The organism is Streptomyces sp. IBSNAI002 (genome assembly GCF_052244475.1).
GTDB lineage: Bacteria > Actinomycetota > Actinomycetes > Streptomycetales > Streptomycetaceae > Streptomyces.
Map to the genome: position 1 here is coordinate 54,160 of NZ_JBQPXG010000006.1, position 112,655 is coordinate 166,814.

General features: G+C 73.2%; 97 protein-coding genes and 3 pseudogenes (2 of these 100 only partly in view). 50 read left to right on the forward strand and 50 right to left on the reverse strand.

What is annotated here, in order from left to right; all coding sequences use genetic code 11:
* The 8 genes in view from ACTVZO_RS43505 to ACTVZO_RS43540 are tightly spaced (at most 21 nt apart) and all read left to right on the forward strand, a layout consistent with a single transcriptional unit that may run on beyond the window.
* On the forward strand, window positions 1-168 hold the 3' portion of the coding sequence (locus tag ACTVZO_RS43505) for an AMP-binding protein (protein ID WP_443304117.1). It extends 954 nt beyond the left edge of the window; 168 of the gene's 1,122 nt are visible here — the last part of the coding sequence; the start codon falls outside the window, past its left edge; the stop codon is at window positions 166-168.
* Window positions 165-425: an acyl carrier protein gene (locus ACTVZO_RS43510; protein WP_384225430.1), complete on the forward strand. Its 261-nt coding sequence runs from the start codon at window positions 165-167 to the stop codon at window positions 423-425. Before ACTVZO_RS43505 ends, ACTVZO_RS43510 begins: the two co-directional genes overlap by 4 nt.
* Before the next feature lie 3 nt (window positions 426-428).
* Entirely contained in the window at window positions 429-1,487 is a 1,059-nt protein-coding gene (locus ACTVZO_RS43515; RefSeq protein WP_443304118.1) for a hypothetical protein, read from the forward strand.
* Window positions 1,480-2,316 (forward strand): tryptophan synthase subunit alpha, encoded by an 837-nt coding sequence (gene trpA / locus ACTVZO_RS43520; protein ID WP_443304119.1) that lies wholly within the window; start codon window positions 1,480-1,482, stop codon window positions 2,314-2,316. The genes ACTVZO_RS43515 and trpA overlap by 8 nt, the downstream gene beginning before the upstream one ends.
* Before the next feature lie 13 nt (window positions 2,317-2,329).
* Window positions 2,330-2,704 (forward strand): ectoine synthase, encoded by a 375-nt coding sequence (locus tag ACTVZO_RS43525; RefSeq protein WP_443304120.1) that lies wholly within the window; start codon window positions 2,330-2,332, stop codon window positions 2,702-2,704.
* Window positions 2,705-2,725: 21 nt separating this feature from the next.
* Window positions 2,726-3,862 (forward strand): acyl-CoA dehydrogenase family protein, encoded by a 1,137-nt coding sequence (locus tag ACTVZO_RS43530; RefSeq protein ID WP_443304121.1) that lies wholly within the window; start codon window positions 2,726-2,728, stop codon window positions 3,860-3,862.
* Entirely contained in the window at window positions 3,859-4,569 is a 711-nt protein-coding gene (locus tag ACTVZO_RS43535) for an N-(5'-phosphoribosyl)anthranilate isomerase (RefSeq protein WP_443304122.1), read from the forward strand. The genes ACTVZO_RS43530 and ACTVZO_RS43535 overlap by 4 nt, the downstream gene beginning before the upstream one ends.
* Window positions 4,569-5,285, forward strand: coding sequence for an indole-3-glycerol-phosphate synthase (locus tag ACTVZO_RS43540; RefSeq protein ID WP_443304123.1), 717 nt, complete (start codon window positions 4,569-4,571; stop codon window positions 5,283-5,285). Before ACTVZO_RS43535 ends, ACTVZO_RS43540 begins: the two co-directional genes overlap by 1 nt.
* 3,091 nt (window positions 5,286-8,376) lie before the next feature.
* On the opposite strand, the gene ACTVZO_RS43545 is transcribed toward ACTVZO_RS43540, so the two are convergent.
* Window positions 8,377-10,368, reverse strand: a complete 1,992-nt coding sequence (locus tag ACTVZO_RS43545) for an AAA family ATPase (protein ID WP_443304124.1) — start codon at window positions 10,366-10,368, stop codon at window positions 8,377-8,379.
* A 299-nt stretch (window positions 10,369-10,667) separates the two neighbouring features.
* Between ACTVZO_RS43545 and ACTVZO_RS43550 the strand changes: the two genes are divergently transcribed.
* Genes ACTVZO_RS43550 through ACTVZO_RS43565 form a run of 4 tightly spaced genes read left to right on the forward strand, consistent with a single transcriptional unit; the run spans window position 10,668 to window position 14,076 of the window.
* Window positions 10,668-10,943 carry a phosphopantetheine-binding protein gene (locus tag ACTVZO_RS43550; protein WP_443304125.1) on the forward strand — a complete coding sequence of 92 codons (276 nt, stop codon included), beginning with the start codon at window positions 10,668-10,670 and terminating at the stop codon, window positions 10,941-10,943.
* The gene (locus ACTVZO_RS43555) at window positions 10,940-11,959 is read left to right on the forward strand and encodes a 3-oxoacyl-ACP synthase III family protein (protein ID WP_443304126.1); all 1,020 of its coding nucleotides are present in this window, start codon (window positions 10,940-10,942) and stop codon (window positions 11,957-11,959) included. Before ACTVZO_RS43550 ends, ACTVZO_RS43555 begins: the two co-directional genes overlap by 4 nt.
* Window positions 11,956-12,726 (forward strand): 3-oxoacyl-ACP reductase family protein, encoded by a 771-nt coding sequence (locus tag ACTVZO_RS43560; RefSeq protein ID WP_443304127.1) that lies wholly within the window; start codon window positions 11,956-11,958, stop codon window positions 12,724-12,726. The genes ACTVZO_RS43555 and ACTVZO_RS43560 overlap by 4 nt, the downstream gene beginning before the upstream one ends.
* 33 nt (window positions 12,727-12,759) lie before the next feature.
* Window positions 12,760-14,076: an acyltransferase domain-containing protein gene (locus tag ACTVZO_RS43565; protein WP_443304128.1), complete on the forward strand. Its 1,317-nt coding sequence runs from the start codon at window positions 12,760-12,762 to the stop codon at window positions 14,074-14,076.
* Window positions 14,077-14,204: 128 nt separating this feature from the next.
* On the opposite strand, the pseudogene ACTVZO_RS43570 reads toward ACTVZO_RS43565, so the two are convergent.
* A pseudogene (locus ACTVZO_RS43570) lies at window positions 14,205-14,384 on the reverse strand (DUF721 domain-containing protein); the annotation flags it as partial.
* Between the two features lie 22 nt (window positions 14,385-14,406).
* Here ACTVZO_RS43570 and ACTVZO_RS43575 point away from each other — a divergent pair.
* The gene (locus ACTVZO_RS43575; RefSeq protein WP_443304129.1) at window positions 14,407-14,661 is read left to right on the forward strand and encodes a hypothetical protein; all 255 of its coding nucleotides are present in this window, start codon (window positions 14,407-14,409) and stop codon (window positions 14,659-14,661) included.
* Here ACTVZO_RS43575 and ACTVZO_RS43580 read toward each other — a convergent pair.
* The 4 genes from ACTVZO_RS43580 to ACTVZO_RS43595 all read right to left on the reverse strand — a co-directional run bounded on the left by ACTVZO_RS43580 (window position 14,658) and on the right by ACTVZO_RS43595 (window position 17,771).
* A complete protein-coding gene (locus ACTVZO_RS43580) occupies window positions 14,658-15,995 on the reverse strand; it encodes a transcriptional regulator (protein ID WP_443304130.1) in 1,338 nt (445 codons plus the stop codon). The two genes, ACTVZO_RS43575 and ACTVZO_RS43580, sit on opposite strands and share 4 nt — an antisense overlap.
* A 505-nt stretch (window positions 15,996-16,500) precedes the next feature.
* Entirely contained in the window at window positions 16,501-16,833 is a 333-nt protein-coding gene (locus ACTVZO_RS43585; protein ID WP_443304131.1) for a helix-turn-helix domain-containing protein, read from the reverse strand.
* 112 nt (window positions 16,834-16,945) lie between these two features.
* The gene (locus ACTVZO_RS43590) at window positions 16,946-17,212 is read right to left on the reverse strand and encodes a hypothetical protein (protein WP_443304132.1); all 267 of its coding nucleotides are present in this window, start codon (window positions 17,210-17,212) and stop codon (window positions 16,946-16,948) included.
* 124 nt (window positions 17,213-17,336) lie between these two features.
* Window positions 17,337-17,771 carry a hypothetical protein gene (locus ACTVZO_RS43595; RefSeq protein WP_443304133.1) on the reverse strand — a complete coding sequence of 145 codons (435 nt, stop codon included), beginning with the start codon at window positions 17,769-17,771 and terminating at the stop codon, window positions 17,337-17,339.
* Window positions 17,772-17,931: 160 nt separating this feature from the next.
* Between ACTVZO_RS43595 and ACTVZO_RS43600 the strand changes: the two genes are divergently transcribed.
* A complete protein-coding gene (locus tag ACTVZO_RS43600; protein ID WP_443304134.1) occupies window positions 17,932-18,480 on the forward strand; it encodes a hypothetical protein in 549 nt (182 codons plus the stop codon).
* 49 nt (window positions 18,481-18,529) lie between these two features.
* Here the strand turns inward: ACTVZO_RS43600 and ACTVZO_RS43605 are convergent, their stop codons facing one another.
* Window positions 18,530-19,360, reverse strand: a complete 831-nt coding sequence (locus ACTVZO_RS43605) for a helix-turn-helix transcriptional regulator (protein ID WP_443304135.1) — start codon at window positions 19,358-19,360, stop codon at window positions 18,530-18,532.
* 169 nt (window positions 19,361-19,529) lie between these two features.
* Between ACTVZO_RS43605 and ACTVZO_RS43610 the strand changes: the two genes are divergently transcribed.
* The 3 genes from ACTVZO_RS43610 to ACTVZO_RS43620 all read left to right on the forward strand — a co-directional run bounded on the left by ACTVZO_RS43610 (window position 19,530) and on the right by ACTVZO_RS43620 (window position 22,630).
* Window positions 19,530-20,303, forward strand: coding sequence for an SDR family oxidoreductase (locus ACTVZO_RS43610; RefSeq protein ID WP_443304136.1), 774 nt, complete (start codon window positions 19,530-19,532; stop codon window positions 20,301-20,303).
* A 32-nt stretch (window positions 20,304-20,335) separates the two neighbouring features.
* Complete coding sequence (locus ACTVZO_RS43615) at window positions 20,336-20,830, forward strand: nuclear transport factor 2 family protein (protein WP_443304137.1); 495 nt, start codon at window positions 20,336-20,338, stop codon at window positions 20,828-20,830.
* A 135-nt stretch (window positions 20,831-20,965) separates the two neighbouring features.
* Window positions 20,966-22,630, forward strand: coding sequence for an alpha/beta fold hydrolase (locus ACTVZO_RS43620; RefSeq protein ID WP_443304138.1), 1,665 nt, complete (start codon window positions 20,966-20,968; stop codon window positions 22,628-22,630).
* A gap of 22 nt (window positions 22,631-22,652) precedes the next feature.
* Here the strand turns inward: ACTVZO_RS43620 and ACTVZO_RS43625 are convergent, their stop codons facing one another.
* The 7 genes from ACTVZO_RS43625 to ACTVZO_RS43655 all read right to left on the reverse strand — a co-directional run bounded on the left by ACTVZO_RS43625 (window position 22,653) and on the right by ACTVZO_RS43655 (window position 28,001).
* Window positions 22,653-22,934 (reverse strand): hypothetical protein, encoded by a 282-nt coding sequence (locus tag ACTVZO_RS43625; protein WP_443304139.1) that lies wholly within the window; start codon window positions 22,932-22,934, stop codon window positions 22,653-22,655.
* The gene (locus ACTVZO_RS43630) at window positions 22,931-23,302 is read right to left on the reverse strand and encodes a hypothetical protein (RefSeq protein ID WP_443304141.1); all 372 of its coding nucleotides are present in this window, start codon (window positions 23,300-23,302) and stop codon (window positions 22,931-22,933) included. The genes ACTVZO_RS43625 and ACTVZO_RS43630 overlap by 4 nt, the downstream gene beginning before the upstream one ends.
* Window positions 23,299-23,571 carry a hypothetical protein gene (locus ACTVZO_RS43635; protein WP_443304142.1) on the reverse strand — a complete coding sequence of 91 codons (273 nt, stop codon included), beginning with the start codon at window positions 23,569-23,571 and terminating at the stop codon, window positions 23,299-23,301. The genes ACTVZO_RS43630 and ACTVZO_RS43635 overlap by 4 nt, the downstream gene beginning before the upstream one ends.
* 137 nt (window positions 23,572-23,708) lie before the next feature.
* A complete protein-coding gene (locus ACTVZO_RS43640) occupies window positions 23,709-24,341 on the reverse strand; it encodes an ABC transporter permease (RefSeq protein ID WP_443304143.1) in 633 nt (210 codons plus the stop codon).
* A gap of 133 nt (window positions 24,342-24,474) precedes the next feature.
* The gene (locus tag ACTVZO_RS43645; RefSeq protein WP_443304144.1) at window positions 24,475-25,839 is read right to left on the reverse strand and encodes a carotenoid oxygenase family protein; all 1,365 of its coding nucleotides are present in this window, start codon (window positions 25,837-25,839) and stop codon (window positions 24,475-24,477) included.
* A 68-nt stretch (window positions 25,840-25,907) separates the two neighbouring features.
* Window positions 25,908-26,348, reverse strand: coding sequence for an SRPBCC family protein (locus tag ACTVZO_RS43650; protein WP_443304145.1), 441 nt, complete (start codon window positions 26,346-26,348; stop codon window positions 25,908-25,910).
* A gap of 96 nt (window positions 26,349-26,444) precedes the next feature.
* Window positions 26,445-28,001 (reverse strand): MFS transporter, encoded by a 1,557-nt coding sequence (locus tag ACTVZO_RS43655; RefSeq protein WP_443304146.1) that lies wholly within the window; start codon window positions 27,999-28,001, stop codon window positions 26,445-26,447.
* 283 nt (window positions 28,002-28,284) lie between these two features.
* Here ACTVZO_RS43655 and ACTVZO_RS43660 point away from each other — a divergent pair, with 283 nt between their 5' ends.
* Window positions 28,285-29,727, forward strand: coding sequence for a chitinase (locus ACTVZO_RS43660; RefSeq protein WP_443304147.1), 1,443 nt, complete (start codon window positions 28,285-28,287; stop codon window positions 29,725-29,727).
* Between the two features lie 334 nt (window positions 29,728-30,061).
* Window positions 30,062-31,669 carry a stealth family protein gene (locus ACTVZO_RS43665; protein ID WP_443304148.1) on the forward strand — a complete coding sequence of 536 codons (1,608 nt, stop codon included), beginning with the start codon at window positions 30,062-30,064 and terminating at the stop codon, window positions 31,667-31,669.
* 2 nt (window positions 31,670-31,671) lie between these two features.
* Here ACTVZO_RS43665 and ACTVZO_RS43670 read toward each other — a convergent pair whose 3' ends face one another.
* Window positions 31,672-32,148 carry a hypothetical protein gene (locus tag ACTVZO_RS43670; protein WP_443304149.1) on the reverse strand — a complete coding sequence of 159 codons (477 nt, stop codon included), beginning with the start codon at window positions 32,146-32,148 and terminating at the stop codon, window positions 31,672-31,674.
* A 491-nt stretch (window positions 32,149-32,639) separates the two neighbouring features.
* Here ACTVZO_RS43670 and ACTVZO_RS43675 point away from each other — a divergent pair, with 491 nt between their 5' ends.
* The 3 genes and pseudogenes from ACTVZO_RS43675 to wecB (ACTVZO_RS43685) all read left to right on the forward strand — a co-directional run bounded on the left by ACTVZO_RS43675 (window position 32,640) and on the right by wecB (ACTVZO_RS43685) (window position 36,290).
* Window positions 32,640-33,482: an SGNH hydrolase domain-containing protein gene (locus tag ACTVZO_RS43675; protein WP_443304150.1), complete on the forward strand. Its 843-nt coding sequence runs from the start codon at window positions 32,640-32,642 to the stop codon at window positions 33,480-33,482.
* A gap of 285 nt (window positions 33,483-33,767) precedes the next feature.
* The gene (locus tag ACTVZO_RS43680) at window positions 33,768-34,928 is read left to right on the forward strand and encodes a hypothetical protein (RefSeq protein ID WP_443304151.1); all 1,161 of its coding nucleotides are present in this window, start codon (window positions 33,768-33,770) and stop codon (window positions 34,926-34,928) included.
* A 121-nt stretch (window positions 34,929-35,049) separates the two neighbouring features.
* Window positions 35,050-36,290: pseudogene (wecB, locus tag ACTVZO_RS43685) on the forward strand (non-hydrolyzing UDP-N-acetylglucosamine 2-epimerase).
* Between the two features lie 69 nt (window positions 36,291-36,359).
* On the opposite strand, the gene ACTVZO_RS43690 reads toward wecB (ACTVZO_RS43685), so the two are convergent.
* The 5 genes from ACTVZO_RS43690 to ACTVZO_RS43710 all read right to left on the reverse strand — a co-directional run bounded on the left by ACTVZO_RS43690 (window position 36,360) and on the right by ACTVZO_RS43710 (window position 41,715).
* A complete protein-coding gene (locus tag ACTVZO_RS43690) occupies window positions 36,360-37,757 on the reverse strand; it encodes a lanthionine synthetase C family protein (protein WP_443304152.1) in 1,398 nt (465 codons plus the stop codon).
* Entirely contained in the window at window positions 37,714-38,724 is a 1,011-nt protein-coding gene (locus tag ACTVZO_RS43695) for a T3SS effector HopA1 family protein (RefSeq protein WP_443304153.1), read from the reverse strand. Before ACTVZO_RS43695 ends, ACTVZO_RS43690 begins: the two co-directional genes overlap by 44 nt.
* The gene (locus ACTVZO_RS43700) at window positions 38,721-39,821 is read right to left on the reverse strand and encodes a phosphotransferase (RefSeq protein ID WP_443304154.1); all 1,101 of its coding nucleotides are present in this window, start codon (window positions 39,819-39,821) and stop codon (window positions 38,721-38,723) included. The genes ACTVZO_RS43695 and ACTVZO_RS43700 overlap by 4 nt, the downstream gene beginning before the upstream one ends.
* A 21-nt stretch (window positions 39,822-39,842) precedes the next feature.
* The gene (locus ACTVZO_RS43705) at window positions 39,843-39,971 is read right to left on the reverse strand and encodes a hypothetical protein (protein WP_443304155.1); all 129 of its coding nucleotides are present in this window, start codon (window positions 39,969-39,971) and stop codon (window positions 39,843-39,845) included.
* 157 nt (window positions 39,972-40,128) lie between these two features.
* Window positions 40,129-41,715, reverse strand: coding sequence for a glycosyltransferase family 39 protein (locus tag ACTVZO_RS43710; RefSeq protein ID WP_443304156.1), 1,587 nt, complete (start codon window positions 41,713-41,715; stop codon window positions 40,129-40,131).
* Between the two features lie 433 nt (window positions 41,716-42,148).
* Between ACTVZO_RS43710 and ACTVZO_RS43715 the strand changes: the two genes are divergently transcribed.
* Together ACTVZO_RS43715 and ACTVZO_RS43720 are read left to right on the forward strand one after the other, a co-directional pair.
* Window positions 42,149-42,691 (forward strand): hypothetical protein, encoded by a 543-nt coding sequence (locus ACTVZO_RS43715; protein ID WP_443304157.1) that lies wholly within the window; start codon window positions 42,149-42,151, stop codon window positions 42,689-42,691.
* A 230-nt stretch (window positions 42,692-42,921) separates the two neighbouring features.
* Window positions 42,922-44,529, forward strand: coding sequence for a phospholipase D-like domain-containing protein (locus tag ACTVZO_RS43720; protein WP_443304158.1), 1,608 nt, complete (start codon window positions 42,922-42,924; stop codon window positions 44,527-44,529).
* On the opposite strand, the gene ACTVZO_RS43725 is transcribed toward ACTVZO_RS43720, so the two are convergent.
* Window positions 44,502-45,806, reverse strand: a complete 1,305-nt coding sequence (locus ACTVZO_RS43725) for an ATP-binding protein (protein WP_443304159.1) — start codon at window positions 45,804-45,806, stop codon at window positions 44,502-44,504. The two genes, ACTVZO_RS43720 and ACTVZO_RS43725, sit on opposite strands and share 28 nt — an antisense overlap.
* Window positions 45,799-46,461 carry a response regulator transcription factor gene (locus ACTVZO_RS43730; protein WP_443304438.1) on the reverse strand — a complete coding sequence of 221 codons (663 nt, stop codon included), beginning with the start codon at window positions 46,459-46,461 and terminating at the stop codon, window positions 45,799-45,801. The genes ACTVZO_RS43725 and ACTVZO_RS43730 overlap by 8 nt, the downstream gene beginning before the upstream one ends.
* Before the next feature lie 199 nt (window positions 46,462-46,660).
* Between ACTVZO_RS43730 and ACTVZO_RS43735 the strand changes: the two genes are divergently transcribed.
* The 6 genes and pseudogenes from ACTVZO_RS43735 to ACTVZO_RS43760 all read left to right on the forward strand — a co-directional run.
* On the forward strand, window positions 46,661-47,176 hold the full coding sequence (locus tag ACTVZO_RS43735) for a hypothetical protein (protein ID WP_443304160.1): 516 nt from the start codon (window positions 46,661-46,663) through the stop codon (window positions 47,174-47,176).
* Window positions 47,177-47,181: 5 nt separating this feature from the next.
* Window positions 47,182-48,399: a peptidoglycan-binding protein gene (locus ACTVZO_RS43740; RefSeq protein ID WP_443304161.1), complete on the forward strand. Its 1,218-nt coding sequence runs from the start codon at window positions 47,182-47,184 to the stop codon at window positions 48,397-48,399.
* Entirely contained in the window at window positions 48,396-49,169 is a 774-nt protein-coding gene (locus ACTVZO_RS43745; protein ID WP_443304162.1) for an ABC transporter ATP-binding protein, read from the forward strand. Before ACTVZO_RS43740 ends, ACTVZO_RS43745 begins: the two co-directional genes overlap by 4 nt.
* Entirely contained in the window at window positions 49,166-50,359 is a 1,194-nt protein-coding gene (locus tag ACTVZO_RS43750; RefSeq protein WP_443304163.1) for an ABC transporter permease, read from the forward strand. Before ACTVZO_RS43745 ends, ACTVZO_RS43750 begins: the two co-directional genes overlap by 4 nt.
* Window positions 50,360-50,411: 52 nt before the next feature.
* On the forward strand, window positions 50,412-51,290 hold the full coding sequence (locus ACTVZO_RS43755) for a hypothetical protein (protein WP_443304164.1): 879 nt from the start codon (window positions 50,412-50,414) through the stop codon (window positions 51,288-51,290).
* A gap of 136 nt (window positions 51,291-51,426) precedes the next feature.
* A pseudogene (locus tag ACTVZO_RS43760) lies at window positions 51,427-52,296 on the forward strand (MalY/PatB family protein); the annotation flags it as partial.
* Window positions 52,297-52,369: 73 nt separating this feature from the next.
* Here ACTVZO_RS43760 and ACTVZO_RS43765 read toward each other — a convergent pair.
* The 6 genes from ACTVZO_RS43765 to ACTVZO_RS43790 are packed head-to-tail and all read right to left on the reverse strand — an operon-like array spanning window position 52,370 to window position 62,058.
* On the reverse strand, window positions 52,370-55,411 hold the full coding sequence (locus ACTVZO_RS43765) for an alpha-mannosidase (RefSeq protein ID WP_443304165.1): 3,042 nt from the start codon (window positions 55,409-55,411) through the stop codon (window positions 52,370-52,372).
* Window positions 55,412-55,453: 42 nt separating this feature from the next.
* Window positions 55,454-57,499, reverse strand: a complete 2,046-nt coding sequence (locus ACTVZO_RS43770) for an endo-beta-N-acetylglucosaminidase (protein WP_443304439.1) — start codon at window positions 57,497-57,499, stop codon at window positions 55,454-55,456.
* Between the two features lie 13 nt (window positions 57,500-57,512).
* Complete coding sequence (locus ACTVZO_RS43775; RefSeq protein ID WP_443304166.1) at window positions 57,513-58,772, reverse strand: glycoside hydrolase 5 family protein; 1,260 nt, start codon at window positions 58,770-58,772, stop codon at window positions 57,513-57,515.
* A 60-nt stretch (window positions 58,773-58,832) separates the two neighbouring features.
* Window positions 58,833-59,741 (reverse strand): carbohydrate ABC transporter permease, encoded by a 909-nt coding sequence (locus tag ACTVZO_RS43780; RefSeq protein ID WP_443304167.1) that lies wholly within the window; start codon window positions 59,739-59,741, stop codon window positions 58,833-58,835.
* Complete coding sequence (locus ACTVZO_RS43785; protein ID WP_443304168.1) at window positions 59,738-60,742, reverse strand: carbohydrate ABC transporter permease; 1,005 nt, start codon at window positions 60,740-60,742, stop codon at window positions 59,738-59,740. Before ACTVZO_RS43785 ends, ACTVZO_RS43780 begins: the two co-directional genes overlap by 4 nt.
* Window positions 60,743-60,768: 26 nt before the next feature.
* Entirely contained in the window at window positions 60,769-62,058 is a 1,290-nt protein-coding gene (locus ACTVZO_RS43790) for an ABC transporter substrate-binding protein (protein ID WP_443304169.1), read from the reverse strand.
* Window positions 62,059-62,477: 419 nt separating this feature from the next.
* Between ACTVZO_RS43790 and ACTVZO_RS43795 the strand changes: the two genes are divergently transcribed.
* The 3 genes from ACTVZO_RS43795 to ACTVZO_RS43805 all read left to right on the forward strand — a co-directional run bounded on the left by ACTVZO_RS43795 (window position 62,478) and on the right by ACTVZO_RS43805 (window position 69,445).
* Entirely contained in the window at window positions 62,478-66,926 is a 4,449-nt protein-coding gene (locus ACTVZO_RS43795; RefSeq protein WP_443304170.1) for a glycoside hydrolase family 38 N-terminal domain-containing protein, read from the forward strand.
* A 158-nt stretch (window positions 66,927-67,084) separates the two neighbouring features.
* On the forward strand, window positions 67,085-67,978 hold the full coding sequence (locus tag ACTVZO_RS43800) for an ROK family protein (protein ID WP_443304440.1): 894 nt from the start codon (window positions 67,085-67,087) through the stop codon (window positions 67,976-67,978).
* A 558-nt stretch (window positions 67,979-68,536) separates the two neighbouring features.
* Window positions 68,537-69,445, forward strand: coding sequence for a DUF6923 family protein (locus ACTVZO_RS43805; RefSeq protein WP_443304171.1), 909 nt, complete (start codon window positions 68,537-68,539; stop codon window positions 69,443-69,445).
* On the opposite strand, the gene ACTVZO_RS43810 is transcribed toward ACTVZO_RS43805, so the two are convergent.
* Window positions 69,409-70,332, reverse strand: a complete 924-nt coding sequence (locus ACTVZO_RS43810; protein WP_443304172.1) for a hypothetical protein — start codon at window positions 70,330-70,332, stop codon at window positions 69,409-69,411. The genes ACTVZO_RS43805 and ACTVZO_RS43810 overlap by 37 nt on opposite strands.
* Window positions 70,333-70,334: 2 nt before the next feature.
* Window positions 70,335-70,862 (reverse strand): papain-like cysteine protease family protein, encoded by a 528-nt coding sequence (locus ACTVZO_RS43815; RefSeq protein ID WP_443304441.1) that lies wholly within the window; start codon window positions 70,860-70,862, stop codon window positions 70,335-70,337.
* A gap of 531 nt (window positions 70,863-71,393) precedes the next feature.
* On the opposite strand from ACTVZO_RS43815, the gene ACTVZO_RS43820 reads away from it, so the two are divergent.
* The gene (locus tag ACTVZO_RS43820) at window positions 71,394-72,353 is read left to right on the forward strand and encodes a hypothetical protein (protein ID WP_443304173.1); all 960 of its coding nucleotides are present in this window, start codon (window positions 71,394-71,396) and stop codon (window positions 72,351-72,353) included.
* Window positions 72,354-72,392: 39 nt separating this feature from the next.
* Here the strand turns inward: ACTVZO_RS43820 and ACTVZO_RS43825 are convergent, their stop codons facing one another.
* The 4 genes from ACTVZO_RS43825 to ACTVZO_RS43840 all read right to left on the reverse strand — a co-directional run bounded on the left by ACTVZO_RS43825 (window position 72,393) and on the right by ACTVZO_RS43840 (window position 76,723).
* Window positions 72,393-73,814, reverse strand: a complete 1,422-nt coding sequence (locus ACTVZO_RS43825) for a SulP family inorganic anion transporter (RefSeq protein ID WP_443304442.1) — start codon at window positions 73,812-73,814, stop codon at window positions 72,393-72,395.
* A 113-nt stretch (window positions 73,815-73,927) separates the two neighbouring features.
* A complete protein-coding gene (locus tag ACTVZO_RS43830) occupies window positions 73,928-74,542 on the reverse strand; it encodes a carbonic anhydrase (RefSeq protein ID WP_443304174.1) in 615 nt (204 codons plus the stop codon).
* A 100-nt stretch (window positions 74,543-74,642) separates the two neighbouring features.
* Window positions 74,643-75,041: a restriction endonuclease gene (locus tag ACTVZO_RS43835; protein ID WP_443304175.1), complete on the reverse strand. Its 399-nt coding sequence runs from the start codon at window positions 75,039-75,041 to the stop codon at window positions 74,643-74,645.
* 383 nt (window positions 75,042-75,424) lie between these two features.
* Window positions 75,425-76,723, reverse strand: coding sequence for a GNAT family N-acetyltransferase (locus tag ACTVZO_RS43840; RefSeq protein ID WP_443304176.1), 1,299 nt, complete (start codon window positions 76,721-76,723; stop codon window positions 75,425-75,427).
* Between ACTVZO_RS43840 and ACTVZO_RS43845 the strand changes: the two genes are divergently transcribed.
* The gene (locus ACTVZO_RS43845; protein WP_443304177.1) at window positions 76,713-76,928 is read left to right on the forward strand and encodes a hypothetical protein; all 216 of its coding nucleotides are present in this window, start codon (window positions 76,713-76,715) and stop codon (window positions 76,926-76,928) included. The two genes, ACTVZO_RS43840 and ACTVZO_RS43845, sit on opposite strands and share 11 nt — an antisense overlap.
* 14 nt (window positions 76,929-76,942) lie before the next feature.
* Here ACTVZO_RS43845 and ACTVZO_RS43850 read toward each other — a convergent pair whose 3' ends face one another.
* From ACTVZO_RS43850 to ACTVZO_RS43865, 4 genes are all read right to left on the reverse strand, one after another.
* Window positions 76,943-79,255 carry an FdhF/YdeP family oxidoreductase gene (locus tag ACTVZO_RS43850; protein ID WP_443304178.1) on the reverse strand — a complete coding sequence of 771 codons (2,313 nt, stop codon included), beginning with the start codon at window positions 79,253-79,255 and terminating at the stop codon, window positions 76,943-76,945.
* Between the two features lie 177 nt (window positions 79,256-79,432).
* Complete coding sequence (locus ACTVZO_RS43855) at window positions 79,433-80,020, reverse strand: GerMN domain-containing protein (RefSeq protein WP_443304179.1); 588 nt, start codon at window positions 80,018-80,020, stop codon at window positions 79,433-79,435.
* Window positions 80,017-81,546 carry an ATP-binding protein gene (locus ACTVZO_RS43860; protein WP_443304180.1) on the reverse strand — a complete coding sequence of 510 codons (1,530 nt, stop codon included), beginning with the start codon at window positions 81,544-81,546 and terminating at the stop codon, window positions 80,017-80,019. Before ACTVZO_RS43860 ends, ACTVZO_RS43855 begins: the two co-directional genes overlap by 4 nt.
* Window positions 81,543-82,268 (reverse strand): response regulator, encoded by a 726-nt coding sequence (locus tag ACTVZO_RS43865; protein WP_443304181.1) that lies wholly within the window; start codon window positions 82,266-82,268, stop codon window positions 81,543-81,545. Before ACTVZO_RS43865 ends, ACTVZO_RS43860 begins: the two co-directional genes overlap by 4 nt.
* A gap of 174 nt (window positions 82,269-82,442) precedes the next feature.
* On the opposite strand from ACTVZO_RS43865, the gene ACTVZO_RS43870 reads away from it, so the two are divergent.
* From ACTVZO_RS43870 to ACTVZO_RS43930, 13 genes are all read left to right on the forward strand, one after another.
* Window positions 82,443-83,297 (forward strand): SGNH/GDSL hydrolase family protein, encoded by an 855-nt coding sequence (locus tag ACTVZO_RS43870; protein ID WP_443304182.1) that lies wholly within the window; start codon window positions 82,443-82,445, stop codon window positions 83,295-83,297.
* Between the two features lies 1 nt (window position 83,298).
* Window positions 83,299-84,600: an acyltransferase family protein gene (locus ACTVZO_RS43875; protein ID WP_443304183.1), complete on the forward strand. Its 1,302-nt coding sequence runs from the start codon at window positions 83,299-83,301 to the stop codon at window positions 84,598-84,600.
* An 88-nt stretch (window positions 84,601-84,688) separates the two neighbouring features.
* A complete protein-coding gene (locus tag ACTVZO_RS43880) occupies window positions 84,689-85,537 on the forward strand; it encodes an ABC transporter ATP-binding protein (protein WP_443304184.1) in 849 nt (282 codons plus the stop codon).
* Window positions 85,534-86,466 (forward strand): ABC transporter permease, encoded by a 933-nt coding sequence (locus ACTVZO_RS43885; RefSeq protein WP_443304186.1) that lies wholly within the window; start codon window positions 85,534-85,536, stop codon window positions 86,464-86,466. The genes ACTVZO_RS43880 and ACTVZO_RS43885 overlap by 4 nt, the downstream gene beginning before the upstream one ends.
* 93 nt (window positions 86,467-86,559) lie before the next feature.
* On the forward strand, window positions 86,560-87,579 hold the full coding sequence (locus ACTVZO_RS43890) for an ABC transporter substrate-binding protein (RefSeq protein WP_443304187.1): 1,020 nt from the start codon (window positions 86,560-86,562) through the stop codon (window positions 87,577-87,579).
* A gap of 164 nt (window positions 87,580-87,743) precedes the next feature.
* Entirely contained in the window at window positions 87,744-88,715 is a 972-nt protein-coding gene (locus ACTVZO_RS43895; RefSeq protein ID WP_443304188.1) for an esterase/lipase family protein, read from the forward strand.
* A gap of 201 nt (window positions 88,716-88,916) precedes the next feature.
* A complete protein-coding gene (locus ACTVZO_RS43900) occupies window positions 88,917-89,870 on the forward strand; it encodes a peptidoglycan-binding domain-containing protein (RefSeq protein ID WP_443304190.1) in 954 nt (317 codons plus the stop codon).
* A 24-nt stretch (window positions 89,871-89,894) separates the two neighbouring features.
* Entirely contained in the window at window positions 89,895-91,031 is a 1,137-nt protein-coding gene (locus tag ACTVZO_RS43905; protein ID WP_443304191.1) for an esterase/lipase family protein, read from the forward strand.
* 130 nt (window positions 91,032-91,161) lie between these two features.
* Window positions 91,162-92,064, forward strand: coding sequence for a hypothetical protein (locus ACTVZO_RS43910; RefSeq protein WP_443304192.1), 903 nt, complete (start codon window positions 91,162-91,164; stop codon window positions 92,062-92,064).
* 109 nt (window positions 92,065-92,173) lie between these two features.
* Entirely contained in the window at window positions 92,174-93,091 is a 918-nt protein-coding gene (locus ACTVZO_RS43915; RefSeq protein ID WP_443304193.1) for an FKBP-type peptidyl-prolyl cis-trans isomerase, read from the forward strand.
* Window positions 93,092-93,114: 23 nt separating this feature from the next.
* Window positions 93,115-94,413 (forward strand): ferredoxin reductase family protein, encoded by a 1,299-nt coding sequence (locus ACTVZO_RS43920; protein ID WP_443304194.1) that lies wholly within the window; start codon window positions 93,115-93,117, stop codon window positions 94,411-94,413.
* 16 nt (window positions 94,414-94,429) lie between these two features.
* Window positions 94,430-94,612 carry a hypothetical protein gene (locus ACTVZO_RS43925; protein WP_443304195.1) on the forward strand — a complete coding sequence of 61 codons (183 nt, stop codon included), beginning with the start codon at window positions 94,430-94,432 and terminating at the stop codon, window positions 94,610-94,612.
* A 13-nt stretch (window positions 94,613-94,625) separates the two neighbouring features.
* Window positions 94,626-95,261 carry an RNA polymerase sigma factor gene (locus ACTVZO_RS43930; protein WP_443304196.1) on the forward strand — a complete coding sequence of 212 codons (636 nt, stop codon included), beginning with the start codon at window positions 94,626-94,628 and terminating at the stop codon, window positions 95,259-95,261.
* Window positions 95,262-95,313: 52 nt separating this feature from the next.
* Here the strand turns inward: ACTVZO_RS43930 and ACTVZO_RS43935 are convergent, their stop codons facing one another.
* The 11 genes from ACTVZO_RS43935 to ACTVZO_RS43985 all read right to left on the reverse strand — a co-directional run bounded on the left by ACTVZO_RS43935 (window position 95,314) and on the right by ACTVZO_RS43985 (window position 109,219).
* Window positions 95,314-95,748, reverse strand: coding sequence for a roadblock/LC7 domain-containing protein (locus tag ACTVZO_RS43935; RefSeq protein ID WP_443304197.1), 435 nt, complete (start codon window positions 95,746-95,748; stop codon window positions 95,314-95,316).
* The gene (locus ACTVZO_RS43940; RefSeq protein ID WP_443304198.1) at window positions 95,745-98,804 is read right to left on the reverse strand and encodes a nitrate- and nitrite sensing domain-containing protein; all 3,060 of its coding nucleotides are present in this window, start codon (window positions 98,802-98,804) and stop codon (window positions 95,745-95,747) included. The genes ACTVZO_RS43935 and ACTVZO_RS43940 overlap by 4 nt, the downstream gene beginning before the upstream one ends.
* Before the next feature lie 196 nt (window positions 98,805-99,000).
* Complete coding sequence (locus tag ACTVZO_RS43945; protein WP_443304199.1) at window positions 99,001-100,839, reverse strand: ATP-binding cassette domain-containing protein; 1,839 nt, start codon at window positions 100,837-100,839, stop codon at window positions 99,001-99,003.
* 140 nt (window positions 100,840-100,979) lie between these two features.
* Window positions 100,980-102,104, reverse strand: coding sequence for a hypothetical protein (locus tag ACTVZO_RS43950; RefSeq protein WP_443304200.1), 1,125 nt, complete (start codon window positions 102,102-102,104; stop codon window positions 100,980-100,982).
* Between the two features lie 167 nt (window positions 102,105-102,271).
* Window positions 102,272-104,299, reverse strand: a complete 2,028-nt coding sequence (locus ACTVZO_RS43955) for a glycosyltransferase (protein ID WP_443304201.1) — start codon at window positions 104,297-104,299, stop codon at window positions 102,272-102,274.
* Window positions 104,296-105,078, reverse strand: a complete 783-nt coding sequence (locus tag ACTVZO_RS43960) for an HAD family hydrolase (RefSeq protein WP_443304202.1) — start codon at window positions 105,076-105,078, stop codon at window positions 104,296-104,298. Before ACTVZO_RS43960 ends, ACTVZO_RS43955 begins: the two co-directional genes overlap by 4 nt.
* On the reverse strand, window positions 105,075-107,228 hold the full coding sequence (wecB, locus tag ACTVZO_RS43965; RefSeq protein WP_443304204.1) for a non-hydrolyzing UDP-N-acetylglucosamine 2-epimerase: 2,154 nt from the start codon (window positions 107,226-107,228) through the stop codon (window positions 105,075-105,077). The genes ACTVZO_RS43960 and wecB (ACTVZO_RS43965) overlap by 4 nt, the downstream gene beginning before the upstream one ends.
* Window positions 107,225-107,971: a PIG-L deacetylase family protein gene (locus ACTVZO_RS43970; RefSeq protein WP_443304206.1), complete on the reverse strand. Its 747-nt coding sequence runs from the start codon at window positions 107,969-107,971 to the stop codon at window positions 107,225-107,227. The genes wecB (ACTVZO_RS43965) and ACTVZO_RS43970 overlap by 4 nt, the downstream gene beginning before the upstream one ends.
* 332 nt (window positions 107,972-108,303) lie before the next feature.
* On the reverse strand, window positions 108,304-108,564 hold the full coding sequence (locus ACTVZO_RS43975; protein ID WP_443304207.1) for a lasso peptide biosynthesis PqqD family chaperone: 261 nt from the start codon (window positions 108,562-108,564) through the stop codon (window positions 108,304-108,306).
* 52 nt (window positions 108,565-108,616) lie between these two features.
* Entirely contained in the window at window positions 108,617-109,039 is a 423-nt protein-coding gene (locus tag ACTVZO_RS43980; RefSeq protein WP_443304208.1) for an asparagine synthase-related protein, read from the reverse strand.
* 39 nt (window positions 109,040-109,078) lie between these two features.
* The gene (locus ACTVZO_RS43985) at window positions 109,079-109,219 is read right to left on the reverse strand and encodes a hypothetical protein (RefSeq protein WP_443304210.1); all 141 of its coding nucleotides are present in this window, start codon (window positions 109,217-109,219) and stop codon (window positions 109,079-109,081) included.
* A 326-nt stretch (window positions 109,220-109,545) separates the two neighbouring features.
* On the opposite strand from ACTVZO_RS43985, the gene ACTVZO_RS43990 reads away from it, so the two are divergent.
* The gene (locus tag ACTVZO_RS43990; RefSeq protein ID WP_443304211.1) at window positions 109,546-110,097 is read left to right on the forward strand and encodes an ATP-binding protein; all 552 of its coding nucleotides are present in this window, start codon (window positions 109,546-109,548) and stop codon (window positions 110,095-110,097) included.
* On the opposite strand, the gene ACTVZO_RS43995 is transcribed toward ACTVZO_RS43990, so the two are convergent.
* On the reverse strand, window positions 110,084-111,166 hold the full coding sequence (locus tag ACTVZO_RS43995; protein ID WP_443304212.1) for a hypothetical protein: 1,083 nt from the start codon (window positions 111,164-111,166) through the stop codon (window positions 110,084-110,086). The genes ACTVZO_RS43990 and ACTVZO_RS43995 overlap by 14 nt on opposite strands.
* Window positions 111,167-111,384: 218 nt before the next feature.
* Between ACTVZO_RS43995 and ACTVZO_RS44000 the strand changes: the two genes are divergently transcribed.
* A protein-coding gene (locus tag ACTVZO_RS44000; RefSeq protein ID WP_443304213.1) for a D-alanyl-D-alanine carboxypeptidase family protein crosses the window boundary here: on the forward strand, window positions 111,385-112,655 show its 5' portion. Its footprint extends 34 nt past the window's final position; only the first 1,271 of its 1,305 coding nucleotides appear in the window; it begins with the start codon at window positions 111,385-111,387; its stop codon lies off the right edge, out of view.

The following is a 112,655-nucleotide window of genomic DNA, read 5'->3' on the forward strand; positions in this document are numbered from 1 at the left end:
CACTGCGCCCGGCACCTGCCCACCGCGGCCATCCCCTCGACCCTGCGCCTGTCCGAGGTCACCTTGCCGCGCACGTCCACCGGCAAGGTCGACCGCCAGGCCCTCGACCGGATTCTCAGGTCGCCTCGCCCCGAGGCGACCGCCGTCAGAAAGGAACCCGCACGATGAAGAACGAGGCCCCGATCAAGAGCTTCCTGATCCAGGAGTTCATCCCCGACGTCCAGGCGTCGGAGCTCGCCACCGACTACGACCTGCTCGCCAACGGGGTCGTCGACAGCCTCGGGCTGCTCAAGCTCATCGCCTGGGTCGAGACCGAGTTCGACGTCGTCGTCGACGACGCGGCCCTCGACCCGGACAACTTCCGTTCCATCGACGCCATCGACGCCTTCGTGGCGCGGGCTTCGGTGCCGGCCGAGGCGAGCTGACCCGTGCACGACGCATTCGCCGCCCTGCGGGCCGGCCGCCCGGTCGACACCGCGACGTGGTCGTCGTTCTGGGACGAGCTGAGCGCCGGCACGCTGGACGCGGGCGAGCCGGCGGCGCTCATGGCGGCGCTCGACCTCGACGCGGTCGCCCCCCAGACGTTCACCAGCCTGGTGCGGTCGCTGCGCGCGCGCCGCACCGGGCCGGTGCGCCCCTTCCCGGGGGCGGTCAACGTGGTCGGCACGGGCGGCGGCGCACCGACGTTCAACGTCTCCACCGCCGCCGCCTTCGTCGCCGCCGCGCTCGGGGCGCGCATCGTGAAGACCGGGTCGCGGGCCCACGCCAGCAAGTACGGCTCCGTCGACCTGCTGGAGCGGCTCGGCGTCCCGCTCACGAAGTCGTACGAGGACACGGCCGCCGCGCTGGACCGCCACGGCATCGCCTTCGCCGGCTACTTCGTGTACCCGGTGGAACTGACCGTGCTGGCCCGGCGCGTCATGCCGGTGCCGATGCGGACCTACGGGCGGGTGCTGAACGTGCTGGGCCCGTTCCTGCCGGCGCTGCCGGGCACCCGCCAGCTCACGGGGCTGTCGAGCCCCGCGCTGCTGCCGCTGGCCCGCTCCCTGGCGGAGGCGGTCGACGACCGCGAGGTCTGGCTGTGCACCAACGACATCGGCGCCGACGAGCTGGTCGGCTTCGCCGACAACCTCGTCCACCGGGGTGCGGGCGGGCCCGTCCGGCTGAACCCGGACAGCCTGGGCACCGCCGACGGCACCCTGGCGGACCTGGCACCGGTGTCCGAACCCGAGCGGGTCGTCGAGCACTTCCTGGACGTCGTGTCCGGGCGGGCGGGCGAGGTGGCGACCCAGACCGTCGCCCTCAACGCCGCCGCCCTGACGATCGCGGCCGAACGCGAGACGCGGTGGCGTCCCGCCATGGCCTCGGCGATGGCGGCGATGCGGGACGGCGCGGTGCGCGACCTGGTCGACGCCGTACGGGCCGGTGCGCAGGCGCCGGAGCAGGCGCCGGCGGTGCTGGTGGGCGAGGGGGTGTCCGGTGACTGACCTGTTCCCGCGCCCGCCGGGCCTGGCCGTGTTCCTCAATGCCGGTGACCCGCCGTTCGACGTGCTCGACGACATCGCCGACATGCTGGACGAGCACGAGGTCGACGTCCTGGAGCTGGGCGTTCCGTTCCCCGACTCGATCAGCGACGGGCCGGTGATCCGGCGGTCCGCCGACCGGGCGCTCGCGGCCGGGACGGGCCTGGAGGACGCGCTCGCGTTCGTCGAGCGCTCCCGCGCCCGCCACCGCCACCTGCGGGTGGTGGTCCTCGCCGACTGGGCGCACACGGTACGCCCCCGTTCGATGGCGGAGGTCGTCACGGCCATCGCCGGTTCCGGGGCGGCCGGGGCGCTCCTGCACGGTGCGCCGCCCCGGGTCCGCCCGGACTTCTACGAGCGGGCCGCGGCGGCCGGGCTGCCGGTCGTCACCACGTGCTACGCGTCCTCGCCCCCGGCGGTCGTGGCGGAGGCCGCGGCGCACGCCTCGGCGTACGTGTACCTGGTGACGCACTACGGTCCCAGCGGCGCGGGCCCAGCTCCCGACGCGGGAGCCCTCCGCGTCCCGGTCGACGCGCTGCGGGCGCTGACCGACGCGCCGATCGCCGCCGGTTTCGGGGTGCGCACGGCGGCCGACGTCGCGCGGGTGCACGCGGCGGGCGCCGACGCGGCCGTCGTCGGCAGCACCGTCGTCGCCCGCGCCGAGTCCTCGCTCGCCGGGGGCGGCGACGTCGTCGCCGACCTCGCCGGCCTCGTCACCGGCCTGCGTCCCCACCACCTTTCCCACCGCCTTTCCCACCGCCTTTCCGACCCCTTGAGTTTCCCCACCCCTTGAGAGGAGCGATCCGATGATCGTGCGCAACCTGGAGAACGTCACCACCGTCGACTGGGGCAACGGCCTGAGCCGCCGCTTCCTGCTGGCGTCCGACGGGCTCGGCTACTCCGTCACCGACACCACGGTGCGTGCCGGTACGAAGTCCCTCCTGGAGTACCGCCGCCACCTGGAGGCCTGCTACTGCATCGACGGCTCCGGCGAGGTCATAGCCCCCGACGGCACCTCGTACCGCATCACGCCGGGCACGCTCTACGCGCTCGACCAGCACGAGGCCCACCACCTCATCGCCGACCCGGACACCGACCTGCGCCTGGTGTGCGTGTTCTCGCCGGCCCTGCGGGGCGACGAGCAGCACAGCCTCGACGCCTCCAGCGCCTCCGCCTACTAAGGGACAAGGGACACGGTCGACATGCGTACCTGGGACGAAGATCAGCTCGCACTGCGCGAGGGCATGGAGCGGTGGTGCCGCGACCTTGCCGACGACCAGCACGACAGCGCCGAGACCGGGTTCCCGTGGGACGCATGGAAGCTCCTCCGTTCCTCGGGAGTGCTCGGCCTGCCGTTCGACCCCGACCGGGGCGGGGCCGGCGTCGACCTGCTCACGACCATGTTGGTGCTGGAGGCCCTGGGCAAGGGGTGCCGTGACGGGGGCCTGAGCTTCTCCGCCGCCACCACCATGTGCAGTACGGGGGTCGCGCTCCAGCACTTCGGGACCGACGAGCAGAAGGACCGGTACCTGCCCCGGGTGTGCTCGGGTGACCTGATCGGCGCCCACGCCATCAGCGAGCCCGACACGGGGTCGGACGCCCTGAGCATGCGGACGAGCGCCGTCCGCGACGGGGACCATTTCGTGCTGAACGGCAGCAAGAGCTTCGTGACCAACGGGCCGATCGCCGACGTGGTCGTCGTCTACGCCCGCACCCGGCCCGAGGGCGGGCCGCTCGGCATCACCGCCTTCCTGGTCGACACGGACACCCCCGGCTTCTCCGCCGGCCGGCCGCTCAAGAAGATGGGACTCACGTCCTCGCCGATGAGCGAGCTGTACTTCGACGACTGCCGGGTGCCGGCCGACCGGGCCATCGGCGGCATCGGGCGGGGATACCTGCTGCTCGAGCACGTCATGAAGTGGGAGATCCTCTGCTCCTTCATCATCAACGTCGGGGAGATGCAGCACCGTTACGAGCGCTGCCTCGAATACGCCCGCACGCGCACCCAGTTCGGCAAGACGATCGGCTCGTACCAGGCGATCTCCCACAAGCTGGTCGACATGCGCATCCGCGTCGAGACGGCGCGCCGGTGGCTGTACGACACCGCCGAGCGGCTCGTCGCCGGGGAGAACGTCACGATGGACGTGGCGATCGGCAAGCTGCTGACCAGTGAGGCCAACGTGGCCTCGGGGCTGGCGGCCATCCAGGTCTTCGGCGGCAACGGCTACATGTCGGAGTACGGCCTCGACCGCGAGCTGGCCAACGCGGTGGGCAGCACCATCTACTCGGGCACGACGGAGATCCAGTACAACCGGATCTCCTCGCTGCTGGGGCTGTGACCGTGCTGCTCAAGGTGTGCGGCGCGACCAGCCGCGAGGACGTCGCCCTGCTCGGGGCCGCGGGCGCGGACCTGATCGGTCTGTGGCACGGGGTCCCGGGCGGTCCCGCCGACCTGCCGGCCGGCCGCTTCGCCGGCCTGGCGGAGGCCTGCCGGACCCTGGAGGTGACCGCGGCGCGGCCGGCGCCGGAGCCGATGATGGTCACGTTCCTGCGGGACCCGGCCGCGATCCTGGACGCCGCCCGCGCGGCCGGGGTGCGCTGGCTCCAGCTGCACGGCTACCAGCCGCCGGCCGTGGTGGCGGCGCTCAAGCGGGGCCGGCCCGAGGTCACCGTGGTCAAGGTCCTCCACGTGACCGGCGACGCCTGCGTCGAGCGACCGCTGCTGGCCTCGTACGAGCGGGCGGGGACGGACGTGTTCCTGTTCGACGCCACGACCGCCGAGGGGCGGGTCGGGAGCACCGGTCTGTCGCTCGAACCCGACGTGGTGATCGACCTGGCCGAGGCGACCACGCGCCCGTTCCTGCTCGCCGGGGGCATCTCGGCCGGCAACCGGCTGCGCTACGAGAAGGTGTCCGCCCACCCGCAGTTCGCCGGAGTCGACGTGGACACGGCGGCGCGGGACGCGACGGGCGCGTTCTGCGCCGACAGCGTCGCGGACATCCGGCGGCAGTGGAGTGCCGTCCCCGACGTGGAGGAGGTCGTCTGATGGCGCCGTCGTTCATCGACGCCCTGCTGGGCGCCGACCGTCCGGTGGTCATGGAGCTGAAGCCGCGCTCGGCCGACGGCGAGGACCTGTTCCGCGACCGGTCGCCCGCCGAGATCGTGGCCCGCTACGAGGCCGCCGGGGCGCCCTGCCTGTCGGTGGTCACCGGCCGCTGGTTCGGCGGTGACGCCGGGCTGCTGGCCGAGGTGACCGGGCTGACCGAACTGCCCGTCCTGCAGAAGGACTTCATCACCAACCCCGGCCAGCTGCGGGCGGCCGTCGAGCTCGGCGCCTCCGCGGTGCTGCTCACGGCGGCGCTGCTGCCGAAGGCGGCGCTGGCCCGGCTCGCGGAGGGGGCGCTGGCGCTGGGCCTCACCCCGTTCATCGAGGTGGCGAGCCCGGCCGAGGTCGAGGCGCTGCCGCCGTGCGAGGGGTGCGTGGTGGCCGTCAACAACAAGGACATCCGGGTCCGCGAGCGCGGGGACGCGGACATCGACCGCAGCCGCCGGCTGCTGCCGGCCGTCCGGCGGACGGGGTCGGCGTGCCCGGTCAGTGCCAGCGGCATCGACGATCCGCAGGTGGCCGCCGGGCTGCTCACCGCCGGTTACGCCGGACTGCTGGTCGGGACCCATCTGCTGCGGGCCAACCGTCTCGAGTCATGGTGCGAGGAGCTGGACGGCCTGCGTCGTACGTCGTCCGCGCCCCGTCGAGCGGGCTGAGCGAGAGCTCCTCCCACTCGACGGCGAAGGGCACGCCCAGCTCGTTGGCGGCGGCGATCACCCGGGCGGCGAGGTCGTTGGCCTCCAGGTACCGTCTTCGTACGACCAGGGCGCGGGCCACCCGCAAGGGCCGCTCCTGGTCGTACGGGTCGAGCTCCATGGCCGACTCGACGCGTTCCATCGCCTCTTCCATGTCGCCCTCCTCCAGGGCGGCCGTCAGCACGACGTCGATCAGGCCGAGCACCCGCTGGCGGACGACCTCGCGGCGCTGGGCGATGCGGTCGTCGTAGAGGTCGTCGGGCAGTAACGGCCCGGCGAAGGCGGCGACGGCGACGCGGGCGCGGGAGATGCGCTCGGCGTCCTGGGTGGCGGCGACGGCCCGGGCCAGGTCCTCGAAGGTGTGCAGGTCGACCTTGCAGGAGGACAGGCACAGCAGCTGGCCCCGGCGGTTGACGAGCGAGCCGTAGGTGGCCCGGGCCCGGGTCACGACGTTCTTCAGGCGGCGCTGGCCGACTCCCGGCATCTCCCCCGGCCACAGCATCTCGACCATGGTCTCGACGCGGACGGAGCCGCCGGCGAGCACGAGGTGCTTCACCAGCTGGCTGGCCCGGCCGGAGCCGTGCAGCACGGCGTGGCCCTGACGGACCTCGAACCCGCCCAGCACCCGCACCTCGTAGCCGACGCCGCTGGTCAGGGCGCCGGTCACGACCGCGGGGGGCAGCCGGATCGCCGACCGCAGGACGCCGACCACGCGGCTTTCGCGGCGGTCGAGCAGGTCGGGGTGGCCGAGGCTCGCGGCCCGGTCGAGGGCGATCAGCAGGCGCTGGTCGGCGGCGTCGATGTGGCCGGCGGCGTGGCGGGCGTAGCCGGTCAGCAGTTCGGCCTTCCAGCGCAGGCAGGGCGCGATCTCGCCGTCCTCGAGCATCCGTTGCAGGACCACGGCCGCCTCGGGCTCGCCGCGGCGGGCGCCGATGAACGCCTCGGTCAGCGCCAGGGTCACCGGGTCCTCGACGCGGTGCTCGCGGGCTGCGGCGAGCAGCCGGGCCGAAGCCGCGTCGGCGCCCACCACGGCGCAGGCGTCGGCGGCCTCGCACAGGAACCGCAGGCCGCCGCTGTCGCGGATCATCATCTGGCCGAGGTGGGCCTCGGCCCTGGCCAGTTGTTCGAGCACCCCGGACATGTCCTGGTCGTTGGCCGCGACGATGAGGCGGGTCCAGGCGGCGTGGCCGGCCACCCAGTCGATGCGCAGCAGCTCGGCGAGGCGCATGGCGTCGTCGAGGATGGCGAGCGGCCGCTCGGCCTCGCCGCCGAGGGCCAGCAGCCGGGCTTCCATGACCAGGCACAGCATGCGGTCGAACTGGGTGCCGCTGGTGGCGCCGAGTCTGCGCAGCAGTACGGCGCCCTCGCCGGTCTTGCCGAGGGCGGCCAGGACCTGGGTGGCCAGGCCCCGCTGGACCGCGGCGACGCGGGCGGGCTCGCCCAGTTCGCCCCAGGTGATGGCGGCCTGGCGCATGGCGTTCTCGGCCCGGTGCAGGCTCGGCCCGTCGGGACGGTCGGACAGGGCCACGCCCAGCGCCTCCAGGAGGCTGGCCTGGGCGCGGGTGCCCTCGGCGGTCCCTTCGAGGAGCCGCTCGACCTGGGCGAGCACGCCGGTGTCGCGCAGCAGTGCCCGCTGGACCAGCCATTCGCTCTCGACCTCGGCGGCGAGGTCGTCGTCGTTGTTCTGCTCGCGTACGACGCGCAGGGCCCGGCCGATGACCTCGCGTTCCTCGGCGAGCTGGCCGACGTTGCGGTGGGTGCGGGCCAGGTGCAGCAGCACCTGGGGCGCGGCTTCGGCCGCGGGCCCGAGGCGGGCCATCAGGTGGATGAACTCGACCGGGTCGAGCTGGTTGATGCGCGAGGTGGGCAGTTTGGCGATGAGCGTGGCCGCCTGCTCGGGGTCTCCGCTGTCGGCGAGCAGGCTGGCCGCGGCCAGTTCGGCGCCCTGGGACGTCAGGAGCGGGGCGGCCCGCTGGGCGATGGCCGGGTCGAGCGGTGCGAGTGCGGCCAGCGTCTCCTTCGACTCGCTGCACAGCCGTGACCAGCCGTCGGCGCCGACGGCGAAGGGGATGCCCGCCCGGATGAGGCGCCGCAGCAGCCCGGGCTGGCCGAGCCCCTCGACGAGGCTGTCGTTGACCATCGGGAAGGCGGCCACCTGGGTCAGCAGGTAGCGGTCGGCGGGGTCGAGGTCGGCGGCGTAGTGGTCCATCAGCTGGCGGATCAGGCCGGGGTGGCGGAGCAGTACCGTGGCGGCGGCCATGCGGTCGGAGGACCGGGCGAGCCGGCGCAGCATCACGAGCAGCAGCGCCACCCAGCCGCCCGACAGGTCGTGCAGGGTGGCGGCGAGCCGCTCGGCGTCCTCGTCGCCGAGCTCGATGCGGGCGAGGGCGGTGGCCTCCTCCTGGGTGAGGCGCAGGTCCTGGGTGTTGAAGCGTTCGGCGGTGCCCCAGAACTCCATGGCGGCGAGGGGCGCCGGCAGCAGACGGCTGCTGACGATGACGCGCAGGGGCGGCAGGCCGTCCTTGGCCAGGTCGGCCAGCCAGGCCGCGGCGTCGTCGGTGAGCGCTTCGGCGTTGTCGACGACCAGGAGGCCCGGACCCGCCGACGCGGCCAGCAGTTCGGCGACCCGCCCGGCGGCCGCTGTGCGCGGCCGGCCGGCGGGCTCTCCGGCGGGCTCGCCGGCCGCGTCGAGGATCGCGGACGTCAGTTCGTCGACGGTGACCGGGTGGTCGCGCGGCAGGCGCACCTCGACGCCACCGCCGGCGCGGGCCCGGACCTGCCCGATCAGGGCGCTCTTGCCGAATCCGCCCCCCGCCTCGACGAGGACCGAGTGCCTCGCGTTGAGCATCTCTTCCACCAACCGCTGACGCGGGACGAAAGGCACGCGAGCCATCCGAGGCTGTCCCCATTCTCATGCCAGCTGAACCGGCGACCCCGGGACCCCCACCGTCATGCCCGTTTGGTCGGGTTGTAGGTTAACACGAACTCTTGGATGACGAACCGTCACCCTGAGTGAATATGCGGGGCGTTGCACGAGGCCCCGGGACGGCTGTCACGGCTGCTCGCCCCCGGTGTGCGAGAGCCGGTGGGCGGTGGGCTTGCGGGGGCCCGGTACCTGCCGCTGCCGGGAGGTGATGTGGCGGCGGCGGGCGTCACTCACCTGTTCGTCGACCACCTGGCGGACGACGTCGTGGCGGAACTCGTAGACGGCCGGCCGGTCGGGGTGCTGTGAGCCCTCGGCGAGGATCCCCACCTGCAGCAGCGTCTCGAGCGCGTCCAGGGCGGCCAGCACGTCCAGGCCGGCCGCCCCCGCCACCGCGTCGAAGGCCACGGACGGGCCGGTGACGGCCGCGACCTGGAGCAGCCGGGTGGCGTCGTGGCCGATGGCCGCCTGCTTGGCGGCCACCAGCCGGGCGACGGCCGGGGGTGCCGCGTACAGGCCGGCCGGGTGCCGGAGCATCTCCAGGAGCATGAACGGGTTTCCGCCGCTGCGGGTGTAGGCCCGGCGGACCAGGCGGGCGGCGGTGTCTGCGCCGGTGCCGGTGCCCGTGCCGGTGCCGGTGCGCGTGACCAGCTCGTGGATGAGCGTCCCGGTGGCCGCGAGGTCGAGGCCGCCGAGGACCACCTCCGCCCCGTCGCCGGCGTGCTCGAACCGGAGCATCGCCTCGTCCAGGCCGGTCCGCAGGCGGCGCTGGGCGGACGTCGGCAGGTCGTTCCTGGCGGCGACGACGATGCACAGCCGGGCGCCGGCGGTCGTGCGCAGCAGGTGCCGGACCAGCTCCACGGTCTGCGGGTCGGCCCAGTGGGCGTCGTCGACCAGGACGGCGCAGGGCCGTTCGGACGCCGCGGCCAGCAGCAGCTGGGTCAGCGCCGCGAACAGGACCGGCTGTTCGGGCAGTTCGCCGGGCGCGCACGGACCCCCGAGCGAGGGGAGCAGCAGGCGCAGCGGGCTCCGGGCGGAGGGGCAGACGGCGTCGAGCGGGTCGTCGGGCGAGGAGGCGACGTAGCTGTCGAGGGCCTCCACGAGGGGCTGGTACGGGATCATCGCGTTCTCGTCGCAGCGGCCGACGAGCAGCAGCCCGCCCTCGGCGGCCATCGCCGCGCCCGCCTCGCGCAGCAGCCGCGTCTTGCCGATGCCCGACTCGCCCGTGACCAGCACGAACTGCCGGCGGCCGCGCGCGGCCCGGGCCCAGGCTCCGGCCAGCGTCGCCATCTCCTGCCGGCGCCCGATGAAGGGGACCGGGCGGTGTCCGGCGGCGGGTCCGGCACCGGGCGCGCCCGACGGGGCGGGGGACGACGGGCCGAGCAGTGCCAGGTAGGCGGCCTCGGTCTCGGGCGACGGGTCGACGCCGAGCTCTTCGGCGAGGTACCGGCGCAGCCGCTGGTACGCCCGCAGGGCCTCGCCGCGGTTGCCCATGGCCTCGCGCACCGCCATGAGGCAGCGGTGGGCGCTTTCGCGTTCGGGTGCCCGGGCCGTCGCCTCCTCGGCGAGGAGTGCGGCCCGCGCGTGGTCCCCCGAGCCCAGCGCGGCCCGGCTGGCGATCTCCAGGGCCGTGACCAGGCATTCGGTGAGGCGCTCGCGCCATCCGGCGATCCAGTCGCCCTCGTGCTCGGACAGGAACGGCAGGCGCAGCCGGTCCGCGGCCCGGGTGGCCAGCCGGGCGGCCGTGGTCACGTCGCCGGTGTTGAACGCCTCCTGGGCCGCGGTGACCGACCGGGTCGCGTCCTCCACGTCGACCAGTACGTCCTCGCGCAGCGCGAGGACGTAGCGCCCGCCCAGTTTGGCCAGCGGGTTCGTCGACTCGGCCGGCAGCGGCGCCATGAACGTGCGCAGCCGGCTGACGAGCGTGCGCAGGGCCGACGCCCAGGTGGGCGGGAGCTCTCCGGGCCAGATGACGTCGGCCAGTTCGTCCCGCGTGACGCCCTCGGGGCCGGCGAGCACGAGGCGGGCGAACGCCACCCGGGCCTGTGCGCTCTGGAGGTGGTGCACGGTGCCGGCGCAGCGCACGGCCATCGGCCCCAGTATTTCGATCTCGGTGTCCATGAAACTTGTCCCCCTGCAAGTGCTGTGTGGGGGACAGAGTCCGGCCAGGTGGTACCAGCCGGGTGCCGTGGCCGGGTCCCCGCGCGTGGGACCGCGGTGGTATCGCCCGCCCGTACGCTTGCGCGCCCGTTGCGCTCCTACGGCGACGATCCTGGCGTCGACCAGCGAGAACGCGTCCACAACGGCCGGCCACCCGCTCGAGCCGGACTCGCGTTCCCATGCAGTCGGGCTTGCGAAACGCTTGCGCCGGTACTCGTACGGTGCGGCCCGCAGGCCGATCACAACTACCAGGAGTCGCCATGCTGCTTCCCTCGCTCGAAGTGTCCGTCGAACGGCTGATGGCCGTGAGCCGGGTCGAGGGGTTCGACCCCGACAGCCCTCTGACCACGTCCGGTGTCGACTCGCTCGACCTCATGGAGTGGGTCTACGACATGCAGGAGCGCTACCCGGACCTGGGTGTGGACGAGTCGATCGTCGAGAGCATCAACGACACCGTCACCTTCCGGGGCATCCACCAGCAGTTGGTGGCCGCCCACGACGTCGCCCCGGTCGCGTCCGCGACCGGCGGCGAGTGACCGCGGAGCCGCGGGTGTCGGGCATCGGCATCATCGGGTGGGGGAAGTACCTGCCCGAGGGAAGGCTCACCAACGCGGACCTCTCCGCACGGCTGGGCGTGGACGACGAATGGATCGTGCGGCGTACGGGCATCCGCGAGCGGCGGATCGTCGGGCCGGGCGAGACCACCGCCTCGCTGGCGGTCGAGGCCGGCCGGCGGGCGCTGGAGCACGCCGGGCTGCGCCCCGACCAGATCTCGCACCTGATCCTCGCCTCGGGCACGCCCGAGCAGCTGTCGCCGGCCACGTCCGCGTTCGTACAGCGCGAACTGGGCACGGCGGGCGGCGCCCACGACGTGAACGCCGAATGCGCCAGCTTCGCCTACGGATTCGTGGTCGCCGCCGGGCTGATGGCGATCGACCCCCGTCCGATCCTCCTGATCGGGACCGACACGCACTCCCTCGTCGTCGACCCCGAGGACCGGGACCTGGGCGTGCTGATCGGCGACGGGGCCGGGGCGGTCGTCCTGGCGCCCCACGACCGCAGCTGGCTGCAGGCGTGGGACATGGGCTGCGACGGCACCAAGGTCGACAGCCTCAAGATCCCGGCCGGCGGCAGCCGGCTGCCGGCCAGTGAGGCGACGCTCCGCGACAAGCAGCACTACGCGCAGATCAAGGGCAACGAGATCTACCTGAACGCCGTGCGTTTCACGGTGGGTTCGGTGAAGCGGACGCTCGAGTCGGCGAACCTCAAAGCCGAGGACATCGACCACCTGCTGCCGCACCAGGCCAACATGCGCATCATCGACTCGATCCTCGAGCGCAGCAACGTGCCCCGGGAGCGGTTGATCACCAACATCGAGTACTACGGCAACACGGGTGCGGCCTCGATGCCCATCGCCCTCGCCGAGGCGCTCGATGCCGGGCGCATCAAGCGGGGCGACCGCGTGATGTTCGCGGCGTTCGGTGCCGGCATGGTGTGGCTCACCGCGCTGATCGAGTGGGGTGCGGGCGAGCCGACGGAGTGGGCGTCATGACCGGGACCGCAGCGGAAGTCCGCCCCCTCTCGGCGCAGCGCCCGGAGAAGCCGGTCGCCCTGGTGACCGGCGCGTCCGGGGGCTTCGGCGCCGCCGTGGCCGTCGAGCTCGACCGGCTCGGGTGCCGCGTCGCCCTCCACTACAACCGCGCCGAGGACGGCGCCCGCGAGGTCAGCGAGCGCCTGACGAACGACCCGATCGTCGTCCAGGCGGACGTGGGTGACTGGGAGTCGGTCAGCGCCCTCCACCGCCGGGTCGTCGAGGAGCTGGGCGAGGTCGACATCCTCGTCAGCAACGCGGCCGTCCGCAAGGACGCGCTGCTGATGAGCCAGTCGCCGGAGGCGTGGGGCGAGGTCGTCCAGACGAACCTGGTCGGCACCTTCCACGTGTGCCGCGCCGTGCTGCCGTCGATGTTCAAAAGGCGGTGGGGGCGGATCATCAACGTGGTCTCGCCGTCGGCCCTGGTCGCCACGTCCGGCCAGACCGCGTACGCCGCCTCCAAGTCCGGGGTGATCGCGCTCACGCGCACCCTGGCCACCGAGTGCGGGCGGCGCGGGGTGACGGTGAACGCCGTCTCGCCCGGGTTCATGGAGACGCGGATGACGGCGAACGCCACGGAGAAGTTCCGCCAGAGCCTCGCCGCCAACCTGCCGGTGCCCCGGCTGACCACGCCCGAGGAGGTCGCGCCCGCCATCGGCGTCTTCCTGGACAACGGCTACATCACCGGGCAGGTGCTCAGCGTCGACGGCGGGATCTCCCTCACCTGAGGGGCGTACCCGTCCGCACGGGAGGAGAGCGAAATGGCGGTCACCGGCATCGCGCCCGGTACGGCCCTGCTGCTGCGCTGGGCGGGAGCGGACCCGGCGGGTGAACGCGCCGCCCGTGCCCGGGTCGCCGACGCGCTGCGCTCCGCGGTTCCGGTTCCGGTTCCGGTTCCAGTTCCGGGGGCGCCTCCGGTTACGGGGCCGGGGCCGGTGCGCGGTGCGGTGGTCACCACGGCGGCCCGCGCCCTGGACGACCTCGCGGCCGCCCCGGTGCGGCAGGTCCCGGCGGGCGGGCCCCGGCCCGTCGTCCTGCTGCTGCCCGGGCAGGGGTCCCAGCACCACGGGATGGCGACCGGGCTGTACCGCGAGGAACCCGTGTTCCGGGCGGCCGTCGACGAGGTCCTGGGCGCGTGGGGGGCCGAGGGCGAGGCGATCCGCGCCGACTGGCTCGGCTCCGCCGCCCGTCCGGGCATCCCGATCGACGACGGGCGCCGTGCCCAGCCGCTGCTGTTCGCCGTCGACCACGGGCTGGGCCGGCTGCTTCTGAGCTGGGGCGTCACCCCGGCCGAGGCGCTCGGGCACAGCGCGGGCGAGGTCGTGGCGGCGACCCTGGCCGGGGTGTTCACCGTCGCCGAGGCCGTCGCCCTGGTGCGCGGCCGGGTGCGTGCCGCCGCGCGGATCCCGCCCGGCGGGATGCTCGCCGTGGCGGCGTCCGCCGACGAGCTCGGCCCGTACCTGTCCGGGCAGGTCGCGGTGGCGGCCGTGAACGCCGTACGCCGGACGATGCTGGCCGGGCCGCGCGCCGAACTGGCCGTGGTGGCGGCCCGCCTCGCCTCCGACGGGGTGACGCTCCGGCCGGTGCCGGCCACCACCCCGTTCCACAGCCCGGCGATGGAACCGGCCGTCGCGGCGGCCGAGCTGGCGTTCGACGCACGGCCCCGGCCGCCCCGGTTCCCCGTACGGTCCGGCTACACCGGGCGGTTGCTTACGGCCGAGGAGGCGGGCTCGGCGCGGTTCTGGGCCCGGCAGATGGCCGACCCCGTCCGCTTCGGGCCCGCCCTGACCGCCCTGCTCGGCGCAGGGGACCGGCTGCTCGTCGAGTGCGGGCCGGGCCGCGTCCTGTCCTCCCTGGCCGTGCGGCAGCGCGCGGTGCGCGGCGGGGGGAGCGCGGTGCTGTCGATGCTGCCCGGCGACCGGGCGGAACGGTCCGGCCGGGCCGGGCACGGCGACCGGTCCGCCGTTCTCGAGACGGCCGCGGCCCTGTGGTGCGAAGGGCACGACCTCGTGCTCGACGGCCACCGGCCCGGCGCGGGTCTCCCCCGCGGACACCGCAGCCCGTCGCCCTCGTCCTGACCGGCCCTCGGCCGCCGCCGTCGCAGCAGCACCCGGACCGGGAGCGGCGGCGGCATGTCGGGGTTGAGGACGACGATGCTGCGTACGGCCCGTGTCCCGGTGACGTCCCGGGCCGCGGTGAGGATGCGGTCGGTGGCGAGGCGGAGCTGGGTGCGGTACGCCCCGGAGTCGGGCCACAGGGTCAGCACCCTGGTGCGCGGGTTGTAGGCGGTGACCGTGACGTGCTCGGCGAGGGTGGGGGCGACGGCGGCCGCGATGGCGGGCCACTGACCGAGCACGCTCGCGCCCACGGCGGCCAGCTCCCACACGCGGTCGGCGAATAACTGCTCGGTGACGGCACCCAGCGCGGCCGGCTCCCGGCCGTCGCGGAGGCCGGGCCGGGCGCCGGTACGGGCGCCGGGCCGGGCAGCCGTACGGCCGCGGGACGTACGGGATTCGGCGGCGCGGTCCCCGCGCTTGCGGGCGGCCGCGCGGGCCGCCTGGAAGGCCATCCGGGCCATGTCCGTCCCGAAGACGGCCGGGCGGGACGAAGTACCGGAAACGGCCGGGGTGTTGGGGCTGGTGGTCATGGTGGGCGCCTCCTAGTGCTGTGGCCGGGAAGGTTGGCCGAGGGTGGTCCGGGGGCTGTGGGCGAGCCTCGTCAGCTGCTCGGCCCGGTGAACCAGGTCCGCGCCGTAGAGCCGCTCGGCCATGGGGCGTCCCACGAGATGGACCGCGTTGACGACCGTGGACGGATCGCCCGCCAGCAACTGCCGCTCCACGAGCGCGCGGCCCTCGGCGAGCTCCACCGGGTCCAGGTCCTCCCACCGGATCGACGTGGACTGCGGCTCCGGAACGCGGTCGTCGTCGGGCGCGGTGTCCCCGGCGGGCCGGAAGGCGGTCGCGTAGGCCTCGATGACGTGCTGTCGCACCTCGGGGTCGGTCGGGGCCTGCCAGTCGCCGTCGAAGGCTTCGCGCTGGTGGCGGACGTGCCCGATGCGATGGCGGCGCATCCCCTCCTGCGACCTGCGCCAGTCCTCGACCGCCGATGTCCGCTTCTCGGGGGTGGAGAGCACCGCCTCCGCGCCGGCCAGCAGCGTGGCGAGCAGCCCGGAGGCCCGGTGGACATGACCGACCGCCGTACCGCCGCGGAAGTACAGCCAGGCCAGGACGTCGACGACCGACCAGCCGGCATCGGCGACGTGGCGGGCCACCCACGCGATGCGTCGGACCGAGCAGCCGCGCAGCCAGGTCACGTGCGCGATCAGCTGCACCGCCAGCCGCAGACGGGTGCCGAAGCGGTTCAGCCTCCGGCGGCCTCCGGTCCTCCGCTCGGACTTCTTCGGGGCGGGGCTCTTCTCAGGGGGAGAGGAGGTCATTCCCGCAGGAGAAGAGTGCGGGTGGCGCCCAAGAGAATGGGGCTCACGGCCCGAACGGCCGCGGGCGCCGGCAGCCCGGTTCCCCTTCGGCTTCCGCTTGGTCTCGGCCCTCGCACGGGCGGCGACCACCGCCTGCTCGCGGCCGGCCTCGGTCAGCCCGCACACGCGGGCGTGGTATCCGCTCCCGGCCAGCCGGTGCCCCATGGCCTCGTCGTAGACCGGGGGAACGGCCGCGCCGTAGATCGTGGCCGTCGCCGTGTACGCGCGCCCCGGCAGGCGGAGGTTTCGTTTCGAGCCGTGCCGCACCCACACCAGGGCGCCCAGCTCGCGCAGGTACCGCACGTGGCGCTTGACCGTCGCGCGCGACAGGCCGGTTCGCGTCGCCGTGCCGTCCAGGTCGTACAGGACCAGGCTCAGCGAGAAGTCCATCCGGGACGCCAGGTCCTCGGCCACCCTCACCGTCGAGGGGCCCGCCTGCGGGTGCGGACCCGCGCCCACCAGCCACACCACCGACCGCAGCCACGCCCGCGGTTCGGCACGGCGCGAGCCGGTGCGCTCCACGGACTGCGCTTCTCCCCGTACGGGCGTGAACACCGGTGCCGCGGAGGCGCCCACGGGAGGTAAGACGTCCCATAGAAAGGTAAAGGAGTTCCGCTTTTCGGGTAGGGATCCCGCCATGCGGGACGCTCGATCGGCTCGAACGGGAGCGAAACGGACAGCGACCGGGTTTTCAGAGGACACAACATCGGGCACTATGACGAGTACCGACCTTCCGGATGGATCAGCAAAGACGGACCCCTTGGCCGGGGCCCTGAACTCGTTGGTTCGCGCAGGGGGACGGCAGCACTGCGCGAGCCCCTTGGCCGGGGCTGACGCGGTGTCAGCAGTGAAATGGCCCTGATGAGGGGCCGGATCGATGAGAGCGGCTTGATGAGCCGCAGCTCGGAACCGGTTGCAGCCGATGTCCGAGCGGACCGCCCTGGTGATGCACCGGGCGGTATACGGGCCGCGCGAGTCCAGAGGATGGCGAATCCTCACCGGAGCGCGCGGCTGATGGCCGGCTAGGTCATCCCGACCCCCTTGAACCCGAAGGCGGCGTCGGCATGCCCGGAGACGATCCGCGCACCGCACTGCGATCAGTGATCTGCGCGGCTTCGGGGTGTTTCTCGGCGAGCCGCTGGAGAAGGCGGGCGTACGCGTCACGCCACGGGCGCCGCGGCTCGGTCTGGCCGCCTTCCCAGCGCAGGATCGTCAGCGGCTTCACGTGCAGGGCGTCGGCGAGCTGGCGCTGCGTCAGATCGTCGGCGAGGCGCAGCTGCCGCCGTACGGCGGGAAGGGGAAGATCCGGTTCACGATCGACCAGAGCGTCAACTGACGCGTTCAGATCCAAATCTGACACGGAGAAACCTCCCCCTCCAGCGATGATGCTCCGAAAGATACCTCACCTCGTGATCTCCGACACCACTGCAACCGGGTGTTCACGATCAGGGCCGGGCGGCCCCGCGCGTGGGTCAGCTGTCATAGGTGTCGAACGAGGCGACCCAGAGCGCCGACAGCAGCCACAGGTCGGCCAGCAGCGCCGTCACGGCGAGCGCCTTGTCGAAGCGGAGGTACGCGGGGGGCGGGAGCAGCAGCCGGACGAACGGGTGCCCGTGCTCCCGTACCCACCGCTGCCGCCGGCTCTGCCACAGCACGGAGGAGGCGTACCCGAGCCCGGCGAGAGCGGCGGCCCAGCCGCCCAGGAAGACCAGCGCGAAGAGCAAGATCACGAAACCCATGCCCCACGAGATGCCCCCACCCACCGGAGCGGTTCCTTCCGCTCGCGGCGCGGGCCGCGGGCCGCAGGGTGCCTCCGGCCCCCTTCCCTGCTGGCCCGGTGTCGCGACACGGAGTTCGGCGGGTTCAGTTTCCGGCGGGTGGGAGGGCGCCCTTTTTGCGGGCCTCGGCGATCCAGCGGCCTGCCGTCGCCTCCGAACGGGCCCATCGGCTGGCGATGGCGCGGCGGGGTGGGATGTTGCGTTCGGTTGCCCACCGGTAGACCTCGGCGACCTTCGCGACGTGGTCGTCGCCCCCGCCGTAGGGGCGGCCCTCGGTCGCGGGCGCCGGTGACACCTGGCCGGCGATGTCCGCCGCCCGCGCCTCGGCCGCCACGCGCAGGAGGCGGTCCAGGGGCAGGCGGCGCAGCCAGGTCGCGCTCACCGGCTGGTCGTCCGGGGCCTTGACGTAGAAGCCGTTCGGTTTCGTGCCGCCGGCGGGGAATCCGATGATGAAGCTGTGGCCCTCGTAGCCGGGGAAGTCCTCCACGGTGACCCCGCTCCCGCCGTTCCTGACCTTCATGTCCAGACCTTCATGCGCTGCCCTCGCTCGGCTTCTGATCGCACGCTTGTGAGACGCGCGCGCAAGTTGATCGCGCCTATGCCATCATGACGCGGCCCCTGCCCGCATCGCCGCATCGCTGTGGCCCGGGGACCCCATCGTTCCTAAGGATCGCCCAGTCATGTCCGGATACCCGCAGCAGCCCCAGCCGCAGTACCCCGCCCAAAAGCCGGGGATGAGCACCGGCAAGAAGGTCGCGCTGGGCTGCGGCATCCCCGCCGTCCTCGGGCTGCTCCTGCTCGGCGGCTGCACCCTCCTCGTCGGCGAGGCCGCCGAGGAGGTCGGCAAGGAGCTCGACAAGTCGTACGACAGCGCGCAGGTCGACCCTTCGGCCGGCAGCGACGCGAAGAAGGGCGAGCCGGACATCACCAAGGACGCGAAGGTGACGTCCTGCGCGGTGAAGACCGGCGACTACGACCTGAAGGAACTCGACGTGAAGGTCGAGTACACCAACAGCGGAGACCGCCGCTACAGCTACCTCGTCGAGGGAGAGGTGCTGGTCAACGGCGAGAAGAAGGAAGACCTCCTGTCGACCGCCCAGAACCTGGCCCCCGGCCAGAAGTACACGGACGACAACGCCGGCGCCCTCGCGTTCAACACCGCGAAGGCGGCCAAGGCCTCCGACAAGATCGAGTGCAAGATCCTCAAGGTGTCGCGCAACGCCCTCTGACCGGCGCAAGAGCGCCGACGGGCCTCCCCCGTCGGCGCTCCCTGCCGTTTCAGGACCAGCGCGCCGTGGCGTGGAGGGCTCCGAGGAGGGTGAGGGCCTGGGCGCTCGGGGATCCGGGGGCCGCCTGGTAGACGATGAGCTGCTGGCCGGGTGCCTCGCGCACGTCGAAGGACAGGTACGCGAGGGTCAGGGGGCCGACGTCCGGGTGGAGGCAGTGCTTGGCGTCCGAGGTCTTGCCCCGTACGGCGTGGGCGTTCCACAGCCGGGTGAAGTCCGCGCTGTGGGCGGTGAGTCCGGCGACGAGGCTGCGTAGGCGCGGGCTGTCCGGGTCGAGGCCGGACGCCTGGCGCAAGTGGGCCACGACGGCCTGCGCCGTATCGGTCCAGCGGGTGTGGAACCGGCGCCCCGCCGGGTCGAGGAAGGCCATGCGGGCGAGGTTGTCCGCGGCCTCGAAGGGCGAGTACAGGGCTTCGGCGAGGGCGTTCGCCGCGAGGACGTCCAGGGCCCGGTTGACGACGAACGCCGGGGCTCCCGGGCAGGCGTCGAGCAGTTGGCGCAGCGCGGGCGTGATCCCGTCCGGGACGGGGGGCGCGAGCGGGACGGGCGGGGCCGTCCCGGCCAGTCGGTACAGGTGCGCGCAGGCGTCGGGGTCCAGGCGCAGGGCGCGGCCGAGGGCGTCGAGCACCTGGGCCGAGGGGTGGCGTTCGCGGCCCTGCTCCAGGCGCGTGTAGTAGTCCGCGTTCATGTCGGCCAGGACCGCGACCTCTTCGCGGCGCAGCCCGGGGACCCTGCGCACGCCGTGTCCGGGCATGCCGACGTCTTGGGGGCGCAGGCCGGCTCGGCGGGCGCGCAGGAACTCTCCCAGCTGGTTCTCGGACATGCCGGTCAGGCTAGGCGACCGCTGCGGGCGGTGCCTGGGTGTGGCGCACCCAGGCAGCGGCCGTCCTGGCCGGTGCGTCGCGGCCTGCCCAGACTCGGTGCTGCGAGCGGGGCGCACTCAAACCAACTCACCTTGTCCCGCCGCCTTTTGACCGAGAGGAACAGCAGGGATGACAGACGCCTACGCATACGCGGACGCGGACGCAGGCGCGGACGCGGCCAAGGTCGTGGTGGTCACCGGGGCGAGCAGCGGCATCGGGGAGGCGACCGCCCGCCGGCTCGCCGCCGACGGGCACCGGGTGTTCCTCGGTGCGCGCCGCACCGACCGTCTCGACGCGCTGGCCCGCGAGATCACCGAGCGCGGAGGCAGCGCGGCGTACCAGAGGCTGGACGTCACGGACGCCGCCGACGTGAAAGCCTTCGTGGCCGCCGCCCGCGAGCGCTACGGGCGGGTGGACGTGATGGTCAACAACGCGGGCGTGATGCCGCTCTCGCCGCTGGACGCGCTGCGGGTCGAGGAGTGGGACCGGACGATCGACGTGAACGTCCGGGGTGTCCTGTACGGGATCGCCGCCGCCCTGCCCGTGATGCGGGCCCAGGGCGCCGGGCACTTCGTGAACATCGCCTCCGTCGGTGCGTACGAGGTCTCGCCGACGGCGGCCGTGTACTGCGCGAGCAAGTTCGCCGTGCGGGCGATCTCGGAGGGGCTGCGGCAGGAGTCCCCGGACGGCGGCGTCCGCGTCACGCTCGTCTCCCCCGGCGTGACCGAGTCCGAACTCGCCGACGGCATCGCGGACCCGGCCGCGAGGGAGGCCATGCGGGCCTACCGGGCGGTGGCGCTGCCCGCCTCCGCCGTCGCGGCGGCCATCGCGTACGCCGTTTCCCAGCCGGCGGAGGTCGACGTCAACGAGATCGTGGTCCGGCCCGCCGGGAGCGCGCAGTGAACGGCGGCCTCCCCGCTGCGGAAGGCGGTGACGTGACCCGTACGGCCCAAGCCCCGGGCGCCGACGACTTCGCCGGTCTGGTCCGCAGGGTGCGGGCCTTGGAGGACAAGGAGGCCCTGCGTGCGCTGATGATGCGCGGGTGGCGGGCGCTGGACCTGAAGGACTGGCGGGGCTGGGCCGGCTGCTGGGCCGAGGACGGGGTGCTGGAGTTCGGGCCGTGGGGGACGATCCGCGGCCGGGAGGCGATCCGGGCCAGGGTGGAGGAGGCGGAAGCCGCGTACCCGGCCATGCAGCACCACATCCTCAACACGCACTTCGAGGTGGCGGGCGACCGGGCCACCGGGATCGGCTACATGTGGTTCGTGACCGATCCCGCGCCCGGGACGGCCGCCTCCCCGTACGCCATGGGCGGGCCCTACGACTGGGAGTTCCGGCGGGAGGCGGGGGGCTGGGTGCTGGTCCGGCAGACGCTGGGCGTCTGGTGGACCGGGGGCGAGGACCCCCTCGCCCCCGGCGTCCGGACATGAGCCGGGTCGTACGCCCCCGGTTGTAGCCGGGTACTTCCCCTGGGGGTACGGGGAATCAACTCCTGGTGGGCCGACTCGGGCGGTGGGCGGCGGTTACGTTGGCGCCCGCCCCGCAACCAACGGAGGATCGCCGTTATGCAGACCCGTTCAGCTGATGACGTGCGCAGGCGAGTGGTGCGGGGGACATCCAGGTCGGGGATATCCCGGCTGTCCCGGGTATCCCGGCTGTCCCGGATATCCGTCGCCCTGATCGCGGCGACCGCGCTCCTCGGGGCCGCGCCCCGGGAGGCGGCGGCCGCGGGGCCGGGGGCGGCGGCTCCGGCCGTTCCCGTTCTGTCCTGGGGGCCGTGTGACGGTGCGGCGGACGGGTTCGAGTGCGCGACCGCCCGGGTGCCGCTGGACTACCGCGAGCCCGCCGGGCGGACGGTCCCGATCGCGGTCACCCGGCGGCTCGCGGCCGACCGCGCGCAGCGCACCGGTGTACTGCTGCTGCACCCCGGCGGACCGGGGAACTCCGGGGTGGACTTCGCCCGGGACAGCTACGAGGCGCTGCCCGCCTCCCTGCGCGACGCCTTCGACGTCGTCGGGTACGACATGCGCGGGGTGAAGCGCAGCGGGCAGGTGGAGTGCTGGAACGACCGGGAGTACACCGCCGCCGTCGACTCCGCGCGCGGTGTTCCCGGGCCGGGCGCGCTGCGGGACGCCGTCCGGCAGGGGCTGGAGTTCGCGACCGCCTGCCGGGAGCGGGCCGGTGACCTGGTGCCGTTCATCGGCACCGGCTCGAACGCGAAGGACATCGACCTGCTGCGGCAGGCCCTGGGCGAGGAGACGCTGTCCTTCTACGGGCGTTCCTTCGGGAGCTACGTCGGCACCGTCTACGCCGCGCAGTTCCCGCGGCGCGTGCGGGCCATGGTCCTGGACGGGGGCTACGATCCGCGGCGCTACGCCGACGTGCCGTACGCGTACGACGGGCCGCAGTTCGTGGCCCTGGACGCGGCGGTCGGGCGGTTCCTGGACTGGTGTGCGCGGGAGGCCGCCGCATGCGGGTTCGGGGAGGGCCGGCCGCGGCAGGCGTTCGAGCAGCTCAAGCGGGCGCTGGACGCCGATCCCGTGATCACCGCGAGCGGGCGTCCGGCGACCGGGTACACGCTCGCCTACCGCCTGATGTTCAACATCAACGCGGGCAAGGTGATCTGGCCCGAACTGGGGCAGGCGCTGCGGGCGGCGCAGGCTCGGCAGGGGACGTTCCTGCTGTCTCCGCCCTCGCCGGGTTCGTTCGACTTCCTCAACGTCAATCTGGCCGTCGAGTGCGCCGACCGGGCGTATCCGGCCGGCCGTGTGCTGCTGGGCGGGCTGGTCAGCGCCCATGTCGCCGCCGCTCCGCTGCTGGGCGCGCCCATCGGCTTCGGTCCGCCGACGTACGACCACAACCACGCCCCGGCCTGCGCGCAGTGGCAGGCGGAGCGCCCGAGCCGGTACGAGGGCTCGTACCGGGCGGCCGGCTCGGCCCCGATCCTGGTGCTCGGTACGACGGGAGACCCGGACACCCCGTACCGGGACTCGGTGGCGCTGGCCGGGACGCTGGAGAACGGGCGACTGCTGACCTTCGCCGCCGAGGGCCACACCGCGTACAACCGGAGCGCGTGCGTCAGCGCCTTGGTCACGGACTACCTGGCCGGCCTGGCCCTGCCCCCGCGGGGCACCGTCTGCACGGACGAGGACCCGCCGGGCCCCATCGGCCTGCGCACGCCGGACCTCCCGGTCGACGAAACCCGCGACGTGATCCCGACTCTGCGCTGAGCGGCGCGAGCGCCGTGCGCGGTCAGAGGTCGGCGCAGGGCGGGATCACGCGGACGATCGCGATGAGGTGGAGGCGGGGCAGGGGGAGCGCGTAGAACCAGCCGTCGGCCAGGAGCGGGATGCGGCGCAGCCCGCCGGGAGTGCCTTTGCGCGGCCCCTCGCCGATGTCGGTGACATCGACGCCGACATCGGCGAGCGCCACGAGTTCATCGGCGAGGCGCTCGACCTCCTCGGTGACATGGGCGGGCAGCCCCTTGATGACTTCGTCCGCGTTCGGGTCGTACTCCCACCGCCACAAGGTCACCGGGCCCCGCCGTGGGGGATGCCAGCCTCGGCGGCGGCCTTGTCGAGGATGTGGCCGATCTCGGCGGTGATGGCCCGCGCCTCGGCAGGGTCGGTGACACGCGCCGCGCGGGCCTCCAGGCTGCGGAGGAGCGCGGCGAGGTCGGGGTGCCGTTCGATGGCCACGTACAGGGCCCACTGCCGCAGGAAACGGCGCATCGGCGCGGCGCTGAACTGATCTCGGGCGCGGGCGACAGCGGTGGCCCGTTCGGCGTCGAAGGTCGGCACGGCATCCGGGGCGATCCGGGACAGGGCCGCACGCAGATCTTCCGCGGTCGCGGCCGGTTGGGGGACGCCGGCGCCGGGGGAAGGTTCAGGAGCAGTACTCACGCCGCCTCCACTTCGTCGGCTTCCGCGGCGCGCCGGTGACCTGCCGCCAGGGTCGAGACGTGCTGGCGGGACCAGCCGACGCGGGCCGCGACCGCGGCCGGTCCCCCGCGGTCGTAACGCGAGGCGATCCGCCCCGCCGCCTCCCCCAGCACGGCGCGTGCGTGGTCCAGAGCCTGGGCGGCCTCTTCGACCGCGCGGGCCAGAGCGTCCAACTCGTCCGCCTCGCCGGGGTCCAGCGCCACACGCGTCGCGCGGGGGGTGTCGGTCATGCGCCCAGCCTGCCCCACGCTCCACCGCAAGCGCAACCGCACTTGACAACCGGACCTGCCGCTTCGCCTTCAGCCTGCGGCCTCTGCCGGGGCTGGTGTCCGAGCCCCGGCAGAGGCCGCAGGCTCGGGCGTCCGTTCTAGTGCCGGCCTGCCAGGGAGCGCAGGCGGCGGTGTTCGAGGGCGGTGGCGAGGGCGTAGGCGCCGCCGCCTGCGAGGGCGAGGGTCCAGAAGAAGGCGGGGGCGTCGAGCCAGAGGGCCGCGGTGGAGGTCAGGGCGAGCCAGACGCCGAGGCCGTAGTGCAGCACGTTGCGGCGTACGGCTCCCTCGGCGATGTAGAGCAGGCCGACGATGAGGCCGGATCCGGCGGGCCACAGGACCGACTGGAGTTCCGGTGCGTCGAGTACGGAGGTCAGGCCGGTGATCGCGAGGAACAGGGCGGTGAAGCCGGCGATCCAGGCGGCGCCGAGCAGCCGGGCGGAGAGGACCTCCGGGGTGGTGGCCCCGTGCTGGGCGCGCAGGGCGGCCATGGTGGCCAGGACGGTGCCGGCGGCCAGTCCGGTCCCGAGGAGGGTCATGGGGAGCCAGCCGGGGAGACCGAGCACGGGGGTGTCGCCCTGGGAGACGGCGGCGGCGCCGTGGCCCAGCAGGTAGGCGAGTCCGAAGCCGGCGTAGGCCGCGCGGTTGTCGACCTCGATCGGGCGGCGGGTCGGGGGGTGGGCGATGGTGTCGACCGGGGGTGGGGCGGTGGCGGTGGTCATGGTCGTGGTCATGGGGGATCTCCTGGGGTGAGGGGGGTGTGCGTGCGGGGGTGGGGTGGGGTGGCTCCCGGCCTCGTGGTCTCGGGGGCTTCCGGCCTCGTGGCAGACGCCTCGGGCCGGGAGCCACCCCACCGTGGAGCGTGGGTCAGTGCTTGCCGGGGTCGAGGGCGGTGTCGGGGATCCAGGAGCCGTGGATTCCGGCGGTCACGCGGCGGGGCAGGTGGACGGTGGCGATCCGGTCGAGGCCGGCGGCGTCCAGGACCAGGAGTTGCGAGGAGTCCTGTTTGAGGTCGGAGACCACGGTGAGGAGGTAGCCGTCGTCCTCGCTGGTGGCGGACTCGGCGGGGACGAAGACCGCCTCGCTGGGCAGCCGGGCGTCACCGACCTCGTGGATGCGGCGGGCGCCGGTGGTGCGGTCGTACTTGACGACGCCGTAGCCGCCCATGCCGTGGTGGTCGGGGAAGGAGACGGCGTACTGGTAGCGGTTCTCGGCACCCAGGTAGTCCTCGTTGAGGGTCGGGAACTCCACGGCCAGGTCGTCGGTGATCCGCTCGTCGACCGTTCCGGCCGTCAGGTCGATGGTCCAGCGGCGGGTACAGGAACGGGTGTTGGGCTCCGTACCGCGGCCGGGTGCGCCGGTCCACCAGTTCCAGGAGAGCCGGAAGCCCTCACGGTCGACGGTGGGCCCTTCCAGGACGATGCGGCCCCGGCCGTCCTCGTAGGCGTTGCCGACGTGCAGCATGCTGCCCGGTTCGATCGGGAACCAGCGCACGTGCCGGGCGCCCTCGGGGCCGCGGGGCATCACACCGATACGGGCGGGCTGGGCATCACTCCAGGAGTACGGGATGCCGGAGTGCTCGGCCGGGTCGAAGGTGACGTTGCCCTCGATGAAGACCACGTGGTGGCGGGTGAGCGCGAAGTCGTGCTTGAGCGCGGCGGTGGCTCCCGGGATCTCGGCACTGTGGACGATCGCGCCCTTGGCGTCGGCGACGTGGTGGGTGAGGAAGGGAGGGAAGGGTGAGGAGCCGAAGAAGTGCAGCTCGCCGGTGACCGGGTCGGTCTTGGGGTGGGCGGTCATGGCGGTGCGGAGCTTGCCGTCGAAGTCGTGCGCGCCGACGGTCTCCAGATCGGGGGTGAGTTCGAAGGGGAGGTTCGCCTCGCAGAGGGCCAGCAGACGGCCCGCGTGCTCGATGACGTGCGTGCCGGCGGTGCTGGCGGTCAGGTCGGGGCCGCGGTCGGTCATGTACGGGGCGCCGTCCAGGGCGGGGGTGTGGACCCAGCGGTTGCGGTACCACTCGGCACGGCCCTCCCGCAGCCGGATCCCGTGCACCATCCCACTGCCCTTGAACCAGTGGGTCGGCGTGACGCCCGGCTTGGGATTGTGACTGTTACGGATCAGACGGCCGGTCAGCTCCGGGGGCAGGGAACCCTCCACGGTCAGGCCGGTGGCCGTGATCTCGTCGGGGACGGGGGTGTAGTGGCCGGTCAGGTAGGGCGGGGGCGTGGTCATTTCGCTCCTCGGGTCGCTTCGGTCGTTGTCGCTGCGTCGTGCGGGGTGCGGAGGGCGCGGAGGGCGCTTCAGGCGGGCTGCTCGGCGCGGGCCTTGAGGCAGCCGAGCCAGCTCTCCAGGGAGGAGCGCAGGGCGGTGGTGAGTTCGTCGACGGCGGCGTCGACGGGGTCTCCGCTCCAGGACTCCTCGGTGTGGACGGTGACCTGGTCGCCGTTCTGTTCGAAGGTCCACACGTGGATGCCGGTGATTCCGCCGGCCGGTCCGCCCCAGACGATGCGCCGTCCGGGGACGAGCTCGCGGATGGTGGAGGTGATGGTCATCCCGTGGGTGAGCCAGTTGAAGTGGGCGCCGACCGCCGCCGGGCCGCTGAGGCGGGCCTCGTCGATGTCGGTGTTCCAGGACGGCCAGTTGTCGACGTCGGTGTGCAGGGCCCAGACGGTGGCGAGGGGGGCGTTGATCTGGGTGGTGAGGCGGACGACGACGGGGGCGGTGGTGTCGATGGTGTGCATGAGGTGTCCTTGTCGGTCGGTCGGTCGGTCGGTCGGTTCGGTCGGTTCTGGGTACGGGTCGGGGTGTCCCCCCGTAACCGGGGGTCGGGTTGCGGGTCAGGAGGCCCGTGCGTGGTCGGGTGCCGGGCTGTGGTGGGGTGCCGGGCTCTCGTCGGGTGCCGGGCTCTGGTGGGGTGGTTGTGCGGCCGGCGGTGTGGCGGTCCGGAGGGGACCGCGGGTGCGCCGGGCCGGACGGGTGAGGGGTACGGCGAGGAGCGCTGAGGCGGCCAGGATCGCGGCGGAGACCGCGAACGCCGCCCGGTAGCCGGCCGTGAGGGCCTCCAGATGGGGCTGGTGGGCGGAGGCACGGGCCGATACGGAGCCGGCCACGGTGGCGAGGGCGGCGAGGCCGATCGCGCCGCCGATCTGGCGGGTGGTGTTGACCAGTCCGCCGGCCAGGCCGGCGTCCCGCTTCGGGACGCTGTCCACGGCGAGCGCCGTGAGCTGCACGAAGGCGGTGCTCAGGCCGAGGCCGACCAGGACGCTCGCTCCGAGGACGTCGGCGGGGTAGCTGCCGTCGGCGCTGATCCGCGACAGCCACAGCAGCCCGGCGGCTTCGACGACCAGGGCCGCGGTCACCGTCGCGGTCGGGCCGATGCGCCGGGAGATGCGGGGCGCCGCGACGGCGCCGATCATGTTGGCCACGGCGAGGGGGAGCTGGCCGGCGCCGGTGGCCAGCGGGCTCATGCCGAGGACCTGTTGCTGGTAGAGCGGCAGGAAGAAGAAGAGCGCGATCCACACCGAGCCGAGGAGCGCCATCAGCAGGTTGCCCGCGGCGACGCGACCGGTGGCGAACAGCCTGGGCGGTATCAGGGCGTCCGGCCGGCGGCGTTCGATGACGGCGAAGGCGGCGAACAGTACGGCGGCGGCGAGGAGGGCGCCCAGTACGCCGGGGTCCGTCCAGCCGGCGGCGCGTGCGCTGGTCAGTGCCCAGACCAGGCAGGTGAGGGCGAGGGTGACGGTCGCGGTGCCGAGCAGGTCGAAGCGGCCGGTCTCACGGCCGGCGGCCCGGGGTACGAGCGCCAGGACGGCGGTGAGGACGAGCACCGCCCCGAGGGCGGTGACGTGGAAGACCCAGGGCCAGCCCCAGGCCTGCGTGAGGATCCCGCCCAGCAGGACGCCGGCCGCGCCGCCCGCGCCGGAGACCGCGCCCCACACCCCCAACGCCCTGCCGCGGGAGGGTCCGGGCGGGAACAGGTCCATGGTCAGGGCGAGCGCGGCCGGGGCGATGGCGGCGGCTCCCAGGCCCTGCGCTGCGCGGGCGGCGATCAGTACGCCCGGGGAGGGGGCCAGGCCCGCCGCCAGTGAGGCCGCCGCGAACACGATGAGACCGGCGAGCAGCAGCCGTCGGCGGCCGAGGAGGTCGGCCGCGCGGCCTCCGGCCAGCAGCAGCGCCCCGAACGCCAGGCCGTAGGCGTTGACCACCCACGTGGTGCCGCCGTCCGACAGGCCCACCCCGGCACGGATCTGCGGCAGCGCCACGTTCACGATCGAGGTGGCCAGCATGACGGTGAACTGCGCCGCGGCGAGGGCCGCGAGCGCGGCACCCGGGCGGGGTGGGGAGGCCGGGCGGGACGAGGCCGCCGGCCTGCCCTTCGTACGTCCAAGGTTCATGGCGCACAGACTCGTGTCGGGCGGTGCCCACATTCCATGGCCGGTGGAGGCGAGAACTGTCCACTCCTGTCCGCGCCTGTCCACTGCGCCCACACGGGCATGCGCTGTGACCTGCCTCACCCATTTAAGGACCCTTTAAGTGCCTTCTAAGGGCGCTGGGATAGTTCGTGCCGTTTTCCCGATTTCTAGCTATTTGCTGACGTGAAGATCCACTCGGATACTCGGCTCGTCGACCCGTTCCCAACAGGGCGGCGGTCACCACCTACCGAGAGAGCAGACTTGTATGGGTAAGCGCAGCCTCGTCGCACTGGCAACCGGAATCGCCGCATGCGGCCTCATGGTCCCGGTCGCCGTGTTCGCCGGGGAGAACGTCAACTCCAGCGCGCTCGAAGTAGAAGCGGCCGCCCGCGCCACGTGGAAGCTCGAGGGCCACTGGCTGACGGGAACCATCTCGATGCCGTCGGCCGGCCCCGGGTGGAAGCTGGAGTTCGAGGTCCCCTCCGGGGTGATGCCCGATGTCCACTGGGGGGCGATGACCACCTCGGGGACGAGGATGACCGTGCGGGGTGCCGCGGAGCAGCCCAACTCGTTCAGCTTCGGCGTTCCCGTACCTCCGACCGACGTCTACGAGCTGCGCGACTTCACGCTGAACGGCAAGCCGATCGCGGTCGAGGACGCCTCCTGGCGGAGGGACGGGGCGACCACTCCCCCGGTCGAGCCGCAGCCGCCCACCACACCCCCGGCGACGACTCCGCCCACCGCGCCGCCCACCACTCCGCCCACGGTCCCGCCGACCTCGCCCCCCACCGCTCCGCCCGCCGGATCGAAGCGCTGGCTGACGGGCTACTGGCAGAACTTCAACAACGAGGCCACCGTTCAGAAGCTGACCGACGTTCCCTCGCAGTACAACATCGTCGTCGTCTCCTTCGCCGAGGCCGTGGAGAGCGAGGAGGGCGCGATCACCTTCTCCCTCGACCATCAGGGCACCGGCTACGGCAGCGTTCAGGAGTTCAAGGCGGACATAGCCAAGCTGCGCGCCGCCGGCCGCAAGGTGATCGTGTCCATCGGCGGCGAGCGGGGCCACGTCAAGGTTGCCGACGCCGCCTCGGCCACGCGGCTCGCCGACTCCACGTACGAGCTGATGAAGGAATACGGCTTCGACGGAATCGACATCGACATCGAGCACGCGGGCCTCAACGCCACCCACATGGCGGACGCGATGCGCAAGCTGCGCGCCAAGGCGGGCAGCGACCTCGTCATCACGGCGGCGCCCGAGACCGCGTACATGCTGCCGAGCGACAAGGAGCTGGAGACCAGCTACCTCAAGTTCGCGCTGGCCATCGAGGACATCCTGACGATCGTCAACACCCAGTACTACAACTCGGGCACCATGAAGGGCTGCGACGGCCAGATCTACGCGCAGGGCACCGTCGAGTTCATCGCCTCCCAGGTCTGCTCGGTGATCGGGGCGGGCCTGGACCCGGCCAAGGTCGGGATCGGCGTGCCGGCCACCAGGGGAGCCGCGGGCGGCGGCTACCTGGAGGCGTCCAAGGTCAACGACGCTCTGACCTGCCTGGCCGAGGGGAAGGCCTGCGGAACCTTCAAGAGCACGGAGAAGTGGCCCTCGATCGGCGGCGCTATGACCTGGTCGACCAACTGGGACGCGAAGAACGGGAACGAGTTCGCGCGCGTGGTCGGCGGCCACCTGGGCACCGCCAAGCGCTGACCGGCCGCCCGGAGCCGCCGGACCAGGCCATCGGACCAGGCCATCGAATGTCGACGCCGGCCCGCACCCATCTGACGGGGGTGCGGGCCGGCGTCATTCTTTTCCTTATTTATGCCTATCGGAGTTTGTGTGCAGGGCAGGCGGCAGGGAAAAGTGAGGTGCACCTCCCCCACCCCATGAATTGATCTTTCCAATGGCCCGTCTTTTCTGCGCCATGGTTCCGAGCCCACTGCGCCGGCTCGCCCGTTCCATGGTCAAACAACGCCCGAAATCTCCCGAAAAGCCGGATTCCCGGGGCGAACCGCCTCGGACGGAAGCCGCGCGCTCGCCGGATGTGGTCCGGCACCGCGGACGTCTCACCAGGATCCGCGACGACCTGCTGCCGCAAGCCGCCCGGGACGCCAACCTGCGGGCCGTGGCCGAGGCACTGGAGGCCCACGGCATCGGATACGGGCTGCTCCCGGACGGTGGTCCGGCCCACCGGGTGGCCATCGCGCCGGGCAGGCGCGGAGAGGTCCTCGCCGCTTGCGCCGCCGCCTTTGCGGGCCGCCCCGTGTACGCCCGCCTGCTGGGCGAGGACTGCGACGGGCACGTGCTCGCCGAGACGCTGCCGGATGCGGTCGCGGGCCGGGAGGCCGCTCCCGGGGGTAGGGTCAAGGGGATCCGCCTGTACCAGCCGGTCGTCACCTCGGGGGGTACCGTGCGCTACGGCTCCGACCTCGGCTGCGACGTGGAGTTCTGGGACCCCGCCCCGCTGGGGGCCGTCGCGTCGCTGCGCGAGACTCCGCACGGATGGTGGCTCCACTCGCTCGAGTCGACGGCCTCCCTGCACATCGGCGGTCGCGGCTATCCCGTCGTGGACGCCGTCAAGGGCCGCTTCCCCCAGGACATCGACTTCCCCATCGACGCCGTGATCACCTGGGTCGACTGCGCGGACCCCGCCTGGCGCCGCCGAAGGGACCTGGCGGCGGGCCAGGACCCGGATGCGGAGGCGGATGCGGATGCGGAGGCGGATGCGGAGGCGGATGCGGACACCACGTCACCGGGACCGGCCGTGGACGGCGCCGAGCACCGGTACCGCGACCGCGGTGAACTGCGCTACTGCCTCCGCTCGATCGCCGCCCACGCCCCCTGGATCCGCCACGTGTTCCTCGTGACCGACCGGCAGACGCCGGACTGGCTGGTCACCGACCACCCCGGGATCAGCGTGGTGGACCACCGGGCCTTCTTCTCCGACCCCGACGCCCTGCCGGTGTTCAACTCACATGCCATCGAGAGCCAGCTCCACCGCATACCCGGCCTCGCCGAACACTTCCTCTACTTCAACGACGACATCTTCCTCGGCCGTGCGCAGCGCCCGCAGGACTACTTCCTCCCCTCCGGCCTGCCCAAGGTGATCCACGACGAGCGGGCGATACCGACGAGCCTGGCGGACTCGGACGCCGACGTGTACACGGCTTCGCAGCGGGCCACCCTGGAAGCCGTCGAGAACGCCACCGGCCGGACGTACCCGTACACCTTGGCGCACACCCCCTACGCCCTGCGGCGCTCCCTCTACGACCGCGTCGAGGCGCACCTGCCCGGGCGGCTCGACGCGATCGCCCGTTCTCCCTTCCGCAGTGCCGCGGACCTCGCGCCCGTCACCCTGGCCACGCACCTGGCGCTCGCCGAAGGCCGAGCCGTCGAAGGGGACCTCACCCACGTGTACGTCAGCACCGGCCGGAGCGAGGAGATCGAGCGGCTGCCGGACCTGGTCCGCGACCGCCGGGCCGACGCCGTCTGCCTCGCGGACGCCGCGGACGCCCTCCTCTCCCCGGACGAACAGCGCCGCGCCATCACGGAGTTCCTCGACGCGTACCTCCCTGTGCCCTCACCCTTCGAACACGTCCCGGACGCGGAAGCCGGCGTGCCGGCTCAGGCCTCGCACCGCACCGCGGCCTGAGCTCAGGCCGCGGGGAGCGGCGGTACGGCCTGGCTGAACGCGTCCTTCCAGAGGGTTTCCCGAACCGGCTTCGCGGCCTCCAGCACCGTGATGGCACCCGCACCGACCGCCGCACTGATCTGGATCTCCGCCACCTGACCGGAGCCACCGCCGCGGGTGACCGGCCAGTACTGGTCACGCCCGGCCGGGTTGGCGTTGTCCCAGCCCTTCCTTGATGACCGACCAGATGAGGGAGACGAGCACGAGCCCCACCGCGATGAAGGGTCGCCGGTCAGGGCCGCGAGGTACATCGCGTACGCGGGTGCGGCGAGCCGGCCGGACAGCTTCATCGCCGCGAGCTGCGTCGCCACGGCGATCCGGTCCGCGGCGACGGCGCCGTGCGTGAGGTCGCAGGTCCAGCTGATGGCGTCGCCGAGGTTGGCGGGCGGTGTGAGGATCCCGCCCAGGCCCCGGTCGAGCTGCTCGGCGGTCTCTGGCATCGCGACGTGGACGCGGTGGTGCTCTCCCCCGCGTCCTTGACCGCCACGCCCAGGTGGGCGATGACCTTCTGCTTGAAACCGGGGTCAGGCCGAAGGCCGCCGGCACCGGACAGGACGCTGAATTCTACGAGTCTTCAAGGGAATACTCTCCATGGCGGTAGGGAGTTTCAGCCGGAGTCTCGGATAACAAGAATCTTCCGTCTTGTGATAGCCCATCAGGCGTCATCCGAGCCGGGAAGAATAACCGCGTCCGGACGGTACCGACCGAATCGAAAGAGAATGTGACGTCCTCCGTGGCGGACAACCTAGGTCCACACCTGAGTGACCAACGGCGACCACCGTAAGCCGCTTGACGTAAGCGGCCCTGAATGCGAAGCCCCGAAGAGTTTCCATACGGCGCCGCTTGTCCCCTTCCTTCGGAATTCCGGAGGAAAGGGAAACCGTAGGGTACGGCTCACCCCTCGAAGGTTTCCGCAGAAAGAGTCCCCGCCATGTCCAAGAAGTCGTCGCGCACGACGCTCGCGGTCGTCACGGCCACTGCGGCCATGGCCCTCGCGGGCTGTGCCGGAATGTACCCGGCCGCCCGCGCGAAGGCGCCCGCACCGACCGCGCCAACCTCGCCGGCCTCCCCGAGCCCTGCGGCGTCGGCCGACGGGGCTCCGGAGTTCGGCGCGGCCGACCTGGACCCCGCGGTGAAGGGAAAGACCGTTCTGGTGCTGGGCGACTCGTGGGCCAACAGCCTGGCTCAGGGCATGACCTCGGCCGCATCCAAGGGCAATCGGATCGTCAACGGCTCGATCGGCGGCTGCGGGATCATGAGCCCGCGCACCGTCGCCGGCCAGAAGCCCGAGGACGCCTGCGCGACGTGGGCCGACGACTGGCCCGCCTTCATGAGCCGGTACGAGCCGGATGCGGTGCTGCTGCGCACGGCCACCTGGGACCAGGTACCGCAGTCGTTCGGCGAACGCCCGGACGAGCGGGACATCACCCACCCGGAGTTCCGCAAGCGGTTCGACGAGCAGATGGACCGTGCCATCGGCATCCTCACCGCGAACAAGACCCCGGTGTACCTGACCGACGGCAAGGATTCCACGGGTGAACTGGGCGACCGCGTGCGCGCGATGGACGTGGCGCTTCGGGACCTCGTCAAACGTCACGCGGACAAGGGCGTCCGGTTGCTGAGTCTGAAGAAGCAGCTGTGCGACGACTCGGGCTGTCCCAGGACGGTCGACGGCCAGGCCGTGTACGACGAGAGCGGCCATCCCTCCGAGTGGGCGCGCAAGAGGCTCGCCACCTGGGCCCTCAACAGCATGTTCGCGAGTTCTGAGCGATAAGCAGGCTTTCCCCTCCTGGTTTCCGACCTGGCAGTCGCGGGCGGTCCGAGCCCCCGAGGTCTTGCTGCCGCTACGGCGGCTCGCCTTCAAAGCCATAGGGGGAATGGCTGCCTTCCTTCTCTGACAGTCCAGGCGCGGAAAAACGCTGTCCCACCTGCCGGCGGATGTATCCCTTTGCGGGAAAGGCCCCCTAGGGAACGGCCCCTACTTTCATTGCTGACGGATGAGGATCGGCTCCCGGCTCGGGCCGCCGGATTCCCCTCATGTGCATGCGAAAGGCAATCGATGGACACGAACAGGCGTGCGCGCCGCGGACTCCTCGCCGGCGCCGCCGTGGTGGCGCTGGCCGCCACCTCGGGTGTCGCCCACGCGGCGAGCCCGAAGGCCGCCTCCCCCGATCTCACGGTGAACAAGATCACCACGCTCGGCTTCAACACCAAGGTGCCCGGCATCGGCCTTTACGACAGCGAGTTCCGCTACGACGGCTACCTCGTGGTCGACAAGGACGTGAAGATCACCAACGTCACGTACTCGGCCCCCGACTCGGGCCTGAGGACCGCGGTCCCGGCTCCGCGGGGCAAGCTCGGCACCGGCGAGGCTTACTCGATCGTCGATACCAAGACGGTCGGCGACAAGGACATCATCACCTTCTCGCTGACCGGTGACACCGACGCGGACGAGGCGAATGACTGCCCCAATCGCGACAGGGTGTTCCCCTTCAAGCTTTCCGTGAAGCTCAGCAACAACGCCACGGCCACCCCCCACGAGGACATCAACGTCACCCGGGTCGACGGCACGCGCTGCTCGGGAACCGACACTCCGACGGACGACACCATGCGTCCCGGAATCCGCATCCCGTTCGACAAGAACTGGGGCGGCTCCGACCCGAACTGGAGCCAGGCCGGTTTCAGTTACATCGCGGACGACGGCATGGTCAAGGGAGGCGACTTCCCGATCAATCTGTACAACCCGCGCCAGACCGAGAAGGACGCGGCCGAACTGCCCGGCAGCGTCTCGGACCACGTTCTCTACCAGGTCGTCCGTTCCGACGGCACTCCTGCGAACGACACCCTCGATCCGCAGGTCCTGAAGCTTCCCTCGCTGTGGACCCTGGATCCGACAGCGGCCAAGAACGCCAGCCGCTACATCAAGGACCTGGACCTGAGCGACGACCCCGCCGGCTACTACAAGGTCCTCGTCTGGCCGCAGGCCCAGAACCAGGACGGGACGCCCAACGCCAAGATCAGCTGGGACCCGGGCAAGCAGTCCGAGGCCTGGCAGATCGGCAGCATCTACAACCAGTACAAGGGCCCCGACACCGACCCGGAGACTCCGGGCGTCCCGCTCGTCAACCCGGGTATCGCGGCGGGCGTCGCGGCCGTCGGTGCGCTGGGCGCCGCCGGCGTCTACCTCAGCCGCCGACGCCGGGGCAACCAGACGGCCTGAGCCCCTGGAGCAGTGGTGAACCCGTCCGGTCCGTCCGCCCGCGGCGCCTCCGCGGGCGGGCGGACCGGCCTGACCCGCCTTGTACGAGCAGTAGTTGAGCGACTGACAAGTGGAGAGCACGATGACACGCACCGCCGATGCCGGGAGCAGCACGGACCGGTCGGCCTCGGCCGCGACCACGATCACGACCGTCACGGAAGCCGGGGCGGCACGGCGGCGCGTCGCCGTGTTCATCGGAACACGGCCCGAGGCCATCAAGCTCGCGCCGATCGCCAGGGCCCTGCACGCCAGCGACTGGGCGGTGCCGGTGGTGGTGACCACCGGGCAGCACGGCGAGGCGGTCGACGAGGTGCTGCGGCTGTTCGAGGTCGACGTGGACCTCGCGCTGTCCCCCCGGTCCACCACGGGCATCGGCGGCGCGAGCGTGGAGATCCAGCGGGTGCTGTCCGGGGCCATGGACACCATCCGGCCCGACCTCGCAGTGGTGCAGGGGGACACCCTGACGGCGTACACGGCGGCCTTCTGCTCCTTCCTGCGCCGCATACCGGTGGTGCACGTGGAGGCGGGGCTGCGCAGCGGAGATCTGGCGAACCCCTTCCCCGAGGAGGGCAACCGGGTGCTGATCGCCCGGATCGCCGCACTGCACCTGGCGCCCACCCGGGCCGCCGAGGACAACCTGCTGCGCGAGGGGGTTCTGCCCCGGGACATCCACGTCACCGGGAACACCGTGGTCGACGCGCTGCGCCACCTCAGGGACCGGGGGTGGCACGCGTCGGCGCCTGCCGCCGCCGGGACGACGGACCCGCTGGAGGGCCTGCACCGCTCCGAGCGTCCGCTGGTGATGGTGACCGCGCACCGCAGGGAGTCCTGGGGGCGCCGATCCGCCGGATCGGCGCGGCCGTCACCCGGCTCGCGGCGGCGCATCCGGGGGTGGACTTCCTGGTGGTCACCCACATGAACACGGCGGTCCGCAGGGAGTTCACCGGGGCCCTGGCGTACGACGGGGACAACCTGCGGATCAGCGGCGCCCTGCCCTACCTCTCCTTCGTCCGGCTGCTCGCGCGCAGCGCCCTGGCGATCACCGACTCGGGCGGCCTCCAGGAGGAGTGCGCGGCCCTGGGCATCCCGGTGGTGATCACCCGTGAGACCACCGAACGCGTCGAGGTGCTGGAATCGGGGCTGGGCGAACTCGTCGGTACCGACACCGACCTGATCGTGAAGACCGCCGACCGCTTCCTCGGCCCGGCCGGTGCTCCGCCCGCCGTCGCGGCCGATCTGTACGGCGACGGCCGGGCGGCCGAGCGCAGCGTCGAGCACATGGCGCGCATGGTGCGCGTGGCGTGCGGGCGTCCGGCGTCGTAGGCCGAACTGCGGGGGCCCCGCGGCCCCGGCGCCGGGGCCGCGGAGGAGGCGGGCGGAGGCGTACCGGCGTCAGCGGGGTCCGGGGCGGTAGGGGCCGCGCTGGTGGGCGTCGACGGGGCTGCCGAGGAAGAGCGGACCGGTCCACGGCAGCAGTGACGGCCTTTCGGGCCGGGCGTACGCGAGCAGGGACAGTGCCACTCCGGCCGCGCCCATCAGGAAGCCCGGGTCGTCGTGCGGTTCGGCCCCGGCTTGGGGAACGGCCCGGAAGCCGAACGGCGACGCCGGGTCGAACTGCCCCATGGTGCGCGCCGCCAGCTCGTCGGCGAGCGCCGCCCGGCGCGGGTCGTGCGGGTACTCCCGGGCCGTCTGACTGGCCATGAGGAGCAGGCCGGCCCAGCCGTGGCAGATGCCCGCGTCCACGGCGGGCGTCTCCAGCAGCGCATGCCGCAGGTCCTCTTGCAGCGCGCCGTCACCCACCCGTACCCAGGCCCACTCCCCCAGTGCCGTGCCCGCGAGGCGCAGTGCGTTCGCCACCCCGAGCGTGCCGTGGCACCACGCGGGGGACGTCTGCGGGCGGGGCGCGCCCCGCCCGGCGGGGGGCAGGGAGCGCGGCCAGCTCGACGCCGATGTCTCGTGGGAGACCTTTCGCGCGCGCAGCAGGAACTTGGCCAGCCTGCGGACGGCGTCGCGCTGCCCGGGCCGTTCCGGGAAGGTGAGCAGGGCGCAGGAGAGGAAGGCGAGCGGGCCGGCGATTCCGTGGGCCATGCCGAGGATGCCCGTCTGGGTGCCGGTGGCGCTGTCGGGCAGTCCGCTCAGGCGCCATGCGGGGATCTCCTCTCCCTCGTACATGCGTGGCGTGTCCAGGCAGGACAGGGCGTCGACGCACGCGGCGACGGTCTCGGCCGCGTGCCGGCGGGGCAGGGTCAGGAAATGGGCTCCGACTCCGGTGAGCCCGGTGAGCAGGTCGTACGCTGCCACGGCCGGGACGTGAGCGGGTCCGCGCAGTCCGTCCCGCACCATCTTGCAGCGATCGAGCGTGGCGCGGACCAGGGACTGCGACAGGGCCGTGGGGACCTCGGGCTCGGCCGGCTCGCGGACCGCTCGGGCGGCGAAGGCCAGGCCGGTCAGTCCGTTGAACAGGCCGATCGGCTGGGGGCGGCTGCGTCGCAGGCCCGCCTCGGCCGTCAGGTGGCGGTCCGCGCTGTCCGCCCATACGTCGTCGGTGACGGCGAGCCGGCCCATGAGCAGGGCGATGCCGGCGTGTCCGTTCACCAGCAGCGGGCCGCCCAGGCCGGGGGCGGGGGTCGCCAGGCGCCGGACGTGGCGGGGGTCGGCCAGTCGTGTCGCGACCTGCTCGGCGATGTCGATCGCACGGGCGCCGGCTTCCGGTGGTGTCGCCCCGCGCCGTGGGCGGCCGCGGCCCTCAGCGGCGGGGCCGGAGGCAGGTGAAGGTGATCGGGACGTCATGGGGGTCTCGTTCCTGGTGTTCTGGCATGTTCCATGCGGGGTGCGCGGGGTCGACGCGCGCGCGGCGAAGGGCCCGTGCGAGTGCGGGCGGTCCGTGGGAGGCGAGGGCGAGGAGGCCGTCGGCCGTCGCCCGCGCCCGGTGTTCGCCGAAGCTGAGGGCGCGCATCCCGGATCGGGGGTCGGAGGGCTCGCAGGCGAGGGCCACGCCCGGGGCGAGGCGTCTGGTGAACGGTGACACCTCGTCACCCAGTCCGGGGCAGCGGCGCATCTGCGCGAGGATCCGCGGCAGGACGGGCCCGGCGGCGTGTCCCGTGTAGACGACCAGGGCGTCGCGCCGGGGGTACTGGTCGGGCGAGGAGGCCGCTTTCGCCCGGTAGCGGATGCCGGTGTCCTCCAGGCAGCGCAGGATGCGGCCCCATGCCTCGGGCGCCGCGTCAGCGCGGCTCAGATGGACGTAGAGGCGCAGGTACGGGCCGTGGTGCGGGCGGCCCCGGGACGCGTCCGCCAGGAGGAAGCCGGGCGACAGACGGGGACGCACCGCTCGCAGTTCCACTTCACCCGGGTGCGCCGCCCGGTCCGTACCGGCGCGGGGCCGTACGCGGACCCCTTCGACGGTGGCGGTGAGCGAACCGTCCTCGCCCTGCACCGGGTCGGCCGCCCGGACCCTGGTGGCCGTGTGCGGCACCGCGTCGATCAGCCGCTGCCGCAGGTCCGGTCCGTGCGCGGGCTCGGCCGAAGGGAATTCCTCGGAAGGGGGCCGCGGCGTGCGGCGGGGCAGGCCGGTGTGCAGGTCCCGGTAGATCTCGGCGGCCAGGCGGGAGTGCGGGTCGCCGGCCGGAAGGGGCGTGTCCGAGGGCCGTTCCCCGGTGGACCAGACGCGGGCGAACTCCGGGTGCTCGTCCTGGAATCGGTGCAGGGCACGGGTCAGGGCCGGCGCGACACCCGGGTAGTGCTGCGGCCCGGTCACGGGGCCAGGCCCAGGGCGGGGGCGTAGTCGCCCGGGAAGCGGTAGAGGGCGCGGCCGATGCCCACCGCGGCGCGCTGGGTCGCCGAGAGCCTGGCTTCGTTCCTGGCCACGGCGAGCACCCGGTTGAGCAGGTGCCCGCCCGCCGCCGCGCTGGTGCGCCGTGCGAGGCCGGCGTCCGCGCCGGGGCGTTCCTCCAGGTAGCCCCGCCACGCGGCGGCCATCACCGGTTTCACGTGTTCCAGGGCGCTCGCTCCGGCGTCCGTCACGTCGCAGCCGGATGCCGCCGTCCGGTTGCCGCGGGCCCGTCGGGACATGTCCAGGACCGCAGCCCAGAGGATGTCTCCGACCAGGGTGCCGACATCGGCGGCGGCGTCGCCGGAGCCGTACTCCTCCCAGTCGGTGACGTGGACCGATTCGCCGCTCCACAGGACCTGGGCGAGGCGGAGGTCCCCGTGGACCGCGACGAGGGGGGCGGCCTGCTCGGCTGCCGTCGCGTTCCGTACGGCGTCGCAGAGTTCGGGGTCGTTCTGGAGCAGCCGCCACACGGAGAGCTCGGCGTGGGAGGCGTCCAGGAAGGTGGACTCGGGCAGGGCCTCGAGCGCCGCCTCGGACGGGAAGACGCGGCTTCGCCGCGGATCCCCCGCGGGGCGAAACCTCCGGTGCAGTTCGCCCAGTGCTCTGCCCAGCCTGTGTGCCGCCGCGGCGCCGAGGTCGTGCTCGTCCAGGACGGCGGGGCCGGGCCTCCCGTCGATGAACTCGAAGACCTGCACGCCGCGTTGTTCGCACTGGGCGAGGATGCGGGGGTACGACAGGTGGTGGACGGGGGCGGCGTGCGCGGCGTCGCGTTCGAAGGCCAGGGCGTTGGCCAGGCGGCGTCCGGCCGCGGGGCCGGTCACGTGTTTGACGAAGAGGGGTGTTCCGCACTCCTGGGTCACCGCCCACGAGGCGTTGCGGCCGCCGCTGACGCAGACCGCTCCGGGACGGAGCCTGCCCAGTCCCCCCGCGGCCAGGATTCCTGCCAGTCCGGTCGGCGGCCGTAAGGGAAGTGCGGGACGGTCGTGTGGCTCCGGAGTCCCGGAGCGGTCTGCTGTTCGCATCAGCTGTCGGCGCGTTCCGCCTTAGCAGCCGTACGTCGGGCAGTGGAAGGTCGGCTGCACCGCCTGCTCGGTGGCGTAGTCGTCGACGAGGAGTTCCTCGGCGTCGACCATGAAGGTGTAGTTGGACATCAGGTCCTCGGGGGCGTTCATGAACTGCTCCTTCTGCTCGGGTTCGTGACCTAAGAAGATGATCACGGGACACGGGCGGAGAGACAGGGACGTTCGTCCCGAGGATTGCGACCTTGGCCCAATGGCGCCTGCCCGGCGTGCGGGGCAAGGGGAGGCGGGCGAAGAAGGCCGGGGAGGGTCAGCCGGTGCGTTCGACCAGGGTGACCTGGAGCTCGCCGGCCTTGGTGGTGGCGACCGGCCTGAAGTGGCCGCGGAGCGCCTCCTCCTGGTCCGGCGGGAAGTTGTTGTAGGGGTTCGGGGTCCCGCTCCGGGCGACCACCCAGATCCTGCGGGTGGCGTCGTCGAGGCACGCGGCGGGACGGGCGCACTCGGCCGGGAAGAGGTCGTGGCGGGCCACGGCCGAGCGCTCGGCGAAGACGTCCTTCGGGTTCACGTCGCCGGGCAGGTAGTACTCGACCAAGGGACCGAACATGTACAGCCGTTCGCCGCCGCCGGCCGGGGCGAAGCCGTCGCCGGGCTCATAGCCCGCGGCGATGACGGCGGCGGCCCGCCTGCCGTCCGCGGCGTTCTTGGCGTGCTCGGTCCGCAGCAGCCGCTGGTCGTTGGCGCCCGCGGCCACCAGGAGCACCAGGCCGGCCACGCCGGCCGCCCGCGGGCGGAGCGCACCGAGCCCGGCGGCGGCCAGCACCACCCAGGCCGGGAGCGTGAAGAGGAGGTAGCGGTCGAGGAAGTAGGAGGTCCCGGTCTGGGAGATGACCCAGACCGCGGGGATCGGCAGTGCGGCCACCAGGGCGAGTTCCGCGGCGGGCCGGCGGCCACGGGGCCAGGCGAGCGGCAGCACGGCGGCCGCGAGCAGGGCGAAGGAGACGAGCGGGGAGCAGGACAGGCTGCTCCACAGGCCTGCGAGGGCGCCGAAGTCCGGGGCGTGGAGCCAGTTGATCTGCCGGCCGACCTGGCGTCGGCCGACCAGGATCAGCGGGACCAGCGGCAGCAGCGCGGCGAGGACGGCCAGTGCGTAGCCGGCCGGCAGGCGCCAGGAGGGCGGGCGGGAGTCCTGCCGGCGTCCGAGCACGATCAGGGTGTGCGGCAGCAGGACGAGCAGCGAGACGATGTGGAAGAGCCCGGTGCAGGTCACGGCGACGGCGTACGGCAGCCACCGCGCGGCGGTCGGCCTCCGCAGCGCCCGCATCAGCAGCCAGGTGGCGGCGGCCGCGGCCAGCATCACGAAGGCGTAGGCGCGGGCCTCCTGGCCGAATCTGGTGACGGCGGGGATCGCGGCGAAGAGCACGCCCGCGAAGAGCGCGGTCCTGCGGTCGAAGAGGTCGCGGGCGGTCAGCACCACGAACGCGGCCGTGCCGGCCATGGCCAGCGCGGAGGGCATCCGCAGCACGGCCGGTGAGTCGCCGAAGAGGGAGATCCAGCCGTGCAGGACGAGGTAGTAGGCGCCGGAGACGGCGTCGACGTTGCCGAGCAGTGCGAGGAGTTCGCCGGGGCCGCGCCGGGCGGCGCTCCAGCTGGCGAGTTCGTCCCGCCAGAGCTGTACGCCGCCGCTGCCCGTACGGGCGACCGCGAGCGTCAGCAGGGCCGCCCAGAGCGGATCGAACCGGGCCGCGCCCAGGGCCCGCGCGGCGGTGCCCAAGGCCGCTGCGGCGGCGCCCTGCCCGCGGCCGGTGCCCGGAGCGGGGCGCCCGGCAACGGTGTCCGGCGGGCCTCCCCCGTGCCGGTGTTCCTCCGCGGCGTCCCCGGGCAGCAGCGAGGGCTTCACCGGCGCACACCGTCCGGGCCGCGTCGCGCCGGAGTGTCTGTCAGCGCCGCTCCATCGCCCCCGGGACGCGGGCGCCCGGCGGACCGTCGGAGCCTGCGCGGCATGACGGGCGACTCGGCCATGGCCGTGACATCGCCCGCCTCGTCGTACGCGGGCATGACCGCGGTATCCGGGGCGCCGCTCACACCGCGGCAGTCGGGCTCGGCCATCGCTGAAATACACCTCGAGAAAGTCGTCAGGGGTTGGCGTAGAAGCTAGCAACCGGCCGCGCGCACCCGCATCGGCTGAAAGTCGACAGCCGAAAACGTGCCCCTGCCCGTGAGAGGGCCCTAGGACCCGGAAGGAGGGCCCTAGGACTCTGATCACGCCAAACCCGGGCGTGATGCCATCGGGATGCGAAACACAAATGACGACAATTGATAGGCGTGAGGAAATGCTCTCTCCCAACCAGCAGTTAGCCATGGCCGCAGTGGGTGCCTTCTCGGCGCTCTTCACCTTCTCCGCGCCGCAGACCGCCACAGAGGTGGACAGGTACAAGACGGCGGTGCACGAGAACGTCTCCGGGCGCGCCAAGGTGAACACGAGCGTCACGATCCGGCTGTCCCGGGCCGACACGTCATCGCCGTGGCGTCTGTCGAGTTTCGTCTCCGTCGAGGCGTACAACAAAGTTGCCGGATTCTGGACGTCATCGAACTTCGGGTACGCCCTGAACTGCAGCGTGTACCGGGTTTCCAACGGAATGGAGACGTCTCTCAGAAATGACCCGGTGGAGGAGATATCCAACGCCGCAGGCGCCGCCACCGCATGCAATTGGTCCGGGGCGAACGGAACCGCTCTGCCCGACGCGAACGGCCGCTACAAGATCAAGATAAGCGGGCGTTTCGACGTCAAGGACGCACCGTCTTCGGACCGTGTCGTCACCCTGCCGTTGCGCACGCAGGAATTCACGATCAGCAACGGGGCGGTGGTCGGATAGCCCCCGTGGCGCCGGTGCGCCAGCGCCCGGCCGGTGCGTCCCGGCCGGGCCCGCGCAGGGCGGACCGGGGTCGGCCGCACCGGGGAAGCGGCCCCGGAGCCGTGTGGCCAGAACCCGCTCTCAGCGGGTGAACAGGCGGCTACCAGTTGGTAACTTGCGCGGGTCGATCAAGGCCGGAGGCGCGGCAGGCCACGCTCCCGGCCTGAGCCCTGCCCAGTCAAGGAACCACATTGGCACGCACTGCCCGTACGACGGCCCTGGTCTTCGCCCCGGCCCTCACGCTCGGTCTCGCCCTCCTCGGCACCGTCGCCCCCGCCTCCGCCGCGGACACGCCCACCCCGCACCTGGACTCGGTCGAGCAGACCCTGCGTCAGGTCTCGCCGGGCCTGGAGGGATCGGTCTGGGAGCGCACCTCCGGCAACCGGCTCGGCTCGTCCACGCCGGGGGGCGCCGACTGGCTGCTCCAGACACCCGGCTGCTGGGGCGACGCCACGTGCGCCGACCGGCCCGGGACGCGCCGTCTCCTGGAGAAGACGCGCCAGGACATCGCCGGCGCCCGGCAGACCGTGGACATATCGACGCTGGCGCCCTTCCCCAACGGCGGCTACCAGGACGCGATCGTCGCGGGCCTCAGGGAGTCCGCCCAGAAGGGCAACCGGCTGAAGGTGCGCGTCCTGGTGGGCGCCGCGCCCGTCTACCACTCCACGGTGTTCCCCTCGGCCTACCGGGACGAGCTGCTCGCGAAGCTGGGCCCCGCCGCCGCGGCCAACATCACCCTCAACGTGGCCTCGATGACCACCTCGAAGACCGCGTTCTCCTGGAACCACTCCAAGCTGGTCGTGGTGGACGGCAGTTCGGTGATCACCGGCGGCATCAACAGCTGGAAGGACGACTACCTCGACACCTCCCACCCGGTGAGCGACGTCGACCTGGCCCTCTCCGGGCCCGCCGCCGGCTCCGCGGGCCGCTACCTGGACACCCTGTGGGACTGGACCTGCCGCAACAAGAACAGCTGGAGTTCGGTGTGGTTCGCGGCCTCGCCCGGCGCGGACTGCATGCCCTCCCTGCCCCGGCCCGCCTCCCCGGAGGGCGGCGGCAGCGTGCCCGCGCTCGCCGTCGGCGGCCTCGGCGTGGGCATCCGCCAGAACGACCCCGCCTCCGCCTTCCGCCCGGTGCTGCCCACCGCCGGCGACACCAAGTGCGGAGTCGGGCTGCCGGACCGGACGAACGCGGACCGCGACTACGACACCGTCAACCCGGAGGAGAGCGCCCTGCGCGCCCTGGTCTCCAGCGCGACCTCGCACATCGAGATCTCCCAGCAGGACATCCACGCCACCTGCCCGCCGCTGCCCCGCTACGACGTACGCCTCTACGACGCCCTCGCCGCGAAGCTCGTCTCCGGCGTGAAGGTCCGCATCGTCGTGAGCGACCCGGCGAACCGCGGCACGATCGGCAGCGGCGGCTACTCGCAGATCAAGTCGCTCTCCGAGGTCAGCGACGCCCTGCGCGGCCGGGTGGCGGCCCTGACCGGTGACGGCGGCCGGACCCGGACCGCCCTGTGCGAGAACCTCCAACTGGCCACGTTCCGCGCCGCCGACGCGCCGACCTGGGCCGACGGCAAGCCGTACGCCCAGCACCACAAGCTGGTCTCTGTCGACGGATCGGCCTTCTACATCGGCTCGAAGAACCTGTACCCGTCCTGGCTGCAGGACTTCGGGTACGTCGTGGAGAGCCCGGCCGCGGCCGCACAGGTCAAGAGCGACCTGCTGGACCCGCAGTGGCGCTACTCCCAGGCCACCGCGACGTACGACTACGCCCGCGGCCTCTGCCAGGGCTGACGGGCGGGCACGGCGGGCTCGGCGGGCTCGGCGGGCTCGGCGGGCGGCGGGAAGCGGACGGTCACGTGCAGGCCGCCACCGGCGCCCGGGGTGATGCCCAGGTCGGCTCCGTGCGCGTCGGCGATGGAGCGGACGAGCGCGAGGCCGAGGCCGTGACCGGTGTGGTCGGTGCGGTCCGCCCGCAGACGGGTGAACGGCTCGGTGAGGCCGGGGACGCGGTCGGCGGGTACGGGATCCCCGGTGTTGGCCACGGTCACCGAACGGTCGCGCAGCTCGATGTCCACGCTGCCGCCGGGCCGGTTGTGGCGTACGGCGTTGGACGCCAGGTTGGCCAGCAGGTGGCGCAGCAGCACGGGGTCCCCGGTGACGTTCCGGGACCCGGCGTGCCCGGCCCGGCCGGCCGCGGAGTACCGGTGGACCCGTACGGTGACGGGCGTGCCCGGTGCCTGCCGGGCGGCGGCCCGCGCCTCGGCGGCCACCTCGTCCACGAGGGCCCCGAGGTCGACGGGCTCCCGCTCCCCGAGGGCGATGCCGTGGTCGCTGCGGGCGAGCAGGAGCAGGGTCGCGACGAGGGCTTCCGCCCGGTCCTGGACGCCGAGGAGTTCGCGGCGGACCTCGGCGATGCCGGGCGGCTGCGGATCGGCCAGGCCCACCTCCAGTCCGGTGCGCACCGCCGCGAGCGGGGTGCGCAGTTCGTGGGAGACGTGGGCGGCGAACCGGCGTTGCGCGGTGAAGGCCCGCTCCAGGCGGCCGAGCATGGCGTCGAAGGTCTCGGCTAGCTCGGTCACCTCGTCGCGGGGGCCGGTCAGGCGCAGCCGCTCGTCGAGGTTCTGCTCGCCGATGCGGCGGGCGGCCGCGGTCACGGCGCGCAGCGGGCGCAGTGAGCGGCCGGCGACCCACCAGCCGAGCACCCCCGCCGAGAGGCACAGGACCAGCATGCCGGCCGCGGACCAGAAGAGCATGTGGTCGAACGTGGTCTGTTCGATCAGCCGCAGCGGGACCACGGCGTCCCCCGGGTCCGGCGCCTGCGCCTCGTTCCCTTCGCCGGAATCCGGCGGGCCGGCCGGGGTCTCGGAGGTGGGCAGGACGTTCCCGTAGGCGACGGCGATGGCCCCGATCCGGGTCAGGAACAGGACACAGGTCAGCACCCCGGCCGAGGTGAGCACGGCGACCGCCGTGATGCCGAGGGCGATCCGGCCGCGGATCGTGGGCGACGGCGGGCGCGGCAGACGGAGGCGGCGCGGACCCTTTCGGCGGGCTGGGGTGGCGTCAGCCAAGGCGGTATCCGGTGCCGCGGTGCAGCGTGATGGGGGCCGCGTCGCCGAGCTTGGCGCGCAGCCTGCTCATCGTGGGGTGGAGCCGTTCCGGTCCGCCGATGTCGGCCGGCCGCTCGCCCCAGACGTGCCGCACGATCTCGTGCGGCGGGACCGGTGTCCCGGGCTCGGCCATGAGCAGTTCCAGCACGGCGAACTCCTTCGGGTTGAGCACGAGCGGCGCGCCGTCGAGCCGCGCCTCGCGCCGTCCCGGGTCGAGCGCGATGCCGCGGTGGCGCAGGACCTCGTACGCTCCGGGGCCGCTGCGCCGGGCGAGGGTGCGGATGCGGGCGACGAGTTCGGCGAAGGCGAAGGGCTTGGGCAGGTAGTCGTCGGCGCCCAGCGCGAGTCCGGCGACCCGGTCGGCGACCGCGTCCGCCGCGGTGAGCATCAGCACCCGCGGCCGGCGGGGGCGCGCGGCCAGGCGCCGGCAGAGCTCGTCACCGTGCAGTCCGGGCAGGTCGCGGTCGAGGAGCACGACGTCGTAGTCGTGGACGTCGCACAGCTCCTCCGCGGCGTCCCCGGAGGCGGCCACGTCCACGGCCATGGCCTCGCGGCGCAGGCCGGCTGCCAGGAAGCGGGCCAGCGGGGCGTAGTCCTCCGCGACGAGCACGCGCACCGCGTTCCCTTCCGTCACTGCCGTTTCCGGCCAGCGTGCGCCGGGCCACGGGCCGAGGGACAGTCGGCGAAGGGTGACAACGCCGCCGGCTGGGGCGGCCTGCGGTCAGCGGGCGTTTACGCCGCTGCAAGAGCGGTGCTGTTCGGATGGACGGCATGTGGGGGCGGTCTCCCTGTGCCGCCCCGGACTGGAGTTCACGATGCGCACCCACCTCCCCTTCACCCGGCCCTTCTCCTCGCGCTCCGGGCGCCGCGGTGACCGGACCGGAAGGCGTGCCGCCGCCGTGGCCGGGACCCTGCTCTTCGCGGCCCTCGTCTCGGGCTGCGGATCCGGTGGCGGGTCCGGTGGCGCGTCCTCCGACAGCGGGCAGAACGAGGCGATGCGCAAGTACGCGCAGTGCATGCGCGAGCAGGGCGTGGAGATGAACGACGACGGTACGACGCCAGGCGGCGGCGCCGGGCAGACGGGCACCAGCACGCTGAACGACGCCGGCAACTGCAGCCGGTTCCTGGACGATGCCGGGATGCTCCCCAAGAAGGGCGATCCGGAGCAGCGCAAGCAGATGCTCGAAATGACGAAGTGCCTGCGGGAGAACGGCGTCTCCGTGGACGACCCGGCCGACGGCAATGCCCTTCAGATCCCGCAGGACGCGCCCGGTCTCGACGAGGCGATGAAGAAGTGCAAGATGGGCGTCGCTCCGAAGGCGGGACAGTGAACGACATGACTTCCCCGCGGCCCCTGCCCGGCGCTTCCGGCGCGGACCCGAATCCGGAGGCGGGCACGCGGTCGCACCGGGACCGGCGCCGTCCGGGACGGCGCGCAGTGCTGCTGGGCGCCTTCGCCGCCGTGCTCACCGTCGGCGGGGTCACCGCCGCCGCGCTCGGCCGCTCCGAGCCGAAGAAGCCCGCCGGCCCGGCCGGTACCGGGCACACCGCCGTGATCGAGCGGTCCACGCTGACCGCCGCCAAGCGGGTGCAGGGCGGGCTCGGTTACGGGGGGACGCGCGAGGTGACCGCGCAGGCGCCGGGCACGCTGACCGCGCAGCCCGAAGCAGGCTCGGTCCTCGAAGCGGGCAAGGCGCTCTACTCGGTGGACAACTCGCCCGTCGTGCTGCTGAGTGGTGCGGTCCCCGCGTGGCGGGAGATGGCCCGCGGCACCGAGGGGCCGGACGTCCGCCAGCTCCAGCAGAACCTGCGCGCGCTCGGCTACGACGGTGCCGGCACGGACGGCACGTACGGCGCGGGCACGGAGGCGGCCGTGCGCCGCTGGCAGAAGCGGCTCAAGGTGCAGGAGACCGGCCGGCTCGCGTTCGGGGCCGTCGTCTTCTCGGAGGCTCCGGCCCGGGTCGGCGGCCTGAAGCAGGCCCTGGGGGCACAGCTCCAGCCGGGAGCCGTCGTCCTGACGGTCACCGCGACGGCCCAGCAGGTCCGGGCCGAACTCGACGCCGGGGACCGGTCCCTGGCCGCGGTCGGGGCCGCGGCCACCGTGACGCTGCCGGACGGCCGCACCCTCAAGGGCAAGGTGACGGCGGTGTCCCCCGTCACGGGCGGCGGTCAGGACGGCGGCAAGGGCGGAAGCGGAGGAGGCAGTGGCGGCGCAGGCGGAGGCAGTGGCGGCGCAGGCGGAGGCGAGGGGGGCGGGTCGCAGGAGAAGCTCGCCGTCGACATCGCCCTGGACGACGGCAAGGACGCGGACACCGGTTCGTACGGGGAGGCGCCCGTCAAGGTCGACCTGGTCGGCGAGCGCAAAGAGAACGTGCTGCACGTGCCCGTCACGGCCCTGGTCGCCGCCGGTGAGGGGTACGGCGTGCGGCTGGTCTCGCCCGCCGGCACGGCCCGTACCGTCCCGGTGGAGACGGGGCTGTTCGCTTCGGGGCGGGTCGAGGTGTCCGGCGAGGGCCTCGAGGCCGGCCAGACGGTGGAGGTGCCCGCGCCGTGAACGCGTACCCGGCCCTGAGCCCGTCCTCTTCCCCACGTCCGCTCCCGCTCCCGAGTCCGCACGCGAACCCGGCACCGTCCCCGTCCCCGAACCCGCCGGTGGTCGAACTGCACGGGGTCAGCCATGTCTACCCCGGCAACGTCAAGGTGCTGGACGACGTTTCGCTGACCATCGGGTCCGGTGAACTCGTCGCCATCGTCGGCCCGTCCGGATCGGGCAAGTCGACGCTGCTGAACCTGATCGGCACGCTCGACCGGCCCACCGCCGGTGACGTGCGCGTCGCCGGACACCCGGTGGCCGACCTCGGGGACGACGCCCTGTCGGCGCTGCGGGCCCACACCATCGGCTTCGTCTTCCAGCACTTCTTCCTCGACTCCGGTCTCAGCGCCCTCGACAACGTCGCCGACGGACTCCTCTACACGGGGACGCCCCGCCGCCGGCGGCGGGCACTGGCCGAGGACGCACTGCGCCGGGTCGGCCTCGCACACCGGACCGGCCACCGGCCCCACCAGCTCTCGGGCGGCGAGAAGCAGCGCGTGGCGATCGCCCGGGCCCTCGTGGGACGGCCTCGGCTGCTGCTCGCCGACGAACCGACCGGAGCGCTGGACACCGCGTCCGGCAGCGCCGTGGTGGAGCTGCTCGCGGAACTCAACGAGGCGGGCACCACCATCGTGATCATCACGCACGACACCGAGCTGGCCGCCCGGCTCCCCCGCCGGATCCGGGTGCGCGACGGCGGCATCGTCGAGGACACGGGAGGCAGGCAATGAGCGCCCCGCCTCCCGTCCGCGCCCGGCTCGGCGTGACCGACACCCTGCGCGTCGGCAGTGGCGGTCTGCGGGCCCGGCCGCTGCGCGCCGTGCTGTCCGCGCTGGGCATCGCGCTGGGCATCGCCGCCATGATCTGCGTGGTGGGGATCTCCTCCTCCGGTCGTGAGGACCTCAACCGGAAGCTGGCGTCGATGGGGACCAACCTGCTGACGGTGCAGCCCAGTTCCGTACTCGGCAACCCGGCCCCGCTGCCCGCGGAGGCCCCGGCGATGGTGTCCCGCGTCGACGGGGTCGAGGACGTCGCCTCGACCGGGGACACCGAGGCGAAGGTGTACCGCTCCGACCGGATCCCCGAGGCCCAGAACAACGCCCTGTCGGTACGGGCCGCCGACCGCGGCCTGGACGGGGTCCTGGGCCTGCGGCTCGCTTCCGGCAACTGGCTGGGCAGTGTCCCGGCTGGTTCGCCGGTGACCGTGCTGGGCGCGGAGGCGGCCGAGCGCCTGGGCGTCACCGGGCCCGGCGGCCGGGTGTGGCTCGGCGGCCAGTGGTTCACGGTGACCGGAATCCTCGAACGGGCCCCGCTCGCACCCGAGATCGACAGCTCCGCCCTGGTGGACGGGGAGGCCGCCCGGAACCTCCTCGGCTTCGACGGCCATCCCGGAACCCTGTACGTGAAGGCGGACGAGCGGCGGATCGACGAGGTCCGCGGGGAGCTGCCGCGCATCGCCAACCCGGGCAGCGCCGAGGCGGTCGGCGTCTCGCGTCCCTCGGACGCGCTGGCGGCGAAGAACGCGGCGAACGAGGCGCTGACAGGGCTGCTGCTCGGTCTCGGCGCGGTGTCCTTGCTGGTCGGCGGTGTCGGCGTGGCCAACACGATGATCATCGCGGTGTTGGAGCGGCGGGGCGAGATCGGGCTGCGGCGGTCGTTGGGGGCGACGCGGGGGCAGATCCGCGCCCAGTTCCTCACCGAGTCCGTTCTGCTGTCGCTGCTCGGCGGTGCGGCGGGCAGCGTGCTCGGTGCCGCCGCGACGGCCGGCTACGCGCTGTCGCGCGGCTGGCCCGCGGTCATTCCGCCGGCCGCCGTGGCCCTGGGCATCGGCGCCACCGTGGCGGTCGGCGCCCTGGCCGGCCTGTGGCCCGCGCTCCGCGCCTCCCGGCTGCCGCCGAGCCGTGCACTGGCGTCCGCGTGACCACCTCGCCCGATCAACCCGACCCGGAAGGACCGTTCTCTTGAACATACGCATGAGCACGAAGAAGGCCGCGGTGAGCCTGCTGGCCGTCGCGGCGGCCGTCCCCGTGACGCTGGGGGCGGCGGCGCCGGTCGCGCAGGCGCGGGCCCAGGAGGATCCCTCGGCGAAGATCTTCACGTGTGAGTACCTGAAGGCCGCCCTGGACCGGAACGCGTACAGCCCGGTGGTCGGCGACACCTCGCCCAACGGCTGGATCGCCCTCTACCTGCTCGCCCTGGCCAAGGGCTGCGATTTCGTCAAGGGCCCGAACAACCCGTACCACGTCTACGACGCCTACCCCGGCTCCGAGGGTCTGGGGGCCGCGTTCTCCTTGCAGGGCAAGGCCGCCTCGAACCGTTGCCGCGGGGTCATCGTGGAGGCGAAGGAGGACGGCCGGCTGTGGGGCGCGGACAACAAGGTCGACGGGTGCAACGCCTCCGACCGGGAAGTGCCGAAGAACCGGTTCGCGTTCGCCGCCACCGGCATGCGGTGGGTCGAGGACCGGCCGGACCATCCGCAGCGCGACGTGTACCGGATGATCATCACGGACGGTCCCGAGACGGGCAAGTGCGTCGGGATTCCGGAGAAGTCCGCCGACGACCAGCTCAGGGCGCTGCCGTGCGAGGAGAACACGACGTTCTTCGTCCCGAACCACGACTCGGGCAAGAGCGGCCAGGTCCTGCTGGCGATCCGGGCCAAGCAGGTGGACCATCCGGAGCGCGTCAAGCAGCTGTACGAGGCCAAGGGCACCGACAAGCAGAACGAGAACGTCCGGCGCCTGGGGGTCATGGACATCGAGGGGGACCGTCCGGACGGGAAGGTGATCCTGCACCCCTGGAAGGGCGTCGCCAACCAGCTCTTCCACTACCGGCCGCCGGGCAGCCCCGCCTGAGCGGAACCCTGGAGGGGACCGCGGGGACGCCCCCCGGCGCGCGGGCCGGGGGGCGTCCCCGCGGTCCCCTCCAGGAACAGGAGGAATCGGACCCTTCCTATTGAGGTCTTTGTCCCTTGAACCGGACGCGCGTGCTCACAGAGGGTCCGCCCCCGGCGACGGGGTCGTCGTCCACACGCCCGCCTACGACGCCTTCCCGCGCCTCGTCGCGGCTCACGGCCGCGAGCTGCGCGGCGTCCCGCTGCACGACTGGACGGGCCTGGAGCGGGAGCTCGCCCGGCCCGGTACGAGCGTGCTGCTGCTCTGCTCGCCGCACAACCCCACCGGCCACGTGTGGAGCGGTGCCGAGCTGGCGCGGATGGCGGAGCTGTGCGAGCGCCACGGGGTCGCGGTGATCAGCGACGAGATCCACTCCGACCTCGTGCACGCTCCGTGGCGACACCGCCCGTGGGCGCTGCACGGCCGCCCCGGTGGCCGCTGGGCGATCGTGACCTCGGCCTCGAAGTCCTTCAACATCCCCGCACTGACGGGGAGTTACGGGATCTTCGGTGACGCGGAGTCCTGCGGCCGGTACCTGACGGCGCTCAAGGACGCCGACGGGCTGTCCTCCCCGGCGGTGCTCTCGGTGGCCGGGCACATCGCGGCGTACCGGGACGGCGCGCCCTGGCTCGACGCGCTCACCTCGTACGTCGGGCAGAACCTGCGCATGGTCGGCGAACGCCTCGCGCGGGCCTTCCCCGGGCTGGAATGGCAGCCGCCGCGGGCCGGGTACCTCGCCTGGATCGATCTGCGGCCGCTGGGAGTTCCCGACGAGGAGCTCCAGCGCGAGCTGATCGAGACCGAGAAGGTCGCGATCATGCCGGGTACGGCGTACGGCCCCGAGGGCGCCGGGTTCGTCCGGCTCAACGTCGGCTGCCCCCGTACCAAGGCGGAGGCCGGCATCGACGCGCTGATCCGCGCGCTGCGCACCCTGACCGCACGACAGGGCGCCGCCCCCCGGGCCTGACGGTCCGAAGGAAGCGCCGGGCGGACGGACCCGGGTCCGTCCGCCCGGCGCTCGCCGCCGGGCGCGCGTCGCGTCAGCGCGTGAACCGCAGGGTCAGCAGCTCGAACGGCCGCAGGGACAGGCTCACCGCCCCGCCCTCGACGGCGTACCGCGGGGCGTCCGCCAGCGGGCGTTCGAGGAGGTCCGTCGCCACCGCCGAGGTGACCGGCAGGCCCACCGCGATCGAGGTGCGCGACCGGTCGCCGGCCGCCTCGTACACGCGGACCACGACGTCGCCGGACCCGTCGTCCGCCAGTTTGACCGCGCTGATCACCACGGCGTCGGAGGCCACGGTGAACAGCGGCTCGACCGGTGCGCCGCCGGTGACCCGCCGCTCCGGAAGGTTGATGCGGAAGCCCTCGCGGACCGCGTCGACCACCGACGCGCCCGGCACGAGTGCGTACCGGAAGCGGTGGACGCCCTGGTCCGTCTCCGGGTCCGGGAAGCGCGGGGCGCGCAGCAGCGAGAGGCGCACCGTCGTCGTCGTGCCCCGGTCCGAGGCGCGGACGTCGCGGGTGACGTCGTGGCCGTACGTCGAGTCGTTGACCAGGGCCACGCCCCAGCCCGGCTCCGCGAGGTGCAGGAAGCGGTGGTTGCAGGCCTCGAACTTGGCGGCCTCCCAGCTGGTGTTGGTGTGCGTGGCCCGGTAGAGATGGCCGAACTGCGTCTCGGCGGCGTACCGCTCGGTGTGCACGTCCACCGGGAAGGCGGCCTTGAGGAACTTCTCCGTCTCGTGCCAGTCGACCTCGGTGTCGATGTCGAGTCGCTTCGCGCCGGCGAGCAGGGTGAGCACCTGCGTCACGCGGGACGCGCCGAAGGAGCGGACGACCTGGACGGACACCCGCGCCGCGTCGTGCTGGACGGCCGTCACCGCATCGGCGTCCGTCAGGTCGGTGACGACGTTGCGGTAGAACTCGTCGACGTCCCAGGCGTCCCACATGTTCGGGAAGTCCGGGTGGATCTGGAGGAGGTTGGCCGCCGCGCCCGGGGCGACGGTCTCCCGGGCCGCCTCGATGTCGTAGGCGGACACGACGAGGCCGCGCCCGTCGATCTCGATGCGCAGCAGGCCGTTGTCGAGGACGTGCCCGCCGCCGGGGCGCCCGGTCAGCGTGACCGCACCCACCGAACCGGGCGTCACCGGCAGGTCAGCGCCGCCCGCCGCGACACCGGAGCGCGGGTGCGCGGCCGGGTTGAAGACGAGCTCCCGGTCGCCGGCGCCGGCGAGCGCCCGCTGGGCCGTGTCGATGATGCCGTTGAGGTCCTCGGCCACCGCCGCGTAGGTCTTCTCGGCCTCGCGGTGCACCCATGCGATGGACGACCCGGGCAGGATGTCGTGGAACTGGTGGAGCAGGACCGTCTTCCAGATGCGGTCCAGTTCCTCGTACGGGTAGGGGGCTCCCGTGCGTACGGCGGCCGTCGCCGCCCACAGCTCGGCCTCGCGCAGCAGGTGCTCCGAGCGGCGGTTGCCCTGCTTGGTCTTGGCCTGGCTGGTGAGGGTCGCCCGGTGGAGTTCGAGGTAGAGCTCGCCGACCCACACCGGCGGCTCGGGGTATTCGGCCTGGGCCTTCTCGAAGAACTGTGCGGGGGTCTCCCAGACGACCCGCGCCGAGCCTTCGAGGTCCTTCAGGCGGCGGGCCTTGGCGATCATCTCGCGGGTCGTGCCGCCACCGCCGTCGCCCCAGCCGGTGGGTGCGAGGGAGTGCTTCGCGACTCCCTTGTCCTTGAAGTTGCGTGCGGCGTGGGCGATCTCGCGGCCCAGCATGGAGCAGTTGTAGGTGTCCACCGGGGGGAAGTGCGTGAAGATCCGCGTGCCGTCGATGCCCTCCCAGTCGAAGGTGTGGTGCGGGAACCTGTTGACCTGCGACCACGAGATCTTCTGGGTGAGCAGCCATTTGGAGCCCGCGGCCTTGATGATCTGCGGCAGGCCGGCGGCGAAGCCGAAGGTGTCGGGCAGCCACGCCTCGTCGTTCTCGATGCCGAACTCTTCGATGAAGAAGCGCTTGCCCAGCACGAACTGCCGCGCCATGGCCTCCGAGCCGGGCATGTTCGTGTCGGCTTCCACCCACATGCCGCCGGCCGGCACGAAGCGGCCCTCGGCGACGGCCTTCTTGACCTTCGCGTAGACCTCGGGCCGGTGTTCCTTGATCCAGGCGAACTGCTGTGCCTGGGACATGCCGAAGACGAACTCCGGCTCGCTCTCCAGGAGGCTGGTCATGTTGGACGTCGTACGGGCCACCTTGCGGACCGTCTCGCGCAGCGGCCAGAGCCAGGCCGAGTCGATGTGCGCGTGGCCGACGGCGCTGATCCGGTGCGCGGAGGCGTCGGCGGGGGCCGCCAGGACGCCGGCGAGTTCGGTACGGGCCTTCGCTGCCGTGCCGTTGACGTCCTGGAGGTCGACCGCGTCGAGGCACCGGCCGACGGCGCGCAGCAGCTCCCAGCGGCGGCCGCCCTCGACGGGGAGTTCGTGCATGAGCTCGCCGACGACCTCCAGGTCGACGACGAGCTCCCACACCTCGCGGTCGAAGACCGCGAGGTCCATGCGCACCAGGCGGTACTGCGGCTCGTCGCCCGCCGTCTCCTTGTCGCCGAGGTTCGTCGGACGGAACGGGTCGTCGCCGAGCAGCACCGGGTTGGAGGCGGCCTCCAGGTGCCACTCGACGCGTTCGCCCCCCGATACGGTGTCGGCCGGGCCGCCGACGCGCACCCACTGGTTGCGCGGGTTGATCGCCTTGACCGGTTCGCCGGCCGGCGTGTACACGAGCGCCTCGCACTGGAAGCCGGGCATCCGCTCGTCGAAGCCCAGGTCGAGGACGGCCTCCACGGTCTTGCCCGACCACGCGGGCGGTACTTCCCCGGTGACCTTGAACCAGGTGGTCGCCCACGGAGCTCCCCACGCGTCGCCGACCGCGACCGGTCCGTGCGTCGCGGCCAGGCCCTCGGCGACCGGCACCGGCTCACCGGGGGCGACCCAGGCCTCGACGGTCAGGGGCACCGAATCGGGGTAGACGGCGGGGCGGATGCGCTCGTCGAGCACGCGGGTGAGGCGGGCCTCCACGAGGGCGCGGTCGTCATGCATGGGGGGACTCCATCTTCAGGGGCGGTGTGGGCTGCGGGGGGGTTACCAGGGGTGGGTGACGGTGACCGGTGCCGAGGTCGTGAACAGCTCTCCCACGGCACGCAGCTCGAAGCGGACGGCGCTCTCGCCCGGGGCCGGGGCGAGCCCCTTCACGTACGCCGCGCGGGCACAGGTGCCGGTGAGGAAGCGGCGGGTGCCGTCGGGCAGCAGCCGGTGGAGCTCGTAGTGGCGCACCCGGCCCGGGGAGGGCTGCCAGGAGAGGCGGAACTGGCCGTCGGCCGATGCCGCGTCCACCGTGAGCGCGCCGGGCACGGCCGGCTGTTCGTCGGCGTCCTGCACGAGCAGCCCGCCGAGCCGCCACCGCACGGCGCCGGGTCCGGTGAGGCGCACCGCCAGGGCGTGGATGGTGCCGGTGCCCAGGGAGGAGAGCCTGACGGTGGCCTCGGACCAGCCGGTTCCCGGGGTGCCCGCCGGCAGGAAGGAGTACGCCGCCGGGGCGCCGGCGCCGTCGGGCTCGTGCAGGGCGACGCCGAGCTCGGCCCGCACCGCTCCGGAGACCGCGCGCTGGGCCAGGCGCACGCTGGTCCCGGCGGTCAGGGGGAGCCGGGTGCGGTGCAGTTCGATCACGACCGGCTCGTCCAGGGTGCCGTCGACGAGCACGCTCGAACCGCCCCGCCAGGCGTCGGCGAAGTCCAGCTTCACGGAGGGGCGCGTACCGGTCGTGCGCACGGCCCAGCGCCGGCCGGGCAGCCGGTCCTGCAGACCGAGCTGGTTCCAGGCGGCGTCGGAGCGTGCCACCCCGTCCTCGTACCACTTCAGGCCGTGCCCGGTGTTGAAGGAGCAGCCGAACGGGAGCGCCGAGACGGTGGACCTGTCGGCGATCACCGAGGCGGGGGCCCGCCAGCCGCCGGCGGGGGGCTGCGCGGGGTCGAGGGACTCGCCGGTCCAGAATCGGTCGTCGGCCGCGTGGAACTGTTCCGGGGTGCGGCCGGCGGGCAGCTGGTGGCGGGTCCACTCCGGACGGTAGAAGCCGTACGAGGTGGTGTGCGCGCCGTCGGCGGGGACGATCGCGTCCCAGTCGACGGGCGTGTTCCAGCCCTTGGACTCGACGTCGACGCCGGCCCACAGCTCGTAGCGGCCGCGGCCCAGGTCCTGGGCCAGCCGTCCGGACGTGCCGAGCGGGTCCCCCGGCGCGGACTTCCACCGGAAGTCGACGAACATCGAGTCGGACGTGAGGAAGTAGTCCTGGTTCTCGGCGTTGAGGGCGCCTTGCCAGTGGACCGGGCCGGACCTGGTCATCGCGTCGTACCAGGTGATGCGCAGTCCGCGGGGTTCTCCGAGCCGTTTGAGCTCTTGGAGGAACGCGAGCATGCCCGCGGCGAGGGTATCGTCCGCGCCGTCGGTCTCGGCGTTCACGAACCAGCCGTCGAATCCGTACTCGGTGGCCACCCGCACGAGCTGCTCGGCGATGGGGAAGCGGCCGAAGGTGTCCTTCTGCACCAGGTCGCGGGTCCACTGGAGCTGTCCGCCGTAGGCGGCCGGCGGCAGGAACACGTTGCCGAGGACCGGCACGCCGTTGCGGTGGGCGGCGTCCACGACGGGGGCGTTGGGCGCGAGCACGATCCCTTCGAGGGAGGAGCCGCCCCAGAAGACCAGTTCGTCGATGTAGGCCCAGTGGGTCAGGGCGTAGTAGTCGGCGGTGGCGCCCCCCTGTGCGGGGTTGCCCGCGGTCGGGTCGAAGGAGACCAGGGAGGATATCCGGGCCTGGTCCGTACGGGCCGTGGGGTTGACGGGGACGGGCGTGAAGCGGGGGGCGAGCGGCACCGTCGAGCGGTTGTAGGCCAGATCGCCGTCCGATTCGGGCGTCCACGACTTCAGGGACCGCCAGGTGATGCCGGCGCCGGGCGTGCCGGAGGGCAGCGAGTCCGGGAACCAGTAGGAGGCGTACGGCTGGAGGTCCTGCGCGGCCTTGGGTGCCCGGCCGGCGGCGCGGGCGGGTACGGCGGGGGCGATCAGAGCGGCGGCCGCGGCAGCGGAGCCCAGGACGAGACTGCGGCGGGTGGGGTGTGTGCGGGGCAAAGCGGTCAGCTCCTTCGATGGCTCAGTCGACTTCTTCGGGGGTGACCACCGCAGTGATCCCGCGGGCGGCCAGGTGCTCCGCGTCGTGCGCGTACTCGGCCAGTACCACGGCGGGACGTGCGCCCTGCGCCGTCAGACGGTTCCAGGCCTCGAAGAAGGCGCCGCCGGGCGCGCACGGTTCGCGCCGCGGGGCGGCCACGGTGTCGCCGGTGTCGAGCACGAGGGCGGTGGTACGGGGTGCGGGGGTGTGCGGCCTGGCGCGCCACTGCCCAACGGTCCGGGCGATGGCCTCGCCGGCGGGTTTCACGGACCGCTCGTTGGTCAGCAGGCCCAGGCCGTACTCGAGTTCGGGGAAGTCGGCCAGCTCGCGGGACACGTCGTGCGAGCACCACCAGGTGACGCCCCAGACGTCCGTGCAGTCGAGGGCGTTCGCGATGGTCCGCTCGGTGAAGCGGGCGGCGTGCTCGGCCGGGATGTGCGGTGCGGGCGCGCCGACCTCCTGGAGCCAGACCGGCCGGTGCGGGTCCGTGTGCCAGGCGCGGGCCAGCTCGATGAGGTACGCGGCGTGGTGCTCGGTCGCCACTCCCGTGCGGCCGTGGCGCTGGGCGGTGCCGTTGAAGACCCACGAGTGCACGGCCGTCGCGGCGCCGAGCCGGGCGGCCTGCGCCGGCGTGAAGGGATGTCCGTCCTGGTACCAGGCCGCGTCGTACTCGGCGTGCAGGTGGAACCGTCCCGGTGCGCCCGCCTCGCACGCGGCGAGCATCCGCTCCAGCCAGGTCGCCGCTTGCTGGTGGGTGATGCGGTCCGGGTCGGGGTGGGGGTCGTGCGAGAACTGGTTGATCTCGTTGCCGACGGTCATGCCGAGGAAGTTCGGCCGGTCGGCGAGTGCCGCGGCGAGGGTACGCAGGTACTCCTCCTGGCCGGAGACGACCTCGGGGTCGGAGAAGATGTTGCGCCGGTGCCAGGTCCGCGTCCAGGCGGGCAGGAAGTCGAAGCTGGAGAGGTGGCCCTGGAGGCCGTCGACGTTGACGTCGAGTCCGCGTTCGGCGGCCGCGTCGGTGAGCTGGAGCAGTTGTTCGACGGCCTGCGGCCGGATCAGCGTGCGGTTGGGCTGGAACAGCGGCCACAGCGGGAAGACCCGGATGTGGTCGAGGCCGAGGCCGGCGATCGAGTCGAGGTCGGCGCGTACGGCGTCGATGTCGAAGTCGAGCCAGTGGTGGAACCAGCCCTTGGTGGGGGTGTAGTTCGCGCCGAAGCGGAGGGTGCGGGCGGCGTCGGGCATGGGGTTCCTCGCGTGTGCGTACGGGGTGGGGGCCACCGGCGGCGGCAGGGGTCCAGGGGGTCAGCCCTTGACCGCGCCCTCGCCGACCCCTCGGAAGAAGTAGCGCTGCAGGCAGGCGAACAGCACGATCAGCGGGGCGACGGCGATGATGGTGCCGGCGGCCACGAGGCGCTGGTCGTTGGCGAAGGTGCCGTGCAGGTAGTTCAGGCCGATGGTGAGCGTGAAGTTGGACTGGTCGCTCAGCACGATCAGCGGCCACAGGAAGTCGTCCCACGCACCCATGAAGGCGAAGATCGCGACGACGGCGAGGGTGCCCTTGACCGCGGGGAGCGCGACCTTGGTGAAGCGCTGCCAGGCGTTGGCGCCGTCGACGAAGGCCGCCTCCTCGATCTCGTACGGGATGTTGGAGAAGGCGTTGCGCATCAGGAGCACGTTGAGGGCGCCGATGCAGGCCGGCAGCAGCACGCCGGTGAGCGTGTTGTTGAGCTGGAGGTCCCGCATCGTCATGAACTGGGCGATGATGATCGACTCGACGGGCACCAGCATCGCCATCACGAACGCCACGGCGGCGAACTTGCGGCCGCGGAACCTCAGGCGGGCCAGGGCGTAGCCCGCGAGCGCGGCGCCCACGCAGTTCGTGAGGACGTTCGCGAGCGCCACCCTCAGGGAGTTCAGCGCGAAGTCCCAGACCGGGATGAGGTCGGCGACCTTGGCGTAGTTGGCGAACGTGGGATCGGACGGCAGCAGCTGCGGCGGGTAGCCGTAGATGTCCTCGCCCGGTCCCTTCAGGGAGGTCGACAGCTGCCACAGGAACGGACCGACCATCAGGGCGAACACGGCGAGCAGCAGCAGGTAGCGCAGGGCGAGCTGCCAGACCGGCGGACGGCGGCCGCCCTCGGCGAGGAACTTGTCCTTGACGCTCCTGCGCCTGCGCGCCCCCCGCTTGGCGTCGACGGCCCCGGCGCTCATGCGCTGCCCTCCTTCTTGTCCGCCTTCAGCACGAGCAGCATCAGGCCGAGGGTGATGACGAATACGACGACCGAGATCGCGGACGCGTAGCCCACCCGGCCGGACAGGCCGGTGCCGACCTGTTTGATCAGCATGACGAGGGTGGTGTCCGCGCCGCCGGGGCCGCCGCCCGGGCCGGCCATCAGGTAGACCTCGGAGAAGACCTTGAAGGCGTTGACCGAGGCGAGCGCGCCGACCAGGACCATCGTGGAGCGCACGGCCGGCACGGTGACGGTGACGAAGCGGCGGACCGCGCCGGCCCCGTCCACGGCGCAGGCCTCGTGGAGTTCCTTCGGTACGTTCCCGAGCGAGGCCATGTAGATGATCATGTAGTAGCCCAGGCCCTTCCAGACCGTGACCAGCATGGCGCTGATGAGCAGCAGCCACTGGTCGCTCAGGAAGGCGACGGGCCCGACCCCGATCGCCCCGAGCACGGCGTTGACCAGGCCGCGGTCGTCGAGCATCCAGACCCAGATCAGGCCGACCACGACGACGGAGGCGACGACCGGTGTGTAGAAGGCCGAGCGGAAGAATCCGATGCCCGGCAGGTACTTCTGGACCAGCACCGCGAGCAGCAGCGGCAGGATCACCAGGAGCGGGACGACGCCGACCATGTACAGCAGGCTGTTGCGCAGGCCGGTCCAGAACCTGTCGTCGTGGATCAGCTCCTGGTAGTTGGCTCCGCCGACCCACTGTCCCTCGATGAGCGTGCGTTCGTCGGTGAACGAGCTCGCCAGGGTGGAGAGGAACGGGTAGAGCACGAAGCCGGAGATGATCAGCAGCGCGGGCAGCAGGAACAGCCACGGGGTGGAGGCCAGATGGGTCCGGATGCCCTTGCGCCTCTGCTTCTCGCCGCCGGCCGCGCTCGAGGGGACAGCGGCCGTACCGCGGGGGCCGGCGGGGGCGGCGGGCGGTGCGCTCTCGAGGACCGGGGCGTCCGCGGACGCCGGTGCGGTGGTCATGAGCCGGTTCCCCCGGTCATCGCCGCTCATGCCTGCCGCAGGAGCTTGTCGCACTCGGCGACCGCGTCGTCCATGGCCTGCTTCGCGGACTTCTTGCCCTGCATGGCCTTGGCGACCTCGTTCTTGAGGACCGTCTTCATCTGCTCGGTGAAGACCGCCGGGGTGTAGTTGACGGCGGTCTTCAGGGCCGTGGCGGCGGCCACCCGGACCCGGCCCTCGTCGGTGCCGCCGTCGTCGGTGAAGAACGCGTCGTCGAGGCTGCCCGTGGTCGAGGGGAAGACCGCGACCTCGTGGGCGAACTTCATCTGGTTCTCGGCGTTGGTCACCCAGTGCGCGAAGGCGACGGCGGCCGGCTTCACCTTGGACCGCGCGTTCACCATCAGGCCCTGGACGTACATGTTGTCCTTGCCGGTGTTGTTCACCGCGGGAGTGATGCCGATGTTCTTGTAGAGGCTCGGGGCCTCGTCCTTGTACGTCTTCAGGTCGTTGGCGCCGCCGGGGTTCATGGCGATCGACTGCTGCTGGAACTTGCGGCCGGAGGATTCGGCCACGGCGGTGAGAGCCTGCTTGTCGAGCGCCTTGGCCTCGTACAGCTCCTTGTACTTCTCGACGAGTTCGACGCCCTTGACGTCGTTGAAGGTGAACTTCGTCATTCCGGCGTCCATCAGCGGCACGCCGTACCGGCCGAAGTCCTCGATGGCCGGGGCGCTGGCCAGCATGGCGATCTGGCCGCCGGACCGGTCGGCCATCGCCAAGGCGTCCCGGAACAGCTCGTCGTAGGTGGTCGGAGGCTTCTCGGGGTCGAGGCCGGCGTCCTGGAAGAGCTTCTTGTTGTAGAAGATCGGGCCGGTGGTCAGGTACCAGGGAAAGGCGTACGTCCCCTCCTTGCCCGGCATGGGGTGGCTCTTCCAGGCGCTGTCCAGGTATTCGCCCTTGTAGTCGGCCGCCGCCTCGTCGAGGTTGAGCGCGAGACCGGCCTTGGCCAGGGGGGTCGCGAGGTCCGGGGAGACGTTGACGACGTCCGGCAGGGTGCCGCCGGCGGCGTCGGCGCTGAGCTTGTCGGCGTAGCCCTCGGCCGGCTGGTCGATCCACTCGACCTTGACGTCCGGGTACTTCTTCTCGAAGTCGGCGATGACGCCCTGGAAGTAGCCCTTGAAATTGGTCCGGAGGTTCCAGGTCTGGAACTTGACGGTTCCTTCGATCGCACCGGACGCGTCGTCGCGCGCAGCGCCTCCGGAGCCTGCGCAGGCCGTCATCACGAGGGCTGAGGTGACTGCGATCGCCGTGGCGACAGCCGCTCGACGGGGAATCCGCATGGCCAGGGCTCCTTTACTCAGGGCCGGACAGAAAAACCAAAGTCGCCCGGAAGGCGCAGCAGGATGAAAGGCCTGCTGCGCCGAATATTCGCCTTTCCGTTCCATAGAGTCAATGGGATACCCATATCCAAAGGGCTCGATATTTACGGACCTTGTCCTCTATCGGGCCCGTGAGCTCGCCACTGCGGCGAAAATACCTGCCGAGAGTCCTGCCCGAATAAGGACCAAGGTCCCGGTCGCGGCAGCCCTCCGGAGCTTGTGTCAAGCATCCGACAGGGCTTCACCCGGGGCGGAAGCCAATGAAATGCCCGGGTTGATTGACAGCGAATCAACGGGCGGTAAAACTGATCCACCAATGCGCTTCGATGATTTCGACACCGCGCACTATTGCCCCCAACGCGTGCGGAAGTGGTCAGGAAATGGGCGACGGAGCCACCGGAGTCGACATCACCGGGGTCGGTACTCCCGGACTTTTCACCGGGCCCGAGAACGATCCGCTCCAGGTGGTGCGGATCCAGGTCAGGCGCACCGGTCCGGTGGGCCCGCTCACCGTCCACGTGACCGGAGCCGGCCTCACGACCCCGCGTCCGCGGCTGGAGCGCGCCGACACGGTCGAGGCGTACGCGGGCGTGGACGCGCAGGCCGAACTGGCCGGATCCGGCGGGGACCCGGCGGTCACCTCGGTCGTCGAGGTGGCGGTGCGGGTCACCCCCGGTGCGGTGCCCGGCGACCGGCTGCCGGCGACGGCGCACGTCGGCACGCCGGACGGACTGCCCCTGGCCTCGTACGAGTTCGAGCTGCCGGTCGCCGAGCCGGGCTGGACGCTGCGGCTCGTACCGCACTTCCACTACGACCCCATGTGGTGGAACACGCAGGCCGCCTACACCGCCCTGTGGGACACCCCGCCCCGCGCGGGAGAGGACCCGAAGGGCTGGGAGTACACGGGGGTGCCGGCCTTCACCCTCGTACCGCTGCACCTCCAGCAGGCGCACGACGACCCCTCCTACCGCTTCGTGCTCTCCGAGATCGACTACCTCAAGCCCTTCTGGGACACGCACCCCGAACACCGCGACGCGATACGCGGACTGATCGCGGAAGGCCGTCTGGAGATCGTCGGCGGCACGTACAACGAACCGTCCACCAACCTCACCTCGGCCGAGACGACCGTACGCAGCGCGGTGCACGGGCTCGGCTTCCACCGGGGCGTGCTGGGCGCGGAGCCGCGTACCGCCTGGCAGCTGGACGTCTTCGGGCACGATCCCGGCTTCCCGGCGCTGATGGCCGGCGCGGGCCTCGACTCGGCGGTGCTCGCGCGCGGTCCGCACCACCAGTGGGGTCCCATGATGGACACCTGGGGCGCGGCGCTGCGTCCGCCGACCGCGATGCAGCTGCCGGCCGAGTACGACTGGATCGGTCCGGACGGGTCGGGGCTGCTGCTGCACTATCTGCCCGCCCACTACTCGGCGGGCTGGTTCTCGCACAAGGCCCCGTCCGCCGCGGCCGCGGCCGAGCAGCTCCTCGAGCTGTACGAGCTCCTGCGGGCCGGCGCCGCCACCCGCAACGTCCTCATCCCCATGGGCACCGACTTCTCCTGGCCGCACCCGTGGGGCCTGGACGTCCAGCACGCCTGGAACCGGCGCTACACCTGGCCGCGCGTCGAGCACTCGGGGCCGCGCGAGCACTTCGCCGCGGTCCGGTCGGAGCTGGCCGCCCGCCATGAGCGGCCCCTGCCGGTCACCCGCGAGATGGGCCCGGTGTACACCGGCAAGGACGTCACGTACGCCGATGTGAAGCAGGCGCACCGGGCCGCGGAGTACCTGGTCCAGGAGGCCGAGACCTTCGCCGCGCTCGCGCACGGCCTGGGGCTGCTCGCGTACCCGCGCGACGCGCTGGACAAGGCCTGGCGGCACCTGCTGCACGCGGCCCACCACGACGCGGTGACCGGCACCTTCTCGGACCAGGTGTACCTGGATCTGCTGCCGACCTGGCGGGAGGCGGACGAACTGGCCTCCTCCGTCCGGGAGGAGGCGCTCGGCTCGCTGGGCGCACAGGCCGACACACGGGGTCCCGGCATCGCGGTGACCGTGTTCAACCCGGTGTCGTGGGAGCGGACCGATCTCGTACGCACGCACGTGGATCCGGCGGCGCTCGGTATCGGCGATCCCTCGTTCCTCGCGGTACGCGACGAGGCGGGGGCCCTCGCGCCCGTCCTCGTCGAGCACCTGTCGGACGGCCGGGTCCAGGTGGCCTTCCTCGCCGCCCGCGTGCCGTCGCTCGGGCACCGCACCTGGTGGCTCGTGGCCTCCGACGCTCCGCTGTCCGGCGGCTGGGAGCAGGTGGAAGGCGGACTCTCCGTCTCCAACGAGGCGTTCCGCGTCGAGGCCGACCCCGCGCGCGGCGGCGGTCTGCGCAGCATCATCGAGCTGGGCACCGGCCGCGAGCTGCTCAGCGACGGCGAGGTCGACGAACTCGTCGTGCAGGACGAGTACCCGGCGCATCCCTTCTTCGAGGAGGGCCCCTGGCACCTGCTGCCCAAGGGCCCCGGCACCGGTTCGGGCGACGCGCCGGCGCAGTCCGTGACGGTCGAGCGCGGCCCGCTCGGTGCCCGGATCGTCACCACCGGCCGCACCGGACCGGTCCGCTGGACGCGCACCACCACCCTGTGGCGCGGCCTCGACCGTGTCGATCTCACCACGCGCGTGGACGAGTTCGGCGGCCGCGACCAGCTGGTGCGGCTGCGGATCCCGGCCGACGTGCGCGGAGCGCTGCCCGTCGCCGAGACCGCCACCGCGGCGGTGGGCCGCGGTTTCGCGTTCCCCGAGACGGACGCGGGAGCGGACCACACCCGGGCTCCGTGGACCCTGGACACGCCGTGCCACAACTGGTTCGGGCTGTCCTCGGCCCTGCGGGCCGTGCTGACCGGTCCGGACGGCTCCGAAGCGGGCGTACGGGCGCTGGGCGCGGGCGAGATCGTGCTGCCGGACGCCGGCCTGCCCGGGTACGGGCAGCCCGATCCGTCCGCCGGCGACGGCGGCCCGCACTCCCCCGCCGCCGGTGCGGCGGACCCGCTGCGCGACCTGGTCACCGCGCTCGTGCGGCACGGCGTGACGACGACGCCGACCCGCGCCGGCGGCCCCCGCTGGGGTGATCTCGCGGTCGACAGCAGCCTGCCGGACTTCCGGATCGCCGTCGGCGGGCCCGAGGTCAACTCGTTCACGGCCGCGGTCCTGGCGGACGCCGACCCGGCCTGCGCCGCCGCGGTCCGCGCCGCAGCCGGCCCGCTCGTGTGGGTGCCCGCCGCCGCGCCCCTGCGCGAGGTCTGGCGGCCCGGCTGCGATCTGACCGGGGTCCGGGACCTGCCGGTGGCGGTGCTGGTGGGGGACGACCTGCCGGGCGCGCTCGCGGCGCTCGCCGGCTCGGTCGTGCGCCGGGGGAGCATCGTGGCCGTGTCTCCGGTGGCCGACGAGGACGTCACCGCGGGCGAGTCCGCCGAGGACCGCACGGTCGCACTGCTCGTGCGCGGCACCCCGTCCTGCGCCGTCGACACCCGCGGCCGGCTGCACAGCACCCTCATGAGGTCCTGCACCGGCCGGCCGTCGGGCGAGTGGATGGACCCGCCGCGGCGCACGGCCCCCGACGGGAGTTCCTTCCAGCTCCAGCACTGGACGCACGTCTTCGAGCACGCCCTGGTCTCCTCGGCCGGCGACTGGCGCGCGGCCGACCTGGTGCGCAGGGGGAGGGAGTTCAACCAGCCCCTCAGCGCCGTGACCGGCGCCCCGCACCCCGGTCCGGCCCCCGCCACGCGCAGCCTGCTCGCCGTGGAGCCCGCGCACCGGGTGCTGGTGGAGACCGTGCAGCGCGCGGACGACCGGGCCCTGTCCGTACGGCTGCGCGAGTCCCACGGGCGCGGGGCCGACGCCGTACTCATGTCCGCGCTGGACGTGCGGGAGGTGGGCGCGGCCGACCTCCTCAACGCACCGCGGGCGGCCGGTGAGGATCCGGGGGCGGATGAGGGTCCTGGGGCGGCCGGTGACCCGCTGGCACTGACCGGCAGCGCCTACACCACCGTGCGTCTGACCACCGCCCCGCTGCCGCCTCCCGCCCCGCGACACGCTGACGTGCAGCCGCAGTTCAGCCGCTACTGGCTGCACAACACGGGCACCGCTCCGCTCGGCGACGCCCCGTACTCGCTGACCGTCTCCCCGTCGGCGCTGCCCGCGGGAACGGGGCCCTTGCGGACCTCTGCCGTGCTGACCTGCAATTCCCCCGCCGGGGCGGGCGAAAGCAGGCACCTGGTCGAGGTGCGGCTGCCCGAGGGCTGGGCCTCCTCCTGGACGCGGCAGGAGGTGAGCCTGCCGGCGGGCGGCTGCGTCCGCCTGCCGCTCACCGTCGACGTACCCGGGAACGCGGCCCCCGGGGACCACCTCGTGCAGGTCACGGCGGCCCAGGTCACGGCGGCACGGGCCGGGGCGGCCGTCGAGGACTGCCTGACCGTGAGCGTGCCCGGAGCGGACGGGCCGGCGCCGGGCCTGTCCATCGAGGTGGGCACGCCCGGACTGGACGTGCCCGCCGGGGGCGCCGGGGAGCTCCGGGCCCTCGTACGCAACACCCTCAACAGTCCGCTGCACGGCGAGGCCATCGCCGTGTCCCCGTACGGCACCTGGCGGATGCTTCCGGAGCGGAGCACCGGGCTGCGCGTACCGGCGCGGGGCGAGAGCGAGGTGGTGTTCGCGCTGCGGCCTCCCGCCGACACACCGCCCGGCGAGTACTGGGTCGTGGTCAAGGCGGTGTGCCAGGGCCGCTTCGCCTACGGCCCCGCCGTCGCCGTCCGCGTCGGGCGGCCAGTGGGACGCGAGGGGTGCGCATGACACCGCGCGGCGACCGGCCCCCGCTGCCGCGCCCCGCTGCCCTCCCCTCCTCCCCGCCGAAGACAGGAACCCCACCGGTGACCACCCTCGACCGCCGTCAGCCCGCCCTCGGAGCCACCGCAGCCGCGGAAACCACCGGAAGCGGAACGACCCTCGCTATCGACATCGGCGGTACGAAGATCGCCGGGGCGCTCGTGGCCAACGACGGGACGCTCCTGGTCCGCGCGCGGCGGACCACGCCGCGCGGCACCGGTGCGCGGGAGGTGATGGGCGCGGTCGAGGAGGTCGTCACCGAGCTCGCCCAGGCGCCCGCGTGGGCGTCGGTACGGCGGTGCGGCATCGGCAGTGCCGGTCCGGTCAACGCCGCCCGCGGCACCGTCAGCCCCGTCAACATCACCGCGTGGCGGGAGTTCCCCGTGCTCGCGCGGACCCGCGCCGCCCTGCGCCGCCACGGCGCTGCCGTGCCCGCCGTCCTCGTCGGCGACGGAGTCGCCATGACCGCCGCCGAACACCGGCTGGGTGCCGCACGCGGCCACCGCAACGCGCTGTGCATGGTGGTGTCCACCGGCGTCGGCGGCGGCCTCGTCCTCGACGGCCGCCTCCACCCGGGCGCCACCGGCAACGCGGGGCACATCGGGCACATCAGCGTCGACCTGGACGGCGAGGCGTGCCCCTGCGGCAGCCGCGGATGCGTCGAGACCATCGCCTCCGGCACGTCCATCGCCCGCCACGCGGGCCTGCCCGACGCCGCCGCGGCCGCAGGGGCCGCCCGGGCGGGTGACGCCCGCGCCCTCGCGGCCTTCGACACCGCGGGTCGCGCGCTCGCCGCCGGGATCGCGGCCACCGCCACTCTCGTCGAGATCGACATCGCCGTCATCGGCGGTGGCGTCGCATCGGCGGGTGACCTGTTGTTCGCACCGCTGCGCGCCCATCTGGAGACGTACGCGGCGCTCGACTTCGTGACCCGCCTGGAGATCGCACCGGCCGCGCTCGGCACGGACGCGGGTCTCGTCGGCGCGGCCGCCGCCGCGAGCCAGCTCCTGGCCGCCTGAAGGCCCCGAGGGCACGGGAACCGTCACGACGGCCGGGCTTCATTCCGGCGGCGGCCGTCCCACCGGGGTGCCCGGCACTGCGTCGGCGACGACGAGACAAGGCCAGCGCCTGGTACCCGAGCGCGCCCGGCTGCGCCGCGGGCGAGCCGCTCATTCATGACGCCCTTGTCCGAGCGGCCATTTCCGCCCAGGCACCCGTCGAAAGGGATGGCGGATGAGGGCGGACACCGGATGCCGACGGGAAGCGCCCCATTTCGAGCACGGCTGTCACCCATCACCTGTGATCTGCTCCCTTATGCCGCTCACACATAAAGCTCTCGTACGCGAGCATGTACATGTCCCGAGTCAGCGATCCCTATATGGGCTTCAGCTACGAAAAGCAAGCAGCACGGGGATCGACCAGGCGGGGATGGCTGGGTCACTCACTACGTCCAGTTGCCGTGCTCGTCATGTGAATTCAGAGATCCTTCGTCTCCGCTCCATGGAGGAACCATGTCCCGTCCGAAGAACCACAGGCGAATTGCCGCCGCCATGGCCGCAGCCGCGATCATATCCGGCATGGCGATCAGTCCCGCACTGGCCGCGGGCAGCACCGGCTCGGCGGCGGGCAGCAAGGCACTGCAGTGCCAGGCCGACTTCACCTGGGTGGTCAAGTGGACGGGCAGCCAGTCCGAGTTGCAGCAGGTGGACCTGAGGACCGGCCGGGCGTCCAGGACGATCCAGTTCTCCCAGTCGGCCTACTACGACGCCATGTCATACAACCCGATGGACGGCATGCTGTACGCGATCCAGCAGCCCTTCAACGCCGGCGCGCCTTCCGACAGAAAGATCGTGAAGATCAATCCGAGTGACGGAACGGTAACGCACGTGGCCACGGACCCGGGAATGACCGCCGTGTCCGGCTCGTACCGGATCGGAGCGATGACGTCCGACGGCACCACGATGTACCTGCGGTCGTACGATTCGCCCAAGCTGGTGAGGGTCGACCTCACGAACCCCACTGAGGCATCCGCGTGGAGCACGGTCGATTCCACCCGCTATTCCACCTCGGACTTCGCCGTCAACCCGGTGGACGGACAGCTGTACGGCCAGACCGGAAGCAGCCTCTACCGCATCGACCCGAACACCGGGCTGACGACCGTCCTGGGGAACATCACGGACCCCATTTGGGGCGACCAAGTGTTCGACACCGACGGAAACCTCTACCAGATCGGTTCCCGCGGCCTCGCGTTCAAGATCGATCTCACGAAGAAGGGGAGCGACGGCCTCGCCGTGAAGGGAGCCGAGACGCCCGTCTTCACCGGAGGCGACTCGCGCGACTACGCGGACGCGGCCGGTCTGGTCTGTCCCGCCGCCCCCGGTGTCCCGTTGGTGGAGCCCGGCATCGCCGCCGGTGCCGTCGCCGTCGGCCTGCTCGGCGCCGCCGGCGTCTACCTGCGGCGCCGGTCCGGCGCGCAGTCGGCCTGATCCGTCCCGGCACGGCCGTCGTCCACGGGGACGGGCGCGGCCGGCCTGGGCCGAGGGGATGCACGGCGGGCCAGGCCGGCCGCGGCCAGGGCGAGTCCGGTCAGCAGTGCCAAGGCGGCCGGGAGCGGGGGGAATCGTGGTCCGGGCGGTTCCGCGGTGGCCTCGGCCTGCTCGGCTCCGCCTCCCCCGCCGCCCAGGCCTTCGGCGTCGTACGCGGAGCCGGGGAGCTGCGTCGCGTAGCGTTCGCTGACCTGCCGCTGGTATCCGGCGACGGACAGGCCGGCCGCGGCGCCGAGCCCGTTCCCGGGCGCCCCGTCGAGGGGTTCGACGCGGTCGGTGCCGTGGTTCCAGGCGTACCAGGTGTTCGTCTGCGGCTCGAGGAAGGCCGTACGGTTCGTGCCCGCGGCCCGGGCGTACCGCTCCTCCTCGTCCCCCGAGGCGATGGCCACCACCTGCCAGCGGCCCTGGGCCAGGGCCGTGCGCACCGTCGCGGTGCGGCCGTTCGCGCCGGTCGCCGTCGTCGTGGCGGCATCCGCGCGGGCGGGCGGGGCTCCGGGCAGCCCCCGGACGAAGTCGGGGTTCAGGGTGTGGACGGCCCGGGTTTCGCCGAGGGTGACCGGGCCGGGAGGGGAGTCCTCGTCCGGGGGTGTGCCGTGCCCCGCGGAGCGCAGGCCGTCAGCAGTGAGGAACGCGGTCAGCAGGGCGGCCGTCCCGGGCAGCCGTGCGGGCTCCGACGCCCGGACCAGGTCGACGGCCGGCGCGGTGTGCCCGGACGGAGCGGAGGCGGAGGCGGAGGCGGAGGCGGCCGGTGCGGGCGCCAGGAGCAGGGCCAGCGTCACGGTTGCGGTGACCGGCCGCGGCAGGGTCGTCCTCGGGGCACGGCGCACGGTCACTCCTTCCCTATCTCGTAGAGGGAGTGGGTCCACCGGAAGGTGCCGTTGTCGAGGTAGTAGTCGTGCGAGCCCCAGTTGTAGCGGGTGTAGGAGGGCCACGGGTCCCCCCAGTACATCCAGTCCTTGTCGGCGTCGTAGCCGTAGATGACGTGCATGTGCCCGCCGCCCGACGTCCACAGGACCCGTGTCTCGACGGGCCGTCCGGCGTCGATCTCGGTCTTGACGGTGCCGTAGCGGAGCCAGCCGGTGACGTACGTGCCGGGCGCGATCCCGGCCCAGCGCAGGGCCTTCTGGACGTGGCCCAGGTTGGCCTGGTCGTTGGGGCACTGGGTGCCCTGGCGCCGGTCGAACGCGGCGTTGCAGAAGTCGTTCTGCGAGCGGTCCTTGCCGAGCCGGTGCGCGATCGTCGATCCGGCGGCGGCCCAGCACCAGTTGGTCTTCTCCTGGGCCCGCATCGTGATGTCGATCCGCCGGGGTGCGGCGTGGGCCGTGCCGGCGGCGGCCACCGCGGTCGCGCCCAGCATCGCGGCGGCCAGCACGGTGCCCGTGCGACGGCGGGTACGGGGGCGGGTACGGCGGCGGGTGCGGGGGTTCGTGTCGTTCCCACGGCGCTCGCGCACGTGGTCCTCCTTTCCAGGGGCCCGCGTTTCGGGCCGCGGACCCCCTGGGAGCCGGAACGGAAGGACCCAACGCTACGGACGGAACAGGGAGCGCAGCCCATGACCCGGGAAACGCCGTCTGGCATATGACCGAAACCCGAGGCCCCGCCTCGCCCCCGAACACCCCTCTGTGGCCTGCCGGTCGGGAGCCGGGCCGGGTGACCGCTCGCGGGGCGCCGCAGCCGCGTGGATTGGCGTGACCGTGCGGTTCGGCGGCGCGGCCGGCGGCCGGCGCCGCCGCCGAGGGAGCGAGGAGGTCCGGTCGCCCCGCGCGGGAGGGCCGCACGGCAGTGGGTGCGATCCGGTCAAGAGTCCTGAAATGCCGACGGGGCGCACGGGGCGGAGACGAGACTTCCGGGTATTCGCACCCCTCCCCCTCGCACCGAAGGAGTCCTCATGCCACGCACGCCCGGCATCGACGACACCGCCCCCGGCCCGTCCCGCTCCCTCCCGCGCGTCCTGCACACGGGCCCCTTCCACCTCGCGCTCAGCCATGCGCTCGCGGCCAAGGGCCTGCCTCTCGACCGGGTGCGGCAGCGCGTGGCCTCGTACGGGGTCAGCGTGGGGGTGACCTCCTTGAGCTACTGGCAGCGGGGCATACGGCGGCCCTGTCGTCCCGAGTCCCTCCGTGCCGTGGCCGCGCTGGAGAGGGTCCTCGATCTGCCCGCCGGGGCGCTGACCCGGCTGCTGCCGCCTTCCGCGTCGTCGCCCGTCGCGGCGGGCCGGCCGCCGTCGCGGGCCTACCGCTCGCTGGTCCCGGTGCCGGGGTCGGTGGAGGAGCTGCTGGCCGACCTCGAAGTGCCGCTCGACGGCGGCCTGCACACGCTCGTGCACCACGAGCGGGTGCGGATCGGGCGGCGCGGCCAGCTCCAGGGCCACGATTCGCAGCACGCGGTACGGGCCCACCGCGACGGCGTCGACCGCTACGTGGCGATCCACCACGGCGACCGGGGCTGCGACGCGGCCCGGATGGAGGTGCGGGCGTACGAGAACTGCCGCATCGGCCGCGTCCGCAGGCGGCCGGAGACCGGCGTGGTGGTGGCGGAGCTCCTCTTCGACGCGCAGCTGCGCGTCGGTGACACGCACGTCTTCGCGTACGGGTTCGAGGACGGGACGGCGGACCGCTGCGAGGAGTACGTACGGGGGTTCAGCTACACCGGAGGGCAGTACGTGCTCCAGATCCGCTTCGACGAAGTGGCCCTGCCGCTGCGCTGCCGGCGGTTCAGGCGCGTGCTCCCGGGCGGGGAGCGCACGGAGCTGCGGAACCTGACGGCCAACGGGCGTCACCGCTCGGTGCACCTGATCGAGCCGGGGGTGCGCCGGGGGATCCTGGGGATCTGCTGGGACTGGACCTGAGGGGCGGGGCCCCGCCCCGCCCCGCCCCCGTACCGGCCCTCAGAGCGAGGGAGCGGCGCGGCGGGCGGCCCACTCGTGCAGCGCCGCCGCGCACGCCGGGTCGCAGTGGCGCAGACCGCTCAGGTCCAGGCTGACGGGCAGGTGGGCCGGGACGGCCGCCAGCCCGTCCAGGAGGACGGGCAGCCGCAGGAAAGTGGCGTTGCCCGTGATCCTGACGGTGACGCAATGGCCCGCCACCTGCTGGTCGACCCGGACGGCCGACAGCCGCCAGGCGCAGTGGGCCACCGACAGGGCGAGGCCCGCGAGGACCCCCTCGAACATGCCCGCGGTCACGATCGCGCCCGCCGTGACCAGGAGGATCACCGCCTCGCCGCGGTGTTGCCGCCACAGCCCGCGAAGCCGGTTGAGCGGCAGGAGCCGGACGCCCGCGTGGAGCAGGAGTCCGGCGAGGGCGCACACCGGAACGAGGGTGAGCACGGCGGGTGCGAAGGCGGCGAAGAGCAGCAGCCACAGACCGTGCAGGACCCGGGAGGTCTTGGTGCGCGCCCCGGCCTGGACGTTGGCGGCGCTGCGGACGACGACCGCGGTCAGCGGGAGGGCGCCGAGGAACCCGGCGGCGGCGTTGCCCGCGCCCTGGGCCATGAGTTCCTTGTCGAAGTCGGTGCGCGGCCCGTCGTGGAGGCGGTCGACCGCCGCCGCACCGAAGAGGCTCTCGGCGGAGGCGATGAGGGCGATGGCCAGTACGGTGCCCAGGGCGCCGGCGACCGGCAGGCCGGTCACCGCGCCGAGGTCGGGCAGGTGCACGGCGTCGGACAGGCTGGTGATCTCGACGGTGGCGACGGGGAGTTCGAAGGCGAGCCGGACGACCACGGCCAGGGAGACGGCCGCCAGCGCGGCCGGGACGGCCCCCGGCCGGCCGGGCAGCTTCGGCCAGAGGGCCATGACGGCGATGACGAGGACGGCGAGGAGCAGCGAGGCACGGGCCACGGGGGAGGTGAGGGCGTGTCCGGCGAGCGTGGGAAGGGCGCCGATCCGGTCCAGGGCGGAGCCGGGGGCGGTGGTGCCCGCCGCCGCGTACAGCTGAACGAGCACGATGACGAGCCCGATGCCGGCGAGCATGCCCTCGACCACCGCGTACGAGATCGCCCTGAACCAGCCGCCGCAGCGCAGTGCTCCCAGCAGGATCTGGAGTACTCCCGCGGCGAGCACGAGGGGGCCGAGGGCGGCCAGGCCGTAGGTGTGGACGGCGTCGGCGACCAGCACGGTCAGGCCTGCGGCCGGGCCGCTGACCTGGAGGCTGCTGCCGGGCAGGAGTCCGGTGAGCAGGCCGCCGACGATCCCCGTGACCAGGCCGAGTTCGGCGGGAACTCCGGAGGCTGCGGCCACGCCGACGCAGAGCGGGACGGCGATGAGGAAGACGACGGCCGAGGCGGCAACGTCGTGCCCTGCGCGGGTGAGCAGCCCGGCACGGCGGGCTTCGTACCCGCCGCCGGGCCGCCCGGCGGCGGGTGCGCGCCGCGGGTCGGGGCGGGAGGGGGCGGTCCGCTCGCGGTCCGCCGCGCCGGACGGGCTCCTCACAGCGCCTCGAAGGTGCTCGCGCCCGGTACCCGGGCCGCCAGGGTCTGGCCGGTCTCGACGGTGTAGTACCAGGCGTGCAGCCGCAGTTGCCCGGCGCGGACCCGGCGCTCGACCCACGGGTAGGTCCGCAGGTGCTCGAGCTGGGTCAGGACGTGCCGCTGGGCGGCCCCGGCGAGGTGTTCGTCCGCCGGGCCGGGCGGTAACGGGCCTTCGGCCGGCCGCCGGTAACCGGCTGCCGCCGCCAGCCAGCGGTGCAGCAGAGGCAGGTCCGCGCCGGGGCGCCGCCGGAGAAGGCAGCGCACGGCGGCGCAGTGGGAGTGGCCGCAGACGATGAGGTCGGGCAGGCGGAGCTGCTCCACGGCGAACTCCAGGCTGGCGGCGACGGCGCACACCGCGTGGCGCCGGTACGGGGGAACGACGTTGCCTGCGGTGCGGAGTTCGAAGAGCTCCCCCGGACGGGCTCCGGTGATCAGGGACGGGACGACGCGGGCGTCCGAGCAGGTGACGAGTGCGGCCAGCGGCCTGTGTTCACGGGCCAGGGAGGCCAGGGCCTGCGGGTGGGCGGAGTTCCGGGCGGCGAAGCCGCGGACGTGGTCGGTGAAAGGCTGCACATGTGCCTCGGGGGTCGGGTACGGGTACGGGGCCGGGGCGCGGACACGCGTTGCCGGTCGTGGTGTTCCGTGTCGTCAGGAGCGCTGCGGGCAGCGGTGGTCAGTGGTCGCCGGCCGGTTCGGGGCCGGTGTCCGGGCCGGCCCCGGAGACGGGGTGCGGGGCGGACGGCGCGTTGGCGAGGTGGTCGAGACAGGTGTGCAGGGCGACGACCGCCCTGGCGGAGTTCCGCGCGCCGGCGAGGGTGCCGGGTGCGGGATGCCCTGTCGTCCGCAGCACCTGGGCGACGGCGTGCTCCACCCGCTGGCGGGCCGGGTCGGGGCACACCCGGGCCGCGCACCGGTCGTGGACTTCGGCGGCGATGACGTGCACGTGGTGGTCCAGCTGGAGCTGGATCTGCTGGTAGTCGGCCAGGTCCAGCCGGTCCCCCGGGAGGCTGAGCACCGCCACGGCGAGCGCGTGGTGTGCGGCCCGGTCCAGGGGCAGCACGGCGTCGGTCATGCCGGGACACTCGTTTCGTCCGGTGCGGTCGTGATCGTGCATGGGCCTCCTTCGCTCGGTGGCTTGCCCCGCCGACCGAGCTTCCGCCGCGCGCCGGACCGGGGTCAACGGGCCCGGCCCGCCGCGGACGAGAGGTGTGAACGCGACGGGCCGGGTGTGAACGCGGACCGTCCGGGCAGGGCAGCGGGAGCGCGGGGCAGGGCGCCCGGGTCCGTGGGCGAGGAGTGAACGTTCCCGGCACGGCCCGGCCGTCCGCGCGGTCGCGGCACGGGTGCGGCGGGGTCGGCCGGAGGCGCCGCGAACGCGCGGAGGCCCCGGGCCCGCTCTCCGAGGGAAGGGCGGGCCCGGGGCCGGACCGGAAGGTGCGCGCGAACGCGCCCGGGTCAGAGGCGGGGCAGCAGCGAGCGGCAGAAGGCGAACGGCATCCACGGGGCCGAGGCCGAGGAGAACGCGGCGGTCGCGGTGGCGAGGGCGCCGGGGCGGTGGGCGCGGACCCGGCCGGCGGCGGCGAGTTCCGTGAAGGTGACCCCGCCGAGATAGGCCGACCCGAGGGCGGCGGCGTCCAGCGAGAGGTCGGGGGCGTCGTGGGTGCGGGTGCACACGGCCCCCTCGCCGTCCCCGGTGAGCCGCCAGCGGCCCTGGTTCCAGGGGGCGAATCCGTCCCCGACCTCCAGCACCATGTCGATCGCCGCGGCGTACGTGCGTGCGCACAGGGCGCGGGGGAGGTCCACCAGCCGGACGTACAGGCTGTCCAGGACCGTGGGCGTGCAGTGGCGGACGTCCGACACGAGGTGGAGGAGGGCTTCGTCGGCGGGGCGGTTGGGGGCGATCACGCGCGAGGTGAGGTCGGTCTCCAGGATGAACCGCCACAGGGCGGCGTACGCGCGGGGGTCCTCGGCCTCGATGTCCCGGACCCGGACGGTCCCCTCGGCCGTGTTCGTCCTGGACCACTCGACGGCGACCGAATAGCGGGCGTACCCGACGACCTTGCCGTCCACCCGGGCGATGACGCACTCCACCGGGGAGGAGCCCTCGCGCCACGCCGGCGGGTCGAGGAGCGGTACGAGCTCCCAGCCGTTCTCGCGCGCCATCATCCCGGGGCGCTGCGGCAGCAGGCGGGCATAGAGCTCCTCGCACGCGTCGAGGGCCTTGTACGGGTCCTCCAGGGACAGCTCGACCTCGTCGCTGTCGACGGGCGGCGTGGCGAGGCGGACGCGACGCGATGCGATGTCGAGGGAGAGCTGACGGGCCGCCATGCCGTAGCCGAAGCGTCCGTAGATCGGGGCTTCGGAGGCGGTCAGGACGGCCAGCGGCTCGCCCGCGCGCTGCAGCGCGTCGATCTGCTGCCGCATCAGGGCGGTGAGGACGCCCCGGCGCCGGCGCACCGCCTGGACGCTGACCATGCTCACGCCGGCGGTGTCCACGCTCCGTCCGCCGGGGACGGACATGCGGAAGGAGAAGACTCCCGCGGTGCCCACGATGGCACCGCGCTCACGCACGAGCAGGCAGCGCCGCGGCTCTCCGAGGCTCCCCCACAGGGCGGTGACCTCGTCGGGCTCGGGCTCGTGGAAGGCGCCGAGCACCGCCGCGTAGAAGGGCTGCCACTGGTCGGGGGGCAGGGCCTGCACGTCCCAGTCGGGCAGCTGGCAGCCGTGCGTGACGAGTTCGCCGGTGGGTGACATCTTCGGCACCTTCCTGATCTTCCGGTGGTTTCCGCCCATCTCTAGCAACCGGAATCGGGTGTTCAAAGAGGGCGGGACGCCTTCACGCCACCCGGCGATGCCATGGATTGCGCCAGAACAACTCCAAGTTGCCCTGGACATCGAAGAGACGACCCTCGGTTCAACCATCGATTCAAGCGACGGGCGGTCCGGTTCTTTGGCCTGATGTGCGCCGGACGCTCAGATGACCACGACCGCGTCGGGACCCGAGTCCGGCTCGAAGCGGATGACGACCGACTTGTACGCCGGGGTGTTGCTGATGTCCGACGTGTGGTCGAGCGGGACCAGCACCGTGGCCTCCGGCATGTAGGCCGCGGCGCAGCCGCGCGCGGTCGGGTAGGCGACGACCTTGAAGTGGGCGGCCCTGCGCACGCGGCCGTCGGGCCATTCGGAGACCAGGTCGGTGTAGGCGCCCTCGGCGAGGCCGAGGCCCTCGATGTCCGCCGGGCTGACCAGGACGACGCGGCGGCCGTCGTGGACCCCGCGGTAGCGGTCGTCGAGGCCGTAGACGGTGGTGTTGTACTGGTCGTGCGAGCGCAGCGTCTGGAGCAGCAGCCGGCCTTCGGGGATGTGCGGGACGACCATGTCGTTGACGGTGAAGTTGGCCTTGCCGGTGTGCGTGGGGAACGTGCGGGTGTCGCGCGGTGCGTGCGGCAGGGCGAAGCCGCCGGGCTCGCGGACGCGGGCGTTGAAGTCCTCGAAGCCGGGTACGACGCGTGCGATGCGCTCGCGCAGGCGGTCGAGGTCGACGCCGAACTCCTCCCAGGGCACGTCGTCGCCGGGGCCGAGGGCGGCGCGGGCCATGGCGCAGACGATGGACGTCTCCGAGCGGAGCTCCGGCTCGCCCTTCAGCCGTCCGCGCGAGGCGTGGACCAGGCCCATGGAGTCCTCGACGGTCACGAACTGCGGGCCCGCCGCGGTGCGGTCCTCGTCCGAGCGGCCGAGCGTCGGCAGGATCAGGGCGCGCGTGCCGGTGACCAGGTGCGAGCGGTTGAGCTTGGTGGAGATCTGCACGGTGAGGGCGCAGCGGCGTACCGCGTCCTCGGTCACGGGGGTGTCGGGGGCGGCGGCCACGAAGTTGCCGCCCATGCCGACGAAGATCCCCACCTTGCCGTCGCGCATGGCCTTGATCGCGTTGACCGAGTCGTAGCCGTGCCGGCGGGGGGAGGTGAACCGGAACTCCTCGTCGAGCGCCGCGTGGAACGCCTCGGGCATCCGCTCGAAGATGCCCATCGTGCGGTCGCCCTGGACGTTGGAGTGGCCGCGTACGGGGCAGACGCCGGCGCCGGGGCGGCCGACGTTCCCGCGCAGCAGGAGGAAGTCGACGACCTCGCGCAGGGTGGGGACGGAGTGCTTGTGCTGGGTGAGTCCCAGCGCCCAGCACACGATGACGCTCTTGGACTCCAGGACCATCCGCGCGGCCCGCTCGATCCGTTCGCGGGGCAGTCCGGTGGCGGTGAGGACGTCGTCCCAGGCGGTGGTGCGGGCGTCCTTCTCCCACGCCTCGAAGCCGAGGGTGTGCTCCTCGATGAAGGCCCGGTCCAAGACGGTGCCGGGGGCCGCGTCCTCGGCCTCCAGGAGCAGCAGGTTCAGGGCCCGGAACAGGGCCAGGTCGCCGCCGGCCCGGATCTGCAGGAACAGGTCGGCGAGCTTGGTGCCAGAGCCGACGACGCCCCGCGGGCGCTGCGGGTTCTTGAAGCGTTCCAGGCCCGCTTCGGGCAGCGGGTTGACGCTGATGATCCTGCCGCCGTTGTCCTTCGTCTGCTCCAGGGCGGCCATCATCCGGGGGTGGTTGGTGCCCGGGTTCTGGCCGGCGACGATCACCAGGTCGGCGTGGTGGATGTCCTCCAGGGAGACGCTGCCCTTGCCGACGCCGAGGGTCTCGACCAGGGCCGATCCGGTGGACTCGTGGCACATGTTGGCGCAGTCGGGCAGGTTGTTGGTGCCCAGACGGCGGGCGAAGAGCTGGAGCGCGAAGGCCGGCTCGTTCGGGGTGCGTCCGGAGGTGTAGAAGACGGCCTCGTCGGGTGAGCCGAGGGCGGCGAACTCCTCGCCGATGATCTCGAAGGCCCGTTCCCAGCCGACGGGCGCGTAGTGGGTGGCGCCTTCCTCGAGCAGCATGGGACGGGTGAGGCGGCCCTGCTGCCCCAGCCAGTACCCGGAGCGGCCCAGCAGGTCGGCGACGGCGTGCCGGGCGAAGAACTCGGGCGTGACCCGGCGGCGGGTGGCCTCCTCGGCCACGGCCTTCGCGCCGTTCTCGCAGAACTCCGCCTTGTGGATCTTGTCCTCTTCGGGCCACGCGCAGCCCGGGCAGTCGAAACCGTCGGGCTGGTTGACCCGCAGCAGGGCGCGGGCCCCGCGTACGACGCCCATCTGCCGCTGCGCCATCCGCATCGCGTTGGTCACCGCGTGCACGCCCACCGCGTGGTGCCGGGGCGGGGTGATGCGTGGGCTGTCCTGGACGGGATCGGGCCCGGGCGCGCGGCCGGTCATGGTGCTGCTCCTCTGGTGTCGGCGCTGCACCGCCGCGGGCTCGCGGGCCCGGGGGAAGTCAGCCCTCCCACGCTACGGCGGTGCGCGGGGCCGCCGTACGGGCCGGAGGTAGGGCCGTGTGCCTGCCGAACGGCCGTGCCGGGACGCCGAAAGTCCATCGGCCCGGCCGGGGCCCGCTCACGGCGGGGGCGCGGCCTGGCCCGCCGGGACCGCGAGCGACTGGGGGCCGCAGCGCAGGGGCCAGCCCTGGTCGGAAACGTTCCCCGTGCGCACGCTGGTTTCGTGGACCTTGACGGTCACCCGGTCCGGCGGGGCGTCGCTGAGGGTCTTGGTGTGGGCCAGGGTGCAGACGATCTGGCTGAGTGCGGTGGTGTCGAGTTCACCGGTGGCCACCGCCACGGGGAGGTACACGTCGACGGTGCCGGTGCCGGCCACCGCGACCGGGGGCTTGGGCAGCGGGGGCACGTGGTTCGCCAGGCCCCGGGCCCTCTCGTTCTCGGTCGGTCCTTCGAGCAGCAGGTCGAGGGCCCGCTGCGGGGTGGCCGTGCCGGTGGCGGGGCGGGAGGCCTGCCGGATGCCGTGCGGGCTGGCGAAGTACAGCCGTACGGCGTCGGCCTCGTTCCGCGCGGTGACGCCGGTCGCGGGGCCGCCCGAGGGCACCGGCCCGGTGGGGGTGATGCCGCAGCCGGTGAGGAGCGCCGCCAGGGCCGCCGCGAGCGCGGCGGCCGGCACGGGTGACGGCCTTCCGGGGCGCGTACGGGTCATGCGGGGTCCTGGGAGAGCGGCAGCGTCAGGGTGAACAGGGCGCCGGAACCCGGGGCGTTGGCGGCGGTGAGCGTGCCGCCGTGCAGCCGGGTGTTCTCGGCGGCGATGGCCAGTCCCAGGCCGCTGCCCTCGGAGCGCGACCGGGCCGAGTCGGCCTTGTAGAAGCGGTCGAACACGTGCGGCAGCGCCTCGGGCGCGATGCCCGGGCCGGTGTCCTCGACGGTGAGGACGGCCTGCGCGCACCCGGGCCGGACGCGGCCCCGTACGGTGACGGGCGGGCGGCCGTGGTGCAGGGCGTTGCCGATCAGGTTGGAGAGCACCACGTCGATGCGGCGGGTGTCGATCCGTACCGGCAGCGCCTCGGGGAGCTCGGTGACGATCCGCGGGTCGTCCGTCCAGCCGCGCAGCCGCAGGGTGGTGGCGAGGGCGGTGCGCAGGTCGGTGTGCTCGGCCAGGAGCTCGGCCCGGCCGGCGTCGAAGCGGGCCACCTCCATCAGGTCCTCCACGGTCCGGGCCAGTCTCCGCGTCTCCCCCGCGACCAGCCGTACGGCGTCGGCGGTGTCCGGCGGGAGGGTGCCGGAATCGGCGTCCTCGTCCAGGACCTCCGTGACGGCGGTCATCGCGGCGAGCGGGGTGCGCAGCTCGTGGGCGACGTCGGCGGCGAAGCGGCGGGCGTTCTCCTCCATCCGGCGCAGTTCGGCCTCGTTGCCCTGGAGCTTGCCGGCCATCGTGTTGAAGGTGGCGGTGAGCTGGGCGAGTTCGTCGTGGCCGGTGACGCCGAGACGGGTGTCCAGGCGTCCGGCCGCGACCTGCTGCGCGCCGTGGCGCAGGCGCCGGACCGGGTGCAGGACCCGCCGGGAGGCGAGCAGCGCGGGTACGAGCGCCAGGGCGAGGGCGGGCACGATGCCGACCTGGGCCGCGGTGACCAGGGCCGCGATGTCGGCGGCCTGCTCGGTCAGCGGGAAGACGGCGTACACCCGCAGGTCCGTGAGCTGTTCGTCGTGGCCGGAGCCGTCGGCGCTCCCGGAGGCGTTCCCGGAATCGCTCCGGGTGGCGGCGAGCGGGACGCCGACCGCGAGCCAGGGGTGCCCGGCGTGCTCGAAGCGCTGGTACGCCGAATCCCGTCCGTCCCGCACGGTGGCCGCCAGCGCGCGGGGCACCGGCGGTGCCTCGGTCGCGCCCTTGGCGGCCACGCCCGTCACGGGCGGCGCGTCCCCGTACACGGCGGTGGTGGTCCAGCCCCGCGAGCCGCCCGCCAGGTCCAGCTGGAGGACGAGGGTGCGCAGGTCCTCGGCGGTGGGCGGCATCCGCAGATCGGGAGCCAGGGAGCCGAGCTGGGCGCGCAGGTCCCGCAGGGCCGTGCTCTGGGTCCGGTCCAAGGTGGCCTCGCGGGCCTGGCGGAAGGTGAGCGCGGCGGTCAGCAGGGAGCCGAAGGCGGTGGCGAGCAGAAAGGCGACGACCAGCCGGGTGCGGAGCCCTCCGGCGACCCGGAGCCGGCGGGGGCCGGAGGCGGCCGTACGGCTCACAGGGGACCGAACCGGTATCCGAAGCCCCGTACCGTCTGGACGTACACCGGCCGGCGGGGGTCGTCCTCGATCCGGCCGCGCAGCCGCATCACGCAGGCGTCGACCAGGCGCACGTCGCCGTGGAAGGTGTACTCCCATACGCGTTCCAGCAGGTCCTGACGGGTGTAGACCTGGCCCGGGTGGTCGGTGAGGAACAGCAGGAGCTTCAGCTCCGCGGGAGCGAGGGGGAGTTCGGTGCCGTTCTTGAGGACCATCAGCGATCTGCGGTCGATGGTCAGGGCTCCGTGCGACTCGGGTCCCTCGGCGCCGGCCGTCCCGCTGCGCCCGGGCCCGGCTGCTCCGGGGCCGGAGGGGTCGGCGGGGGCGACCCGGCGCATGACGGCACGGATCCGGGCGTCGAGGAGTTCCGCGCTCGCCGGTTTGACCAGGTAGTCGTCCGCGCCCGCCTCCAGGCCGATGATCATGTCGAGTTCCTCGCCGCGGGCCGAGAGGATGACGATCGGCAGGCGCGATACCTCGCGGATCCGGCGGCAGACCTCGAGCCCGCTGATGCCGGGCAGCATCAGGTCGAGCAGCACCAGGTCGGGGCGGTACAGGTTCAGGGCCGCCAGACCGCGCTCCCCGCTCGCGGCCGCCTCGGTCTCGTGGCCGCGCCGGCGCAGGGCCAGGATCATCGCCTTGCGGACCGCGGGGTCGTCCTCGATGAGCAGAACGCGTGCCATTGGTTCCTTCTGGGCGATGTAGGGGGGTTCGTTCGATTATCTAACCATGCGGGGAGGTGCACGCCGGCCCCGTGTTCCCTGCCGGACCCCACGGGATGACAGCTCCTTTCGCGGCCTGTGACGGGACGATGACGGGCCCGGGTTCCGGCCTGAACGACTGCTTGCATTCCGGACATGAACGACGACACCTCCACCCCCGCCACCCCTTCTCCTGCCCGGCGCGCGCCGCGCGCCGTACTCTCCGCGGTCGCCGCGGTCGGCGCCGCCGTGCTCGGCGTGACCCTGCTCACGGGCTGCGGGACGCAGCAGTCCGGGCCTTCCGACAGCGCGAACTCCGCGTCCGTGACCGACGGCCCGTCCGCCGCGGGCTCGGGATGGGCCAAGCCGTCCCAGGTCCTGTGGATGGGCGACTCCGTCGCGAAGGGCGAGGCGCCCCCGCTGACCGCCGCGCTCAAGGCCGCGGGCGTCGCGGTGACCTCGATGGCCTCCGACGGCGGGGGCGGCGTGAGCGGCCCCGCGCCCCTGACCGAGTCCACCTGGAAGGAACTGGACAAGCAGCTGGAGGCGGTCAGGCCGCAGCTGGTCGCGTACCAGATCACCACCTACGACTGGGGGACCGAGAGCGAGCAGAAGGAGGCCTACGAGAAGCTGGTCACCACCGTCAAGGCGGCCGGTGCGCGGCTCGTCCTCGTCACGGCTCCGCCCTTCGACGTCGACAGCGACTTCTACGCCAAGAGCAAGGACCAGATCGCCACGGCCCCCAAGGCCGCCCGTGCCGCCGCCGAAGCGCACCCCGGTGACGCGGTCTTCCTCGACGCCGCCGACCTGTGGGGCAGCGATTTCAAGGACGAGCGTGCCTACCGCGCCTCCGACAAGATCCATTCCTGCCAGCAGGGCACCGCCCGCTTCGCCCAGTGGTTCACGACCGAACTCGGCAAGCTCACCGGCTTCAGCCCTGCCGACGCGAAGGGCTGGACCGGCGGGGAATGGACGAAGTCCGATGAGTACGCGAAGCTGAACTGCTCCTGACATGCCCGCCCCTGTATCCCCCGTCTCCCCCGGCCCCGTACCGGGTACCCGGCGCCACCGGCTCCCGCCGGGCGGGCCCGGGCAGGCATCCGGCCGGCGTCCGCACCTGGCCCCTCTGGACGGGCTGCGCGGACTGGCCGTTCTCGGTGTCCTGCTCTTCCACGCGGGCGACTTCCCCGGCGGGTTCCTGGGCGTCGACCTGTTCTTCGTCCTGTCCGGATACCTCATCACCGGGCTCCTGCTGCGCGAGGCGGGCGAGCGGGGCGGGATCGACCTGGTCGCGTTCTGGGGCCGGCGGGCCCGGCGGCTGCTGCCCGCGCTGGCGGCGGCGGTCGCGGGCGCGCTGCTGCTGACCCGTTTCGCCGGGAGCGGTGCCATGGCCCGGTTCGCGCACCAGGACGCCCCGTGGGTGCTGGCCAACCTCGCCAACTGGCACTTCATCGCCGAACAGGTCGGCTACTGGCACGCCGTCCCGACCCGCACGCTCACGCACCTGTGGAGCATCGCCGTCGAGGAGCAGTTCTACCTGCTCTGGCCTCCGCTCGTACTGCTGCTGATGTGGCTGGGCTCCCGCCCCCGCCGGGGCGGGGGCCGCCCGCCGGCCGGGGGGCGGCTGGTGGCCGTCACCGCGCTCCTGGGGGCCGTGGCGTCGGCCGCGCTGATGGCGCTGCTGGCCGACCCGGTCGACACGACCCGCGTGTACGAGGGCACCGACACCCGCGCCTTCGCGCTGCTGCTCGGCGCGCTGGCCGCCACGCCGCCCGTGCAGGGCTGCCTCGCCCGGCTGCCCCGGCGCACGGCCGGGCGGCTGATGCCGGTCCCGGCGGCCGTGCTCGCCCTGGTGTGGGCGACGGCTTCCGGGACCGGTCAGCCGTGGCTGTTCCAGGGCGGCCTGCTGCTGCACTCGGCCGCCGCCGCGGCCCTGATCGCGCTGGTGGCACACGCCCCGACGGCTCCGCTGGGGCGGGTCCTCGGCCTGCGTCCGCTGACGGTGCTCGGCGGTCTGTCGTACGGGCTCTACCTGTGGCACTGGCCGCTGTTCCTCGTCCTCGACCACGCCGGGCCCGCACTGGACGGCTGGGCGCGCACCTGCTGGCTGACGGCGGTCTCCCTGGCGGCGGCCGTGCTGTCGAAGACCCTGCTGGAGGACCCGGTGCGGTACCGCGCCCGCTGGGCACACGGCCGCAGCGGTGCGCTCGCGCTGGCCCTGACCGTGATCGCCCTCGCCGCGCTGTGGTGGTCGCTCACCCCGGTCCACCCGGACCCGGGCTCCGTGGTCGACCTCGACCGGCTGACCGGCTGAGATGCCGGCGCCCCCTGTCATCCTTCGTCGCAAAGTGTGATCCGAAAGGGGGACGGACAGCCCCTCGTCCGCTTGTTAGCTTCCTTCGGTGACCCTCTCTCCGGCGGCCCCCGCACGCGGTCGCCAGCTGCTGGCAGCGGAGCGCGTCAGCCACTTCTTCGTGGCCCCGCGCGGATCCGTCGTGCAGGCACTGGAGGACGTGTCACTGGCCGTCGGCGAGGGCGAGTTCGTCTGCGTCGTCGGACCCTCCGGATGCGGGAAGTCCACGCTGCTGAGGATTCTCGGCGGCCTGGCCGAACCGTCCTCCGGGCGGGTGGTCCGCGGGGACGGCGGCGCGGCGGGCGGCCGTCCCCGCCCGCCCGCCGCCGCCTTCGTCTTCCAGGACTTCGGAGTCCTCCCCTGGCTGACGGTCCGGGCCAACGCGGCCTTCGGGCTGCGGATGGCCGGGCTGCGCCGACGGGCCGCCGAACAGACCGCCGCCCACTGGCTCGCACGCACCGGACTCACCGAATGCGCCGACCGCTACCCCGACCAGCTCTCCGGCGGGATGCGGCAACGGCTCGCGATCGCCCGGGCCTTCGCCACGGGCAGCGCGGTCCTGCTGATGGACGAGCCGCTCGGGGCGCTCGACCCGCTGACCCGGCGCCTGATGCAGGAACACCTGCTGGAGCTGTGGCAGTCGGAGCGCAAGACGGTCGTCCTGGTCACCCACTCCATCGACGAGGCGCTGCTGCTCGGCGACCGGGTCCTGGTGATGTCGCCGCGCCCCGGCACCCTGATCGACTCCTTCGACGTCCCCTTCCCCCGTCCCCGCGAACCCGGAGTGCAGGACACCGCCGAGTTCACGCGCCTGCGGGCCCGGGTCTGGGAGTGCCTGCGCCCGGCGGGGGCGGACACCGGCCCGGCCCGGGACACCACCGGGGGCGGGACGCGGTGATTCCGCTGCGAGGCGCCCTGTTCACGCCCGCCGAACGCGCTGCCTGCGCCGACGGGGAAGACGCGGGCCGCACCCCGGTGGCCGGGCCTGGCCCCCGGCGCGATCCGGCCCACGCCGCCGCCGAGGCCGCCGCCGCACGGGGACGCCGCGACGCGGTCCGTGCGGCGGCGCTCGGGGTGGCGGTGCCCGCCGTACTCCTCCTCGCGTGGGAGGTCGCCGCCCGCGCCGGCGCGGTGGACGCGCTGCTGTTCCCGCCGCCGACCCGGATCGCCGCCTGTCTGGCGGAGCTCGCCGGCAGCGGGGAGCTCGGCACGCACCTGCGCGCCACGCTCGGCCGCCTGCTGCCCGGGTTCGCGGCCGGGGCCGGAGCGGGACTGCTGGCGGGGCTGGCCATGGGGGCTTCGCGCCATGTCCGGGCCGCCCTCGGCCCGCTGTTCGCCGCGCTGTACTCCGTACCGAAGATCGCCACGCTCCCGCTGCTGCTGCTGGTCTTCGGGCTGACCGAGACCCCCAAGGTGCTCAGCGTCGCCATCACCGTGTTCTTCGTACTCCAGATCAACACCCTGGCCGGGGTGCGCCAGATCGATCCGCGCACCCTGGAGGCCGCGCGTGCCTACGGGGCGACGGGGCCGCGGCTGCTGCGCTACGTCCTGCTGCCCGGCGCCGCCCCCTCGATCGCCACGGGTCTGCGGGCCGCCGCCGGGCTGAGCGTGGTCGTGGTGGTGGCCGTGGAGTTCGTCGCCTCCCAGTCGGGGCTGGGCTTCCTGATCTGGAACTCCTGGACCCTCTTCCAGCCGGAGCGGATGTACGCGGGCATCGTCGGCGTCGCCGTCCTCGGCACGGCCCTGACGGGGCTGATCGCCCTGGCCGAACGCTTCTCCATGCCCTGGCGGGCCACGCACCGGCAGCCGCCCGCGCCGGCCCGATAGCCCCGCGCTCCCACCTCCTGCCCGTACGTCTCATTTCCCGTGCTCAGCAGCCCCCGTGGCTGCCCCGTCCCGAACCGAAGGAACGTGCCGCGCATGCGCCGCTTCACCCTGCCCCTGCCCCTGCTCGCCGCCGTGGCGGCGGTGTCCGTCGTCGCGACGACGGCCTCCTGCCAGAACACGCGGGGGGCGGCCGGCCCAGGCTCCGGCCCGGTCCGCGTCAAGGTCGCCCACGTGCCGTCCACCCTCTTCGCCCCGCTGTACGTCGCCGATGCCAAGGGGTACTTCAAGGAGGAGGGGATCGAGGTCGAGCTGAGCCAGGTCAAGACCGGCCAGGACGCGGTCCCGCTCGCCGCCTCGGGGAAGGTGGACGCCGTCGCGGCCGGGTTCTCGGCCGGGCTGTTCAACGGCATGGCCAAGGGCCTGGACGTCAAGGTCGCCGCCTCCATGGGGGTGTCCACCGGCGCCACCCCCTCGCCCACCACGCTCGAAGTACGCGGAGCACTGGCCGAGTCGGGCGAGGTGACCCGGCCCGAGGACCTGCGCGGCCGCAAGGTCGCCGTGGCCGGCGGCGCGGGCGCGGCCGGCGGGTACCAGCTCGACGCGACCCTGCACCAGGCGGGCCTGTCGGTGAAGGACGTCACGGTCGTCAACGTCGCCTTCCCCGACATGAAGACGGCCCTCGCGAGCGGTGGTGCCGACGCCGCGATGGTGCCGGCGCCCTTCAGCACCGCCATGGAGCAGGACGGCACGGCGCGACAGCTCGCCGTTCCCCCGCGCGGTACGACGGCCAGCGGCCTGGTGTTCGGCGGCGCCTTCGACGGCAAGCCGGCCGCGCGCGCCTTCCTCACCGCCCTGCGCAAGGCCGCCGCCGATCTGCAGGGCGCGGGCGCCGGCAGCGAGGAACACCTGGACATCCTGGCCAAGGCCACCGGCCAGAAGGTGGACGTGCTGCGCGCGACCCCCGCGTACGGGTGGGACCCGGCCCTGGCTCCGGACCGCGACCAGCTCGCCGCGCAGCAGCGCACCTATCACGGCGCGGGACTGATGGAGGGCGATCCCCTGCCCGCCGACCGCCTGATCGCGGCCGCGTCCGGCGCCGGCGAGCAGGGCTGAAAGTCGTCGGCGGCGTGCCGGAGGGACAAACGGGTTGTCCGAATGCGTCACCGGAACTGGTCGTTCTCCGCGCGTCGGCTTGACCTCACGCTTCCTAGAGTCTGACGCGTAAGGCCACCCGGCGGCTGCCGGGCGGCACGCGGGTCGACGCACGGAGGATGCGTATGCGCCATGACCGGGGAAACTCCATCCTCTTCCGTACCAGGCTGCGCGGGGCCGCCACGCGCTCGGTCACCCTCGTGGCGGCGGCCGGCGTGCTGGCCGGCGCGGCCGCCGCTCCGGCTGCCGCCGCGGCCCCTGCGGGCTCCGGGGGCTCCGGGAGCTCCGCCGCCGCCGCGGGCTCCCGCACCGCCGCCCAGGAACGTGCTGTCGCAGCGGCCCGGAAGCTCGAACTCAAGGGTCTCATCAACGGGATCAACGACTGGTCGTGCACGCCCGGCGGCGGGCAGCAGCCGGTGGTTCTCGTCCACGGGACGTTCGGGTTCAAGAAGCCGACGCAGGCGGCGGACCGGTGGAGCGTCATGGGCAAGGCCCTGAAGGAAGAGGGCTACTGCCTCTTCGCCCTCGAGTACGGGACCGACTGGCTGGGAACCATGGGCGTCACGGACATCCGCGGCTCGGCCCGGCAGTTGTCCACGTTCGTCACCGGGGTCAAGGCCGCGACGGGCGCTGCCAAGGTGGATCTGGTCGGCTACAGCCAGGGCGGGCTGGTCGCACGGTCCTACCTGAAGGACGAGAAGGGCGCCGCCTCGGTCGACGACTTCATCGGGCTGGGCGCGCCGAACCGGGGGACGGACACCTGGCTCGCCTGGCTGGGCTCGTTCCTCTACACGGCGGTCAACCAGATGCTGCCGGACTCGTCGTTCCTGCAGAAGCTCAACCAGGGCGGCGACCTGGTTCCCGGGGTCAACTACACGATGCTCGCGGCGCCGGAGGACGAGGTCGTCTCGCCGTACACGAGCGCCCACCTCTCGGGCCCGGCCGCCCGGCTCACCAACGCGGACGTACCGGACCACACCAATCCGGAGGAGCCGCACACCGCCTTCTGCGCCAACCCGCTCGCCGTCGAGTGGGTCAAGGAAGCGCTGCGCTCGCCCGGCCCCGCCCACCCGGACTTCCGCCCCTCCGGATCCTGAGCGCGGAGCCGCTCCGCCCCCGAAGGGTGACGAGCCGCCGCCGAAAGGGTCCGACGGGCATGGCCGTCCGATGTCGTGTCGAGGTCTTTGGACGGCAGTTCCGGTGATCTGCCGGACGCAGCGTCATCAAGCCGTCCTCACAGGCTCCTTAAGTACGAACACTGTCCTGAAATTCCGAGAACCCGCTGCCAGAGGTCACCCATGCCTGAATTCCGGGCCGCTTCGTTCCAGCACGTCACCGTCGTGCCCGCCCGCTCCGGGGAACACCGCAAGGACCCCGACCAGAAGCCCCGCCGCCGCTGTACCGCGGCCCTCGCGCTCCTCCTCACCGCGACGGGAGCCGTCGCCTACGCGCTGATGCCGGATGCCGGCCCCGGCGGCCGGCGTTCGGACCGCACCCAGCTCGCGCTCGCCGACCTGGGCACGATCACCGCGGCCGATGCCGACACCTCCCCCGAGCACATAGGCGGTCCGTCCGGTCGGGGCGCCGGGAAGGGCGCCGCCGGGCAGTCCTCCGACCGGTCCGGCCCGCAGGGCCCCGCCGGTGAGCAGCAGCCCCGTGAATCGGCCGGCGGCGCGGAGCCCCTGGCCCAGGTCGTGGCACCGCCCCAGGCCCCGCCGTCCGTACCGGCGCCGCCCGCGGCCGCCCCCACGCCGGAGACCGGGGCTCCCGGCTCCAAGCCGTCGCAGCCGCTTCCGCCCGCGCCTCCGGCGCAGTCGCCCGCACCGCCGCAACAGCCGGAGGACCACGTCTCGCTCTCGGAGGGGGCCGTCGATCCCCGGGTCCGGGACCTGCACGTCAACCTGCGCGCGCTGGACCTGTTCCCCGGCGATCCGTCCGACGAGTTCTGCTCGGACACGAAGGAGGCCGTGCGGACCTTCCAGGAACGCGAGGGGCTGACCGCCGACCCGCCGGGCGTCTACGGCCCGCAGACGCACAAGGCGCTCAAGGCGAAGGTGGAGGGCAAGCCCGTACCGGGAGTGCCGGACCGCCCGGTCGCCGTACCGCCGGTCTCGGTCACACCGCTGCCGGCTCCGCCGCCGCCCGTCATCACACCGGCCGCGTCCCCGTCCCCCGTCGCCGCGCCGCCGTCGGCCCCGACCGCCGCGCCGGACACCGCACTCCAGCCCCTGCCCGCCCGCGCCGCCGGCTGAGCAGAGAAAGCACGGGTCTCCACCATGTCCCCCAGCCCGTACCGCCGCGCACGGCGGTTCCGCGGCGCAGCCGCAGCCGCGACGGTGATCCTCGCCGTCCAGGGCATCGCCGCTTCCGGCGCCTCGGCCGCCGAGAGTCCCGCGGTCGCGAAGGCCAAGGCACTGCAACTGCCCAACGTCACCTCCGACATCAACGACTGGTCCTGCCGGGCCACCGCGGGCGGCGAGCCGGTCGTCCTGGTGCACGGCACCTTCGGACTGACCGGCCACGCGGACCAGAACGCCGTGGACCGGTGGGGCCGGATGGCCGCTCCGCTCAAGAAGGACGGGCACTGCGTGTACGCCCTCCAGTACGGGGTGGGCTTCCAGGACACCCCGGGCGTGGACGACATCACCAAGTCCGCCGCCCAGCTGAAGACCTTCGTCGACGGGGTGAAGGCGGCCAGCGGTGCCTCGAAGGTCAAGCTGGTCAGCCACAGCCAGGGCGGTCTCGTCTCCCGCTACTACCTCAAGGACCTCGGTGGCAGCGCCTCCACCGGTGCGCTGGTCGGTCTCGGCACCCCGAACCGCGGTACCGAGACGTTCGCCGCCCAGGTCGGCGCGCTCGTCTACCCGGCCGTACGGCAGATGCTCCCCGACTCCGACTTCCTGAAGAAGCTGAACAGCGGGAGCGACGTCCAGTCCGGCGTCTCCTACACCATGATCGCCACGCCGGCCGACGACACGGTCATTCCGTACACCAGCGCGCACCTGCAGGGGCCCGCTTCGCAGCTCACCAACGTGACCCTGTCCGGCGCCACTCCCGCGACGCACGACAACCTTCTCAACGATGCGGACACCATCGCCTATGTGAGGGAGGCGGTGCGGTCGGCCGGGCCGCTCTCGCCGGATTTCCGTCCGGGGGGCGCCCCGGCTCCCGGTCCGACCGGCACCTCTTCTCCGGCACCGCCGGCATCGCCGTCGCCGTCGCCCTCGGTGCCGGTATCGCCCTCGGCCTCCGCCTCGCCCTCCGAAGGCGCGGGCGGCGGTCCCGTGGAGCAGCCGGGAGAAAGCATCGACGCACCCCTCGGCGGCCCCCTGATGATCACGGGGGTGGCCTCCGCGCTGCTGTTCGCAGGGGCCCTCGTCTTCCTGGGGATCCGCCGCCGGCGCGCCGACTGACCGGCCGGCTCCCGCCCGAGCACGCGGGCTCCCACCACAGACCACTTCTCAACGGGGAAACCGGGCCGGCCCGGCCATGCCGTGCAGGCCCGCAGCACCACACCATCCATCACCTCAGATCTGGAGAACCATGTCCAAGCGAAAGGGCCTGACCGTGAGCGCGGTCGCGCTGACGGGGGCCATCGGAATGGTCGGCCTCATCACGGCCGGCCCCGCCCAGGCCCTCGACATACCCAAGTTCGACTACTCCCAGGGCTGGGGCTACTTCAAGGACCGCGGCAACCTGCCGCAGGCCGACGGCTGGCTGGTCGCGGTCAAGGCGCCCATCGCCCCGATCGGCATCACGTACGGCGCCGCGCACTCGCCGGTGATCCCCGGCGAGCGGGAGACGGACGAGTACAAGCCCGACATCGACATCGGCATCGCCGGGGTCATCGACGTCAAGTCCCCGTACTTCAAGCTCGCCCACGACGACGCCAAGGGGACGGCCTCCTACCAGGGCACCGTCGGCCAGCTCGACCTCACGGTCCCCGCGGGTCTGGCGAACGTCCGGTTCACCGCGAGCGGCCTGGACTACAGCCTCAAGGCCGAGCCCGGCAAGAACATGCAGGCCAAGCACAACATCCTCAACGCCAAGCTCCAGCAGAAGAACGCCAGCGGCGAGTGGGAGACCAAGAACGAGCTGGGCGTCGGGTTCCCGGTCAACGTCGGCATCCCGAACGTGATCGAGGGCGTGTACGCCGAAGTGGTCTACACGGACAAGAAGGGCCGGCCGACGGCGAACAACGCGCCGTCGGAGAACGGGTACTTCAACGCCTTCCGCGCCTCGGCCCTCGGTGGCATCGCGGGTGAGATCACCTGCTGCCACGGTGCCGTGATCGCCGGCGAGAAGCCCACGGACATCCCCGTCCCGATGGCCGGCGGTGCGGCGGCGGCAGCCGCGGCCCTCGGTCTCGCCGGGGCGGCCTTCGCGATCCAGCGCAAGCGCCGCGCCTCCGGCGCCCAGGGCGGCACCACCACCGCCGCCCAGTAGGCCCACACCGCACGAGGCTCCGGAGGCGCACCACGCGCCTCCGGGCCCTCGCGCACCCGCCGGGCACGCTTCCGCGGGCCCGCCGCCGTCACCGAACAGGAAGACCCTCATGCGACACCGTGTCATGGCCGCGCTCCTCTCCGTGGGACTGGCGGCCGCGGTGCTCACCGGCTGCGAGACCAAGCGCAGCGACCACGCGGACGTCCGCGTCTCCGGCGAGGCCGGCGTCCGTCCGACCGTCGGCCACGAGGGCAATCCGCCGAGGGCTCCGCAGGTCGACGTCGTGCGGTCGGGCAGCGGGAAGACGGTCGAGGCCGACGAGATCGTCATCGCCGACATCGACATACGGGTGTGGGAGGGCAACCGCGAGTACCTGAGCACCTGGACCGGAGGACACCCCAACAGCGTGATCATGGACGGTACCCACGTCTCGCGCAGCTGGGACACCAGCCTGATCGGCAAGAAGGCCGGCAGCCGCGTCGTGCTCACCGCTCCGGCGTCCGTGGGCTTCGGCCCCAACCTCCTTCCGCCGACCGGCACCAAGGCCTCCGACACCCTGATCGTGGTGTTCGACATCCTCGGCTCCTACGCGAAGGACGCCGCCGCCCAGGGCGAGAAGGCGGAGCAGGGCGCGGGCGCGCCGGGGCTGCCGACCGTGGAGTTCGACTCCGCCGGAGTGCCCAAACTGAGCTTCCCCGACGCCGCCGCGCCCAAGGAGCCGGCCGCGGCGACCCTGCTCACCGGCAAGGGCGAGAAGGTGGCCCCGACGGACACGGTGGTCGTCCAGTTCAGCCACCAGCCGTGGGGATCGCCCACCCCGGACCAGACCTCCTACAACCCGCGGGCTCCGCGCTCCTTCAACCTCGACGGCGAAGGGGTCCCGGCCGGCTGGAAGCAGTTCGTGGCCGGGGCGACCGTCGGCAGCCGTCTGGTCGTCGCCGAGCCCGGCGCGGGCAAGGACGCCGCGGACGGCGGCGGTGCGTACGTCATCGACATCATCGATGTCATCCGGCCCGCCGCACAGTAGACATGCGGCGCACCACACAACTCGTGACTCCTCGCACCTTCGCGGCAGCGGTCCTGCTGGGCGCCCTCGCGGTGACCGCCCTGTGGGTGGACCGGGTCGAACTGGTCGACCGCGCCGACGTGCTGTGGTCCATCCCGGCCCGCCTGTGCGGACTGCTCGGCGGCTACGGGATCCTCGTGATGCTCTTCCTCATGGCGCGGGTCCCCGCGGTCGAGCACGGGGTGGGGGCCGACCGGCTGATCCGCTGGCACGCCCGCGGCGGGCGCTGGGTCCTGGCGCTGTGCGTGGCACATGCCGTCTTCGCGACGTTCAGCTACATGGCGGCCACCGGTCTCGGCCTGGTCGATGCCGTCGTCCGGGTCCACCTCTACTACCCGGCCATCGCCGCCGCCACCGTGGGCACGGTCATCCTGATCGCGGTGGGGATGGCGTCGATGCGTGCCATCCGGAACCGGATCAGCCACGAAGCGTGGAGCCTGGTCCACCTGTGCAGCTATCTCGGCGGTGCACTGGGCTTCCTCCACCAGCTGACCGGACCCGAGGTGTCCGCCTCCGGCTTCTACACGTGGACGTGGACGCTCCTGCACACGGTGGTCGCCGTGACCCTGGTGTGGTACCGGATCGTCGTCCCGGTCTGCGCCGCGCTGCGGCACCGGATGCGCGTGGTGGAGATCCGCCACGAGGGCCCGGACGTCGTATCGGTGGTCGTCGAGGGGCGCCGGACCCGGGAACTGGGTGCCGAACCGGGGCAGTTCTTCCGCTGGCGGTTCGCCGACCGCCGGATGTGGCGTACGGCCCTGCCCCTCTCCCTGTCCCAGCCCGTGGACGGAGACCGGATGCGGGTCACGGTCAAGGCGCTCGGCGACCACACGCGGCGGCTGCGCCGGGTCAGGCCGGGCACCCGGGTCTTCGCCACCGGGCCCTTCGGGGCCCTGACGGCCCAGCGGTTCGACGGGGGCAAGGTGCTCCTGCTGGCCGGCGGCATCGGCATCACTCCCCTGCGGGCGCTGTTCGAGTCGCTGCCCACCGCCCCGGGCGAGCTCACGCTGCTCTACCGCGCCTCGCACGAGGGCGATCTCGTGCTGCGCGGCGAACTGGAGGCGATCGCACGGCGGCGCGGGGCGGAGATCCACTTCCTGCTCGGCCCCCGCTCGTCTTCGGACCCCCTGACTCCCCAGGCCCTCGCCACGCTTGTCCCGGACCTGGCCGACCACACCGTGTTCCTCTGCGGGTCCCCCGGCCTGGTCCGTGCCGCCACCGCCGCGCTCACGGAGGCCGGGACGCCGCGCCGCAGGATCCATGCCGAATCGTTCGGCGTCTGAGGAAGGGCGGCATCCGATGGGAAGGCACCGCAGACAGCGGCCCCCACTGCGCCGGACGGCGGCGGTCCGCTGCCTGGTGGCGGCGGCCATCCTCGCCGTGAGCGGCCAGCTCGCCTCGGTACTGGCCGATCACGCGGTCCCGCAGTCCCCCCGCGACTCCAACCGGCCGCACCGCGATTCGGCCCGGCCGCATCCCTGATCCGGAGCCCGCCATGACCTCTGCGCGTTCTCGTGCGCGGCTGCCCCAGCCTCCCGGGGAACGGGAGAACTGCGACCGTGTCCGGGCGGGCGACCGCGCGGCGTTCGAGCAGGTGTGGCGGGACCATCGTGCGGCGGTGGCCCGGTACGCCGAACGGCTGGGCTGCCGGGCGCCGTACGAGGTCGACGACCTGGTGTCCGACACGTTCGCCTCGACGCTGAGGGCGCTGCTGGGGGGCCGCGGCCCGCTCGGTGACGTGCGGCCGTACCTGTTCAGTGTGGCGCGCAGCCACCACCAGCGGCGCTCGGCCCGCAACCGCAGGGAGTACCCCGTGGCGAACATCGGCGAACACGTGGGAGAGCGCGCCGGCTTCGGGGAGCAGGGCGGCGCCGGCGCGGAAGCCGATGAGGCGGCCGAGTTGTTGTCCGCCCTCGCCCCGGCCCACCGGCAGGTCCTGCGCATGCGCTATCTGGAGGGGCAGTCGGTGCCGGACATGAGCGTCCGGCTCGGGGTGAGCACGACGGTGGTGTCCTCCCGGCTCTACCGGGCCCGCCGGGCGATGCGGCAGGCCCGCGGCGCGCACCGGGCGATGCTCCAGGCCCGCTCGGACGGGCGTCCGGGGTTCGCCGCGCCGGTCCGGGAGGGCTGACCGCCGGCGGCGGATCCGCCGGACGGCCGCTACGCCACCGCCTGCCGGCAGGTCACCCCTGGTGCTGCCAGTCGAGCAGCTTGCTGCGCATCTCCGCCCGTACCGCGGGGGTCAGCGCCGGGCCCGTCTGGTCGACCAGGCGGGCCGCCTCGTACGCCACGAGCCCGATGTCGCACCCGACCTCGGTCAGGACCGCCAGGGCCGACCCGTCGGCGATGGACATCAGGCACAGGCACCCCCGTTCCATGTCGATCATGGTCTGGTTCATCCGCCCGCAGCCGTACAGTTCGGCGGCTCCGCGGGTCAGTGACAGCAGGCCGGAGGCGAGGGCGGAGAGCCGCTCGGTGCTCTCGCGGTCCATCCCCGCCGAGGAGGCGAGTTCGAGCCCGTCCGCCGACACCACCAGGGCGTGCAGCACGCCTGGGGTCCGCTGGGCGAAGCCGTTGATCAGCCAGCTGATGTCGGCGGCGGTGGCGATGGACATCATGTCTCCTTCGTCGGGTACGTGTGCGGGTGGCGGGCTCGGTGTGCCCCGGCGCGGAAGTCCGCCGCCTGCCGTCGCAGTTGCCCGGCGTCGGTCCCGCCTTCCCGCGTCGTGTCGTCCGCCGGCGCGGCGCCGGCGGAGCCCCGTCGCAGGTGGGACATGGGCACCCGGACCGGCAGGCCGGACGGGGCCACACGGGGCTGCTCGTGCACCTCGGCCGACTGCCGCACCGGGGGCTGCTGGTGCACGGGCGGCTGCTGGCGCACGGGGGCCGGCTCGTACGCCGGGGGCTGCTCGTACATCGGGGTCGGCTGGTACACCGGCGGCTGCTCGTAGCCCGGGGCCGGCTCGTATACCGGGGGCTGCTCGTAGACGGGGGTCGACTGGTACACCGGGGGCTGCTCGTAGCCGGGCGTCGCCTGGTACACCGGGGGCTGCTCGTAGCCGGGGGTCGACTGGTACACCGGGGGCTGCTCGTACATCGGGGTCGGCTGGTACACCGGCGGCTGCTCGTAGCCGGGGCCCGGCGAGTACACACGGGACGGCTCGTACACGGGGGCCGGCTCGGGTGCGGGCTCGTGCACCGGGGGCGTCCCGCCGACGGGGAGTTCGTCGCGCGCGGGGGGCTGCTCGAGCACGGTCGGCGGCGTCCCGGGCACCGGGACCGTGGTGTGCCACTGGGACGGGCCGGGCACGGCCGGGTGGGGTACGACGCGCACGACCGGTGAGGGCCGGTTGACCGACGGGACCTCTGGGTCCGGTACGGGCCGGGAGGCGGCTGGAGCCGGATCCGCCGGGCCGGGGACGGCCGGGCCAGGGGTACCCGACCCGGCGGCAGCCGGTCCGGAGGTACCCGAGCCGGCGGCAACCCGTCCGTGGGCACCCACACCCGGGCCACCCAGACCGGGGGCAGCCGGCCGGGAACCCGCCGGACCAGGAGCGGCGCGCCGGAAGGCGGCCGGACCAGGAACAGCCGGTCCCTGAGCAGCCACGCCCGGAGCAGCCAGGCCCGGAGCGACCGGTCCAGGGCCAACCAAGCTCGGGCCAACCACGCCCGGAGCAGCCAGGCCCGGAGCGACCGGGCCGGGGGCGGCCAGGCCGGGAGCAGCCTGTCCCGGAGCGACCGGTCCCGGGGCGGCCAGGCCCGGGTTGGCCGGAGCGGGAGCGGCCTTGGCCGGGGCGGTGTGGAGCAGTTCCGCGGGCAGCATGACCAGGGCCGTGGTCCCCTCGGGGCCCGACCGGAGCCGGACCCGCATGCCGCGCTTGGCCGCCAGCCGGCCGACCACGTAGAGCCCCATGCAGCGGGAGACGGCCAGTTCCACCTGGTGCTCCCCCTCCAGCCTGGCGTTGAGCACCTCCAGCCGGTCCGGGGGGATCCCGACCCCCGCGTCGCGGATCTCGACGACCAGGCGGCCGTCGGGCGTGCTCGCGGCGACCACCTGGACCTGCTGGCCCGGCCCGGAGAACTGCGCGGCGTTCTCCAGCAGTTCTGCCAGCAGATGCGTCACGTCGTGCACCGCGGGCCCGCGCAGCGCGATCTCCGGCATCACCGCCGGCCGCACCTTGGTGTACTCCTCGGTCTCGGCGGCCGCGGCGCGGACGACGTCGATCAGGGGCGCGGGGGCCGGCCAGGAACTGCCCGGATCCGCGCCCGCCAGGACGAGCAGGTTGTCGCCGTGGCGCCGGATGCGGGTGGCCAGGTGGTCGATCCGGAACAGCTCGGCGAGCGTCTTCGGATCCCGCTCGGCGTTCTCCAGCGAGGTGATCGCGTCCAGCTGACGGTGGACCAGTCCCTGGCTGCGCCGCGCGAGGCTGACGAGCATCGCGTTGATGCCCGTACGCAGCGCCGCCTGTTCCGCGGTCTGCTTGACCGCCTCGCGGAACACGGCGTCGAAGGCCCGGGAGACGTCACCGATCTCGTCCCGGGAGGCCAGGTCGATGGGGGCGGCCTCGACTTCCACCGGCTCGCCGCCCCCCGCCGAGATCTGCTCGACCAGCTCCGGCAGCTGGCTCTCGGCGACCCTCAGGGCCGCGTCGCGCAGGCTCCTGAGCCTGGTGACCAGGGTGCGGGCCATCGTCGCCGCGACGGTCATGGTGATCAGCAGCGCCGCCACGGCGATCGCGGCTCCGGCCAGCGCCTTGCGCTGCGCGGTCCGTTCGCCTGCGGTGGCGTGGTCCAGCAGCCGCTGGGCCGCGGCGGTTTCCACCTGGTCGATCTGGTCGAGCATCGTGGTGGCCGCCCGGTGCCAGTCCTGGATGCTCACCCCGCCCACCCCCTTGGGGTCGGCGAGGACGCGGTCGAGCAGACCGGTGACGTCGTCCGCGCGCACGGTCGCGTCGTAGCGGTCCCGGTCCTCGCCCAGGTCCAGGTTCCTGAACTCCTGCTGCGCGCGCTCCCGGACGCCGCGCAGCTCGCGGACCGCGGCGGCCTCGTCCGGTTTCAGGCCCCCCTGGGCCAGCCCGGCGCTGACCAGGGCCCGCTGCCCAGAGAGCGCCGACTTGCCGATGGACAGCGAGTGCAGGGCCCAGCCCTCCGCCATCGGCTCCTCGTCGCCGAAGTCCAGGACGGTGTCCAGGTGGAGCATGGTGGTGAGGATGCTCTCGTACGCCTGCTGGCTGGCGACCGCGCCGAAGTCCGCGGTGAACGCCTTGTCCCGCAGCACGGGCAGATCGGCGAGGGCCTTGTCGACGGGCTTCATCCGCTCGTCGAGCTCCTTGTCGGCGTCCGCGGCGGCGGCCTTGCCACGGAAGTCCTTCAGCGCCTCGTCGGTCGCCGCGCGGTACTTGTCCACGTCGGCGGTGCGGCGCCCCGGGGTGAGCGCGGCGACGTCACGCTCGTTCTGCAGGGCGTGCGCGGCCACCGTCACCGCGTACACGAGCTGTGTCCTGCGCTGGGCGGTCTGCCTGCGGTCGGCGTGGTCCAGCGCGTCGGCGATCTGGAAGGCGACCAGGGCCGCGCACAGGACGGCGGGGAGGCCGAGCGCGGTGACGAGCCGGGTGGCGAGCCGCCCTCGGGAGCGCCGGCCGCCGGTCGGTCCGTCCCGGAATCCGAGATCCATGTGTGGCGTGCCAGCCTCTCTGCCCTCGGCCTCTCTTCTCTTCCGAGCCTAGGGACCCCACTCGTGGGCGAGCCCGGAAGAAAGGCCTGAACAGTGCTCCTTAGGCTGACTCCGGTGCGCCATACGACGGCCGGTCGACGGCCGGTCGACGGCCGGGACACGGCCGACCGCCGATCGGGGACGGGCCCGGGAGCGGTCATCTCCTGCGCATGGCCGACGGTTCGTGCCGTCGCAGCAGCAGGAAGGTGGCGAGGCAGCCCGTCAGGAACAGCGCGGCCAGCACGCCGCAGTCCGTCAGCCACTGGGTGGTCTGGCTGTTCCAGACGGCATCGGTGACGTCCAGGTCCGCGGCGTCGGCGGGCGGACCGATGCGGGACAGGTCCACCGTGGCCGCAATGGCGCCCACGGCCCAGCGGGAGGGAGCCAGCCACGCGAGCTGGGCCAGTACGTCCCGGTTGAAGATCGGGAAGACCGCGCTGGTGGCCGCGGCCTGGAAGACCGTGACCAGGACCAGCAGGGGCATGGTCTGCTCGCCCGTCCTGACCAGTGCCGAGACCACCAGCCCGACGACCATCGAGCTGACCGACAGCATGACCATGGCCACGAGCAGTTCGGCCAGCGGCCACGAGTGCATCAGCCCCTTCTCGGGCAGCGGACGCCCGGCCAGGCCCACGCCGGCGATGCACAGGCCCTGGAGCGCCGTGATCAGGCCCAGCACCACGATCTTGGACGTGAGGTAGGCGGTGCGCGACAGCCCCGTGGCCCGTTCCCGCTGGTAGATGACCCGCTCCTGAACCAGTTCCCGTACCGAGTTGGCCATTCCGGTGAAGCAGGCGCCGACGGCCAGCATCACGACGACACGCGAGGCGTCCGCGTTGAAGCGCGGCATGCACATCTCGGCGTTGATACCTTCCTGACCGGCCATCATGAAGCCGTCCGGGGCCGGGACGGCCCGGGTCAGGATTCCCATCAGGAGGGGCAGGAAGACCAGCAGGGCGACGTAGCCGCGGTCGGCCGCGATCACCGATCCGTGGCGGCGCACCAGCGTGCGGAACTGGGCGACCCCTCCGGGAGGGCCTGCGGCTTCCTTCGCCAGCCTGATCTGTGTCCGGACGGCCGAGCGGGTGGTCGCGGGAGCCGCGTCGCCGACGTAGGCGCGGTACTGCTCCGACTTCCGGTAGCCGTCGCCCCAGTACCCGTTCGGGGAGCTCTCGAAGTCGTCGAAGACGTCCGCCCAGCTCTCCCTGCCGAAGAACTCCAGCCCCTCGTCGGGCGGTCCGAAGTAGGCGGTCCTGCCTCCGGGAGCCAGCACCAGCAGGAGGTCGCACAGCTCCAGGCTGCTCACGGCGTGGGTGGTGAGCACCACCGTGCGGCCGCCGTCGGCCAGGCCGCGCAGCATCTCCATGACCTGGCGGTCCAGCCCCGGGTCGAGTCCGGAGGTGGGTTCGTCGAGGAAGAGCAGGGACGGTTTGGTGAGGAGTTCCAGGGCGACCGAGACGCGTTTTCGCTGGCCTCCGGAGAGCGTGGCGATCCTCGCTTCGCCGCGGTGCGTGAGCCCCAGTTCGGCCAGCACCTGCTCGGTCCGCCGGTGGCCATCCTCCTCGCTGGTTCCGGCCGGGCAGCGCAGCCGTGCGGCGTAGCGCAGCGCGGCCCGTACGGTCAGCTGCGTGTGCAGGATGTCGTCCTGGGGGACGAAGCCGATCTCCCGGCGCAGGAGGTGGAAGTGCTGGTACAGGTCGAGGCCGTTGTAGCGGACCTCGCCACGGTCCGCGGGCTGGTAGCCGGTGAGGGCGCGCAGCAGGGTCGACTTGCCCGATCCGGAGGGGCCGATGACGGCGATGAGGGAACGGCCCGGGAAGCTGAGGGTGACGTCGTCGAGCAGGGTCTTGCGTCTGCCGAACTGCCGGACGGACGTGCGCAGGTTGCGGGCGGTGAGCCGGATGGCGGGGCTTTCGGGTCTGCCGGGGCTTTCGGGGTTGTCGGGGCCGACACCGGTATCCGGTGGTTCCGGATACGTCAGCGCGGGTGGTGGCATGTGAGGCCTTTCAACCGGTCCGGCGCCCGGATCGCACCCGGTTCGCGCCCGCACGGCAACACTCGGTACGGACGAGAACCCGGCCGCCGGTCGGTCCGCGGCGCATCGGCTGGGGCGGCCGGGCTCTCTTTGATGTGCCGTCAGGCGGTGGTGTGGCTACGCCGACGCCGGGTCAGCCAGACGCCGCCGCCGGCGGCGACCGCCGCCGTGGCCAGGCCGACGGTGCCCATCACGGCCGGGCTGGTCAGCGGGGTGTCGAGCTCATCGGCCTGCCCGTAGAACACGGAGCCCACCTGGAAGGCCTGGGAGGCGTCGCCCGCCTTCCAGCTGGCCTGGCAGACCTGGCCGCCGGTGCTGTCGGCCTGCGGCCAGGCGAGCAGCTTGTAGTAGCCGGGGCCGTCCTTGGTGAAGTCGGTCGTCCCGGTGAACTCGATCTTCTTCGACCAGTCGTTGCCGTGCGGGGTGACGTTGAGCTTGACCGGCTCCGGGGTGAGCTGGGACGCCGTGCCGTCCGACTTGACCCACTGGTAGTACACCGAGTCGGTGCGGTTGCACGGCAGGTTGGTGCCGTGCCGGGGGTTGGAGGCGTCGATGATGAACTTGTTGCCCGGCACCTTGCCGGTGTCCGTGATGAAGCCCCAGCCGTCCGCGCTGTTGCCGTCCGGGCTGCGCCAGGCGTTGTCCCAGGGCAGCCGGACGACGGGCCGGCCGCCCTCCGTACCGCTCTGGCCGTCGCAGCGGTCGAAGCGGCGCATGTCCATCTTCGGCTCGACGACCTGCTTGGTGCCGTCGGTCAGGTCGACCTCGACCCGGACGGGGTACTCGGTGGTCGGGCAGTACGGCGCCTTGCCGCCCGGGCCGAAGTCTCCGCGAAGGGTGAAGGTGATCTTGCTGTTGTCCCCTTCCGTCTTCGTGCTGACGACCTCGTACTCCTCGCCCACCCCGCCCCTGCCCCGGGAGACCTCCTTGGCCGTCGTACGGGCGTTGCCGTCACCGTTGTACGCGTACCTGATCGCCTTGATGCCGACGCCCTTGGGAGCCGCGACGATGCCGTCGTAGCGGAACTCCGAGTCCATGCTGTTGGGCCGGTTGGAGTAGCCGAGCGTGTAGATGGGCTCCGCGCCCGCCTTCGTCTCCGGCTTCGCCGGGCCCGGCGCGGGGGTGCCCGCCGCCATCGCGAACCCGGGCGTGGCCAGCGCCACGGATCCGGCCGCGAGAATGACACCGACGCTGGATATCAGCGCGTGCCGGTGCTTGACAGTCATTTTCAGACTTTCCTTTCGATGCGCACAGTTGCGACAGGAAGATCCTGCTAAGCACGAGAGCCGCCAGACGCCCGACAAAGTCGAACCAAACTCCCCAACGACTACAAAGCTGCGTACGGAAGTTGACCCATTCCGGGTCCATTCCGAGCCAATTCCGAGCTCACGGCCTAGGAAGCCATCCGAATTCGACTGCCGAACCGGAGTATCAGGAAAAGCACGACGAGTCCGCCCAGCACGAAACCGAGGGAGAAGAGAGCGGCCACCGAGTCGTGGATCACCACCACGTCGCGGGTCGGCAGCTCCCTGGCGATCAGCATCAGCGAGGAGATCCGCAACACGTTGCCGCAGAAGACGAGCACGACGCAGGCGACCAGTCCCGCGATGAGGTGCGGGAGCCGGACGATGCTGCGGACCGACAGTGCGATGGCGGCCGCGGCCATGAACAGCGGCCCGACCGAGCAGCTCGCGGTGATCCGCAGGTACAGCAGGGCGCCCACGTCCTGGTCCCGGCGCACGAACACGCCCGGACCGTCCACCCAGGCTTCCAGGGACGGCGCGATCAGCTCTGCGAAGCGGACGCTCGCCGTGCCCTCGAAGCCCCGCACCGGGTCCTTGGTCAGGAAGTACGCGACGAGACCGACGGCGATCAGCACCACCGTGCCCACCGGCGCCCACCGGCTGCTCGAGGCCAGTCCGCCCCGGCTGCCGCGCAGGGACCCCCTCCTCGCGTGCGGGAACCGGTCGTACGCCTCGCCGTCCCGCGGCTCGGGCACCTCGTCCGCGTACGCCGGCTCCTGCGTCGGCGCCGGCAGGTCGGGCCCGGCGCCGGGCGCCGGATCCACCGCGGCCTGTGGCTTGCGCGCCGCCCGGGCGGTCTTGGCCCACCCGCCGGCCCGTCCCGTCACTCCGTCGAACCACGCCTTGGAGACGACCAGCAGGCCGAAGACGTAGAGCGGGAAGTAGAGGGGCAGCAGCAGGAAGTGACGAGCGGGAGCACGGGTGGCGATCAGGGCGGCGCCGAGCTGGATGAGGGGGCCGTAGAAGAGCATGGGCCACAGGGCGACCGAGATCGGGACCAGGTCCTGCGGGTAGGCCATGACGAACAGGCCCAGCACGAGACCGGCCAGGTTGACCAGCGGCAGGTGATAGATGAGCAGGTAGTAGACCAGCTCGGTCTTCTGCGCCAGGGAGATGCCCCGGTAGCGCAGTACCGGCCGCAGGTAGTCGCGGCAGACCTGCTGGTGGCCGGTGGCCCACCGGCGGCGCTGGCGCCAGTACGCCCTGGGGGTGGTGACGGCCTCCTCGTAGTCCAGCGCGTCCGGTTCGTACTGGACCTTGTGGCCGGCGAGCATGACACGGAGCGTCAGGTCCGTGTCCTCCGTCAGCGAGCGTTCGTTCCAGCCCCTGATGTCCCTGAGCACGCTGTGCCGGACCGCGCAGTTCGCCCCGCCGTACGAGGGCATGCCCGCGTAGGCGCTGCGCCCCTGCTCGCCGACGATGTAGCCGCCGAGGTAGTCGATCGAGACCAGCCTGGACAGCAGGCTGTCCCTGCCGTTGCCGATGACGCAGCGGCCTTGCGCGGCGCCGACGTTGGGGTCGTCGAAGCAGGCGGCGAGGTAGCGCAGGGCCTTGGGTTCCGGTGCGTGGTCGGCGTCGTAGACGACGATGACGTCGCCGGTCGCGTAGCGGGACGCGTGGTTCAGGGCTCCGCTCTTGCCGCCGCCGCCGGGCCGCCGCAGGACCAGCAGCCGCCCCGGGTGACGCTCCTCCCAGGTCTTCAGCCGGTCGGAGGTGGCGTCGGTGGAGCCGTCGTCCACGATGATCAGTTGCAGGAGCTTGCGGGGGTAGTCGAGTGCCAGCAGGCTGCGCACCAGCCGGTCCACCACGGCTTCCTCGTTGTGGCAGGGCACGATGACGGTCACCGAGTGGCGGGCCTCGGGTGCCGGCCTGCGCCGGGCGGCCCGCTTCATCGCGGACGAGGAGGCGGCCCGTACCAGGGTGAGGGTGCGCGCCCCGGACACGAAGAAACAGAGCAGACAGAGGTGGAAGATGATGGTGGCCGGGCCGCGCGGTCCCAGGAGCCAGGTCCCGAGGCCCCCGATCAGTGCTGCCGCGAGCGCCCACACCGCCAGCTCGCCGTAGGCCGGCCGGGGAGCGGCCCGCCGGCCCGGCACCGTGCCGGCCGGGGCCCTCACGGCGCGGACCGCGGATCGGACGCGGCGCTCACGAGGTGGATCAGCGCCGAGGCGGCGTCGGGGTAGCAGCCCAGTTCGGGCACTCCGCAGGGCAGTTCGGCGTACTCGCCGGTGCGGACGCGCGCCGCCCCGAGGAGTCCGGAGGCGTGGGCGCCCGCGACGTCCTTGTCCGGCCGGTCCCCGACGTGGGCCATCTCGCCGGGCCGGACTCCCAGCCGCCGGGCGGCTTCCAGGAACGGCTCCGGCGCCGGCTTGCGGAACCGTCGGCCGCCGAGCTCGTCCGAGACCACGACGGCGTCGGCCAGCGCGTCCAGCCCCAGGGCGGCGAGCTTGTCCCGCTGCTGCGGGGGGTGCCCGTCGGTCACGACGGCGATCCGGACGCCCACCCGGCGCACCCATCTCAGGGCGGCCACCACTCCCCGGTACGGGGCCAGTTGACCGGTCCGGTAGGAGCGGAACACGGCCACCAGCGGGCCGGGATCGGCCTTGCTGCCGACCCGGGCCAGCGCCCGGTCGATGATCCCGCCCCGGTCACTGCCGGGGCCGGCCGCCTGGACCAGGGCCTCGTACATCCGGTGGCGGGAGAGACCGTACCGTACGGCGGCCGCGTCGGCCACCGCCCGCCACGCGCCGTCCAGCCACACCGCCTGCGGGTAGAGCGTGTCGTCGAGGTCGACGGAGACCGCCCGCAGCAGGAAGGGCGTCGGACGCGTGAAGTTCCCTCCGGGCTCCGTCCGCGGGCAGTGCGGACAGGGTGCGGTGTCCAGGATGACGGTCATACGGCGGGCACCCGCCCGTCGGTGTAGTCCGGCTCGGCCGGCCGCAGCCGCCGCCAGACGTCCTCCCGGCCCAGCAGCGCGGCCACCCGCTCCGCGGTCCGGCCGTCGCCGTAGGGGCAGTCCAGGTCCGCCAGCCGGGCCGCGGCTGCGGGTTCGGTCATCTCCGCGACGGCCCGGCACACCGGGGCGTGCCGGACCGGGCTGAGCCGGGCCAGCCCCCGCTCGACGCCCTCCCAGCGCGGCGTGGAGCCGCGCATGACGACGGCGGGGACGCGGAGCCAGGCCGCTTCCTCCTGGAGGCCGCCCGAATCGGTGACCACCGCCCGGCTGTGGCGGAGCCGTTCCAGCAGTTCGGGATAGGGCAGCGGGTCGCGGATCTCGGCCCCGGTCGCGGCCAGCTGCTCCATCAGCCCGAAGGCGTGCAGCCGGTCGGCGGTGCGGGGGTGGAGGGGGAACAGCACGCCGCCCTCCTGCCTCACCAGCGCCGCCACGATGCCGATCACTTCGGCCAGCCGATCGGGGCGGTCCACGGTCGTCGGCCGGTGGGCGGTGACCAGTACGCCCGCACGCCGGGCGGGCGGTACGACCGCCACCCCCCGCGCGCGCAGCGGGTCCAGCCCCGGGTTGCCCACCACCTCGATCCGGTCGGCGGGCACCCCTTCGGCGCGCAGGACCGCGGCGGCCCTGGCGGTGGGCGCGAGGTGCAGGGAGGCCAGGGAGGCGGCGAGCTTCCGGTTCGCCTCCTCGCGGGACAACGGGTTGTACGAGCGCAGGCCCGCCTCCAGGTGGACCACGGGCAGCCCGGCGTCCACGGCGGCGAGACAGAACGCGGGCACGGTGTTCGTGTCGCCCAGGACCAGGACCGCGTCCGGGCCCTGCCGGTCCAGGCCGCGGCCCGCCTCGGCCACCAGCGCGCCCAGCCGCTCCGCACCGCTGCGCGCGGGGCCCGCGGGACCCGCGGCCGGGCCGGTGTCCCACCGCTCGGCCGGTTCGAGGCCGAACTCGGCCAGCATCCGGTCCCCGAGGGCGGCCGAGCCGTGCTGGCCGGTGAAGACCACGCGCACGTCGTGCGCCGCGGCCAGGCCGCGGACCACGGGGGCGAGCTTGACGATCTCCGGCCGGGTGCCGAGCGGCACCAGGATCCTGCGGCGGACAGCAGGCTCCGCCGCGGTGACCTGCGGCCGATCCCCCGCGGGGGCCGCCGCCTCGCGCGGTGCCGCCTGGGTGAGGTAGCGGACGACGCGGACCCCTGGCCGCCAGTCGGCGGCCGCCGCGGGCAGCGGGATTCCCTGGGCGAGGGCGATGTACCCCGCCACCAGGTCCGCGCCGGCGGCCAGCGAGATCGGAAGTCCGCCCGAGAACCGGGGGTTCATCTCGAAGAACGCGAAGGATCCGTCGGACGCCTGACAGCCCTGGACGTTGCCCGCACCGCGGAAGCCCAGCGCCTCGACCAGCCGGGCCACCTGCTTCTCGATCTCCGGCTCCCGGAAGGCCTCGCCGGCGGTGGAGATGCCGCCGCGCACCTGCTCCCGCCAGCGGGGCACCAGGAGGGCCACCTCCGCGTCGGGTCCGGCCAGCACGTCGACGGTGAACTCCCGGCCCGGCAGCCGGGTCTGGACGACGGCGTCGGGAAGGCCCGCGGCGAACCGGCCCGCCTCCTGGGCGGACGAGGTCTCCCGGACCCCGCGGGAACCGCGCCCCTGGCGGGGCTTGACGACCCAGGGGCCGGGCGGGAGCGGCATGCCCGGAAGCACCGTCTCGGGCACCGGGATGCCGTGGCGTGCGCACAGCTGCGCGAAGGCGTACTTGTCGGCGCAGGCCTCGACCGCCTCGGGGGGCGGGAGCAGGGTCCGGCAGCCCAGCTCCGCCAGACGCCCGGCGCAGCGGTCCAGCGCGACGAGCTCCTCGGCGACCGTGGGTACGAGGACCTCGATCCGGTGCTCGGCGACCAGACGCAGCACGGCTTCGCCGTACGAAGCGTCGTCGCCGGACGGCAGTTGTGCGGGCACGTCGGCCAGCCGGTGGCCGGCCGTGTCGGCCGCGGCGTCCGCGGCGACCACCCGGTGCGGGCCGGACCTCAGACGCTCCACGACGGCGGTGCCGGCGGGACCGCCCGCACCGGTCACGAGTATGGCGGCGATGTCCCTCACCCCTGGCCCGCTGCGTGGAACATCTGGTCGCCGAGCGGCGAACGGCCCGCGCTCGCGCGGGCCTCGCCGTTGGCCGGCGCGGCCGCACTGAACGCCGGCAGGGTCAGCCGGCGGGCGGCGAATCCCTCCGCGCACCCGGAACGCGCCTGCGCGCCCCGCACGTGCAGCAGCGCCTGGATCGCCCTGAGGTCCACCCGGTCGCTGGCGGTCACCTGGGACACGTGCGCCTGGAGCGAGGCGAGCTTGCGGTAGGCGGTGCCGCTCACCTCCACGAACACCGAGGGGTCGAAGGAGAGGGTGGTCGGCGACTCGTAGAAGAGGAGCGAGGGGACGTCGCGGGCCGCGGATTCCACCGCCCGGGAGACGGAGCGGTGGTCCTGGTGCGAGTCCTCGGGGGCGTGTGCGTAGACCACGTCCGGGCGGATCTCGTCGATCAGGTGCTCGATCAGCTCGATCGTTTCGCACCCGTCCGGGATCCGGCCGTCGGGGAAGCCGCCCCAGTGCAGTTCGGCCCCGATGACCTCGACGGACTTCTCCTGTTCGGCACGGCGCTCGGCGACGGTGGCGCCGGGACCGCGTTCGCCTCCGGAGAGCACGAGCATCACGACCCGGTCGCCCGCGTCCACGTGCGCGGCGAGGGTGGCGCCGCAGCCCAGTTCGATGTCGTCGGGGTGTGCTCCGACGGCGAGGACCGCCCGCCGCCCGGGCACCGGATCATCCGGGGCCGTGCCCCCCTGATACACACGAGGAATTATGATCATCCGCCCAGGAATTCCTTTCGCCCCGCAGGGGTGACTGTTCGACTCAGAAACCCTCACGAAAAAAGGGTCGTTGGCCGCCCCACAGAGCGCCGTTAATTACTCTATGCACGCGATTCACGGCTTCCGTTGCCATGAGAAGGCACCCGGATCCACCCATGGCCATAAAGAATTGCACCGCTCTTCCCTGCGCTGTCACCATTCCGGTCCGCTTTCGGACGCGGCAGGTGGCCGCATGGACGAGCGGCGCCGCCCGGCTGCCGGGCGGCGAGGGGCTGGGCGGCGCCCTTCGCTCAGCCCCCGCACGCGGCGCGGCATCAGCCCGCCTCGATCAGGCCCGCCGCCCGCAGGTGCGAGAGCAGCGCGGTCAGGTCCTCGCGCGCCCGGACGGCCGAAATCCCGTACACGGCCGCGACGTCGGCGGCCAGCGCCCCGATGCCGTGGCCCGCCAGCAGCCGCTCCAGCGCGATCGAGCCGGTCGCGTTGAGCTGCCAGTGGTCGCCGGTCCGCTCGTTCAGCAGAACGGTGCCGTCATCGGTCTCGGCGGTCGTCGTGCCGGGGCACAGACGCACGGTCATGCCTCAGTCCTCTCCTGTGTCGAGCCGGCGGTGCGCGCGGCGGCGACCGCCCTCAGCCACAACTCGGCCCCGACCGCGGCCTCCAGCCGGACCGCTGCTCGCTCGCGGTGGGTCCGAGCAGACCGGCCAGGGTGGGCAGCACGGCCCAGCGGCGCAGCGCGCGGTGCACCCGCATCTGCCGCAGGGCGGTCAGCGGGCGCCTGCGCAGCAGCGTGTGCAGAGGGGTGGGGCCGCCGCGGAACAGCTCGTCGGCTCCGTGCCCGGCCAGGTGCGTCCGGGCCCCGCGTTCGGACAGCCGGTGGGCGGCGGCGTGCAGGACGGTGAGGCCCCGGGTCAGCCGCGGGGGCGCCTCGGGGTCGTCCAGGGCGTACGGATACGTGCGGGGAAGCGCGAAGGGGATCTTCCCGCGGGCCCGTCCGCCACCGGGGGTGTCGGGAAAGACGGGCAGATGACCCGTCAGCGATGCGGAGGGCATGCCGGTGCACCTTCCTGCCGGGAGGGGGGCGGCGCGGGGTCAGACCATGCGGTGGCCGGACGCCGTGGTGTCGGTCCTGCCGCGCTGCGAGTTGCCCTTCGCGTCCTTGCCGAACGTTGCGACCTTGGTCAGGGAGGGAGCGGTGTAGCGGACCGGCGCGACCTTCTTGGTGTCCTTCACGGACGTGTCCCCTCTGCTCTTGCCGATACGGAGAAGCGGGCCCAGGACCGGCCCACGCCATGATCGTGTCCCCCTTCGGGGGTGGCCTGCAGGAGCCACAAGCACGGCTCGTGTCCCAGGTCGTCCAGTCGTCGCAGGTCTTTCGCCACCGGAACGGCAGCGGGTTCCCGGCCGCCCGGGGGGGGTGGCCGAACGCGGTCATCGGCCTTTCGGCCGGGTCCGGCGGCCGTCCGGCCGAAGTGCCCGGCCCGGACGCGTTGATCTACTGGGAGGCGGCCGGGCGGCGGAGTCCGATGGCCCCGTTGTCCCCGCTCTGGAAGGCCGTCATGACGCTCCTGCTGATCCGCCACCTCACCGGCGCCGCCCTCACCGTCGCGCTCTCGTTCGTGGTGGCGGCGGGCTGGGCGGGCCTGCTGAGGATCGGCTCGTCCCCGCCGCGGCGCGGCCGCCGGTCCGGTGTGGACCCCCGGCCGCTGCGGCTGGCCTCGGGCGACCCGGACGCACCGCACGCCGTCCGGGACCGGGTGCGGGCCGCGGCCCGCGCCTGCGGGCTGGAGGCGCGGGCGGCCGAGATAGAACTCGCCGTCCAGGAACTCGTCGGGAACGGGCTGCGGCACACCGGCGGCAGGGTCACCGTACGGATGCGGGTGCCCGGGCGCGGGCCGCAGCGCAGGCTGCGCGTCGAGGTGCTCGACCGGTCGCGGCGTCTGCCGGTGCCCCGCTGGGCCGTTCCCGACGACACCGCGCACGGGCGCGGGATGTGCCTCGTGGCGGTGCTGTGCGACGGCTGGGGAGCCGTCCGCCGGGTGGGCGGGAAGCAGGTCTGGTGCGAGTTCGCCGCTCCGGCCCGGGAACCCCTGCGGGCTACCGTCCCGTAGCCGGGGCGGCCTTGCGCAGGGCCGTGATGCAGGTGGCGAGCGCGTCCTGGAGCGCCTCGAGGCGCTGGACCATGTCGTCCTCGTAGATGGCGTCGGCGTCCGCGTCGGCATCGTTGAAGGTCAGCTCCTCGAAGACCTTCGTCGCCTTCTGCAGGCTGCTGTAGAACTTCGTGCGGCGCTCCCGCACGCGCAGTTCCGGGTCGGCCTCCACGGTCTCGGCCACCAGCGCCTTGACCGACTCGTACGCCTCGCCCGCCCACTGGCCGGCCGCTTCGTCGTCGTCCAGTTCGTCGATGAGCGACAGGTGGCGTTCGGCCTCCGCGCGCAGTCCTGCGGGTACGTCGATGCTCTGGCCGGCCGGGGTGCGCACCTGGCCGCCCTCGGCGACCTGGCGGACGAATCCGATGCGGTCGGCGGTCCGGGACTCGCCCGCTACGGCCTTCTTCAGCTCGTCGTCACGGGCGAGGTCGCGGGCCAGTTCGGTCTGCAGGGCCGGGTCCTCCTTGATCCGGTCCAGCAGCGCCGACCGGGCGGCGCGCGCCGTGTCGGGGTCGGCGAGGATGGCGGCGCGCAGCGCGGTCGGGTTCTCGGCGACTTCGAGGGCCTTGGTGGGACGGATGCCCTCGGCCTCGGCCGCGGCGGTGATGGCGACCCCGCGCACGCTGGTCGCGCTGGAGCGGGAGGCGTAGTAGCCGCTCCAGGCGTCGGCATCGGGGAGTTCCACGTCCTCGCCCACGGACAGGGCCTCGAACTGCGGGACGAGCCCGTCGTCGGCGGCCAGGTCCCAGGCCTTGTAGTAGCGCATGACCCGTTCCGGCGAGCATCCGGCCAGCTCGGCGAAGCGCCTGGCGGAGACCTTGTCCGTCTCGTCGGCGCCCTGTCCGCCCGGCCGCACGCTGCGCGCCACCTTCAGGGCGAAGGCCCAGCCGCCCGTGCGCGCGTACGCGCCGAACTCGTGTGCGTCGCGCGCCACCGCGTCGGGCACGCCGCCGTCCGCTTCCGGGACGGGCGCCGGGGAAAGTGCCTCGGCGGGCGACTGCGACGGGGACGGGACGATCGCCGTGGTCAAGGGGAATCTCCAGGTATGGGCGGGAATGGCGGAACGGCGATCACTCTATCGGCACCCGTCCGCGCCACCGGATGAACGACGGTCATCCGAAGTCGACAACAGGCCCGGCGGGCGCCGACCGGTGACCGCACAAGGGTGAACCGCTCCTGGCCGGTCAGGCGCCGCCCGTCTCCCATCACCCGGCCGCGGCGGCGCCGCGGGCCTCTACCGTCCACGTGATGGATCTTCGCGACCAGGAGCGCTCCGCGGAGACGACGCTCACGATGCCCCTCCCCCCGTACGCGTCGCTGGCGCTGCTGGCGGAGCTGACCAACACCCCGCCCCCTCCTCCGAGCCTGCTGCGCACCATCAGGCGACGGGTGCGGATCTGGAGTCCGGTCGTCGCACTGCTGTGCCTGCTCGTGGCGATCGCACAGGCCGTGCGGCCGCTCCCCCAGCCCACCCTGCACCTGACGTCCGGCCGGTCGTTCACCTTCCCCGGTGAGCCGCCCGCGCTGAGCTGGCCCGCCGGCGGACAGGCGTCGGTGGCGGTGCTGGGCCAGGGCACCGTCGGCTCGCACGGCGGCGGCACGCCGGTGCCCGTCTCCTCGGTGGCGAGCGCCATGACCGCGTACGTCGTCTTCCGTGACCATCCGTTCGGGAAGAGTGAGGACGGCGCGCCGATCAGCGTGGACGGCGCGGAGCAGGGCACCGTACGGGACGCCCTGGCGGCGCTGCTGGTCGGCTCCTCGGAGACGGCCGGCGGGGTGCTGGCGCGCTGGCACTCGGGGTCGGAGGAGGCCTTCGTCGCGGAGATGAACCGGACGGCCGCGGAGCTGGGGATGGCCGATACGACGTACACGGACCCGTCGGGCCGGGGCCTGGGGAACGTGAGCACCGCGGAGGACCAGGTCCGGCTCGGGCTGCGGTTCGTCGAGAGCCCGGTGCTGCGCGACATCACCGTCCTGCCCAACTGGGAGGATCGGTCGGGCAGGAGCTGGCAGAACCGGAACCAGCTGGTGCCGTTCAACGGGGCCGTGGGGATCAAGCTCGGGACGAGTCCGGAGGCCGGCGGGAACCTGCTGTTCGCCTCGGTGCGCCGGGTCGGCGGGGCGGACCGGATCGTGGTGGGCGCGGTACTCGCGCAGCACGCCGTTCCGATCGGGGACGTGGTCACCGCCGCGGCGAAGAAGATCATGCTGGAGGTGCACGGACTGCTGACCGTACGGACCGTGGTCGAGGAGGGTGCCGTGGTGGGGCACGTGGACGACCGTCTGGGCGGCAGGACGGCGGTGGTCGCCGCCGAGGAGGTCACCGTGGTCGGCTGGCCCGCCCACCGGGTCGCCGTCACCCTGTCGGGGCCGGACGGCGGGGTGCCGCACGAGGCCGCGCCCGGCACCGCCGTCGGCCGGCTCGCCGTCGGCGGGGCGGGATCGGGCGGGGCGGAGCCGGGGACGGGGCCAGGGACGGGCGGGGCCGCCGTGGTCGTGCGCGACGCGCTCGCGGCCCC

What these genes read in the sequence shown, in the direction of transcription:
- ACTVZO_RS43510 (WP_384225430.1), top strand. Translation starts at nt 165, where the DNA reads ATGAAGAACGAGGCCCCGATCAAGAGCTTCCTGATCCAGGAGTTCATC.
- ACTVZO_RS43525 (WP_443304120.1), top strand. Translation starts at nt 2,330, where the DNA reads ATGATCGTGCGCAACCTGGAGAACGTCACCACCGTCGACTGGGGCAAC.
- ACTVZO_RS43530 (WP_443304121.1), top strand. Translation starts at nt 2,726, where the DNA reads ATGCGTACCTGGGACGAAGATCAGCTCGCACTGCGCGAGGGCATGGAG.
- ACTVZO_RS43540 (WP_443304123.1), top strand. Translation starts at nt 4,569, where the DNA reads ATGGCGCCGTCGTTCATCGACGCCCTGCTGGGCGCCGACCGTCCGGTG.
- ACTVZO_RS43545 (WP_443304124.1), bottom strand. Translation starts at nt 10,368, where the DNA reads ATGGACACCGAGATCGAAATACTGGGGCCGATGGCCGTGCGCTGCGCC.
- ACTVZO_RS43550 (WP_443304125.1), top strand. Translation starts at nt 10,668, where the DNA reads ATGCTGCTTCCCTCGCTCGAAGTGTCCGTCGAACGGCTGATGGCCGTG.
- ACTVZO_RS43560 (WP_443304127.1), top strand. Translation starts at nt 11,956, where the DNA reads ATGACCGGGACCGCAGCGGAAGTCCGCCCCCTCTCGGCGCAGCGCCCG.
- ACTVZO_RS43565 (WP_443304128.1), top strand. Translation starts at nt 12,760, where the DNA reads ATGGCGGTCACCGGCATCGCGCCCGGTACGGCCCTGCTGCTGCGCTGG.
- ACTVZO_RS43590 (WP_443304132.1), bottom strand. Translation starts at nt 17,212, where the DNA reads ATGGGTTTCGTGATCTTGCTCTTCGCGCTGGTCTTCCTGGGCGGCTGG.
- ACTVZO_RS43595 (WP_443304133.1), bottom strand. Translation starts at nt 17,771, where the DNA reads ATGAAGGTCAGGAACGGCGGGAGCGGGGTCACCGTGGAGGACTTCCCC.
- ACTVZO_RS43600 (WP_443304134.1), top strand. Translation starts at nt 17,932, where the DNA reads ATGTCCGGATACCCGCAGCAGCCCCAGCCGCAGTACCCCGCCCAAAAG.
- ACTVZO_RS43605 (WP_443304135.1), bottom strand. Translation starts at nt 19,360, where the DNA reads ATGTCCGAGAACCAGCTGGGAGAGTTCCTGCGCGCCCGCCGAGCCGGC.
- ACTVZO_RS43610 (WP_443304136.1), top strand. Translation starts at nt 19,530, where the DNA reads ATGACAGACGCCTACGCATACGCGGACGCGGACGCAGGCGCGGACGCG.
- ACTVZO_RS43620 (WP_443304138.1), top strand. Translation starts at nt 20,966, where the DNA reads ATGCAGACCCGTTCAGCTGATGACGTGCGCAGGCGAGTGGTGCGGGGG.
- ACTVZO_RS43635 (WP_443304142.1), bottom strand. Translation starts at nt 23,571, where the DNA reads ATGACCGACACCCCCCGCGCGACGCGTGTGGCGCTGGACCCCGGCGAG.
- ACTVZO_RS43640 (WP_443304143.1), bottom strand. Translation starts at nt 24,341, where the DNA reads ATGACCACGACCATGACCACCGCCACCGCCCCACCCCCGGTCGACACC.
- ACTVZO_RS43645 (WP_443304144.1), bottom strand. Translation starts at nt 25,839, where the DNA reads ATGACCACGCCCCCGCCCTACCTGACCGGCCACTACACCCCCGTCCCC.
- ACTVZO_RS43650 (WP_443304145.1), bottom strand. Translation starts at nt 26,348, where the DNA reads ATGCACACCATCGACACCACCGCCCCCGTCGTCGTCCGCCTCACCACC.
- ACTVZO_RS43655 (WP_443304146.1), bottom strand. Translation starts at nt 28,001, where the DNA reads ATGAACCTTGGACGTACGAAGGGCAGGCCGGCGGCCTCGTCCCGCCCG.
- ACTVZO_RS43660 (WP_443304147.1), top strand. Translation starts at nt 28,285, where the DNA reads ATGGGTAAGCGCAGCCTCGTCGCACTGGCAACCGGAATCGCCGCATGC.
- ACTVZO_RS43670 (WP_443304149.1), bottom strand. Translation starts at nt 32,148, where the DNA reads ATGCCAGAGACCGCCGAGCAGCTCGACCGGGGCCTGGGCGGGATCCTC.
- ACTVZO_RS43675 (WP_443304150.1), top strand. Translation starts at nt 32,640, where the DNA reads ATGTCCAAGAAGTCGTCGCGCACGACGCTCGCGGTCGTCACGGCCACT.
- ACTVZO_RS43680 (WP_443304151.1), top strand. Translation starts at nt 33,768, where the DNA reads ATGGACACGAACAGGCGTGCGCGCCGCGGACTCCTCGCCGGCGCCGCC.
- ACTVZO_RS43690 (WP_443304152.1), bottom strand. Translation starts at nt 37,757, where the DNA reads ATGACGTCCCGATCACCTTCACCTGCCTCCGGCCCCGCCGCTGAGGGC.
- ACTVZO_RS43700 (WP_443304154.1), bottom strand. Translation starts at nt 39,821, where the DNA reads ATGCGAACAGCAGACCGCTCCGGGACTCCGGAGCCACACGACCGTCCC.
- ACTVZO_RS43705 (WP_443304155.1), bottom strand. Translation starts at nt 39,971, where the DNA reads ATGAACGCCCCCGAGGACCTGATGTCCAACTACACCTTCATGGTCGAC.
- ACTVZO_RS43715 (WP_443304157.1), top strand. Translation starts at nt 42,149, where the DNA reads ATGCTCTCTCCCAACCAGCAGTTAGCCATGGCCGCAGTGGGTGCCTTC.
- ACTVZO_RS43735 (WP_443304160.1), top strand. Translation starts at nt 46,661, where the DNA reads ATGCGCACCCACCTCCCCTTCACCCGGCCCTTCTCCTCGCGCTCCGGG.
- ACTVZO_RS43740 (WP_443304161.1), top strand. Translation starts at nt 47,182, where the DNA reads ATGACTTCCCCGCGGCCCCTGCCCGGCGCTTCCGGCGCGGACCCGAAT.
- ACTVZO_RS43750 (WP_443304163.1), top strand. Translation starts at nt 49,166, where the DNA reads ATGAGCGCCCCGCCTCCCGTCCGCGCCCGGCTCGGCGTGACCGACACC.
- ACTVZO_RS43755 (WP_443304164.1), top strand. Translation starts at nt 50,412, where the DNA reads ATGAGCACGAAGAAGGCCGCGGTGAGCCTGCTGGCCGTCGCGGCGGCC.
- ACTVZO_RS43765 (WP_443304165.1), bottom strand. Translation starts at nt 55,411, where the DNA reads ATGCATGACGACCGCGCCCTCGTGGAGGCCCGCCTCACCCGCGTGCTC.
- ACTVZO_RS43775 (WP_443304166.1), bottom strand. Translation starts at nt 58,772, where the DNA reads ATGCCCGACGCCGCCCGCACCCTCCGCTTCGGCGCGAACTACACCCCC.
- ACTVZO_RS43780 (WP_443304167.1), bottom strand. Translation starts at nt 59,741, where the DNA reads ATGAGCGCCGGGGCCGTCGACGCCAAGCGGGGGGCGCGCAGGCGCAGG.
- ACTVZO_RS43785 (WP_443304168.1), bottom strand. Translation starts at nt 60,742, where the DNA reads ATGACCACCGCACCGGCGTCCGCGGACGCCCCGGTCCTCGAGAGCGCA.
- ACTVZO_RS43790 (WP_443304169.1), bottom strand. Translation starts at nt 62,058, where the DNA reads ATGCGGATTCCCCGTCGAGCGGCTGTCGCCACGGCGATCGCAGTCACC.
- ACTVZO_RS43795 (WP_443304170.1), top strand. Translation starts at nt 62,478, where the DNA reads ATGGGCGACGGAGCCACCGGAGTCGACATCACCGGGGTCGGTACTCCC.
- ACTVZO_RS43805 (WP_443304171.1), top strand. Translation starts at nt 68,537, where the DNA reads ATGGCGATCAGTCCCGCACTGGCCGCGGGCAGCACCGGCTCGGCGGCG.
- ACTVZO_RS43815 (WP_443304441.1), bottom strand. Translation starts at nt 70,862, where the DNA reads ATGCTGGGCGCGACCGCGGTGGCCGCCGCCGGCACGGCCCACGCCGCA.
- ACTVZO_RS43820 (WP_443304173.1), top strand. Translation starts at nt 71,394, where the DNA reads ATGCCACGCACGCCCGGCATCGACGACACCGCCCCCGGCCCGTCCCGC.
- ACTVZO_RS43835 (WP_443304175.1), bottom strand. Translation starts at nt 75,041, where the DNA reads ATGACCGACGCCGTGCTGCCCCTGGACCGGGCCGCACACCACGCGCTC.
- ACTVZO_RS43840 (WP_443304176.1), bottom strand. Translation starts at nt 76,723, where the DNA reads ATGTCACCCACCGGCGAACTCGTCACGCACGGCTGCCAGCTGCCCGAC.
- ACTVZO_RS43850 (WP_443304178.1), bottom strand. Translation starts at nt 79,255, where the DNA reads ATGACCGGCCGCGCGCCCGGGCCCGATCCCGTCCAGGACAGCCCACGC.
- ACTVZO_RS43855 (WP_443304179.1), bottom strand. Translation starts at nt 80,020, where the DNA reads ATGACCCGTACGCGCCCCGGAAGGCCGTCACCCGTGCCGGCCGCCGCG.
- ACTVZO_RS43865 (WP_443304181.1), bottom strand. Translation starts at nt 82,268, where the DNA reads ATGGCACGCGTTCTGCTCATCGAGGACGACCCCGCGGTCCGCAAGGCG.
- ACTVZO_RS43870 (WP_443304182.1), top strand. Translation starts at nt 82,443, where the DNA reads ATGAACGACGACACCTCCACCCCCGCCACCCCTTCTCCTGCCCGGCGC.
- ACTVZO_RS43875 (WP_443304183.1), top strand. Translation starts at nt 83,299, where the DNA reads ATGCCCGCCCCTGTATCCCCCGTCTCCCCCGGCCCCGTACCGGGTACC.
- ACTVZO_RS43890 (WP_443304187.1), top strand. Translation starts at nt 86,560, where the DNA reads ATGCGCCGCTTCACCCTGCCCCTGCCCCTGCTCGCCGCCGTGGCGGCG.
- ACTVZO_RS43895 (WP_443304188.1), top strand. Translation starts at nt 87,744, where the DNA reads ATGCGCCATGACCGGGGAAACTCCATCCTCTTCCGTACCAGGCTGCGC.
- ACTVZO_RS43900 (WP_443304190.1), top strand. Translation starts at nt 88,917, where the DNA reads ATGCCTGAATTCCGGGCCGCTTCGTTCCAGCACGTCACCGTCGTGCCC.
- ACTVZO_RS43905 (WP_443304191.1), top strand. Translation starts at nt 89,895, where the DNA reads ATGTCCCCCAGCCCGTACCGCCGCGCACGGCGGTTCCGCGGCGCAGCC.
- ACTVZO_RS43910 (WP_443304192.1), top strand. Translation starts at nt 91,162, where the DNA reads ATGTCCAAGCGAAAGGGCCTGACCGTGAGCGCGGTCGCGCTGACGGGG.
- ACTVZO_RS43915 (WP_443304193.1), top strand. Translation starts at nt 92,174, where the DNA reads ATGCGACACCGTGTCATGGCCGCGCTCCTCTCCGTGGGACTGGCGGCC.
- ACTVZO_RS43925 (WP_443304195.1), top strand. Translation starts at nt 94,430, where the DNA reads ATGGGAAGGCACCGCAGACAGCGGCCCCCACTGCGCCGGACGGCGGCG.
- ACTVZO_RS43930 (WP_443304196.1), top strand. Translation starts at nt 94,626, where the DNA reads ATGACCTCTGCGCGTTCTCGTGCGCGGCTGCCCCAGCCTCCCGGGGAA.
- ACTVZO_RS43935 (WP_443304197.1), bottom strand. Translation starts at nt 95,748, where the DNA reads ATGATGTCCATCGCCACCGCCGCCGACATCAGCTGGCTGATCAACGGC.
- ACTVZO_RS43940 (WP_443304198.1), bottom strand. Translation starts at nt 98,804, where the DNA reads ATGGATCTCGGATTCCGGGACGGACCGACCGGCGGCCGGCGCTCCCGA.
- ACTVZO_RS43945 (WP_443304199.1), bottom strand. Translation starts at nt 100,839, where the DNA reads ATGCCACCACCCGCGCTGACGTATCCGGAACCACCGGATACCGGTGTC.
- ACTVZO_RS43950 (WP_443304200.1), bottom strand. Translation starts at nt 102,104, where the DNA reads ATGACTGTCAAGCACCGGCACGCGCTGATATCCAGCGTCGGTGTCATT.
- ACTVZO_RS43960 (WP_443304202.1), bottom strand. Translation starts at nt 105,078, where the DNA reads ATGACCGTCATCCTGGACACCGCACCCTGTCCGCACTGCCCGCGGACG.
- ACTVZO_RS43975 (WP_443304207.1), bottom strand. Translation starts at nt 108,564, where the DNA reads ATGACCGTGCGTCTGTGCCCCGGCACGACGACCGCCGAGACCGATGAC.
- ACTVZO_RS43980 (WP_443304208.1), bottom strand. Translation starts at nt 109,039, where the DNA reads ATGCCCTCCGCATCGCTGACGGGTCATCTGCCCGTCTTTCCCGACACC.
- ACTVZO_RS43990 (WP_443304211.1), top strand. Translation starts at nt 109,546, where the DNA reads ATGACGCTCCTGCTGATCCGCCACCTCACCGGCGCCGCCCTCACCGTC.